This is a genomic window from Glycomyces endophyticus, from assembly GCF_039531525.1.
Lineage (GTDB): Bacteria > Actinomycetota > Actinomycetes > Mycobacteriales > Micromonosporaceae > Glycomyces > Glycomyces endophyticus.
The window spans coordinates 11,097-125,624 of sequence record NZ_BAAAQF010000005.1 but is presented as its reverse complement, the minus strand read 5'-3'; the positions used below and the strand labels follow the sequence as shown (position 1 = coordinate 125,624).

Below are 114,528 nucleotides of genomic sequence, written 5' to 3'. Positions count from 1 at the left end.
GCACGGCGAGGCCGCCGGGCGCGTACAGGCCGACGCGGCCGACCGGCAGGTACCGCTCGGTGATCGTGCCGCCCGGGGCGACCTCGGTGACGACGTCGGGGAGGCGCTGGGCCTCGTGCGCGGTGCGGACCCGGTCGATCGAGGTCGTGTACGCGCGCCGCAGTTCAGGGTCGAGCTCGGCGACGGCGGTCTTGATCGCGGCCTCGGGGACGCGCAGGTGCTCCAGATGCACGCCGTCGAAGCGCTCGACGATCTCGACCACGGCGGCGGTCCCGCGGTGGGCGATGTCGTCGATGAGCGGCTGGACCGACCGCAGGGCCTCGTTCACGTCGAACGCGGCGCGCGGCATCAGCTCGCGCAGGGCGCGGGCCGGGTAGTCGGATACGGCTCCGGAAAGGTCGATGCGTCTGAGCACGCTCCAAGCGTAGTCACCCGCATTTCCAGGTCAAAGGGCATACCGCTATTCGGGAGCGTCCGTTCGAAGGCTGGGCCGACGTGACCAACCGGCGCAGACGGTGTAAGTGAAGGTCGCGGCGAGGGCCATGACGGCGAGCGCGCCGAGCTGGAGCGAGTCGAGCGCGACTGTGAGTTCGCCGACCTTCAGCGCGTTCCAGGCCGCGGCGGGGTCGAGTTCGACGAACAGGACCGACGGCGGGCGCCACATGTGGACGCCGACGGGCGCGCGCTCGACGGCGTCCCAGAACTGCTGCCACTCGTGCGCGCCGATCTTCCAGGCGACGAACTGGCACGCGACCGAGCCGACGACCAGGCCGAGGAGGAGGACGGGGCCGCGCCGCTCGCGCATCGCCGACCAGGCGAGCGCCGCCGCGAGGATGCCCAGGGCCAGGCCGATCCCGGCGAACACGAGGTCGCCCTCGATGTAGCCCTCCGGGTACGTCTCGACCGAGGCCCAGCCGCCGTCCACGACGACGAACTCCACGCGCGGGGTGACGATCTGCCACAGCATCGCGAAGGGGAACCCGAGCGCCGCGAGGACCACGGCGAGGACGCCCGCGGCCAGCAGGTCGCGGCCGACGGTCCGCTGCGAGCGCGCCCGCTCGCCGCCGTACACGCGGGGGTCGGCGCGGGGGCCGGGTTCGGGGGTCGATTCGTCGGTCACGCCTGGAATCCTGCCACAGCGGACTCCGGCTCCGGCGGGATGATCCGGTACGGCGGGCGGCTACAGGCCGTCGACGATGGTGGCCGCGGCCTCGAACCAGGCGGCGCGGGTCTCGGGGCGCAGCGCGGAGAACTCGATCTTCGCGCCCGGCTCCAGCGACGGGTCGTACGGGACGACCGCGCAGGCGCGGGTGCGCTGCGAGAAGTGCCGCTGGAGGTCGTGCAGGAGCGGTCCCGGGTTCGGGGTGGGCATCGACAGGAGCGTCACCGCGTTCTTGACGAGGTGGCCGTAGCCGCCCTCCTCGAGGTGGTCGAGCATCCAGTCCGCCGAGAACGCGGCGTCCTCGCGCGGCACCGTGGTGACCACGAGCCGGTCCACGGAGGAGACGACGGTCCGCCAGTTCGGGGACTCGACGTTGTTGCCGGTGTCGATGCAGACGATGTTGTGCGTGCGGGTGAGGATGTCGAGCACGCGCAGGACCGTGGTCGGGTCGAGGCGGCGCTGGAGCTTGGGGTCCTCGTCGCCGGCGAGCACGTCGAACGAGCCGTCGGAGGAGTGGCGCAGGAACTCGTCGAGGTGCTCGGGCAGGTGGACGCCGGCGGCCTCGACCTGGTCGAGGTGCTCCACGAGGTGGCGGATGGTGCGGCCGTGCCGGGCGGAGCCGGCGCGCAGGCCGAGGGTGCCGCGCAGCTCGTTGTCGTCCCAGGCGATGACGCCGCCCTCGCGGGCGGTGCCCATCGCGGCGGCCGAGAGCACGGTGGCGGTGGTCTTGTGGACGCCGCCCTTGGGGTTGATGAACGCGATGACGCGGCTGCGGCCCAGGTCGCGGCGGAGGCGCTGGAGCGCGACCGGGCTGGGCTCGACGCTCGGGCGCTGCGGCTGCCGGGGCTGCGGCGGCAGGCCCTGCTGGGGGCGCATCGGCTGGGTCATCTGCGCGGCGCTGGGCGGGGTCTGCGTGGCGACCGGCGGGCGGCGGCCCGCGGTCGGCACCGAGTAGTGCGCCTGGCCGGGAGGGGGTCCCGCCGGGGGCGACGGCGGATAGGACTCGCGGGGCGGGGGCGTGGGGGTCTGCTGCGCGCCCGGGGCGCGACCGCGGCCGCGACCGAGCAGCTTCTGCCAGCGCGAACTGTCGTTGTTGCGGTCGTTGCTCCATGCTTCGGGCGTGTTCACGTGCGACCTCCTCTCGACCGATGCGGTGGTCGGGCCGCGAGCACCGCGGCTCGCGTTCCCTCGCCGTCCCGACCGGACACCGTTACCACCCGCGACTATTAGAACACAACGATTCCTCAAGGCCTGTTGCGAATCGCGGGCGGTCGGGGCCCGTGGGTGAGGCGTGCGTCATGCCCGCTGCGACGGTGCGGCGGGCACCTTCGTCCAGTCTAGTGGCTGCCTATTGGTCGGCTCGCAACCGCGCCAGCGCGGCCTCGAGGTCCTCGGGGTAATCACTCGTGAAGGTGACCGTCCGGCCGGTGGCCGGATGGGCGAACTCCAGGCGGTACGCGTGCAGCCATTGCCTGGTCAGGCCCAGTCTCTCGGCGAGCACGGGGTCCGCGCCGTACGTCAGGTCGCCCGCGAGCGGGTGGCCGAGCGCGGAGAAGTGGACGCGGATCTGGTGGGTCCGGCCGGTCTCCAGGCCGAGGTCCATCAGGGAGGCGCCGGGGAAGACCTCGATGGTGTCGTAGTGGGTGACGCTGGGCTTGCCGTCGGCCACCACGGCCCACTTGTAGTCGTGGCGCGGGTGGCGCCCGATCGGGGCGTCGACGGTGCCCGAGAGCGGGTCGGGGTGCCCCTGGGCGACGGCCCGGTACCGCTTCGACACTCTGCGTTCCTTGAAGGCGCGCTTGAGCTCGGAGTAGGCGGCCTCGCTCTTGGCGACGACCATGAGGCCGGAGGTGCCCACGTCGAGGCGGTGGACGATGCCCTGCCGCTCGTCGGGGCCGTGCGAGGAGAGCCGGTACCCGGCGGCGGCGAGGCCGCCGGTGACGGTGGGGCCGGTCCAGCCGGGGCTGGGGTGCGCGGCCACGCCGACGGGCTTGGAGACGACGACGATGTCGTCGTCGTCGAAGACCACGTCGAGGCCGACGACCGGCTCCTCGACGCGGAGACGCACGTCCTCGGGCGGCGGCGGGAGGACGACCTCGAGCCAGGCGCCGGCGGTGACGCGCTCGGACTTGGTGGCGCAGGGGACGCCGTCGATCGTCACGTCGCCGGCGGTGACGAGCTCGGCCGCGACGGTGCGCGAGAGTCCGAGGAGGCGCGAGACGACCTGGTCGATGCGCTGGCCCTCGAAGCCCTCGGGGACCGGCAGGGACCGGGTCTGGCGGGCGGCGACGTCGCTCATGCGGCCTCCGCCTCGACGTCCTGCTCGTCCTTGGCGGGCGTGCGGGACTCGGGCGAGAAGCCGTGCCCGGTGAGCTCCAGCAGCACGATGAGGACCACGCCGCAGCAGAGTGCCGAGTCGGCGATGTTGAAGATGGGGAACGCCTCGCCGAACGGCTTGAAGGCGCTGAGGAAGTCGACGACGTGGCCGTGGGCGAAGCCGGGCTCGCGGAAGTAGCGGTCGACGAGGTTCCCGGCCGCGCCGCCGAGGACGAGGCCGATCGCGACCGCCCACGCCGGGTAGGCGATCTTCCGGGAGAGGAAGACCAGGAAGACCACGACCGCCGAGGCGACGATCGTGAAGATCCAGGTGTAGCCGGTGCCGAGGCTGAACGCGGCGCCGGAGTTCCAGGTCAGGCTCAGGTAGATGAGGCCGCCGAGGATGCGCACCGGCTCCTGGGGGTCGAGGTTGGCCTCGGCCAGGAACTTCGTCCACTGGTCCAGTCCCACGGCGAACGCCGCTATGAGCAGGGCGGCCAGGGTCAGTCCCGGCCGCCGCCGCGGGGTGTCGGTGGGGGTCTCGTCGGGCCCGGGGCCGTCGGCGGCCTCGGGCCGGGTGTCCTCGCTCAGCGTCGCTCCTCCAGCTGTTTGCAACTGACGCAGAGGGTAGCCGACGGGAAGGCGGCGAGACGAGCCGCCGGGATGGGTGTACCGCACTTCTCACAGAAGCCGTATCCGCCCTCGTCGATGCGTTCGAGGGCGTGGCTGACCTGGCGGATGCGCTCGGAGATCGCGCCGGCCACGGCCACCTCGTGCTCGTGCTCGACGGTCTTGGAGCCGGAGTCGATCTGGTCGTCCCCGGCGGTGTCGCTCAGGCGCTCGCGCTGGGCGACGGTGATGGAGTCGGTGTAGCGCTGCTGCTCGGCGAGGAGCTCGTCGAGCCGCTCCTTGAGGGCGGCCCGCAGTTCGGCCTGCTCGCTCTCGGTGCGGAGCTGGTGGTCGGCGTCGGGGGCCGGCGCCGGGGCGGCGGCCTTCGCGGCGGAGTCGGCGTTCGCCGCGGTCTTCTTGACCGCGGCCTTCTTGACGGGCGCCTTCTTGGCCGCGGTCTTCTTCGCGGCGGTCGTGACGGCCGCCTGCTTCGCGGTCGGCTGCTGGGTCTTCTTGGCTGGACTCATGACGCGCCTCTGGAGGGGTGTGTCGGCTCGGGTTCCGGTCGGGCCTGGGCACGCCGGGGCCGCTGCTGTGCCCTGCGTCGGGCGTTCGGCATCGCGGCTCCCGAGTTGGCGTACTCCTGACGTCCCCGTCGAGACGAGGACAATTGCGCGCCAGGCCCCGCCGAGGCGGGACCTGCCGCGCAATTAAGCACACAGGATACGCAAGACCTGCAACTAGGTCAATTACTTCGGGAACTTGCCTCCGGACTGTGCGTCAGCGTTCACCGGCCGGCGGCAGGCGCCATCAGGAGCCGCGAGGCCGGTTCGCACATGCCGCAGGGCGTGAATCCCAGCTCCAGGGCCTCGGCGACCGGCAGCGGCTCGTGTTCGCGGCCGGTGAGGTGCGCGCACGCGGTGTGGTGGAACCGGGGCCGACCGTCGACGACGGCGACCTCGGTGTCCAGGCGCATGAGGCCGGCGGCCTCGACGCTGGACATGCGCTGCTCGGTGGGCTCGTCGGCCAGGGACTCGGGGGCCCGGTGGCCGGCGATCTGGCGGGGCGGCTCCTCGAACCGGAGCTCGGGGTCGCGGTCGACGGCGTAGTCCGTGGACTCGAAGACCTTGCCCTCGATGAGCGGCAGCTCGGTGGTCGGGGTGTCGTCGAGCCCGATCCGGCGGAACTGCTGGGTGTCGTCGTCGGCGGCCGGGCGGCCGGTCCGCTGGGACGCGATCCGCGGGCGTTTGGCGCCCCTCCCGCGGATGCCGACGTAGAGCGCGATCCCGGCGGCGAGACTCGCCGAGATCGACGAGACCAGCAACTGGTCGTTTCCGGTGATCATGCCGATGACCAGCAAGACCGCCGCAATGACGAGGATCAGCAGGCTGCTGACGATCACGTCGAGTCCTCCCCTGCGCGCGGGCAGCGGGTCCCGAACGCGGTCCTACGCGGCCCCCGGAGGGGGACCGCGGATCGTTAACGCATGGTGGTGGTGGCGGTGGTGAGGGCGGCCAGTGGTGCTCCGAAGAACACCGGCGCCCTCACCCGCTCACCCATGGATAACGAGGCGATCCCCGTTCAGGTTATGCCCGCAGGCGTGCCAATGTCGCGACCCGCGACACGGTTGCGTCTCCCAGGGGGCGGGAGGGTCAGCCGCGGCCGCCCTGCATGACGAAGGCCGACCGGGCGCCGGTGCGCTCGTTGGCGGCCTCGCGCTGGGGCTCTTCGAAGGCCTCGTCCTGCGTGCGGCTCTGCTGGCCGTTCAGGTCGCGGAGCTGGCTCTCGAGGTAGAGCTTGAGGCGGGTGCGGTACTCGCGCTCGAAGGTCTTGAGCTCCTCGATGTTGTGGAGCAGCGAGGTGCGGGACTCCTCCAGCTGGCCGATGACCTTCTGGCGCTCCTCCTCGGTCTCCATCTCCATGCGCTCGGCCTTGTCGCGGGCCTGGCCCACGAGGTCCTCGGCCTGCGTGCGGGCCTCGGTGACCATCGTGTCGGCGTCGCGCTGGGCCTCGGTGACCATGGTCTTGGACTCGCGCTGGGCCTGGGACAGCATCGCCTGCGACTCGCGCTGCGCCTCGGAGACCATCGACTGGGCCTCGTGCTGCGCCTCGCTCAGGAGCGTGTCGGCCTCCCGGCGGGAGTCCTCCAGGTGCTCGTCGGCGGTGCGCTGGGCGACCATGAGGAGGCGCAGGGCCTCCTGCTCGCCGCCGGCGCCGCCGCCGGGCGCGGACGCGTCCTGCTGGGGGCGCTGGGCCAGTTCCTGCTGGAGCTGCTGGGCCTGCTGCTGCGAGGCGACCATCTGCTGGTGCATCTCGTGCAGCTCGCCGTCGAGGTCCTGGAGCTGCTGCTCCATGGCGTGCTTCTCTCGCTGCACCCGGTCGAGTGCGGCGGCCATCTCGGCGTGGTCGGCGGCTCCGGGGGGAGCACCGGCGCGGAGGCTGTCGAGCTGGGCGCGAAGCTCGCCGTTCTCATCGCTGAGGCGAGCGAGTTCGCGCTCGACCTCGTCGAGGAAACCGTCGACCTCGTCCTCGTCGTATCCGCGCTTTCCGAGCATGGGTTTCTTGAACGTGACGTTGTGAACGTCGGCTGGGGTCAGCGGCATTCGAAACTCCTTCTCAGCTGTTCGCCTGGCGCACAAGGCCACCCGACACGATAACCGTGCCGTGCACCCCCGCCCGGAACTGCTTCAGGAGATGAATCCCGCGATCACGAAGTCCATCAGGATCCACACGATCAGGAGCAGCGCCAGGAACGCCAGATCAATCGATACAGTACCAAGCCTGAGAGGGGGTATCACCTTCCTCAACCCCTTCAGGGGAGGGTCGGTCACGCTGTAGACCGTCTCCAGCAGGGCGGCGGCCCGGGGGCCGGGCTCCCAGCGGCGGGAGAACTGGACCACCACGCTGCACACCAGGCGAGCCAGTAGGAACAGGTAGAACGCGAAGAGCGCCAAGTAGACGAGCTGGAGTGCCAGGTTCACGGTACGGAGTCTATCCGCCCGGTCACGGCTGGTTGAAGAACCCGCCCTCGGCGATCTTCGCCTTGTCCTCCGCCGTCACCTGGACGTGGGGCGGGGAGAGGAGGAACACACGGTTGGTCACCCGCTCGAACGAGCCGCGGGTGCCGAAGATCAGCCCCGCCGCGAAGTCGACCAGGCGCTTCGCGTCGGCCTCCTCCATCTCCGACAGGTTCATGATGACCGGCGTGCCGTCGCGGTAGCGCTCGCCGATCGTGCGCGCCTCGTTGTACGTGGTCGGGTGGAGCGTGGTGATCCGGTAGTTCGCGTGCGACTCCTCCTCAGCCGGGACCGGCCGGACGAGCGCGGGCTCGGCGAGCGCGAGGTTGTCGCGCGTCAGGGGGGTGACCGAACCGGAGCCGCGGTTGAGCTGGCGGACGGGACTGCGGTCCTCGACGGCGCGGCGGTCCTCGGCGGGACGGCCGACCCGGCCGGTGGTCCGCTGCGAGCCGCGCACGCGGGCCGGCGCGGGCGCGGGCTCCTCGGCGAACTCGTCGTTCTCCTCGAAACCGTTGTAGCCGCGGTCCTCCTCGTCCTCGATGAGGCCGAGCCAGATGCCTGCCTTCCGCATCGCGCCCATCGAACGTGCTCCCTCCTCGGGCCGCCCCTGCTGTTGAGTCAGGTACGCGGTCTCATCCTAGCGCCGACTCCTTACACGGAGGTGTGTTTCCGCGGTTCACCGATGACCGGCCGCGGCATAGATCCCTTTACTGCCGTATACCTTACGCCATCGGCTCACGTTCGCCGAGGACGTTTCTCCCGAGTCTGACCATTGTGGCCCCGCACGCGACCGCCTCGCGGAAGTCGCCGCTCATGCCGGCGGAGACCTCGGTGGCGCCGGCGTCGACCCGGCGCACCGCCTCTGAGCACTCGTTCAGCAGCGCAAAGGCTTTGGCGGGCTCCCAGCCGAGCGGCGCGACGGCCATGACCCCCCGGAGGTCGAGCGAGCCGAGTCCGGCGATGCGCTCGGCGAGTCGCGCGATCCCGGAGACCGGGACGCCGCCGCGCGAGGTGTCCCCGTCGAGGCTCACCTGAACGAGGGCGTTCAGCCGCCGCCCGTTGGACTCGGCGCCCCGGTCGAGCGCGTCGGCGAGCGGTTCGCGGTCCACCGAATGCACCCAGTCGGCGTACGCGGCGACCGAGCGTGCCTTGTTCCGCTGGAGCTGTCCGACGAAGTGCCACACCGGTTCCAGGCCGAGCGCGGCGAGTTCGGCGGCCTTCGGCGCGGCCTCCTGGTCGCGGTTCTCCCCGAGGTCGGCCTGGCCGAGTCCGGTGAGGGCGGCCGCGTCCGAGGCGGGGAAGGTCTTGGTGATCGCGACGAGTCGGACCGATTCGGGGGCGCGGCCCGCGGCGGCGCATGCGGCGGCGACGGCCTCGCGCGTCCGGTTCAGGTTGTCCTGCAACTGGATTCGGCGCGCATCTGTGGTCAAGGCGGTCCTCGGCGGTGGGGTGGCGGCGTACGGGTTCGAAGCGGCGGCCCGCCGGGTGCAGGTGCGGCCCCGGCGGAGCGCCGCCGCTAGAAGCCCTCTTTCAGGAACGAGGGGACGTCGACGTCGTCGAACAGGACCTTGCCGCCGCCGGACTCGCGCTCCGGCTCGGGCTTGGCCTCGCGGATCGGCTCCGGCTTCTGCTCGGGCAGTGCGGAGATGCGGGTCGGCTGCGCCAGTTCGAACGCGGCCTCGTCCTCGACGTCGAAGCCGGCGGCGATGACGGTCACCCGGGCCTCCTCGCCGAGCGCGTCGTCGATGACGGCGCCGAAGATGATGTTCGCGTCGGTGTGCGCGCAGTCGGAGACGAGCTCGGCGGCGTCGTTGATCTCGAACAGGCCGAGGTCCGAACCGCCCGCGATGGACAGGAGCACGCCGCGCGCCCCTTCCATGCTCTGCTCCAGCAGCGGCGACTCGATGGCCGCGCGCGCCGCCTCGACGGCGCGGTTCTCGCCGCGCGCCGAGCCGATGCCCATCAGGGCCGAGCCCGCGCCGCTCATGACGCTCTTGACGTCGGCGAAGTCGAGGTTGATGAGGCCCGGCGTGGTGATGAGGTCGGTGATGCCCTGGACACCGGAGAGCAGCACCTGGTCGGCGAGGCGGAAGGCGTCCATCATGGAGATGGAGCGATCGCCGAGGTGGAGGAGCCGGTCGTTGGGGATGACGATCAGCGTGTCGCACTCGTTGCGCAGATCCTCTATCCCCGACACGGCCTGGGTCTGGCGGCGCTTGCCCTCGAAGGCGAACGGCCGGGTGACCACGCCGATCGTGAGCGCGCCGAGCTTGCGGGCGATGTTCGCGATGACCGGAGCGCCGCCGGTGCCGGTGCCGCCGCCCTCGCCGCAGGTCACGAAGACCATGTCGGCTCCCTTGAGGACTTCCTCGATCTCGTCGCGGTGGTCCTCGCAGGCCTTCGCCCCCACTTCGGGATTCGCGCCGGCGCCGAGGCCGCGCGTCAGTTCCCGGCCGACGTCGAGCTTGACGTCGGCGTCGCTCATCAAGAGCGCCTGGGCGTCGGTGTTGATGGCGATGAACTCGACGCCCTTGAGGCCCGCCTCGATCATCCGGTTGACAGCATTGACGCCGCCGCCTCCGACTCCAACGACTTTGATGACGGCGAGGTAGTTGTGCGGTGGTGTCATCGCGGCTGCCTTCCTTCCCCTTCGCGCGGCCCTGGGTGCGACGAACGGGATGTGCGCGCACACCCGCTCCCCTTAACGCTAACTCACAGTGGGTGCATCTGGTGCGCTGACATCGACATGTTCGTACCCGACCGCGAGCAATCGGTCTGCGACCTCCGCCTTCTGCTCGCCCTCGGACCCGTCGCCCCACGTGACCGTCCGTCCACCTTCGAGGAACAGCGTGACCCCCGCGGGGGACGGCGATTCCACGTGTTCGACCTCGTCGGCGAGGCTCGGGGGGATCGATTCGAGCACCGCCAGGGTCTCCACGGTGGCGAGGTCGTCCGGTGACGGATCGTCGAGTTCGACAGTCCACTGAGTTCCGGAAGGCGAATCGGACTCGTCGAATGCCACACCTTCGGAGTCGACCATGAGAAAAGTCTCCTCTCCGGTGGGAACGGCCATATACGGCTTTCGCTCCGTGACGGCCACGCGGAGCGCGTCCGGCCACGAGCGGGTCACCTCGACCGAGGCGACCGGCGCGAGCGCCGCCACCGCCGACGCGAGCGCGTCCAGGTCGGCCCCGAGGAGCGGATCGCCAAGGGACGCTTGGCCGAGCGCCTCGACTTCGGCCGGTTCGAGCACGGCGGTGCCCTCGACCTCGATCCGCTTCACCTCGAACCACGGCGCGGCCCACAGGACCGCGAAGGCGACGAGGACCAGGGCGAGGACGCCGACGACGGCGAACCGCAGGCGCTTGTCGGGGAGGCCCCGGCGCACCACGTGGACGAGCCGCCAGGACCCGGGCCCGGTCGGATTGTCGGAGCCGCGCATGGGTCGATCATGGCACGCGCGGGCCACCCGACGGTGGCGGCACGACGCGCGGCGCTGATAAGGTACCGTCGGATAAGGTTAGGCAAACCTTATAATCTAGGAGGAGCAGCGCGTGGCGACGCAGACCGAGGCACCGACCCAGGCGACGACCGTCCGGGCGTTCGACCTGTTCACCGTGCAGGTGCGGGCGCTGCGGCGCCTCAGTCCCTCCTTCCTCCGGGTGACCTTCGCCGGAGACACCCTCCACCACTTCGCGGACAACGGATTCGACCAGCGGTTCAAACTCATCTTCCCGGCCCCCGCGTGCGGCTTCGACAAGATGCCCCGCTCCGAGCGCTGGTACTCCGAGCTGCGGGCCCTCCCCGAGCAGGAGCAGTGCGGCGTGCGCACCTACACCGTGCGGGCCGTCCGGCCCGAGCTCGGCGAGGTCGACGTCGACATGGTGATCCACGAGGCCGGCGCGAACGAGCACTGCGGGCCGGCGCTGCGCTGGCTCCAGACCGCCGCGGTCGGCGACGAGCTGCTCCTGCTGGGCCCGGACGCGCGCTACGACGGGAACGCCGGCGGGGTCGACTTCCACGCGCCCGAGGGAGCGGAGCTCCTCATCGCGGGCGACGAGACCGCCGCCCCGGCGATCGCCGCGATCCTGGAGGACCTGCCGGCCGCCGCGAGCGGCGCGGTCTACATCGAGGTGCCCACCGCCGCCGACGTCCTGGAGCTGGACGCCCCCGCCGGGGTCCGCGTCCACTGGCTGCCGCGCGAGGGCGCGGTCTGGGGGGACCGGCTCGTGCCGGCCGTCACCGACGCCGCCCGCGCCATGGACTTCGCGGCCGGCGGGGAGTTCGAGGACACCGCCGAGGAGATGATCTGGGACGCGCCGCAGGAGGCGGCCGCCGGGGGCGCGTACGTCTGGATCGCCGCCGAGACCGGCGTGGTCAAGACCCTCCGCTTCACCATCCGCAAGGAGCTGGGCCTCCCGAAGGAGTCGGGGGCCTTCATGGGCTACTGGCGCAACGGGATGCCCTGGGACTGAGCGGACCCGCGTTCGCGGGCGGCCGCCGGGGACTCCCCGGCGGGCGCCGCCGCGTTCAGGTCCGGTCGAAGGTCGGGACGCCGGGCTCGTACTCCCCCGCGAAGCGGCGGTGGACCCACAGGAACCGGCCCCGGTCCTGGACCCGCTCCAGCCCGCCGTAGCCGGGGTCGGCCTTGTTCAGGAACGCGTGCAGGCGGCGCAGCTCCGCGCCGGAGCGGGCGCCACCCGAGCCGGTGGCCCAGGGCTGCTCGGCGGCCGCCGCAAGCGCGTCCTCGCCGATCTCGGCGATCACCTTGAACGACTCCTCGGCGAGCTCGAGGTGGTTCTCGATCGCGGCGGGGTCGAACGACGGCACGAGCAGGTCCACCGCGACCGAGCCGCCGGGGAGGACCGTGGACCACAGCACCTTGAGGGTGCGGCGGATCAGCGGCGCGGACTTGAGCAGCCACTCGCGGGGCACGTCGATGTCGAAGACGCCGCTCGCCGGGTCGTCGTCCAGGACGTACAGGGGCATCTGCGAGTGCTCGCACCACAGGACCACCCGGATGCCGACGTGCGTCAGCCGCTTCGTCCAGGACCCCTTGTCGCGCAGCTCGACCGTGTAGAACCGGGGCCCGTGGACCGCCTCGTCGGAGAGCAGCCCAATGATCTTGCGGAGCTCCTCCTGGGTCTGCGTCCACTGCTCGATCGCGTCGGTCGCGACGGGCCGGAGCGCGGCGGGGACCGGGGCCTCCACCGGGCCGTCGTCGGCGGGGCGGCGGTGCAGGAGCCCGTCGATCGGCACGTCCTGCCAGCAGCGGCGGCACTCGGCGGTCTTCCTGCCGAGGCGGCGGCGCGACAGCAGCCGCTCCATGCCGAACAGGCCGGCCTCCGAGGCGTCCGGGTCGATGCACACGCCCGCGCACGGCACGAGCCGCTTGAGCCGCAGCCCGCTCCACAGCTCCTTCGCGTACGCCTCCAGGTCCTGCACGAACTCGTGGAGGAACTGCTCGGGGTACACGGCCTTGACCTCAATGCGCAGGCGCTGCCCCTCCAGGCGGACCAGGGCCCGCGAGAACGGGTCGGGGGCGATGACGAAGCCGCTGTGCCAGTGGACGGAGTCCTCGAAGCGCTCGCGGCCCAGGGAGTGGCGGTGCCAGCGCACGATCAGCTGGTGCATGAGGCCCTCGGGGACGGCCTTGGCGCCGTTGGCGTCGAGGAACTCGCACAGCTGCGCGTCGTGGGCGAGCCGCGGCCCGAAGGCGTCCCAGACCTCGTCGAGCGGGGGCGGGGCCTCGTCGAGGAGCTGGGCGATGAGGCTGCGCTCGGGGCGGCCGCGCTTCCCGGGGATGCGGTAGGAGATGTCGTACTTCTCCATGAGCTGCACCAGGGCGGGGTGCAACGCGGGGTCGTAGCGGTAGCGCGGGCCGCGGCCGGGGTCGTCCCACAGGTCGCCCAGGTGGGGGTGCTCGACGAGGCCGTTGGCGCCGGCGGTCGCGGGGTCGTCGAGGACGATGCCCACGGCGGTGGAGAGCCAGTCGCCCTTGAGGACGACGAGGTCGTCGAGGCCGGGGATCTCGGGGTAGTGGATCCAGTAGCCGAGCTGGGTGGCGATGCGGGCGAGGGCGCGGGCGGCCCCGGCGTCGAGGCCGAACGCGTCGGCGCGGCGCTCGTACGCGCTGTACTCGAGATAGGACTCGCCGCTCTCGATGAGGCTGCGGCGCAGGTTCCTCCAGCTGGCGGGGACGGCGCGGTTGATCTGGGGCATCGCGGCGGCGGACCGCCAGAGGGCGGCCTTGAGGCCGGCGACGCCGGTGCCGGTGGCGGAGTCGACGAAGTGGAAGCCGCCGATGAGGTCGCCGTGGCGCTCGCGCAGGCCGGCCTGGTCGATCTTGGGGTGCTGGCCGTCGGCGTCGGCGTGGGTGGCGACGATGTGGATCGTGACGTCGGCGTCGCTGGTGCGGCGGAGGATCAGGTCGATCCAGTAGTCGACGAAGCCCTGCATGGGGCCCTGGCGGGCCTTCCACACGACGACGTAGACGGCGGGGGCGGTGAAGAACAGCTGGTGGGTGGGGCGGTAGGCCTTCTGGCCGCCGAAGTCCCAGGCGTTCAGGGCGATCGCGGTGGCGGGGTCGCCGTCGGGGCCGGTGAGTTCGAGGGTCTTGACCTCGATGCCGTGGGTGGAGCCGCGCTCGGGGTCGAAGGGCTCGCCGCGCATGGCGGCGAGGAGGGAGCTCTTGCCGACCTCGCCTTCGCCGACGAGCACGAGTTTGGACTCGCGGAAGTCGGCGCCCTCGACGTCGGTGCCCTCGATGAGCTTGCGAAGCTCGGGCAGGCCGGTCTCGGCGGCGGCGCGGAGCTCGGGCGGGAGGAGGTTCCCGTCGAGGTAGAGACCGCCGAGGTGGTCGAGCTGGAGGAGGGACCGCGGGAGGGAGCGGAGCCCGTTCTTCTCGACGTCGAGGCGGCTGAGCGAGGTGAGGCCGCCGATGAACTCGGGCAGCTCCTTGAACGTGTTGCTGTTCAGGTTGAGCCGGTCGAGGGCGGTGAGCGCGGTGATCGCGCGCGGCAGGGTGCTGAGCCGGTTGGAGTCGAGGCCGAGGTGGACGAGGTTGACGAGGCGGTCGATCGTGTCGGGCAGCTCGGTGAGGCCGATGCGGTGCAGTTCGAGCCAGGTGAGACCGGTCAGCTCGGTGACCGGCTCGGGCAGGGCGCCGAACCGGTTGCCGCTCGCGTCGAGCCAGGTGAGCGCCTGGAGGCGGGCGAGGGACGCGGGGAGGTCGGTGAGGCGGTTGCGGTGGAGGTCGAGCCGGCGGAGGCGGGTGAGGCGGCCGATGGAGCCGGGCAGCGCGGTGATCCGGTTGGCGTCGAGGTCGAGCCGGAGGAGCGCGCCGAGGTTGCCGATCGAGGCGGGGAGGGCGGTGAGCTGGTTGTCGCCGAGGTTGAGCCAGGAGAGCGCGGTGAGCCGCCCGATCGACTCGGGGAGGGCGGCGATCCGGTTGCCGAACAGGTTGAGGCCGGTCAGGCCGGTGAGCTCGCCGATCCATTCGGGGAGGTGGGTGATCCCGTTGACGGAGAGGTCGAGGGAGGTGAGCCGCGTGAGGCCCCTGACGCCGTCGGGGACCTTGGTGAGGTTCGAGCGGGAGAGGTCGAGCGAGGTCTGCCCCGATCGTCTCGCGTCCGCGAGCAGCTTCTTGACGGTCGCCATGCGGCGGTCACCTGCCGGGTGGGTGGGGTGCGGTCACCGTCATGTTACTGCCCGGTCGCCGGGGGCCGGGTCCCCGCGAAGCGGATGCGCCCCAAAGGGGGACGGGCCCGCGGTCGCGGGCCCGTCCGGGCTTCAGCGCAGGAGGTCGTCCGGCATGAGGGAGACGGGCGGGGCGCCCATGGTGACCACGACGTCGCCTTCGGCGGCGAGGGCCTTGACGGCGGCGGGCACGTCGTCCCACTCGGCGACGAAGACCTTGTCCTCCTCGGGGAGGGCGATGGCGTCGCGGAGCGCCTGGCCGCCTTCGCCGTCGGGGATCGGCTCGCCGGGGCCGAAGATCTCCATGACGACGACCTTGTCGGCGAGGGAGAGCGCGGCGGCGATCTCCTCGCGCATGGCGATGGTGCGGTAGACGCGGTAGGGCTGGAAGACCACGACGAGCCTGCCGTCGCCGGCGACCTCCTTGAGGGTCTTGACGGCCTCGGTCATCGCGGTGGGGTGGTAGGCGTACTCGTCGAAGACCGCGTAGCCGTCGATCTCGCCGCGCTTCTCGAAGCGGCGCTTGACCCCTCCGAAGGCGGCGATGCCGGCGGCGATGTCCTCGGGCTCGAGGCCGAGGTACAGGCCGACGGCGACGGCGGCCGTGGAGTTGAGGGCGATGTGCCTGCCGGGCATGGGCAGGTGGAAGCGGCCGAGGACCTGGTGCTCGTAGAGGACCGTGTAGTCAACGCCGTCCACACTGGACTCAACGTCGCCGAGCTGGACGTCGGCGCCGTCGCTGAAGCCGTAGGTGGCGACGGTGCGGCCCTCGGCCCGGAGCCGCTTCGCGAGCGCGAGCGTGCCGGGGTTGTCGGCGCACAGGACGAGGAGGCCGTCCTTGTCGGTGTTGCGGCAGAACCGCTCGAACGCCTCGGTGAGAGCGTCCATGTCGCCGTAGGTGTTCAGGTGGTCCACGTCGATGTTGGTGACGATGCCGACCTCGGGCCGGTAGCGCAGGAAGGACCGGTCGGACTCGTCGGCCTCGGCGACGAAGAGGTCGCCGGAGCCGTGGGCGCCGGTGAAGGCGCCGATGTTCTCACCGCCGTTCACATAGGACGGCGCGAGGCCGGCGTGCTCCAGCATCTGCGTGATGATCGCGGTCGTGGTGGTCTTGCCGTGGGTGCCGGTGACGACGATCGAGCGGCGGCCGGTGGTGGCGGCGGCGAGGGCCTCGGAGCGGTGGAGGACCGGGATGCCGCGGCGGCGGGCCTCGACCACCTCGACGTGCTGGTCGTTGATGGCGGTGGAGCGAACGACGGTGTCGATCCCGTCGAGGTTCGAGGCGGCGTGCTCGCGGTGGAGCGTGACGCCGAGGCGCTCCAGCTCCGGCAGCGAGGGCCACTCCTTGGTCTCGGAGCCGGACACGGGGAGCCCGCGGGTGGCGTAGAGGCGGGTGAGGCCGTTCATGCCGACGCCGCCGACCCCGATGAACAGCACGTGCCCGAGGTCCTCGGCGGTGACGCCCTCGTCGATGGGGCTGGTCAGGTCGTTGGGATCGCTCATGCCTGCGAGACCACCTTCAGCGTGTAGTTGCGGAGCGCCTCGTCGCCGGTGCGGGACCCGAAGGCGGCCGCGGCCTGCGACATCTGGAGGACGCGGTTCCGGTCGGTGATGACCGGGATGAGGTGCTCGGCGATCCACCCGGGGCTGAGGTTCTCGTCGTCGCAGAACATCGCGCCGCCCGCGGCCACGACGGGCCCGGCGTTGCGGTACTGCTCCTTGTTGCCCCACGGCATGGGGACGAAGACGGTGGGGATGCCGAGCGCCGAGACCTCGGCGACGGTCATGGAGCCGCCGCGCGCCAGGACCATGTCCGCGGCGGCGTAGCCGAGGTCCATGCGGTCGAGGTACGGGAGCGTCCGGTACGCGACCGGGAGGCCCTCGGGGATGTGGACCGGCTCGTCGCGGCGGGCGCCGGTGATGTGGAGGACCTGGACGCCGCGGTGCGCGAGCATCTGGGCCGCACCGGAGACGGCGTTGTTGATCGAGGCCGCGCCCTGGGAGCCGCCGTAGACGAACAGCACGGGCCGGCGCGGGTCGAGGCCGAAGTACTGGCAGGCCTGGGCGCGCATGGCGTTGCGGTCGAGGTGGCTGATCGCGGGCCGCAGCGGGACGCCGGTGAACTCGCCGTCGGCGAGGATCGGCGAGGCCTGCGCGAGGTGCGGGAAGCCGAGCGCGAGGTTGTCGCTGAACTTCAGGGCCATCTTGTTGGCGACCCCCGGCGGGTCGTTGAACTCGAAGATCACCATGGGGGTCTTGCGGCGCCAGGCGGCGAGGTAGGCGGGGACGGCGACGTAGCCGCCGAAGCCGACCACGACGTCGGCCTGGACCTCGTCGAGGACGTCCCGGGTGGCCTTCATGGCCTTGAGCATCCGCGGCGCGGTCAGGAGGAGGTCGAGGTTGACCTTGCGCGGCAGCTGGTGCGCGGGGACGTTGCGGAGGTCGTACCCGGCCTTGGGGATGAGGTCGTTCTCCAGGCCCTTCTCCGTGCCGAGGCAGGTGACGCGCACGTGGGGGTCGTGGCGGCGCAGGCAGTCGGCGTAGGCCAGGAGCGGGTAGATGTGGCCGCCGGTGCCGCCGCCGGCGAGGACGACCGATCGAAGCTGTGGCAACGTCATGTCTTTCTGGTCGTAGGACTCTTCTTGGTGGTCTCCGAGTCGGATTCGGAGCGAGGGGCGGGCGGCAGGGGGGCCCAGAGCAAGCGTACGAGACGGGAGGGGTTGCGCGCCCGCAGCGCCTGGGCGGCGTCGGGTTCGGCACGCGCGAACCCGGCGAGCATCCCGACCGCGGCGAGGACCACGACGAGCGCGGTGCCGCCGTCCGAGATGAACGGGAGCGGGACGCCGGTCATGGGGATGAGGCCGAGCACGCCGCCGATGTTGATGAACGCCTGCCCGGCGATCCAGATCGTGACGCCCGCGGCGACGAGCGACCGGAACGGGTCGTCGGAGCGGCGCGCGATGCGGAAGCCGGTGTAGACGAGGACGGCGAACAGCGCGAGGATGACCAGGCAGCCGACGACGCCGAGCTCCTCGGCGATGAGCGCGAAGATGAAGTCGTTGTGGCCGTTGGGGAGCCAGTCCCACTTCTGGCGGCTCTCGCCGAGGCCGAGGCCGAACCAGCCGCCGTCGGCGATCGCGTAGTAGCCCTGGATGGCCTGGTAGCCCCAGGTGTCGGCGAAGTCCTCGGGCCGCGAGAACGAGATGATCCGCTCCATGCGGTAGCCCTCGAAGGCGATGAGCAGGGCCGATCCGACCAGGGCTATCGCGAACAGGACGCCGAGGATGCGCAGCGGCACCCCCGAGGCCCAGAGGAGGCCGATGAACATCGCGACGATGATGAGCATCGTCCCGAGGTCGGCGTAGCCGATGATGATCATCAGCAGGCCCGCGATCGGGAACATGGGGATCGCGAGGTCGCGCCAGGACGCGATGCGCGGGCCCAGGCGCACGAGCGAGTCGGCGGCCCACAGCAGCAGCGCGAACTTGGCGATCTCGGCGGGCTGGAACTGGACCGGTCCGATGTGGATCCACAGGTTGTCGGTGGCGAGCCCGGAGGCCTCGGCGCCGGACGCCTCCAGCTGCCGGTCGCGGATCGACATGACGACCAGGAACAGGCCGAGGAGGATCGCGATGACCAGGAGCGGGCGGGACACCGACCGGTAGGTGCGCGCGGGCAGGCGCTGCGCGATCCAGAAGCAGATCAGGCCGACGACGGCCCAGATGACCTGCTGGAGGATGACGGCGAACGCGTTGCCGGTGGCCTCGTACGACTCGACCATGGTGGCGGAGAAGACCATCACCAGGCCGATCGTGAGCAGGAGGCCCGCGGAGGAGAGCAGCAGGTAGTACGAGGCGAGCGGCCGGTCGAGAAGGCCGCGCAGCAGCTCGGTGAACCCGCTTCTCACCCGGCGTCCTCCCCGATCAGCCCCCGCACCGCGTCGGCGAACGCGTCGCCGCGGTGGGCGTAGGAGCGGAACATGTCGTAGGAGGCCGCGGCGGGCGACAGGAGCACGGTGTCCCCCGGCCGCGCGAACTCCGCGGCGCGGGCGGCGACGTCGGTCATGACCGCATCGTCGCCGCCGTCGAGGACGGCGACGGGGAGGCCGGGGGCGTGTCGCGCGAGCGCGTCGGCGATCTCGGCCCGGTCCTGTCCGATGAGGACGGCGGCGCGCAGCTTGTGGGCGAACTCGGCGACGAGGCCGTCGACGTCGACGCCCTTGAGCTGGCCTCCGGCGACCCACACGACGGCGTCGTAGGCGGCGAGGGCCGCGGCGGCGGCGTGCGGGTTGGTGGCCTTGGAGTCGTCGACCCAGGTGACGCCCGCGTGCTCGAGGAAGGCGACGTTGCGGTGCGGCTCGGGCGTGTAGGCGCGGATCGCCGCGGCGATGTCGGCGTGCGAGACCCCGGCCTGCCGGGCCAGCGCGGCCGCGGCGAGGGCGTTGGCGACGTTGTGCCACCCGGCGGGGCGGACGAGGTCGACCGAGCAGATCTGCACCGGCGTGTCGCCGGTGTGGTCGACGAGGAAGCCGAGGGCGACGCCGAACTGGCCCGGCTCGGGCTGGTTCAGCGTGAAGCCGGTGACGTGCGCGTCGGCGTGCTTGGCGAGCGCGACGACGGCCGGGTCGTCGAGGTTCGCGACGGCCTGCCCGCCGCGCCAGACCGCGGCCTTGGCCTCGGCGTAGGCGTCGAAGCCGCCGTGCCAGTCGAGGTGGTCCGGGGCGAGGTTGAGGACGGCCCCGGCCGCGGGCGCGAGCGTCGAGGACCAGTGGAGCTGGTAGCTGGAGAGCTCGACGGCGATGGCGTCGTAGGGGCCGTTGGCGGCCTGGACGAGCGGGACGCCGATGTTGCCGAGGGCGGCGGTGCGCAGCCCGCCGGCGCGGAGCATCGCGGCGAGCATCGTCGTGGTGGTGGTCTTGCCGTTGGTGCCGGTGACGGCGAACCACCGTGCGGCGCCGTCCTCGCGGAGCCGCCAGGCGAGCTCGGGCTCGGAGTACGTCTCGATCCCGGCGTCGCGGGCGGCCGCGGCGATCGGGTGGTGCGGCGGGAACCCGGGCGACAGGAGGACCTGCTCGACGCCGTCCAGGAGGGCCGGGTCGAACTCGCCGGTGGCGGTCCGGGCGCCGCGGGCGGCGAGCGCCCGGAGTCGCTCGGAGTCGTCGCGGTCGTAGACGGTGACGTCGGCGCCGCGGTCGAGGAGGACCTCGGCGCAGGCGGTGCCGGCGACGCGGGCGCCGGCGACGAGGACGCGGCTCGCTATGTCGGCCACGGGCTACCCCGCGATCCGCAGGAAGTCGGCGAAGAAGAAGCCGAGCGCGATGGCGACGCCGATGCCCGCGATGATCCAGAACCGGACCACGATGGTCACCTCGGACCAGCCGGCGAGCTCGAAGTGGTGCTGGATCGGGGACATCCGGAACACGCGTCTGCCGGTGAGCTTGAACGAGGTCACCTGGATCATGACGCTGGCGGTGGTGATGACGAAGAGCGCGCCGACGATGGGGAGCAGCAGGATCGTCTTGGAAGCGATCGCGAGGCCGGCGATGAGCGCGCCGAGGCTCAGGGACCCGGAGTCGCCCATGAAGATCTGCGCGGGCGAGGTGTTCCACCACAGGAAGCCGAACATGGCGCCGGCGGCCGCGCCCGCGATGAGCGCGATCTCGAGCGGGTCGCGGACGTCGTAGCAGAGGTTGTCGGCGGGCTGGGCGCCGCCGCACCAGTGCCGGTACTCCCAGAAGCCGATGATCATGAACGCCATGAACGCCATCATGGAGGCGCCGGTGGCGAGGCCGTCGAGGCCGTCGGTGAGGTTGACGCCGTTGGCGGTGGCGTTGACGAGGAGGACGATCAGCACGACCATGCCGATCTTGGTGATGTCGAGGGCCTCGATGTCGCGAGTGAAGGACACGAAGGGGGTGGCGACGGTCTCGGAGATCTCGTCGGTGTCGATCGAGCCGGTGTAGTAGACGGCGACGATGCCGAAGATCGTGGCGGCGATGGTGAGGCCGAGGACCTTGGCGCGGCCGGAGATGCCGCCGGAGTGCTTGCGGCGGATCTTGAGCCAGTCGTCGATGAAGCCGACGAAGCCGCAGGAGATGAACAGTCCGATGAGGACGATGCCGGTGGCGGTGAAGCCGGTGGGGCGGTTGAGGAGGAGGCCGTCGACCCGTTCGGGGAGGGCCATGAGGACGAGGTGGCCGCAGACGTAGGCGAGCACGGTGGTGAAGATGAAGACGACGCCGCCCATGGTGGGGGTGCCGGCCTTCGCGAGGTGGGTCTGGGGTCCGTCGGTGCGGATGGGCTGTCCGGCCTTGAGGCGGCGGAACAGCTTGGCCGCGAGGGGCGTCAGCGCCATGGTGAGCGCGAACGCCACGAACGCGGCGACGATGACTGCTCTCACTGGTCGGTTTCCTCCTTGGCGCGCAAGTGGTCGGCGACGTCCCAGGTCCGGTATCGGGAGCCCTTCACCAGGACGGCGTCGCCGGGGCGCAGCCGGTTATCGAGCAGCGCGATGGCCGCGGCTTGATCGGGGACGTGGGTGGCGGTGACGCCGTCGGCACCGTCGATGCTGTGCTCACGGTCGTCTCCGGCTGCGCCTTCGACGATCGGTTGGGTGCCGTCGCCGACGGCGATGACCTCGTCGACGCCGGCCTCGCGGGCCTGCTCGCCGAGGCGCCGGTGGCATGCCTCGCTCTGCTCTTCGAGGTCGGCCATGAGGCCCAGGACCGCGATGCGGCGGCCCTCGGTGGGCAGCTGCCCGAGGGTTCGGACGGCCGAGCCCATCGAGGCGGGGTTGGCGTTGTAGGAGTCGTCGATGACGACGGTGCCGTCGGGGCGGGTGAAGACGTCCATGCGGCGCTGCGACTTCCGGGTCGCCTTGCTCAGACCCTGGATGAGGTCGAAGCGGGTCTCCCCCTCCGCCCGGGCCACCACGCCGGCGGCGAGGGCGTTGAGGACCTGGTGGCGTCCCCACAGTCCGAGCCGGACGGGCAGGTCCCAGTGGCTGCCGTCGTCGATCCGGAAGGCGTAGCGGCCGTCCCCGTGGTCGAGGTCGACGGCCCTGAAGTCGGCTTCGTTGTCGATGCCGAAGGTCCTGACCTTGGCACGCGTGACCTCGGCCATGCGGGCGACGCGCGGGTCGTCGGCGTTGAGGACGACGAGGTCGTCCTCGCCGAGGAACCGCGGCAGTTCGCTCTTGGCGAGGGCGGTGGTCTCGATGTCCCCGAATCCGTCGAGGTGGGAGATGCCGACGTTGAGGACCACGCCGATGCGCGGGGGGGCGATCTCGCAGAGCTGCGTGATGTGCCCGATGCCGCGGGCGGCGAGTTCGAGCACCAGGAAGTCGGTGTCCGGCTTGACCTTGCAGACCGTGTACGGGTGGCCCAGCTCGTTGTTGAAGTTGCCCTCGGTCGCGACCGTGGGGCCGATGTTCTCCAGAAGCTGCGCGATCAGGTCCTTTGTGGAGGTCTTGCCGTTCGAGCCGGTGACCCCGACGACCGTGGCGCGGGAGCGGGCGGCGGCGTCCTTGGCGAGCGCGGTGAGGGCTGCCACGGCGTCCTCGACGTACACCGCGGGCGTGTCGATCGGCCGCGTGGCGATCGTGGCGACGGCGCCCTGCTCGTGGGCCTTGGCGGCGAACTCGTGCCCGTCGACCTTGGCACCGGGGATCGCGAGGAAGAGGCCCCCGGGCCCGGCCTTGCGCGAGTCGAACTCGACGTCGCCGGTGACGACGGCCTCCGGATCGGCCGTCTCGCTGAGCTTGCCGCCGGTGACGGCGGCGACCTGGGCCAGGCTCATGGGGATCACTCGGCGGACTCCTCCTGCTGTTGTGAGGTCATGCTTGTCGGACTATCACGCTTGAGCGCGCGGTACCGGTTTCACCCATCCCGCGTCGATGAGCGCGCGGGCCAGGAGGATGCGGTCGTCGCTCGGCACGGGGCCGTCGGCGGTCTCGGTGTAGGTCTCGTGGCCCTTGCCGAGCAGGGCGACGGCGTCGCCGGGCGAGGCCAGGGCGGCGGCCTGCCGGACGGCGTTCTCCCGTCCCGGAATATTACGGCAGGGCACGCCCTGGACGGCGGCGGCCACCTCGTCCCGGATGCGTGCGGGGTCCTCGGTGCGCGGGTTGTCGTCGGTGACGACGACCAGGTCGGCGGCGGCCGCGGCGGCGGCGCCCATGAGGGGGCGCTTGGACCGGTCGCGGTCGCCCCCGGCGCCGAGGATCGCGATGACCTTCCCGGGCGTGGACTCGCGGAGCGCTTCGAGGACGGCGGTGATCGCCTCGGGCTTGTGGGCGTAGTCGACGACGCCGCGCACGGGCCCGTCGCCGGAGACGAGCTCCATGCGGCCGGGCACGCCGGTGCAGGAGGCGACGCCCGCGAGCGCGGCGTCGGTGTCGAGGCTGACCGCTTCGAGGAGCGCGACGGCGAGGACGGCGTTGGCGACGTTGTGGCGGCCGGGCATGTCGACCCGGCCGTCGCCCTTGCCGAACGGGCCGCTCAGGTGGAAGGTCTGGGTGAAGCCGTCGCCGGAGATGTCGGTGGCGTAGTAGTCGGCGGCGGGGTCGGTGAAGGAGAAGGTGCGGTTGACGCCGTCGGCGAGGGTGGCGACGCGCGGGTCGTCGGCGTTGAGGACCTCGATCTCGGCGCGGCCGTCGAAGAGGCGGGCCTTGGCGGCGAAGTAGTCGTCGAGGTCGGTGTGGAAGTCGAGGTGGTCGGTGCCGAACATGGTGAATCCGGCGGCCTTGAAGCGGCAGCCTTCGACGCGGCCGAGGACGAGGGCGTGGCTGGAGACCTCCATGACCACGTCGGTGACGCCGCGTTCGAGGGCGGTCGCGAGGAGGGCCTGGAGCTCGGGGGCCTCGGGGGTGGTGCGCTCGGACTCGACGCGGTCCCCGGCGATGCGGGTCTCGACGGTGCCGATGATGCCGGTGGTGCGCCCGGCGTGGGCGAGGGCGGCCTCGACGAGGTACGCGGTCGAGGTCTTGCCGTTGGTGCCGGTGATGCCGATGAGGTTGAGGCGCTCGGAAGGCCGGCCCCACACGCGGGCGGCGATCTCGCCGGTGAGGGCGCGCGGGTCGGCGGCGACCAGGACCGGGAGGACCGCGCCGGCGGCCTGGAGCAGTTCGGCGCCGCGGGCGTCGGTGAGGACCGCGACCGCGCCGCGCTCGGCGGCCTGGGCGGCGAACTCGGCACCGTGGCGGTTGGCGCCGGGGAGGGCCGCGAAGAGGTCGCCCGGTTCGACGGCGCCGGCGGCGAGGCTCACGCCGGTGAGCGACAGGTCCAGTCCCCCGGCCCCGGGCAGGAGGTCGGCGAGGCCGTCCACCGGGTAGGGGACGGTCTGGTGGGGACGTGGAAAGGTCGGCACGGCCTGACCCTACACCGGCACCGACCGTCCGCAGGCCGTACACCGCCCGGGGAACCGAACGGGGTCTTCGGGGTCAGTGGTCGGGTCGGTGGGAGGGGTTGCGGTCGTGCTCGTCGAGGTTGTCGGACCAGGTGCCCAGGAGCTTGTCGAGCTCGGCGGACTGGTCGCAGTTGAGGTCGTCGAGGAACAGCTCGCGCACGAGGGAGAGGATGCACGGCGCGGCCTTCTCGAGGCGCTCGAGCCCGGCCGGGGTCAGCTTCACCCAGGTGCCGCGGTTGTCGCTGTCGCACTTGTGGCGCTCGACCAGGCCCATCTCGGAGAGCTTGTTGACCTGGTAGGTGACGGCGCTCTTGGCGGTGACGATGACGTCGGCCAGGTCGCTCATGCGCATGGCGCGCTCGTCGCCGTCGGCGAGTCGCACGAGGATCTCGTACTGGGTGTGCGTGATCCCGTGGTTGACCTGGAGGCGCCGGTCGATGTGGTGCTCCAGCCGGTGCGTGACCTGGAGGAACCGGGTCCAGACGGCGTTCACGTCGGGTCGGAGCCACCGGCTCTCGAAATCGCCCGCGCCCATCCCGCTCCTCCTCTCGTCGCGCCCGGCACCAGCCGCGAGGCTGGTTCAATTTCGAACAATCCTATCAGCCCGTGAGGCACCGCACGGGCCTCGAGTAGGCGACGCCACAAACCGGTGACTCGGCGACCACCAGCGGTTATGCCACCTGGCCCGGTTCAGGTCGAAGAATCCTCCCGTTCTAGGCTGAGGCCCGACCGCCGACCCCTCGGCCCCGAGCACCCGAAGGACCGCACGCCTTGAACGCCGGAACCATCGCCAGGAGCGCCGCCCGCCCCTTCCGCGGGGCCAAGCGACTCCTCACCTTCCCCGTCGCCGCCGTCGCCGCCGTGGTGTTCCTGGTGTCCCCCGCGTCGGAGTCCAACGCGCAGGAGGAGGGCGCCTCCGAGGCGCTCAGCCAGGCCATCGAGGACTACCTGAACGCGCAGGACGAACTCGACGCCTTGGAGCAGCAGCAGGTCGACCTCGAGGCGGAGCTCGCCGCCGCCGTCGAGGAGCAGGCCGCGCTCCAGGTGGAGCTGGCGGACTACGCGTACGTCGCGTCCACGACCTCGGACTACCAGTCGACCGCGGCGCTCCTCGCCTCCGGCGACCCGCAGGACGCCATCGCCGCCATGGAGATGCTCCAGTTCCTCGGCGAGTCGCGCGCCGACCGGCTCAACGACCTCATCCTCCGCCTCCAGGAGATCGAGGCCCTCCAGCAGACGCTCGACGACAACCTCGCCGAGCAGGAGGACGTCGCCGCGGAGCTCCAGGACGCCCGCGACGAGGCCGCCCGCGAGCTCGCCGCGTCCGGCGGCACCGCCACCGACGGCCCCACGGCCTCCGACGCGCCCGCCGCCGAGGAGTACGAGGGCGGCGGCGGAGGCTGCACCGAGGACGACCCGACCACCGGCGGCTGCCTCACCCCGCGCACCCTCCACGCCCTGGAGCAGGCCCAGATCGCCGGGTTCACCCGGTTCGTGTCCTGCTACCGGCCCTCCGGCTCCGGCGAGCACCCCAAGGGCCGGGCCTGCGACTTCTCCTCCGAGCCCGACGGCTTCGGCGGCGACGCCGGGGGCGAGGACTACGACTACGGCCAGAACCTCGCGGCCTGGCTCATCGAGAACTCCTCGGCGCTCGGCGTCCAGTACGTGATCTGGTACCGCCAGATCTGGTTCCCGGGCGACGGCTGGCGCTCCTACTCGGGCGCGTACGGTGACCCGTCCTCCGACCACACCAACCACGTCCACCTGAGCATGCGCAGCTGAGGCCCGCCCCGGGCGCAACTCACAGGTGCACAGGGGACCCGTGCTCGCCGAGCGGTTGTACCGTGGGGCGATGAGCTTCGGACGTTCCTCCCTGACCCGCCGCGGCGCCTTCGCCGCCGCCGGCTCGGCGGCCGCACTCGGCCTGGCCGCGGCCTGCACGAAGGAAGACGGGACCATCTCCGACGGCGGCTCCTCCGAGGAGCCGCAGAGCGCCGCGAAGGTGACTATCACGCCCGCCGACGGCTCCGCGGAGGCCACCGCCGCCACCGAGATCGCCTGGACCGTCGAGAGCGGCGAGTTCCAGGAGTTCGCCCTGGTCGACGCCTCGGGCGCGGCCGTCGAGGGCGCGATGCACCCCGACGGGACCACGTGGGTCCCCGCGAGCCCCCTCGAATGGGAGGGCGCGTACACGGCGACCGTGACGGCCGCCGACGAGGCGGGCCTCGTCGCCACCGCGACCTCGGCGTTCACCGTCATCGCCTCCCCCGGCGACCGGATCGGCATCGAGAACTACCTGCCGGGCCAGGACTCCACGGTCGGCGTCGGCGCGATCCTCGCGTTCCGGTTCACCGGCCACGAGGTCCCCGAGGACCTGCGCGCCTCGGTCGAGCGGCGCCTGTTCGTGACCTCCGAGCCGGAGCAGGAGGGCTCGTGGCACTGGATCACCCCGCGCGCGCTCGAGTACCGGCCCAAGGACTTCTGGGAACCGAACACGCAGGTCACCGTGCGTCTGGGGCTCGGCGGCCTCGACCTCGGCGACGGCATGTACGGCGAGTTCGACCAGGAGACGGCGTTCGTGATCGACTCCGAGGCGCGCCTGCTGGAGGCCGACAACGAGACTAAGGAGATGCGCGCGTACCTCGACGGCACGGTCGTGCAGACCATCCCGATCTCGCTCGGCGCCGACGAGCCGATCGACGGGAACGACGCGCGGTCCTTCTCCGGCACCATGACGATCATGAGCCGCGAGGAGTCCTCGACGTTCGTCTCCGACCTGTACGACTACGAGACCGACGTCAAGTGGGCGATGCGCCTGACGTTCTCGGGCCAGTTCATCCACGGCGCGCCGTGGGCGGCCGACCGGCTCGGCGTCGCCAACGGCTCCCACGGCTGCCTGAACGTCTCCGACGAGATGGGCGAGTGGATCTACAACTTCGTGCGCTGGGGCGACCCGGTCAGCGTCAAGAACACCGGCATCGAAGTGCCCCAGGGCGACGGCTTCACCGGGTGGACCCTCGACTGGGACACCTTCAAGTCCGGGTCGTACCTGGACTAGGACACGGCGAAGGGCCCGGCGGGAGACCGCCGGGCCCTGTTTCGCGTAGGCGTCAGACCCGCTCTTCGTGCCGGACCTTCGGGTCGGCGGCCTGCGGGTGCTCCTCCAGGATGCGGCGGTGCGCCCAGCGCTCCACGAAGAAGGAGGCGACCGGGACGGTCCCGCCGAGCATGAGGCCGACGGTCTGCGGCCAGAACTTCCAGCCCGCCTGCTGGGCGAGGTGGAAGGCGAGCACGAGGTAGACCATGTAGCAGAGGCCGTGGATCGGGCTGATGACCGTCACCAGCACGTCGTTGCCGCCGAAGTACTTGAGCGGCATGGCGACGAACATGAGGGCGATGAGGAACGTGCCGACGATCCAGGCGACGATCCGGAAGCGTTTCAGAGCGGCGTTCAAGCGTGGCTCCCCTGGGAGGATTCGGATGGTGACTGCCGCGCGTCCGGGCCGTGCCCGCCGTCGTCCAGGCGGGCCCGCATGATCGACGCCTCGAACGGCGAGGTCATCGGGGGCGGCTCGGGGCGGCCGCGGCGCGGCCCCTCCCCTTCGGGGCGGTCCTTGTGCAGCTCCAGGCGCATCTGCCGCACCCACAGCGCCACGGTGAAGACCGCGAACAGCGGCCATTCGAGGGCGTAGCCCCAGCTGATGGCGTTGCCGTGCTGGGCGCGGCCCAGCTGCCACCACCCGAGCAGCCCGAAGGCGATCGTCAGGACCACGGCGAAGCAGTGGAGGACGATCCATGGGGGCGTCAGCAACCGTCGCACCGCCCCAGCCTAGGGTGACCGACCCGATGTTGCCGCCGGGGGGCGGGGCATGGTGACATAGGTCGGTGACTCAGGACCTTCCCCAGGCGGGCGCCGTGCGGCCTTACCCGGCCCTCGACGCCGCCACCGTCCGCGAGCTGCTCCTCGACTGGTGCGGCGCCGACCCCGAGGACGCCGACGACGCGGTCCGCGCGCTCGGCGCCCTCGACGCGGGCACGCGCGAACTGACCGACCGGCTCTACCAGGGCATCGCCGCCGACATGGGCGGCAAGAAGTGGCTCTCCTGGCCCAAACCGCCCGCCGACCACCCCCTGGCGGGCCTGTTCCCGATCCTCGCGGCCGTCCCCGACATGCTCGCGTTCCACGCCGAGCGCGGCGTCGACGAGGACCTGTCGCGGAAGGTCCTCGGCGACCTCGGCGAGAAGCTTCGGTTCAACCGCCGCATCTACGGCCGGGCCGGCCTCGACGTCGCCCACTGGTTCACCGGGCACGTGCGCGGCTCGCTGTACCAGCTCGGACGGCTCCAGTTCTGCGTCGAGGGCCCCGACCCGAAGCCCTTCGCGGGCATGCACATCCGCGGCGAGGGCGGGCCGCTCACGCTCGACGCCGTGCGCGACTCGGTCGAGTGGGCCCTGGAGTTCCTGCCCGCGGTGTTCCCCGAGCGGTACGCCGGCCCCGAGGACCTCGTGTTCGTGTGCGAGTCGTGGCTGCTGGACCCGCAGCTACGCGAGTGGCTGCCGGAGAAGTCGAACATCCCCGGCTTCGCCGCGCTCTTCGCGCTCGAAGGCGACGGCGACCCGGCCGGGAACCGCTCCGACCTGTGGCGCTTCGTGTTCGGTCGGCCCGAGGACACTCCGGTCGCGGAGCTCCCGCAGGACAACACGCTCCAGCGCTCGGTCCTGGCCGGGATCAAGGCCGACGTGCCGTGGCGCAACCGCTTCGGCCGCTTGGACCTCGCCCGGCTGGGCCTGTAGGCCCGACCCCGCCGCGGCCGGCCCGCGAGGCCCTAGGCTGTGCACATGCGCATCGTCATCGCCGGATCGAGCGGCTACCTGGGCAGGCCCCTGATGAAGGCCCTGGAGGGCCACGACATCGTGCGGCTGGTCCGCCACCGGCCCGACGAGGAGAACGAGATCCGTTGGGATCCTTACAAGGAGGCCCTGGACCCGCAGATCCTCGACGGCGTCGACGCGGTCGTGAACCTCTGCGGCGCCTCCATCGGCGGCCGGCGCTGGAACGACGCCTACAAGCAGCGACTCAAGACCACCCGGGTCGTCCCCACGACCGTCCTCGCCACCGCCGTGGCGCAGGCGGGGGTGCCGACGCTGGTCAACGCCTCCGCGATGGGCTGGTACGGCGACCGCGCCGACCTCGAGGTGGACGAGTCCTTCCCGGCCGCCGCCGACTTCCTCGGCAGGCTCTGCCTCGCGTGGGAGCAGGCCGCCGCGCCCGCCGCCGAGGCGGGCGCCCGCGTCGCCTACCTGCGCACCGGCCACGTCCTCGGCCCCGGCAGCCTCCTCGTCGCCCGCCTCGCCCCCGCCTGGAAGCTCCTCCTCGGCGGCCGCTTCGGCAGCGGGCGCCAGTACCTGAACTGGATCTCCCTGCGCGACTGGACCGCCGCGGCCAAGACGATCATCGAGGGCGACGTCTCCGGCCCGGTCAACATGGTCGGTCCGCACGCCGTGCGCAACAAGGACTTCGCGAAGGCCCTCGGCGCGGCCCTGCACCGGCCCGCGCCCTGGATCATCCCGGGCTGGGCCGTCAAGGTCGTCGCCGGCGAGGCCGCGGTGGAGATGCTCCGCGGCTCCAACATCCGGCCCCGCAAGCTGGAGGAGATGGGCTTCGAGTACCAGGACCAGACGGTCTTCGAGGCGTTGAGGACCGCCATTCCGCGCTGAGGCGCCAGCGCCCGAATCGAGATCGAGACCGGCCCCGAATCAGTGGGGCCGGTCTCGTGTGCTGTCACGGGGAAGACTCGTACGATAAAGTTGAACATGTTCAACTTGCCCCTTGCGAGAGCGGAGGCCCGGCATGCCCGTCCCCCCCGAAGTCCCCCGAACGGCCCGGCGACATCAGCAGCGCGCAGATCCTCGTGATCTCCCAGGCCGTGGCGATGTGCAGCTGCGGGTACCTGCCGATTTTCATGTGGTACCCGGCGTTCCTTGTAACGATCGCGTCCTCCCTGCCGCCGTTCCCCGGCATCGAGGTCCTGCTCATCGTCGTCCCGGTGGGCGTGATCGTCTATGCCACGGTCACGAACACGTGGCTGGGACGGGGTGACCGGCGCGGACGGTCGGCCGTCGCCGCCGGGCTCCTCGTCCTCGTCGCGCTCGCCGCCGCCGCTTCGATGAATGCGACCGCGGAAGGATTCGAGATCTTGGCGGTCGCCGCGTCAGCCGGCCCTTCGATCCTGCTGCAGGGACTCGCCTTCATCCGCCTGCGCTCCGCAGCAGCTGAGCAGTGGTTCCGCGACTGCGAGTCGTTCGCCTCCGGGACCGGGCCGGATCCTGAGCCGTGACGGCGCTGGCCGGACGATCCGGGTTCGACTGAGCGACACTTGGGCCATGACCCCACCTAGGGAACGCCGGGACAAGCCGCGGTCGATCAGCCTCGCGCAGACCGGGCTGTGGCTCCAGTTCGGCTACTTCGTCGGCGGCGGGCTGCTGCTGTCGGCGCTGGTGCCGCACCCGTTCGGGGCGCTCATGATCGGCGCGGGCGGCACCGGCCTGGCGCCGCTGCTCCTGATCGTCGGGGTGCCAGCGCTCGGGATGGGGGCGGGGCTGCTGACGCTGATGATCGCCGACGGGTTCCCCGGGGCGCGGACGGCGGCGACGGTCGCGTCGCTGGCGCTCGCCGCCGCGGCGGTCGTGGTGTCGTTCGGCTCGCCGGTCCCGTGGATCACCTTCGCGACCGCGCTGCCCTGGTTCGCGCTCCAGGCCATGACCGTGCTGAACCTGCGCACCGCCGAGGCCGACCGGTGGTTCTCCGGCCCGGTGGCCCCCGAGTCCTAGAATTCGTTGACCGCCCACCCGGAGGACCCGCCCATGCTCACCCCGCCGTCCACGCCCCTGCCGCCGGAGCTGCTGCACCGCAAGCCCGGGACCGTCACCGCCGCGCAGGTGATGCTGTGGCTCCAGTTCTCGTTCCTGATCTGCTGCGGGGCGGGGACGGGGATCGTCGGGGCGTTCTGGACCTCCGTGGACGTCAGCGACTTCACCTTCGACACCGATCTGACCGACGTCGTCGAGGACCTGGCCGCGCTCGTCGTCCTGGTCGTGATCGCGACGGTCCTGGTCGTGGTCCTCTACGGGGTCCTGGCCGTGAAGATCGGCGCGGGCCGGCGCTGGGCGCAGGTGGTGGCGATCCTGCTCATGCTGGGGACCATCGTGGTCGGCTTCCTCGGCATGTACACGGGTTTCAAGACCGACGACGAGGCCGGCGCGGCCGTCGACGGGTCGCGGCTCGTCTGGACGCTGCTCGGCCTGTCGCTGCCGCTGGTGACCCTGCTGTGCCTGTTCACGGGCTCGGCGAACCAGTGGTTCCGGCAGAAGGGCCGCGAACCGCTCAGGGGCCTGCCGCCGCAGGCGCCGCAGTTCCGGCCGTACTGAGGACCTCGCCGAGCGCGGCGATGTTGTCGCGCACGGCGTCCTCGTCGCCGAGGCCTTCGACGAGGAGGAGCTGGCGGGCGACGCCGGTGGCCGCCGCGGAGGCGGCGAGGCGCTCGGCCACCCGGCCCGCGGTGCCGACGGCGTGGCGCCCGATCATCCAGTCGACGTAGGCGGCGTGGTCGCGCTGTGTGCGACCGGGCCTGAGGGACACGTACTGGCCGACGCCGCGGGTGATGAGCTCGGTGAGCGACGCGCGGAGGCGGTCGGTCTGCGCAGGCGTGTCGGCGATCTGCGCGAGGTGGGTCGAGACGTGCTCGGCCGCTTCGGGGTCGTGCCCGGCGGACTCGGCATCCTCGCGCCAGGCCCGGATGAGGGCGAGGTGGTCCTCGTCGGGGGCGTGCATGCCGAGGAGGAGCGGCAGGCCGAGGCGCCCGGCGAGGCGCGCGGTGGACTCCCCGGTGGCGGCGACCCAGATCGGCGCGCCGGAGCCGGGGGGCATGGGGCGCACGGGGAGCACGTCGAAGAATTCACCCGTGTGGGCGACCTCGGGGTCGCCGGAGAGCCAGCGCGCGAGGAGGCGGAGGCCTTCGTCGAAGCCGCGCTCGTAGCGTTCGAGGCCGGTGGCAAAGACGTCGAGGTCGATCCAGGGCCCGCCGCGGCCGACGCCGAGGCGGAAGCGGCCGGGGGCGAGGGCGTCCAGCATCGCGGCCTCCTCCCCCAGGGCCACGGGGTGGCGGTTGGAGAGGACGGCGACGGCGGTGCCGACCTGGATCGTCGCGGTGGCGGCGAGGAGGTGGGCGGCCATGAGGGTCGCGGAGGGGCTGGCGCCGTACTCGATGAAGTGGTGCTCGGCGGTCCAGACGCCGTCGAGTCCCGATGATTCCGCTTGGCGCGCATAGGATACGACTCGGCGGAGCGTCGCCGCCGGTGCGGTACCGGGGAACACTCCGCCGAGCAGGAACACGTCGTGTGCACTCATGCACACCACTCTATGGCTTGTGGACGACCGCGCCAGGGCCGCGGAGGGCTAGTGGCGCAGCATCTCGGCGACGAGGAAGGCCAATTCGAGCGACTGCTGCGTGTTCAGGCGCGGGTCGCAGGCGGTCTCGTAGCGGTCGGAGAGCTGGTCGTCGCGGATCTCCTGGGCGCCGCCGACGCACTCGGTGACGTCCTCGCCGGTGAGTTCGATGTGGATGCCGCCGGGGTGGGACCCGATGCGGCGGTGGACCTCGAAGAAGCCGAGGACCTCGTCGACGACCTGGTCGAACGCGCGGGTCTTGTACCCGGAGGCGGCCTCGTACGTGTTGCCGTGCATGGGGTCGCACTGCCACACGACCTTGCACCCGGCGGCCTCGACCTTCTCGACGATCGGGGGGAGCAGGGTGCGGACGTTCTTGTGGCCCATGCGGGTGATGATGACGAGCTTGCCGGGGACGTTGTCCGGGTTGAGCTTCTGGCACATCTCGACGACCCACTCGGGGGTGGCGGTGGGGCCGATCTTGCAGCCGACCGGGTTCGCGACGCGCGAGAGGAAGTCGATGTGGGCGCCGCCGAGCTGGCGGGTGCGCTCGCCGTTCCAGACCATGTGGCCGGAGAGGGCGTACGCCTTGCCGTCGTAGATGCGGGTGAGCGCCCGGTCGTACTCGATGGCGAGCATCTCGTGCGAGGCGAAGACCTCGGCGGTGTGGAGGTTGTCGTCCTCGACGCCGCAGGCGGCCATGAAGCGGACGGCGCGGTCGATCTCGCGGCCGATGGCCTCGTACCGCTCCCCGGCCGGGGAGGTGCGCACGAAGTCCTTGTTCCAGTCGTGGACGGCCATGAGGTCGGCGAGGCCGCCGCGCAGGTAGGCGCGGAGCATGTTCATGGTGGCGGCGGAGTTCGCGTAGGCGCGGATCATCCGCTGCGGGTCGACGACGCGGGCCTCTTCGGTCGCTTCGAGCGAGTTGAACATGTCGCCGCGGTAGACGGGCAGGCCGAGCGAGTCGGTCGCGGCCGAGCGCGGCTTGGAGTACTGGCCGGCGATGCGGCCGACCTTGACGACCGGGAGCGACGCGCCGTAGGTGAGCACGACCGCCATCTGGAGGAGCGTGCGCATGTTGGCGAGGACGTGGTGCTCGGTGTTGTCGATGAACGTCTCGGCGCAGTCGCCGCCCTGCATGAGGAAGGCGCGGCCCTCGCAGACCTCGGCGAGTCGCTCGCGCAGGTGGTCGACCTCGTAGGGCGCGACGATGGGCGGGACGGCGGCGAGCACGCCGGTCACGTCTTCGACCTCGGCGTAGTCGGGCCACGGGGGGACCTGCTCGCGGGGCAGGTCCCGCCAGGCGTCGAGCTGATAGCGCTCGGCTTCCTCCTCGTCGGCGACGACGGGGACGAGGCCGGGGTTTCGCAGGTCATGCCATTGGCGGTTCACGCCGATATCGTACGCGGGCGGTCGGGAAGGCGGCGACGCCGATTTGGCATTCCCAGGTTGTGAGCCGTGTCGGGCCGCGCGACACACTGAGGCGCGCGGAGACATCCCACCTTTCGCGGCGCGTCTAGGCTGGTCGGGTGCGCAAGACGACGATTGAAGAGTGGCTGACCGACCTCGCGTCGGAGCAGCCGGCGCCCGGTGGGGGCGCCGCGGCGGGGGTGAACGCGGCCATGGGCGCCGCCCTGGTCTCCATGGTGTGCAACCTGACGATCGGGAAGCCGAAGTTCGCCGAGCACGAGGCGGTGATGCGGGAGGCGCTGGCCGAGGCCGAGCGGCTGCGACTGGAGGCGCTCCAGCTGGCGGAGGACGACGCCGAGGCGTTCTCGGGCGTGGTCGCGGCCTACAAGCTGCCGAAGTCCTCCGACGAGGAGAAGGCGGCGCGGACGGCGGCGATCCAGTCGGGCCTGGTCGAGGCCGCGGCGGTGCCGCTGGCGGTGGCGCAGGTCGCGGCTCAGGTCATCAAGCTGTCGGGCCGGGTCCTTGAGGGCTCGAACCCGAACGTGCTGTCCGATGTCGCGGTGGCGGCGTCGGCGGCGAAGTCGGCGCTGGAGTCGGCGGCGCTGAACGTGGACATCAACCTGGTGTCGATCAAGGACGCGGGCGAGCGCGAGCGGCTCGCGGGGGCGCTGAACGAGGCGCTCCAGGCGAAGGTGCAGGCCGAGGCGATCATGCACGCGGTGGCGAAGCGGATCAGGGCATGACCGACATCGACGGGCGCGCGGTCGCCAAGGAGATCCGGGCCGACGTGGCCGCGGCGGCGGCGAAGCTGCGCGCGGACGGGACGGTGCCGACGTTCGCGGTGGTCGTGCCGACGGACGACGAGGGCACGGCCTGGTACGTGCGGTCGATCAAGAAGTCCGCCGAGAAGGAGGGCCTCGACTGCCGTGTGGTGCAGCTCGACTCGCCCGGCCGCGACGAGATCATCGCGAAGCTCCAGGAGTTGTCGGCGGACCCGGACGTGCACGGGATCATCTGCCAGACGCCGCTCCCGGAGGGCGTGACGCTCGCGGAGGTCGGCGGGCACATCAGCCCGCTGAAGGACATCGACGGCGCGAACGCGACGAACCTGGGCCGCCTCGGCGCGGGCCTGCGGACGTGGCCGCCGGCGACGGCCGAGGCCGTGCTGGAGCTGCTCAAGCGCGAGGACCTGACGCTGTCGGGCGCGCGGGCCGTGGTGGTGGGCCGGTCGACGGTCGTCGGCAAGCCCGCGGCGTTGCTGCTGCTCAACGAGTCGGCGACGGTGACGGTGTGCCACTCCCGGACGAAGGACCTCGCGGCGGTGTGCCGTGAGGCGGACGTCCTGGTGGCGGCCGTGGGCCGCGCGGGCATGATCGGCGCGGACTTCGTGAAGCCGGGCGCGACGGTGATCGACGTGGGCACCAACCCGACCGACGACGGCGGCCTGGTCGGCGACGTCGACTACGCGGCGGTCGCCGAGGTCGCGGGCCGGCTGACGCCGGTCCCCGGCGGTGTCGGCCCGGTGACGACGGCGCTCCTGCTGCGCCACGTGATCGAGGCGGCGGAGCTGTCCGAGACCCACCCGTAGTACGGATTCGCGACGGACGACCGCCCATCAGGGCGGGCGGCCGTTCGCGTACACGCGAAAGCCCGCCGGGCGCCCCGGGGAAGGCCCCCCGGTTCTCCAAGCTACCGGGCGGGACCTGAAGGGAAGCTGAAGCCGGTGCTCGCCGGGCACGCCGCGAATCCGGTGCGGCGCTGGGAAAGGGCCCCCGGTCTCGAACCTAGCGCGGCAGTCCTGAAGCGGAGCTGAAGTCGCTGTCCGCCGGGCGCGCCGCAGACCCGGTCCGGCACTGGGTCAGGGCCCCCGGTTTCCAAGATACGCAGTCGGACCTGAAGCGGAGCTGAAGTCGATGGTGGCGGGAGGCGGTTGCCGGGGTGCTGCGCGATCGGGCGCGGGCCGGGGCGCCGCGGCGGTTATGCGGACTCGGTGCGTTCGATGCAGTCGGCGAGGGCGGGGAGGAAGTCCATGAAGCGGGCGCGGGCGCGGTGGTCGTCGCCTGCGGCGGTGTCGGAGCGCCAGGCGGTGAGCCAGCCGCCCTTGGCGGCCCAGGACCAGCGGAACAGGTCGAGGCCGGTGCGCTCGGCCTCGGCGGCGAGGGCTTCGGCGAAGCGCGGGTCGGTGGTGTGGAGGCGCTGGGGGGCGGGCCGGAAGAGGCGTTCGACCGCCTGGCCGAGGCGGCCGCGGTGGCGGGGCTGCGGCCGCGGGGGTTCGGGGAGGGCGTACGCGGTGTAGCGGTGCCGTTCGGGATGCCAGGCCGAGGCCATCGCGGAGTCGCCGTCGAGGAGGCGGTGCTGGACCGCGTCGGGGCGGTCGCGCCGCAGCCGGGCCGCGTTGAACCGCAGGTGGTAGAGGGAGCCGGCGGCGGTGGCGTCGACGGCGCAGAACCCGAAGCAGGGCCGCCCGTCCCACGCGCCGCGGGTCCAGCCGCGCACGCGCGCCACCGGGAAGCCGAGGCCTCCGAGGGCGCTCAGCACGTCGGCGGTCTCGCCGCCGCAGTCCGCCGCTTCGAGCTCGGCGCGGAACTCGAGCCGGTACCGGCGCGCGAACTGCTGCCATCCGACGACCGCCGTGCGCGCGTCGCGCTCGGCCGCCGCGCCCAGTCCCCGGTCGAGCACCACGCCCGCCCAGTCCATGCCGCCATGGCCGCCCTGACCCACCACAGGTTCCTCCCACCGTCGATTCACGTGCACTGTATGGCGGTCCGGCCGTGCGCGCCTCCCCCGTTTCGTGCCAGATGCCCGGTCGATCCGGTGCAGGCAAGTGGCGGATACCCGACAGACATGCGCGACTACCGGACGTAGCGTTAAGACTCCGCACGCAAAGGAGGTCACGAATGACACGTCGTATCGCCTTCGTGGCGACCGTCGCCGCCATGATCCTGGCGGTGTCGAGCCCTGCAATGGCGTTCCAGCACGACCGGGTCCACAACCCCGTGGTGCACTGGGCGCTCGACATCGCGACCCTCGCCGTCGTGGTCGCGCCCATCTGGACGGCGCTGCTGTGGGGGCGCGGCCAGAACAAGTGGCTGCTGGCGGGGCTGATCGGCATCGTGCAGGTGCCGGTGGCGATCCTCGGCTTCTCACCGGGGGCCTCGGCCCTGTTCGCAGGTGGCGGCCTGTTCCTCGGGCTCGCGATCACGGTCGCGGCGATCGTCTACACGCGACGGGCCACCCGTCTGGAGAGCGCCCGGACCCGGGCCCGGGTCGCCGAAGGCGACTGAGCCGGACCCGGCTCGAGCCGGACCGGCCGGGCGCGCGGTGACCGCGCCCGACACCACTCGGTCCGGATCGACCAGGTACCGGCGGGGCGGGCTCCCCGAACCCAGCTCGAACCCTTCGACGCGGTCGCCGTCGCGGAGCACCCGCAGCAGCGGGCAGCCCGGCACGGGGCCGTCGAAACCGCCCGTGCCGGGGTCGCGGTAGGCGTGCCAGGAGCAGTGCTCCTCGCCGACCCAGCCCCAGGCCCGATGGGTCTCGGCCCCGCCGAACCGGTACACGCCGACGCTCAGCAGCCGGTCCCCTATCGGACGGCGGTAGAAGTCGGCGTCGAGGCCCGCCACCGGGACGCCGTCGAAATCGACGTCGGCGAGCGTCTTGTGATACGTGAAATCGGCGAGATGCGGGATCTCGCCGATTTCCATCTCCTCCGGAGGATCGGCCTCTCGCGGGCCGGCCTCTGCATAAGCCACGGGCACACCCGGTCTAACGACCGGGCGTGCCCGTGGTTGCGCATTCGCAGTGCTTTGCGGCCGTTCCCGCTTCAGGTCCCCTTCAGGATCGCCCCGGTAGCGTTGCAGACCGGGGGCCCACCCCAGGGGCCGGGACCGGCCCTCGGCGTGCACTACACGCCGAAGAAGACCTCGGCGTCGGCGTAGCGCTCGACCGGAACGGTCTTGAGCACGTCGGTGCCCTCGTTGATCGGGATGCGCACGATGTTGGTGCCCTGGAGCGCCATCATCTTGCCGAAGTCGCCCTCGTTGACCGCGTCGGCGGCCTCGAGGCCGAGGCGCGTCGCCAGGACCCGGTCGAACGCGGTCGGCGTGCCGCCGCGCTGGAGGTGGCCGAGGATGATCGCGCGGGTCTCGATCTCCGCGCGCTCCTTGATCTGGGCCGCGACCCAGTCGCCGACGCCGCCGAGCTTGACGTGGCCGAACGCGTCGACCTCGCCGTCCTTGAGGACCATGCCCTCCTTGGCGTGCGCGCCCTCGGAGACCGCGACGATGGTGGCCTTGCCGGCCTCCTTGCGCTCCTTGACGAAGTTCGCGACCTTCTCGATGTCGAAGTCGACCTCGGGGATGAGGACGACGTTCGCGCCGCCGGCGATGCCCGCGTGCAGCGTCATCCAGCCCGCGTGGCGGCCCATGATCTCGACGACGATGCAGCGGTCGTGCGAGTCGGCCGTCGTCCACAGGCGGTCGATGGCCTCGGTCGCGATGTTCACGGCCGTGTCGAAGCCGAAGGTGTAGTCCGTGCCCGACAGGTCGTTGTCGATCGTCTTCGGCACGCCCACGCAGTTGACGCCGTCGGCGGTCAGCTTCGTGGCCACGCCCAGGGTGTCCTCGCCGCCGATCGCGATGAGCGCGTCGACGCCCAGCGCGGCCATGTTCTTCTTGATGGCCTCGACGCCGCCCTCGATCTTGTAGGGGTTGGTCCGCGAGGAGTGGAGGATGGTGCCGCCCTGGTCGAGGATGTTCTCGACGTTGTCCCAGTTCAGCTCCTGGGTGATGCCCTCGATCGGGCCCTTCCAGCCGTAGCGGAAGCCCACGAACTCGTGGCCGTATTCCTTGGTGCCCTTACGGACCGCGGCTCGGATGACCGCGTTGAGACCGGGGCAGTCGCCGCCGCCGGTGAGCACGCCAATGCGCATGCGTTTAACTCCCTAGAAGATGAGGACTGTTAACTGGGCGGCCTCATTGCCGAAACACCGCCCACCATATATCGGGGGCCCGCGAGCGGCGACCAGGGGTTCAGGGGCGCGATCAGGGGTGGGACGCGCGAACGGGCTCAGCGGTGGGAGTCGAGCGCCCCGGCGCGGTCGCCGCGGGACGCCTCCAGCGCCTTCCAGCGGGCGAGGTTGAGCTTCGCGTCGGTGAGGGCATCGTGCATGTCCGCGTCGGGCGTGACCGGCAGCTCCGGGCGTCCCCGGTCCTCCCAGCGCTGGCGCAGGTCCTTCGTCATCCGCGGCAGGGCCCGCGGCAGCTCCGGCATCGTGCCCCACAGCTGCGCGAGCACGACGTGGTCGTACGCGCCGATCCACGCCCACAGCTCCACGCGCTCCCCCGGGTGGCTGCCGGTCTTGCGGCGCACCGGGCCCACGAGGAACTCGTACAGCTCGTCGCGGATGGTGGCCCGGTCCTTCCAGAGGTGGCTGGAGGGGGCCGGGAGCTTGTCGAGGACGTTGCGCCGCACCCATTCGATGGCCCGCGAGGGGTCGAACTCGGTCGACACGGCGTAGTACTCGCGGCCGTGCTCGTCGACGACGGCGATCGAGACCAGTTCGATCGTGCGACCGTCCTCGATGAACTCGGTGTCGTAGAAGTAGCGGTACGCCACGCATCGGCCTTTCGTATGATCACGGGCGGTCTGTTCGGCCCGAATCGGTACCCGCCCGTATGTCGCCGGGCTGGAGTCGACGCTACGCCATACGATCAGGCAGCCGGAATCTGACCTCGCGATCCGCCTGCGAGAAGCGCGATACCGGACAATAGACGCGAAAGCACGTAGACTCGATCGTACGCTCGGCCGAGCGACAAGTGCACCGTCTGGACACACGACCCAACGGAGCGTGAAGTTTCCGACACCGGGCCCTGTACAACGACGGAAAAGACAGCGATCATCGGAGGGAACCCGCGGACCCGGGACCCACCGAAGGGGGAGAACTATGGGTGTCAGCCCATCTGAAGACCCGCTTGCAGGCGTCGCCATGTTCGCCGGCCTCGACCCGCAGGCTCGGCGACAGATCGCAGGGGTGGCGGTACAGCGCCACTACCGGCGTGGGCACCTGCTGTTCTTCGAAGGCGAGCCGGGCGAGTCGCTCATCATGATCCGCTCGGGCGCCGTCAGCGTCTTCAGGACCGCCGCCACCGGCGAGCGGGCGATGCTCCACGTGGCGCGCGCGCCCGAGGTGCTCGGCGAGGTCTCGCTCCTGGACGGCTCGCCGCGGTCGGCCAGCGCGGAGGCGCTGGAGGACACGTCGGCGCTGGCGCTGGCGCGGTCGTCCTTCCTGGAGCTGGTGCACGGGAACCCGAAGATGCTGGACGCGGTGCTGCGGTCGATGGGCATGATCGTGCGGCGGTTGACGGAGCAGTCCTCGGACCACGTGTTCCTGGACCTGCCGGGCCGGGTGGCGAAGACGCTGGTGCGCCTGGCGGAGCAGCACTCGTCGCCGATGACGACGATCGAGCTGAACCAGACGCAGCTGGCGGAGATGGCCGGCGGTTCGCGCCAGAGCGTGAACCAGGCGATAGGGATCTTCGCGAACCGGGGCTGGCTGCGGACCGAGGGCCGCAAGATCGTGGTGGTGGACCTGCCGGCGCTGCGGCGCAGGGCGGGTTTCGGGGGACCCGAATAAGAAGTGCAGCGGGGGACCCGAATGAGCGGTGCAGTGGGGGTCCGAGCGGGGGCGCGGTCACCGTTCGGGTGAATCGCGAATCGTCGTCATAAGAAGTAAGGTGCGGCGCGGGCCGGGGGGCTAGTCCTGCTGCCCGCGGTCTTTCTGTCCGCGTTCCTTGACCTTCGCGGCGTACTCGTCGACGTAGTCCTGGCCGGAGAGCTCGCGGAGGGCGTCCATGACCTCGTCGGTGACGGCGCGTTCGATGAAGCGGTCGCCCACGAGCTCGCGGTAGCGGTTGAAGTCGTGCGGGGGCCCGAACTTGATGCGGACGCGGCCGATGCGGGGGATGCGGCGGCCGATGGGCTGGAGCTCGCCGGTGTTGAGCATCGCGACGGGGACGACCGGGGAGCCGGTCTGAAGGGCGAGGCGGGCGACGCCGGTCTTGCCGCGGTAGAGGCGCCCGTCGGGCGAGCGGGTGCCCTCGGGGTAGATGCCGAAGAGGCGCCCTTCGGAGAGGACGCGCTCGCCGGTGTCGAGGGCGACGTTCGCGGCGTCGCCGCCGGCGCGGTCGACGGGGATGGCGCCGACGGCGTTCATGAAGGCCCGCACGAACCAGCCCTTGAAACCGGTGCCGGTGAAGTACTCCTCCTTGGCGATGAAGGTGACCCGGCGCGAGACGACCAGGGGCATGAAGAAGGAGTCGGTCACGGCGAGGTGGTTCGAGGCGAGGATCGCGGGCCCCTCCTCGGGCACGTGTTCGAGCCCTTCCACCTTCGGGCGGTAGACCACCCACAGCAGCGACCCCAGTGTCGCCTTCAATATCCACCACATGATCACGCGTCCAAGCGTATCGGCAGCGGTCAATCCGGTCGATGGCGTCCGGCCCCGGGCGGGACCGGCGGGCCCTCAGCGGTGGCAGTGCGGGGGCGGCGCGTGCGAGAATGGGCACGCAGCGCGAAAAGGGACCTCCCGGCCGCGGCCCGTGTGCCGCGGTGCAGCCGGGCGGGTCGCGCGCCGGTGATGCAGCGTTCCGGGAGGCGACGTGTCGATCCAATCCGAGGAGTTCACGTTCGACCTCGGTCCTGACGCCAAGGCGACGATGCTGCTGTGCCACGGGTTCACGTCGGATCCGGCCTCGATGCGGCCGTGGGGCGAGTACCTGCGGGACGCGGGCTTCAACGTCGTCGCGCCGCTCCTGCCGGGGCACGGGCAGACGTGGCAGGTGCTGGCGAAGACGACGTGGCAGCAGTGGTACGGCCGGCTGGAGGAGGCGCTCGACGAGGCGCTGGCGCTGGGGCGGCCGGTGTTCGCGGGCGGCCTGTCGATGGGCGGGTCGCTGTCGCTGCGCCTGGCCGAGCAGCGCGGGGGCGACCTCTCGGGGCTGGTGCTGGTGAACCCGGCGATCTTCGACGACAAGGTGCAGGGGTTCCTGGCGCCGGTGCTGCGGTACGTGATGCCGTCGGTGTCGTCGATCGGCTCCGACATCAACATGCCGGACACGCGCGAGAAGACGACCGACCGGACGCCGGTCGCGGCGTACGCGTCGCTGCGGCGGCTGTGGAAGGTGACGCGGCCGGAGCTGGCGCGCGTGACGGTGCCGCTGCGGATCTTCACGAGCGCGCAGGACCACGTGGTGAGTCCGCGCAACAGCGCCGTGGTGCGGGCGGGGGTGCGGTCGAAGGACGTGGAGTCGACGGTGCTGCCGCGCAGCTACCACGTGGCGACCCTCGACTACGACGCGGAGACGATCTTCGCGGGGAGCGCCGAGTTCATGGAGCGGCAGCTGGCGAAGGCGCGGAGCGTCCATGAGTGAGCGTGGCGAGGAGCCTGAGCGCAGCGAGCAGGAGGACGGCCGCGAGGGCGAGCTCCTGCCCGAGGACGTCGACCGCCGGTTCAACGAGCTGATCAAGGGTCTTGGGGACCCGGGTGTGGGGCTGTCGAAGGCGTACGAGGCCGAGGAGCATCCGGCGGAGGTCGTGCCGATGACGCCGCCGGCGCCGGCGGAGCCGGACGAGGAGCCGGGCCTGCTGGAGCTGTGGGACGCGGACCTTCCCGACGACGACGAGGAGGACGACTACGATCCTCCGGACCCGCCGCCGGTGCCGTGGCCGAGCCTGCCCGCGGTGGGTGGGGTGCTGCTCATCATCGCGGGGCTGGCGCTCCTGGTGAACCCGGGCATCGCGCCGCTGGGCACGAACCCGGGCCGCCTGGTCGGCTTCTGCGGCTTCCTCATCGGCGTGTGGCTGCTCATCAGCCGCCTGCGCCCGGACAAGGACGCGGACGACACCGACGACGGCGCCGTCGTCTGACTGGGCGCTGCCGTCATCCGACGAGGCGCTTCAGCTCCCCTTCAGCACTCCCCCGGTAGCTTCGAGACCGGGGGCCCTTTCCCAGCGCGCCACCGCCCCTGCGGCGTGCGCCGGGGCCGTCGCGGCCCTTCAGCGCCGCTTCAGGTCCCCCGCGGTAGCTTCGAGACCGGGGGGCCTTCCCCGGCGGGTCGGCGGGGCTTCGGCGTGCCCGGGGGTCAGTCCTTCTTGCTGGCGAGCCAGGAGAGGATCGCGTCGAGGAGCCCTTCGGCGCCCGCGCCCTTGAAGACGTCGTCCGGGGAGCCGGCGAACGTCAGCGGCGTGGTGCCGTAGGCGTCGGCGACGGCCTGGGCCTCTTTCGACTGGGTCTCCGACTCGGCGACCACGATGAGGACCGGGGGTCCGCCGACGGGGGCCGGGGGCTGCTTGGGGACCTTCTGCGGGGAGACCAGGACCAGCGCGGCGGCGGGGTAGCGGCCCGCGGCGAGCGCGGCCCAGGCCGCGCCCTCCTTGTGCCCGATGAAGACCGCCTGGCGGGGCACGGTGACCGCGGCCTGCACGACGTCGTGGGCGCGGGCCTCGAGGCCGCCCTCGGCGGCGGGGGTGCCGCCCTGGCCGCGCACGCTCACCGCGGCCGCGTACCGGCCGGAGGAGGCGATGCGCTTGAGCCACAGGGCGTTGAAGGCGGCGGCGCCGGCCGGGTCGCCGGTGCAGCACAGGACCGGGTTGGCCTCGGGGTCGTCCTTGATCTCCAGGTCGAAGAGGTCGGCGGGCTCGAAGAACGTGTACTCGCGCTTGACGGGCGCGGGAGCGGGGGTGCGGGCGCGCCGGACCCAGGCGGCGAGGCTCATTTGGCGGGCTCCTGTTCGAGGGTGTCGATGATGCGGCCGAGGCTCGCGAGGTACGCCTCGGCGTCCACGGCCAGCTGGTGGCGCGGCGACGTCCCGGCGGCCTGCGGGGTGTCCTGCTCGGACTCGCTGCGGACCTGGAGGCGGAAGTTCGCGGCGCGCTCGGGGTCGCTCTTGCGCACCAGGAGCCAGTGGGCGATGGCGTGGGTCTGCCAGTGGACGATCGGGAGGACGCCGACGCCGGGTTCGACCAGGCCGGCGACCGCGAGGGTCTCCATCCGCGGGGAGAACATGCGCGCGTACAGCTTCGGGTAGGGCGAGTCGCCCTCGATGCCGAGCAGGCGCGGCTCCACCGACGTGAACTTCGGCCGGTAGCCGGTGGCGAGGACGACCAGGTCGGGCCGCATCTCGGTGCCGTCGGCGAAGGACACGTCGAACCCGTCGAAGCGGGCGACCTCGCCGCGGCGCTGGATGGAGCCGTCGCCGACGTGCTCCATGTAGCGGCCGTTGCGGACCGGCTCCTCCTCGGTCGGGCGGCCCTCCGCGGTGACGCCCATGCGGGCGGCGAGGCTCGCGGGGCCCTTGAGGAGCCGGTCGGTGAGGAAGCGCCGCAGGAACTTCGGGCGCGAGTTCAGGCGCGCGAGCGCGTAGTCCGCGGGCTCGCCGCCGAGGTACTTCGGCAGGTGCCAGGAGCCGCGGCGCACGGAGTGGACGCAGCTGGAGGCGTTCACGGCCGCCTCGCAGGCGATGTCGGCGCCGGAGTTGCCGCCGCCGACGACGAGGACGTGCTTGCCGCGCAGGCGCGACGGGTCCTTCAGCTGCGAGGAGTGGAGGACGGTGCCGCGGAACTGGTCGAGGCCGGGGTAGGACGGCAGGTTCGGGGACCAGTGGTGGCCGGTGGCGACGATGACCGCCGCGTAGCGCAGGCGGCGGGCGGCGTTCCCGGCGGCGGGCTTGACGACGATCTCGAAGCGGGAGCCCTCGACGGGTTCGATCGCGGAGATCTCGGAGCCGTACCAGATGTGCTCGGAGAGCCCGAAGTGCTTGGCGTACACGGTCAGGTAGGTGAGCATCTGCGCCGCGGACGGGTAGTCGGGCCAGTCGTCGGGCATCGGGAAGTCGGGGATCTCGGTCTGGGACCGGGAGGTGACCAGGTGCGTGTTCGGGTACAGGGGGCTGTGCTGGTTCTGCGGGTTCCACAGGCCGCCGAGGACGGTGTCCCGCTCGTAGCAGTCCACTTCGAAGCCGTTCTCGCGGAGGTTCTTGACCGCTATGAGGCCCGACGCCCCGGCGCCGATCACGCAGACGGCCTCGCCGCGGTCGTACGCGGCCTGGGAGGAGTACTCCTGCAAGGGACGGTCTCCTTCTGTGGGCATTGCTGTTGTGCCGGACGGCGTCCGCGGCGCGGCTCGACTGGCAAGGCCGGCCGGGGGTGAATTGCGCCGAAAGACTGAGAGCAGATTACCGTGAGCGGGCCTCGTACTTTCGGGGGAGGTAGGCTGCGCCCGTGCTCTTCGAGCTGTGGAAACATCCGCGCCCCGTCGCCCCGGTGTTCCGGCGCGACGGGCAGGTCGTGGTCGCCTCGCACCGTCTCGCCCGGGAGGTCCTCGCCGACCGCGAGCGGTTCTCGGCGGCGAACGCCCTGGACGCGGTCGTCCCCATCCCCACCGGTCCCCTGCGCGAACTCGCCTCCCACCGGTTCCGCCTCCCGGCGACGCTGGCCAACAACGACACCGCGTCGCACGGGCCGATCCGCGAGCGCTTCGGCGAGGTCTTCGCGCCCGCGCGCGTGGCGGCGCTGCGGCCCTGGCTCACCGGGCTGGTCCGCCGCACCGTCGCGGGGGCCGCGCACCGGCTGCGCGCGGGCGAGGCGGTCGACCTCGACGCGGCGGTGTCCTCGGAGGTCCCGCTCGCCGCGCTGGCGCGGCTGATGGGCCTCGACGTGCTCCTGGACGACGGCGCCGCGACCGCCGAGGTCAAGCGGTTCAGCCGCGCCGCCCTGGAGCTGTTCTGGGGCGACCCGGACCCGGCGCGCCAGCGCGAGCTGGCGGCCGAGGTGGGGCCGTTCCACGCGATGCTGCGCGGCTGGGCGGCCGAGTCCACCGGGGCGACGAGGGACCTCTTCGACGCGTACGGGGAGGACGCGGCGACGGCGGCGCTGTTCTTCCTCCTGGTCGCGGGCCAGGAGACGACGTCGCAGTTCCTGACGCTGCTGCTGCACCGCCTGGTCGTGGAGCCGGGGCTGCTGGCGTCGGCGCCCGGCGCGATCGTGGAGGAGGGCCTGCGGCTGCTCCCGCCGATCACGTCGTGGCGGCGGGTCGCTTTGCGGGACGGGGAGATCGGCGGGGTGGAGGTCCGTGCGGGGGACTCGGTCCTGGTGTGGCTCGCGGCCGCGGGCGCGGAGGAGGGCGTGGCGCGGTGCCCGGCGGCGATGGTCCCGGGCCAGCGCGGGTCGCGGCGGCATCTGGCGTTCGGCGCGGGGGCGCACCGGTGCCTGGGGAGCCAGCTCTCGCGGCTGGAGGCGGAGGTGGTGGTCGCCGAGTTCGCGCCGCTGCTCCCCCGCTGCGAGGTGGTCGCGGCCCCGGTGAGCGACCGGAACCTGTCGTTCCGGATGCCGAGCCCGCTGGTGGTGCGGCTGCGGAGGTGAGCGTGCTCGGCGGGACTGGCGGGCGGCGGCCCGGTCGGGTCCGCGCGTAATCGCGTTGCGCTGCGGGGCGCCGGCTTGCCAGGCTGGGCGGATGCCTGAGCCACTGGAGTTCCGCCAGCGCGGTGCCGCCTACGTCCTGCGCCGCGGTCCCGAGCAGACCGGGATCGAGGTCCTCGTGATGCTGCACCGGGACCACCCGGAGGCCGGGGTGCAGATCCCGGGGGGCGGGGCGCGGCCCGGCGAGACGCCCGGTGAGACGGCGATGCGCGAGGCGTTCGAGGAGACCGGCGTCCAGGGCCTCGCGTTCGGGGAGGTCGTGGGCAGCAAGCTGTTGGCGGTTCCGGAGTGGATCGCGTACGACCACCAGGTGACGACGTACTCGTGGCTGTCGAGCACGGACCCGCGGTCGGCTTGGGACCACACGGTCGCGGTCACCGGCGACGGCGACGACGGGCTGCGGATGCGCTGCGAGTTCCGGCCGGTCGCGGCGGCGGGGATCGAGTGGGGTCTGGACTGGCTGCTGGCGTTCGCCGTGCGGCGGTTCGCGGCCGGGGTGCGGGTCGGCTGAGGCCCGGGAGGGTTCGCGACCGGGCCGGGGCGGCCGCGTCCGGCCGGTCGGGTTCGTCTCGCCCGCATGGGTTCGCGCGGTCTCGAGGAGAGACGCGCGGGTGTCGCGCGATGCGGGCGCCGGGGGTAGGGGCGCCCGCATCGCGGTGATATGGACTGAATCAGACCAGATCGCTGCCAAATGTAGCGGAGCCCGGCAACCCCGCGGGCGGGTCAGCGGCGGGGGTCGGGTTCGGGGAGGAAGAACCACTCGCTCGCGGTGAGGCGGAACGCCTCCGGGTCGAGGGCGGCGGCGCCGTCGGGGATCCAGCCGAGGCGGTCGCCGGGGAGGTCGGTGAGGTTCTCGCGCTCGGCGATGCCGGGGTCGGGCGGCCAGGCGCCGATGACGACGGCGGCGGGGATGCCGCGGTGGGCGAGGGCTTCGAGGGTGAGCGCGGTGTGGTTGAGGGTGCCGAGGCCGGCGCGGGCGACGACGACGGCGGGGCAGCCGAGTTCGACGGCGAGGTCGCGCGCGGTCCAGCCGCCGGCGCCGAGTTGGACGAGGAGGCCGCCGGCGCCTTCGAGGAGGACGGTCTCGGCCTTCGACGCCAGGACGGTGTCGGCGACGGCGGCGAGGTCGAGGAGCGGGAGGCCGCTGCGGCGGGCGGCGGCGAAGGGCGCCAGCGGGTCGGGGTAGGAGGCGAGGGCGCGGGCGGGGGCGCCGGAGAGGCGGGTGATCTCGGCGGCGTCGTCGTCGTCGCCGGTCTGGGCGATCTTGACGACGTCGACGCTGCGGCCCTGGCGTATGAGGGCGGCGGCGAGTCCGGCGGTGGTGACGGTCTTGCCGACGCCGGTGTCGGTGCCGGTCACCAGGACCGGGCCTTCGAAGGGGATCACGGGCGTGCCTCCAGGACGGTGTCGAGGGCGTGTGCGAACTCGGCCGCGGGGACGCCGGTGTTGACGGTGATGCGCAGGCGGGAGCGGTGGTCGGGGGTGGACGGCGGCCGGAAGCAGCCGACGGCGACGCCGCGGTCGGCGCAGCGCGCGGCCCATGCGGTGGCGGCGCGGGCGTCGCCCGCAGGTGGGGAGCAGACGCCGGCGGCGGGCGCGGGGGCGTCGAGGGCCGCGGCGGCGAGGGCGGCGCGGCGGGCGAGTTCGGTTCGGGCGCCGTCGGATTCGCGGGCGACGACGAGGACGGCGGCGGCGCCGACGACGACGGCGGGCGGCGGGGCGGTGTCGTAGATGAAGGTGCGGCCGGTGTCGTGGAGGTGGCGGCGGAGGACGGCCGGTCCGGCGACGATGCCGCCGGCGGCGCCGAGGGCCTTGGAGAGGGTGGCGGTGATGACGACGCCGGGGTCCCCGGCGAGTCCGGCGGCGGCGGCGCCTCCGGCGCCGTGCGGGCCGATCGTGCCGACGGCGTGGGCCTCGTCGACGAGGAGGAGCGCGCCGTGCGCGGCGGTGAGCGCGTGGAGGTCGCGGAGCGGGGCGGCGTCGCCCAGGACGGAGTACACGGACTCGACGGCGACGAGGGCGGGCCGGAGGGTGCGGAGCCGGTGTTCGAGGTCGTCGAGGTCGTTGTGCGCGAACGTCTCCGGTCGGGCGCCCGCGAGGCGGGCGGCGTCGTGGAGGGAGGCGTGGGCGTGGGCGTCGAGGAGGACCGGGCCGGTGGCGAGCGCGGCGACCGCGCCGAGGTTGGCGAGGTACCCGGAGGAGTAGAGGACGGCGGCGCCGGTCCCGGTGTGGCGGGCGAAGTCCGCTTCGAAGGCCTCGTGGAGTGCGGTGGTGCCGCGCACCAGCCGCGATCCGCTCGCGCCGAGGCCGTGCTCGGCGAGCGCGTCGGCGGCGGCCGCGAGGACCGCCGGGTGGCGCGAGAGGCCGAGGTAGTCGTTCCCGGCGAGGTCCACGGCGTCGGCGCGGGGCCGCGCGGTGCGGGTGAGTCCGGCCTTCGCGCGCAGGTCCGCTCTGCGGGACAGGCGGTCCCAGACGGCGTGGGGCGTCGCGACGGCGGCGGGTCCGGCGCTCACGCGAGGACCTCGTCGATCGCGGCGTCGAGGGCGTCGACGAGGAGGTCGGCCTCGTCGTCGCCGAGGGTGAGGGGCGGCATGACGACGACGGTGTCGCCGAGGGGGCGGAGCCAGACGCCGCGGTCGCGGGCGGCCCGGCAGACGCGGAAGCCGGTGCGGTCGCCGTTCGGGGCGACCTCGACGCCGATCATGGTGCCGAGGCGGCGGACCTCGACGACGCCGTCCTTCGCGGCGACCGGTTCGAGGAGCTTGCCGAGGCGGTCGCCGAGGCGGGCGGCGCGGGCGACGACGTCCTGCTCCCCCATGACGCGGAGGTTCGCGAGCGCGGCGGCGCAGCACAGCGGGTTCGCGGTGTAGGTGTGGCCGTGGAAGAACGTGCGCGGCGACCGGTCGCCGGGGCGGGAGAGGAACGCCTCGTAGACGTGCTCGGCGGCGAGGACGGCCGACAGCGGCAGGTACCCGCCGGTGATGCCCTTCCCGCAGGTGAGGAGGTCGGGGACGACGCCGGCGTGCTCGGCGGCCCACATGCGGCCGGTGCGGCCGATGCCGGTGGCGACCTCGTCGAAGATGAGCAGCGCGCCGTACGTGTACGCGAGTCGCCGTGCGGTGCGCAGGAACTCGGCGTCGTGGTCGAGCATCCCGGCGGCGCCCTGCATCATCGGTTCGACGATGATCGCGCAGACCTGGTCGCCGTGCTCGTGCATCACCGATTCGAGGTGGGAGACGGCCGTGGTGAGCCGGTCGGGGTCGTGGACGCGGTCGCCGGGCGAGGCGATGCCGATGGTCTCCAGCAGCAGCGGCCGGTACGCCTCGTGGAACAGCTCGTGGCCGCCGACGGCGACGGCGCCGAGGGTGTCGCCGTGGTAGGCGTGGTCGAGGCGCACGAACTTGGGCCGGGGGTGCCCGGTCTGGGTCGAGTACTGGTAGGCGATCTTGAGGGCGGCCTCGACGGCGGAGGAGCCGTCCCCGGCGTAGAAGACCCTGGTCAGCTCGGGGTCGTCGCCTTTGGGGGCCAGCGCGATGAGGGTCTCGGCGAGCTCGATGCCGGGGGTGTGGGTGGCGCCGAGGAACGTGGCGTGGTCGAGCCGGGCGAGCTGGGCGGCGACGGCGGCGTTGACCTCCGGGTGGCCGTGCCCGAGCGTGGTGGTCCACAGTGAGGAGACGCCGTCGAGGTAGCGGCGGCCGTCGACGTCCCAGAGCCACGGCCCCTCGGCGCGGTCGACGACCGTGGGGTCGTCGCCGGTCCAGGTGGCGTGCTGGGTGAACGGGTGCCAGACGGCGGCGGCGTCCCTGGCGGTCCAGGAGGCACTGGCGGTCATCACGGCTCCTTAGTGGTTTCCTACAACGACCATTGGAGGGTACCGTCAGGGCGGCGGCGGGTTCGGGACCGTCCACCGTTATCGGACCGAGGCCCCGCGGCCGCCTGCCGCGGCAGTGGGCTTAGGCTGGGCGCGGTTTCGCGCGATCGGACCGGACCCACGGCGTCCGTCCAGGTTTTTTGCACTTTGAACACACTGGGATGCTTGACAACCTCCTGCGTCAGCGGCAGACTGGTGACACTTGCGGCAATCGCGGAGGATTGTCACTTACCGCCCCTTCAGGCATCGCACCCCCGGCGACGCCCCAGGAGCGCAGCACCGCCCGTTCCGTGCGCCGAGTCGAGCACCGTCGCCGCTGCGGGCGGACGGATCGTGGAATGGCAAGGAAGGCCCCGTGTCTGACCAGAACCCCAAGGCCGCCGACCCTGTCGGCGACCAGTCGGAGGCCGACCGCCGCCCCCGGTTCTCGGACGTCTTCGGCGACCGCGAGGCGGCCGCCTACCTCGGCGCGTTCTGCCTCTCCAACGCCGGCTCCATGCTCAACCGCGTCGCCGTCACCGCCCTCGTGTGGGCGAACACCGGCTCCTCCGCGCTCGCCGTCGCCTCCTTCGCCATCAGCTACGCCCCCTACCTCGGCCTCGCGCAGATCCTCGGCGCGATCGTCGACCGCTACGCCTACCGCAACGTCATGGTCGCCTGTGACGTCCTCCGCGCCGCCCTGATCGCCCTGCTGCTCATCCCCGACATGCCCGTGCCCGCGATGATGGCCGTGGTGTTCGCCGTCGCCGCCGTCCAGCCGGCCTACAACGCCGCGCGCACCGCGACGCTCGCGCAGATCCTCACCGGCGACCGGCTCTCCACCGCCATCGCGCTCACCTTCTCCACCGCGGCGGTCGCCCAGATCGTCGGGTTCCTCGCCGGCGGCCTGCTCTCCTCCATCGACCCGTACACGGCCCTGGCGGTGAACGCGGCCCTGTTCCTGGTCAGCGCGGTCGCGGTGCTCGGGCTGGTCCGGTACCGGCCCACCGTCAACAAGCGCGAGGAGCGGCGGCACGTCCTGGCCGAGACCGCCGACGGCATGAGAATGGTGTGGGACAACAAGGTCCTGCGCACCGTCTCGTTCGGGATCTGGGGCCTGTTCGCGCTGACCGCGGTCCCCGAGGGGGTCGCGGTGCTGTGGGCGGTGCACCTCGACCGCGGCGCGGCCACGCAGGGCCTCATCATGGCGATCGACGCGGCCGGCACCGTCGCCGGGACGCTCCTGTTCGCGCGGCTCGTGCGCCCCTCCCTGCGGCTCAAGCTCATCCGGCCGCTCGCGTTCCTCGCCCCGCTCGCGCTGACGGCCGCGCTGCTCGACCCGCCGCTGCCGGGCGTCCTCGTGCTCGCGTTCGGCGCGGGCCTGGCGACGATGACGATGGCGCCGATGAACGCGACGCTCGCGCAGTGCATCCCCGAAGGCTGGCGCGGCCGCGTCATCGCCGCGATCAACGCGGGCCTCCAGCTCAGCCAGGGCCTCGCCATCGCCGGCGTCGGCCTCGTCGCCGAACTCGGCGTGCCCATCCCGTACGTCGTGGGCGCCTGGGGCGTCCTCGGCTTCGGCATCCACGCGCTCCTCACCCGCGCCTGGCCGACCCCCGAGGAGATCGAGGCCGCGAAGGCCGCCGCCGCGCCGCCGCAGCCCGCGGCCCCCTGACGGCCCGCCCGGCGGTTCCCCCGGTCGGCGGAGTGCCCACGCCGTCCGGCGCCGCAGGAGGCTAGGCTCGATCCGGCGCCGCCCTGCCGGACCGCGGCGCCGGGACGCGACAGGAGCACCAACGTGGAACACGCAATGACCGTCGAGCTGCGCGGGCACCTCATCGACCAGGGCGTCTTCGCCCGGGTCATGGACGACGTGCTGGAGTACTCGGGGGCCTATTCGATCGACCGCTTCGACGTCGGGCGGCACCACACCGACGAGTCCTACGCGCAGCTCACCGTCTCCGCCGAGACCTCGGAGCTGCTCGAGCGGATCATCATGCGCCTCCAGACCCACGGCGCGAACCCGCTCGAACCCGGCATCGCCACGGTCAGGCCGGCCCCGCGCGACGGCGTCTTCCCCGAGGACTTCTACTCCACCACCAACTTCGACACCCAGGTCCGCCTCAACGGCGCCTGGATGGACGTCGAGAACTCCGAGATGGACTGCGGCATCATCGTCTCCGAGGACCACTCGCGCGCCTGGACGCTCCCGGTCTCCGACGTCCGCGCCGGCGAGCTCGTGGTCTGCGGCGGCGAGGGCGTCAAGGTCCTCCCGCTCCCCGAGCCCGAGCGCAAGAGCCCGGAGTCCTCGAACTTCGAGTTCATGAGCGGCGGCGTCTCCTCCGAGCGCCCCCAGGCGCTCCAGGTCCGGCAGATCGCCCAGCACATGCGCGAGGTCAAGGCCCGCGGCGAGAAGATCCTGTGGGTCGGCGGCCCCGCGATCGTCCACACCGGGGCCGGGAAGGCCCTGGAGGCGCTCATCAACGAGGGGTACGCCGACGTCGTCTTCGCCGGGAACGCCCTCGCCGCGCACGACATCGAGTCGAACCTGTTCGGCACCTCGCTCGGCGTCGACCTCGACAAGGGCCACGGCGTCCCGCACGGCCACGAGCACCACATCCGCGCGATCAACAAGATCCGCACCTGCGGCTCCATCGCCGCGGCCGTCGAGCAGGGCGTCCTCAAGGGCGGCATCATGCACGCGCTGGTGAAGAACCGCAAGGAGTTCGTGCTCGTCGGCTCCGTCCGCGACGACGGCCCGCTCCCCGACGTGCACACCGACGTCATCGACGGCCAGCGCGCCATGCGCGCGGCCCTGCCCGGCGTCGGGTTCGCGATCATGGTCGCGACCATGCTGCACTCCATCGCGACCGGGAACCTGCTGCCCGCGAAGGTGCCGCTGGTCAGCGTCGACATCAACCCGGCGACGGTCACCAAGCTCGCCGACCGCGGCTCGGCGCAGGCGATCGGCGTCATCACCGACATCGGCCTGTTCTGCGAGCAGCTCGCGGGCGAGCTGGTCGTGGGCTACAAGCGCGACTAGCGCATCCAAGGCTCCAGGGCGGTCGGCGTTCGCCGGCCGCCCTGTCCGCGTCCGTCGACAGCTCACATCGGACGGTCCGCGCCCGCGCAACTCAAGACATCGATTGACATCACTTTGATGGATGACTATATTTGGACGTCAAACTAACTTCCGGCATCCTAGGACCAGGCCCCGGCACGCCTGCGATGCCGCCCCTCAAGGAGAGCTGTCCGATGAGCAGAACCAGAGGCATCGGTCTCGTGACGGTGGGAGCGGTCACACTCGCGACCGCGGCGGTCGCCACGGTGACCGCCCATTCCCAGGACGTCGAGGCCCAGGCGGAGACCTACGAATGGAGCAACGCCGCCGTCGCGGGCGGCGGCTTCGTCCCCGGCATCGTCTTCAACGAGACCGAGGAGGACCTGATCTACGCCCGCACCGACATCGGCGGGCTCTACCGCTGGCAGGAGGGCTCCCAGACCTGGAAGCCCCTGCTCGACTGGGTCGGCTGGGACGACTGGGGCTACACCGGCGTCGTCTCCGTCGCGAGCGACCCGGTCGACCCCGAGCGCGTCTACGCCGCCGTCGGGACCTACACCAACGACTGGGACCCGAACAACGGCGCGGTCCTCTACTCCGACGACCGCGGCGACACCTGGGGCGTCGCCGAGCTCCCGTTCAAGCAGGGCGGCAACATGCCCGGCCGCGGCATGGGCGAGCGACTCGCGATCGATCCCACCGACAACTCGACCCTGTACCTCGGCGCGCCGAGCGGCAACGGGCTGTGGAAGTCCACCGACTACGGGCGCACCTGGGCCGAGGTCCAGAGCTTCCCGAACGCGGGCGACTTCGTCGTGACCCCCGGCGACCCCTACCTCGGGGACAACCAGGGCGTGCTGTGGACCGAGTTCCACGGGAGCAGCGTCTACGTCGGCGTCGCCGACCCCGACAACCCGGTGTACGTGTCCTCGAACGACGGCGCGACGTGGGCGCCGCTCGCCGGCGCCGCCCAGATCGGCACCGTCGACGGGTACGACAACCTCCCGAAGCAGGCCGCGGTCGACGAGGTCAACGGCTACCTGTACATCATCACCGCGTGGGACCCCGGGCCGTACAACGGCCCGCCGGCCGACGGCGCGCGCGGCGGCTCGGTGTGGCGGTACCAGATCGCGACCGGCACGTGGACCGAGATCCACCCCGGCCCGAACGCGGCGTCCTACCAGGGCTTCGGGTTCGGCGGTCTGACGCTGGACGCGCAGGACCCGGGCACCCTCATGGTCACCAGCGTCAACGCGTGGTGGCCCGACGAGACCACCTACCGGTCCACCGACTCCGGCGCGACCTGGACGCAGTCGTGGTCGTTCAACGGCTACCCGAACCGGGTCAACCGGTACACGATCGACGCGTCATCGGTGGGCTGGCTCGACTGGGGGACCTCCCCGAGCGCGCCCGAGCAGAACCCCAAGTGGGGCTGGATGATCGACTCGATGGCGATCGACCCCCACGACTCCGACCGGGTCATGTGGGGCACCGGTGCCACGATCTACGGGTCGACGAACCTGACGAACTGGGACGCGAACACGACGTTCACCGTGACGCCGATGGTCCACGGTCTGGAGGAGACCGCGGTGCAGGACCTCGCGGCCCCGCCGTCGGGACCCGAGCTGTACTCCGCGCTCGGCGACATCGGCGGCTTCGCGCACACCAGCCTGACGACCGTGCCCGGCGACTTCTTCCTGGCGCCGGCGCAGACGACCGCGACCTCGATCGACTTCGCCGAGCTCAGCCCGAGCACGGTGGTGCGGGTCGGGCACCTCGACGGGACCGTGAACATCGGGGTCTCCACCAGCAGCGGCTCCTCGTGGTGGGCCGGGCAGGTGCCGAGCGGCGCCACCGGCGGCGGCACCGTCGCGGTCACCGCGAACGCGGGCGCGATCGTGTGGGCGCCCGACGGCCTCGCGCCGCAGCGGTCGACGACGTACGGGTCCTCGTGGACGGCCGTCACCGGCCTGCCGACCGGCGCCCGCGTCGAGTCCGACCGGGCCGACGCCAACCGCGTGTACGGGTTCGGCGGCGGCCGGTTCTACTACTCCGCGAACGGCGGCGCGAGCTTCACGCAGGCCGCGTTCACCGGCTTCCCGGCCACCGGGAACGTCAGGTTCGGGGCCGTCCCTGGCAAGGCCGGGCACGTGTGGCTGGCCGGCGGCGCCCCGGACGGGACCTACGGGATGTGGCGGTCGACCGACGGCGGCGTCTCGTGGACCCAGGTCGGCGGGTTCGACCAGGCCGACACGGTCGGCTTCGGCGCGGCCGCGCCGGGCCAGTCGTACCCGGCCGTCTACGCCAGCGCCTCCCGGGGCGGCGAGCGCGGCATCTGGCGCTCGGTGGACCAGGGCGCGACGTGGACGCGGATCAACGACGACGCGCACCAGTGGGGCTGGACCGGTTCGGCGATCACCGGCGACCCGAACGTGTTCGGGCGCGTCTACATCGGCACGAACGGCCGGGGCGTGATCGTGGGCGAGTCCTCCGACTACGACCCGGGGACACCGACCGGCACGGTGTCGCCCACGGTCTCGCCGACGACCTCGGTGTCGCCGACCGTGTCGCCGTCGCCCACGCAGACGCCGACGGGCGGGCCGACGGGCTCGTGCACGGCCGCGTGGTCGTCGTCGAACGCGTGGCCGGGCGGGTACCAGGGCTCGGTGACGGTCACGAACTCGTCGGGCTCGGCGAAGACCGGGTGGACGCTGACGTGGACGTTCGCGAACGGCGAGCAGATCGGCAGCCTGTGGGGCGGCCGGTGGACGCAGAGCGGCTCGACGGTGACGGTGACCAGCGAGTCGTGGAACGGCTCGCTGGCGAACGGCGCCTCGGCGACGGTCGGGTACACCGCGTCGATGCCCGGCAGCGCCCCGGTGCGGCCGACCCCGACCTGCACGGTGAGCTGATCGCTTGAGCGCGTGGGGGCTAGAGGTGGCAAGCCCATCCCTAGCCCCCACCCACCCTGAGGGGACCGTAGCGCCCAGCATTGCCGAGGGGTGCGACGGAAACGCCGGGTCGAGGCCGGAATGTCACCCGATCGCGGGACGGGTGAGGTTCCCGACAGGAGCGCCGCGCCTACCGGTGGGTAGCGCTTTCCAAACCGCGGTTCGCCCGCTATGATCCCATTAAATCGATTCATTTCAATATCTCAATTGAAACGTTCGAATCGACGGGAACTCAAGGAGCACAACGATGTCCCCCACCGGCAATCCCACACGCAGACTCGCGCTCGCCCTCGCCTCGGCGGCGGCGATGCTCGTCGGCCTCCTCGGCGCCGTGGCACTCCCCGAAGCCGCAGTCGCGCAGGGGTGCGGCGCCGGCTCGCCGCACGCCACCGTCACCGGGTCCTCCGGCTCGTACACCACCAGGGAGGGCTCCACCACCGTCTACTCCGGCTCGGACTACCGCGCGGCGGTCCAGGCCGGCGTCGACACCATCTCCAGCGGCCAGCGCGTCGCCGTCATGGCCTCGGGCTCGATCGGCGCCAACACCATCACCATCCAGAGCGGCAAGACCTTCGAGGGCTGCGGCACCATCAACGTGGGCAACCGCTCCGGCCGCGGCGCGATCGAGTCGACCGGCACCACCAACGTGTACATCCCCTACCTCAAGATGACCGGCAGCCCGTACTTCGGCCTGCGGTTCAGCGGCACCACCGGCCTGCGCCTGGGCGACATCGACCTCACCCTCAGCGGCGGGCTCGGCATCCGGTTCGACCGCGACGCCGCCTGGAACTACGAGGTGCGGATGGACGACATCTACGTCTCGGGCGCCGGCAGCCACGCGGTCGAGACGTGGAACATCGACGGGCTCGACGTCTACAAGCTCGTCGCGGTGAACGTCGGCGAGTCGGGCCTGCTGATCCAGCGCTCGCGCAACGTGTGGGTCGGCCTGGTCGACGGGAACAACGTCGGGGCCGGGACCGGGTACGCGACCCTGCGGTTCGCGAACAACAACGGGCAGCTGGCGAACGGGTCGTACACCACGAACGTCTGGGTCGACAAGGTCGTCTCGCGCGGCGGCGGCCGCGGCGTCTTCTGCGTCTCGCAGTCGGGCGGCGCGATCATCAGGAACGTCGACCTGGCGAGCAACGGCAACAACTCGATCCTGATCGAGAACTGCTACAACCTGACGATCCAGGCCGGCACGGTCAACGGCGGGGGCGAGGTCCGCGTGGCCGCGCGCACGGAGTTCCCGAACAACAAGGACGTGTGGATCACCCTGACGGTGAACAACACCTCGGTCCGGGAGTCGCCGTGCGGCGACAACGTCAACTGGTACCTCAGCGGGAACGGGTCGCGGAACATCTGCTGACGCACCCGCCAGGCGCGGCCCCTCGGGCCCGCAGGAACGGCGACAGGGCCGGAGCGCGAGCTCCGGCCCTGTCGTACGAGTTCGGATCTAGGGGACGATGTCGCGGTGGCGGGCGAGGTCGGCCGCGCCGATGACGCCGGCCTTCGAGCCGAGCTCGGCCGCGCGGACCTCGGCGAACGGCACCTGGTTGCGGTTCGCCAGGGCCTCCTCGTAGTGCTTGCGGATGGGGTCGAGGAGGAGGTCGCCCGCGTCGACGACGCCGCCGGCGATGAGGATGACGCCGGGGTCGATGAGGTTGACCATGTCGGCGGCGGAGTTGCCGAGGTAGTAGCCGATCGAGTCGAACGCGGCGAGGGCGACCTCGTCGCCCTCGCGGGCGGCGTCGGTGACCTGGCGGCCGGTGATCGCCTCGGGGTCGCCGCCGGCGAGCTTGAGGAGGACCGCGGCCTTGGCGGGGGCCGCGGCGGCGCCCTCGCGGGCGGCGCGGGTCAGGGCCCGGCCGGAGGCGTACTGCTCGAGGCAGCCGGTGCGGCCGCAGCCGCAGGGGCGGCCGTCGGGCATGACCGAGCGGATGTGGCCGATCTCGGCGGCGACGCCGTGGGTGCCGCGGAGCAGGTTGTCCTTGACGACGATGCCGCCGCCGACGCCGGTGCCGATCGTGTAGAGCACGGAGGAGCGGTGGGCCTTGGCGGCGCCGAACCGGTGCTCGCCCCAGATGGCGACGTTCGCGTCGTTCTCGACGACCACCGGGAGGTCGATGACGGCGGTGACCTTGTCGCGGAGGGGCTCGTTCTTCCAGGAGACGTTCGGGGCCAGCATGACCGTGGACCGGTCCGAGGAGATCCACCCGGCCGCGCCGATGCCGACCGCTTCGATCTCGTGGCCGCCGCGCAGCTCGTCGACGACTTCCTTGACCGCCTGGATGACGCCGGCCTGGTCGTCCGCGGGGGTGGGGCGCCGGGCCGTGGCGAGGACTTCGCCGTTCTCGTCGACGAGTCCGCCGCCGACTTTCGTGCCCCCGATGTCGACTCCGATAGTCAGACTCACAGCTGTCCCTCCAGCGGTTCCCGGAATTGAGGCGTTGGCTGCCACGCGACGCTGCGGGCCACCGACAGACTTTACGGCACGATTAACTCCCGAGGAAATCGGCTGTTCCATCCCCCTTGGCGAAGGTATCACCGCAGTCACTTTCGATCTCGTTCTCAGTGCTCTAGCATCGGAATTCAACCTGACTTGCCAACGGAGTTAACTCACCGGTAAGTTGTGCCCATCACACGTGTCGACCGCCTTTATTACAACGCCGTAACCACGGCGCGTTGAACGGAGCCATAATGCGCGAGTTCGCCGTCCCCCCAGTGGTGACAGTGCCCGACGAAGACAACACCCTCACCGCGCTGTGGGACGCGGCCGAGAACCACCCCTCCTCGATTCTGTACATGCGCTCGTTCGACGACGGCGCGACGTGGCACGACGTCACCGCGGTCCAGTTCCGCGACCAGGTGGTCGCGGCCGCGAAGGGCCTGGCGGCGGCGGGCGTGCAGCCCGGCGACCGCGTGGCCCTGATGTCCGCGACCCGGTACGAGTGGACCCTGCTGGACTATGCCATCTGGGCGGCCGGGGCGGTGACGGTGACGATCTACGAGACGTCCTCCGCCGACCAGGCGAAGTGGATCCTGGAGGACTCGGGCGCGATCGCGGTCATCGCCGAGACCCCCGAGATGGCCGAGATGGTCGAGGGCCTCTCGGCCGAGGTCAAGCACGTGTGGACCATCGACGGCGGCGCGCTCGACGCCCTGGAGACGCTCGGCGCCGAGGCCGACGTGGACATCGAGGCGCGGCGGACCTCCCGCGGCACCGGCGACCTCGCCACGATCGTCTACACCTCGGGCACCACCGGGCGGCCCAAGGGCTGCATGCTCACCCACGGGAACCTGCTGAACGATATCCGCAACATCGTCCCCGAGGTCCCCGGCGTCCTCTACGACGGCGCCCGGATGCTGCTGTTCCTCTCCCTCGCGCACGTGCTGGCCCGCATCCTCCAGATCGCCGGCATGGAGTCGCGCACGACCATCGCCCACGCCGACCGCACCCGGCTCACCGCCGTCATGCCCGTCGTCAAGCCGACGACGCTGCTGGCGATCCCCCGCGTGTTCGAGAAGGTGTACGCCGGCGCGTACCAGAAGTCCGTCGACGGCGGCAAGGGCCACCTGTTCGAGAAGGCCGCGGCCTGCGCCAAGGAGTACAGCCGCGCGCTCGACAAGCCCGGCGGGCCCGGCCTGGGCCTGAAGCTCCGCCACAAGCTGTGGGACGTGCTGGTCTACAAGAAGATCCGCGCGGCCGTCGGCGGCGAGTGCACCTCGGCCGTGTCCGGCGGCGCCGCGCTCGGCCCCGAGCTCGGCCACTTCTTCCGCGGCGTCGGCATCGTCATCTTCGAGGGCTACGGGCTCACCGAGACCTCCCCGGTGCTGTCGCTGAACATGGAGACCGCCATCAAGGTCGGCTCGATCGGCCGGCCCATCCCCGGCACCGCGCTGCGCGTCGCCGACGACGGCGAGCTCGAGGCCAAGGGCCCGCAGGTGTTCCCCGGCTACTGGAACAACGACGCCGCCACCGCCGAGGTCCTCGACGCCGACGGCTGGTTCAAGACCGGCGACATCGCCGAGATCGACGACGACGGGTACGTCACGATCACCGGCCGCAAGAAGGACATCATCGTCACCGCCGGCGGCAAGAACGTCGCCCCCGGGCCGCTGGAGAAGATCCTCGACTCCCACCCGCTCATCGCGTACGCGCTGGTCGTGGGCGAGGCCCGCCCCTACATCGGGTGCCTGATCTCCATCGACGGCGACATCCTCCCCGACTGGCTCTCGCGCCGGGACCGCGACCCCGCGACCCCGATCGCCGACCTCGTCGACGACCCCGACCTGCTCGCCGAGCTCCAGGCGAAGGTCGACGAGGCGAACGCGACGGTGTCCAAGGCCGAGCAGATCAAGCGGTTCCGGGTGATTCCGGTCGAGTTGAGCGAAGACGCCGGAGAAATCACTCCGTCAGTCAAGGTCAAACGTCACGTGGTCATGGAAAAATACTCAAGTGAGGTAAACGCGCTGTACGACGCAGCGCGCGTCGACAAGCAGAGTTAGCGAGGCCCCATGGGCGAGGAGGCGGTGCTGGAGCGCCAATGGCGACTGCCGGCCGTCGCACTGAGGGGCGCCCTGTTCGCACTGGTCGCGGTCTTCGGCTGGGCCTCTGTCGGCCTCGCCGAGGCCGCGACCTGGTGCGGCATCCTCGCCCTGGCCGCGCTCCCGGGCGTGGTCCTCCCCCGGCACCGGCTCCTCGCGCCCGCCGGGCGGCTCGCCGAGGTCGCCGTGGTCGTCCTGGGGACGCTCGCCACCGGCGGGCTCCCCGCCTGGATGCTCCCCTACCTGATCGCCCCGTTCGCGACCGCCGCGTTCGACGCCGCCGCGCCCGCGGAGGACGGCGACCGCTGGTCGCGCCTGCGCACCTGGGGCCCGCCCGCGCTCGTCGCGCTCGCCGCGATCGGGCTCCTCGCCCAGGCGCCCCGCGTCGCCGACTTCAACCGCGGCACCTACGTCTCCACCGCGGCCGTCGCGCTCGCGTTCGGCCTCGCCTCCGCCGTCGGCGCCTGGTGGCTGCGCCGGTCCCGCACCTCCGACATGCACCACTCGCAGCTGCCGTACGCCGAGGCCGCGGCCCTGCTCACGCAGCTGCGCGTCGTCGCCAGGCAGCTCCCCGGGTCGACCCTGGACCCGGGCGGCATCGCCACCGAGATCGTCGACACCGCCTCGCGCATCCCCGGCGTCGAGCGCGCCGCCGTCCTGTCGGCGGCCTCCGGGCGGCGCCTGGTCGTCCTCGCCGAGCACGCCGACGAGCGCGTCGACTGGGAGACCTCCCCGCAGCTGAACTCGCTGCTCGCCGACGCCTGGGCCGGGCAGAAGCCCCAGGCCGGGCAGGTCCCGCTCTCCAGGTCCACGCAGGGTCCCGTCGCGTCCCTGGTCATCCCGCTCGTCGCCGAGGGCCGCACCGTCGGCCTCGTCGCGATCGAGTCCGACGACCCCGCCGCGTTCGGCCCCGAGGCCATCACCGCCGCCGAGGACCGGACCAAGGGCGCGGCCCTGCGCCTGGAGACCGCGCTGCTGTTCGAGGACGTCAGGTCCATGGCGACCACCGAGGAGCGCCAGCGCCTCGCCCGCGAGATCCACGACGGCATCGCCCAGGAGCTGGCGATGCTCGGCTACGGCATCGACAACGCCATGGCGATCCTCCCGCCCGAGGCCGGGGAGGCCAAGGGCGAGCTGGAGGACCTGCGTTCGGAGGTGACGCGCCTCGTCACCGAGCTGCGGTTCTCGCTGTTCGAGCTGCGCTCGAACGTCGACCGTCAGGGGGGCCTCGCCTCCGCGATCGCGGACTATGCTCGTACTGTGGGCGCCTCCGCCGGACTGCGGGTTCACCTGTCCCTGGACGAAGGCGGGGCGCGGCTGCCCGCGAGCACCGAGGCCGAGCTGCTGCGGATCGCACAGGAGGCGATCACGAACGCGCGCAAGCACGCCAGGGCCGAGAACCTGTGGGTGACGTGTGAGGTGGACCCGCCTTACACCCGCATCGAGGTGACCGACGACGGACAGGGGCTCTCCGGTGAGGCCTCCGAGGGGCGCTACGGCCTGGCGATCATGAGCGAGCGGGCCGAGCGCATCCGCGGCTCGCTGGAGATCCGACCGCACCAGCCGCACGGGACGACCGTCGCGGTGGTGCTCAACGCGGGAGCACGGCCCACCCCGAGGGCCGAGGCGCCCCGCCCCGGGTCCGCGGCCTGGGCGGCCGCCGACCGAGCGAGAACTGAACAGCCGGCCCGACGGCCTGACCACGGTGGTGGCCGTGGCAGCCAATGAGGAGAGACACGCATGAACGCTGACGCGCTGGAGACGACCGGTCAGACGACGGTGCTGATCGTCGACGACCACGATCTGATCCGCAAGGGCCTCCGGCATGCCTTCGACCGCGACCCCGAGTTCGAGGTGGTCGGCGAGGCCGACACCGCCGCCGACGCCCTGCGGCAGGCCGCCTCGCTGATGCCGTCGGTGGTCATCATGGACCTGCGCCTGCCCGACGGGTCGGGCCTCGACGCGACCCGCAAGCTCCGCAAGGCGCACCCGAACATGGGGATCGTGGTGCTGACGATGTACGCCGGCGACGACCAGCTGTTCGGCGCGCTCGACGCGGGCGCCTCGGCGTTCGTGCCGAAGTCGGCGCCGGCGAACGACGTCGTGTCGGCCGCGCGCCACGCCGCCGCGAACCCGACCGCGTTCAGCGCCGCCGACCTGGCGGAGGCGATGCAGCGGCGCCTGACCCCGACCGGCCCCCAGCTGTCCCCCCGCGAGTCGCAGGTGCTGAAGCTCCTCGCCGACGGCCTGTCGGTCGCCGGGATCGCCAAGCAGCTGTACGTCTCCGAGTCGACCGCGAAGACCCACATCTCGAAGCTGTACGAGAAGCTCGGCGCGGGCAACCGCGCGCAGGCGCTCATGACGGCCCTGAAGCTGGGTCTGCTCGAAGCCCCCGACCAGCCGAAGTTCTAGCCTTCGGCACACGACCGCACGAGCGGCGCCCGGGGAGTCCCGGGCGCCGTTTCGCTGCTGTCGGCTCCGGGGTTCAGACGGTCTCGCCGTAGAGCATGCCTTCGAGGCGCTCGGCCTGGCGCTCCCAGGTCCACTCGCCGACCGCCCAGTCGCGGCTGGCCTCGCCGAGCTTGCGGGCCAGCGCGGGGTCGGTGAGGACCTGCACGAGGCGGGCGGTGATGTCGCCGAGGTCGCGGCCGTCGACGACCCAGCCGGACTGGCCGTGGAGGACGGTGTCGGGGGCGCCGCCGGAGTTCCCGGCGATGACCGGGAGTCCGCAGGCGGCGGCCTCCAGGAACACCGCGCCGAGGCCTTCGACGTCGAGGCCGCGGCGGCGGGTGCGGCAGGGCATGGCGAAGACGTCGCCGGCGGCGAAGTGCGCGGCGAGCTCGTCCTCGGCGACGCCGCCGGTGAACACGACCTCGCCGGCGACGCCGTGGCGCCGGGCGGCGGCGCGCAGGCGGGCGCCGTAGGGGCCCTCGCCGACGATGAGGAGCCGCACGTCCTGCCCGGTCGCGGCGCGGACCTGCGGGAGGGCGGCGATGAGCATGTCCTGGCCTTTGCGGGGCACGAGGCGGGAGACGCAGACGATGACGGGGAGGTCGCCGAGGCCGTGGCGTTCGCGCACGGGGGTGCCGTCGACGCCGGGGTGGAAGGTCTCGGCGTCGATGCCGAAGGTGAGCTTCTCCAGGCGGGTGTGGGGGCCGGCGACGGGGGCGAGGCGGCGGTACGTGTAGTCGCCGAGGTAGGTCATGACGTCGTGGGAGGCGGCGATGCGGCGGAGGAGGCCGCGGGTGCCGGGCATGGCGGCCCAGCCGACCTCGTGGCCGTGGGTGAGGGCGATGGCGCGTTCGATCCCGGTGTCGCGCTTGAGGGCGGCGGCGAGGAGGCCGAGCGGGGCGGCGGCGCCGAACCAGACGCGGTCGCAGCGGTGCTCGTTCGCGAGGGCGGTGACAGCGCGGGCGACGCGGGGCGTCGGCAGGAGCATGGCGGTGCGGTCGCGGACGACCTGGAACGGCTGGGCGGCGTCGAACTCGCGCCATCCGGGCGAGGTGGAGGTGTACACGACGAGGTCGTCGGAGGGCAGCCGCAGGGCCATGCCGTGCACGAACGTCTGGATGCCGCCCCGGCGGGGCGGGAAGTCGTTGGTCACCAGCAGGGTGCGGCTCATTCTTGACCCCCTTCAGAATCGCACCAGTCTGTCATGCCCGGGCCACCTCGCGGGCGATCCGTGATGACGTCGGGGTGAAGAACAGCGGTCGCCACCGGCGCGTTGTGACGTCGATGGCACACTGGTGCACATGAGCAGCGGCGACGAGACCGGCGGCGAGGGGCCCGAGGCCGGACCGCCGGAGGCGCGGGCCTCCGCGGCGGCCGACGAGGGTTCGTCCGAAGGGGAGCCCTCCGAACAACCGGAGCCCGGACCGGTCGTGTTCCTCACCGATCCGGTGCGGCGCAGGGCCGTCGAGATCGCCGCGGTCGCGATGCCGGGCCTCGCGCCGGGGCGGGTGCCGGCCCGGCTGCGCCGGTTCCTCAAGTTCAATCCGGCGAAGCGGGCGAAGCTCGCCAAGGGCGAGCTCGCGGCGGCGCTGGACCGGGACGACGCGTTCCGGGCGGGGCTCGCGGAGGTCCTCGTCTCGACCGACTCCGCGCTGATCGGGGCGATCGCCGCGGGCGAGGCGGTGTCGCCGATGGCCGACCCGGTCGAGGTCGCGGCGCTGACGTACCTGCTCCGGCCGGAGTCGTGGCGGGAGCTCATCGCCTCCGCGGTCGAGGCGATCCCCGAGGCGCCGGAGGCGCAGGCGGCCCCGGTCGCGCCGGACGAGGCGGGGCAGCGGCGGCTGGCGTCCCTGGAGAAGGAGAACGCGAAGCTGCGCGGGGCGCTCGCCGACCAGCGCGCGGCGGCGGCGACGCTCCAGGACGAGCTGCGGCGGGCCCGCCGCGAGCTGCGGGACGCCGAGGAGCGGGCCGGGAAGGCCGCCGGGGACCTGGCCGCGGAGAAGGGCCGCCTCAAGCACGCCGAGGCGGAGCGGCGCTCGGAGCGCCGGCGCCTCGAAACCGAGGCGGCGTCGCTGCGGGGGCAGCTGGACCGGGCGCGCAAGGCCGACCGCGAGCACGAGCGGCTGGCGTCGGCGCGGCTGTGGCTGCTCATGGAGACGCTCTCGGGCGCGGCCACGGGCCTGCGGCGGGAGCTGGGCCTGGAGCCGGTGGACGACCGGCCCGCGGACTACATCGCCGAGGAGTACTGCGACGACCCTGAGGAGCGGCCGTTCGAGGGCTCGCGGGGCCTGGAGCAGACCGACCCGCAGCGCCTGGACCACCTGCTGTCGCTGCCGAACCCGCATCTGATCGTGGACGGCTACAACGTGACGATCTCGGCGTGGGGCGAGACGCTCACGCTGGAGCAGCAGCGCAACCGGCTGGTGCACGGCCTGGGGACGGTGGCGGCGCAGACGAACGCGGAGATCACGGTGGTGTTCGACGGCGCCGACGCGATCTTCGGCGCGAAGCCGTCGGCGCGGGGCGTGCGGGTCCTGTTCAGCGCGAAGGGGCAGATCGCCGACGACGTCGTGGTGGAGCTGGCGCGGGTCGAGCCCGAGGGCCGGCCCGTGGTCGTGGTGTCGTCCGACCAGGAGGTCGCGGACCGGGTGCGGCGCGAGGGCGCCTACGCGGTGCCGTCGCCGCTCCTGGTCAGGTGGCTCCAGCGCGTCTGACGCTACCGCTCGGCGGCGGCGGCCTTGAGGACGACGGAGCCGGCGGCGAGGTCGTGGAGGCCGCGGCTGTACGGGTGGACGATCGCCGTGAGGGCCGGGAGCACCAGCGAGAGCAGGATCGCGCGGACGACGGAGCGCCACAGCGGCAGCCGCCCGCCGGTGCCCGCGTCCACGCACGCGACCTTCATCACGGCCATGCCGAGGGTCTGGCTGCCGACGGTGAGCGCGACGGCCGTGTACAGCAGGAACAGGCCGGAGGGCAGCACGTCGGCACCGGCGACCCGCGGCGCCTCGACTCCGATCCACTGGAGGAGGTAGGAGAGGAGGAGGCACGCGACCCAGTCGATCACCAGCGCCACGAAGCGCGCGCTGATCGAGGCGAGGTCCTGGCCGGAGCCGGTGGACAGGGGGGCCTTGGCACCGCGTTCGCTCGTCATGGCGCGAGTGTACGGCTCGCCGCTCCGCGGGCGTGCTGTGCGCCGATCAGGTGTGGAACCGACCGGATTGCACCGTCCTGAGCTGTGGTTTCTATAAGTTGTGAACAAGCCCGCATTTTGCAAGTAACACGCGCGAAACAATTGATTTACGGTGAGGCAATTGATCGCGGTTAGCGTTTCGCCTAATAAGCTTAGGCGTCGACAGCGAGGTCGGCCCGCCGGTTCGGGCGTTCGACGATCCGGGACCCGCTGGGCGGGGCCGCGCCAAGGTCCTCCCGGCAACTCACCTACCGAGAGGAATACCTTCGTGTTCTCCAGCCCTGAAGAGCTCCTCGGCTACGTCCGCGACAACGACGTGAAGTTCATCGACGTCCGCTTCTGCGACCTGCCCGGCGTCATGCAGCACTTCAACATCCCCGCCGAGTCCTTCGACGACGACCTCCTCGAGGAGGGCCTCGCCTTCGACGGCTCCTCGATCCGCGGCTTCCAGGAGATCCACGAGTCGGACATGCTGCTCCTGCCGGACGTGGCGACCGCGTTCGTCGACCCCTTCCGGGAGCAGAAGACGCTCGCGCTGAACTTCTTCGTCCACGACCCCTTCACCCGCGAGGCCTACAGCCGCGACCCGCGCAACGTCGCGAAGAAGGCCGAGCAGTACCTGGCCGGCTCCGGCATCGCCGACACCGCCTACTTCGGGGCCGAGGCCGAGTTCTACATCTTCGACTCGATCCGCTTCGACCAGACCGCCAACCAGGCGTTCTACGAGATCGACTCGATCGAGGGCGCCTGGAACACCGGCGCCGACGAGCCCGGCGGGAACCTCGGCTACAAGCCGCGCCACAAGGGCGGGTACTTCCCGGTCGGCCCGGTCGACCACTTCGCGGACCTGCGCGACCGCATGGTCACCAACCTCATCGAGGGCGGCCTCACCATCGAGCGCGCCCACCACGAGGTCGGCACCGCGGGCCAGTCGGAGATCAACTACCGCTTCGACACGCTGCTGCACTCGGGCGACGACGTCCAGAAGTTCAAGTACATCATCAAGAACACCGCCACCCAGGCCGGCAAGACGGTGACGTTCATGCCGAAGCCGCTGTTCGGCGACAACGGCTCGGGCATGCACACCCACCAGTCGCTGTGGGCGAACGGCGAGCCGCTGTTCTACGACGAGACCGGGTACGCCGGCCTCTCGGACACCGCCCGCCACTACATCGGCGGCCTGCTCAAGCACGCCCCGAGCCTGCTGGCCTTCACCAACCCGTCGGTGAACTCCTACCGCCGCCTGGTGCCGGGCTTCGAGGCCCCCGTGAACCTGGTGTACTCGCAGCGCAACCGCTCCGCGTGCACCCGCATCCCGGTGACCGGCTCCAACGCCAAGGCCAAGCGCGTCGAGTTCCGCGTGCCGGACCCGTCGAGCAACCCGTACCTGGCGTTCTCGGCCATGCTCATGGCGGGCCTGGACGGCATCAAGAACAAGATCGAGCCGCCGGCGCCGGTCGACAAGGACCTGTACGAGCTCGGCCCGGAGGAGTACGGCGACATCGAGCAGGTCCCCGGCTCGCTCGACGCGGTGCTCGACAACCTCGAGGCCGACCACGACTTCCTCACCGAGGGCGGCGTGTTCACGCCCGACCTCATCGAGACGTGGATCAGCTACAAGCGCGAGAACGAGATCGACCCGATCCGCCTCCGCCCGACCCCGCACGAGTTCGACCTGTACTACGAGGTGTAGTCCCTTGTAGGACAAGCATCTTCGAGGGCGCGGCCGGAAGCTCCGGCCGCGCCCTCGCACGTTTGTCCAACGGGTCCGCGCGGGGGCATACTTCGGCGATGCCCATCACGTTCACCAAGCATCTCGACCGGCCGCTGCTGCGCGACATCGCCGCGCTCGCCGCCGGGATCCTCATCGTCGGCCTCTCGTTCGGCGCCATCGCCACCTCGCAGGGCGTCCCCTGGTGGCAGTCGACGGCGATGTCCCTCTTCGTCTTCGCGGGCGCCTCCCAGTTCGCGACCATGGGGATCATGACCGCCGGGGGCGGCCTCGTCGCCGGGGTCGCGGCCGGACTCGTCCTCAACCTGCGGCACGTGCCGTACGGCATGGCCGTCGGCGGCGTGTACTGGACGAGCCTGCGCGCCAAGATCCTCGGCACGCATCTGCTGACCGACCAGTCGACCGCGTTCGCGCTCGCCGCGGGCGACGACGCGCGCAAGGCCAAGCACACGTACTGGACGGTGGCGGTCAGCCTGTTCCTGGTCTGGAACGCCGGCACCGTGATCGGCGCGCTCGCGGGGCGGCTCATCGCCGATCCGGCCGTTTTGGGCCTCGACGCCGCGCTCCCGGCGATCCTCCTCGCGCTGGTCATGCCGAGCCTCAAGGACCGGCGGACCCTCGCGGCGGGCCTCCTGGGCACCGCCGTCGCCCTCGTGACGAGTTTCTTCCTGCCCGCGGGCGTGCCGGTGCTGCTGGCGCTGGTGGGCCTGGTCGTGATGTGGCGGGGCGCGAAGCGGACGGAGGAGCGGGCATGACGATGTTCATCGGGATCATGGTGCTGGCGGCCGGGACGTTCCTGATCCGGCTGTCGGGTCCGCTGCTGCGCGAGCGCATCACCCTGTCGCCGCACGCCGAGACGCTGCTCAAGGCCGGGGCGACGGTGGTGCTCCTGGCCCTCGTCGCCACCTCGGCCCTCGTGGTCGACGGCGCCTGGGCCGGCTGGGCGCTGCCCGCGGGCGTGCTCGTCGGCGGCGTCCTGGCGTGGCGCCGGGCGCCGCTCGCGCTCGTCGTGGTCGCGGCCGCGGCGACCACCGCGCTCCTGCGGCTCGCCGGGGTCGCTTGAGCAGGGTCGCCTGCGCCGGAGACGGCCGAGGGGCCCCGCAGCTCTCGCTGCGGGGCCCCTGACCTGTTCAGCTTCTACCGGAGTCCGTACCCCTGGGGGGTGTGACTACCAGTCCTGAGCGGCGCGGCGGCGACGCATCAGGAAGAAGATCACGCCGGCGGCCACGATGAGGGCGGCGGCCGAGGAGATCATGATGGTCAGCGAGCTACCGGTCTTGGGGAGCTCGGGCTTGGGGGTCGGGGACTCGCTGGGGGTCTCCGGCGGGCAGGGGTACCACGGGGTCTCACCGGAGACAAAGTCCTTGTCGGTGTAGATCTCGTAGTAGACCCAGAACTCCTCCGACTGCGCCGGGAAGTTCACGGTGTCGGTGCCGCCGGCGGCGACGGTGACCTCGAACTCTTCCTCAGTGGTGTAGTTGTAGAAGTAGAACGTCGTCTCTTCGCCGTCCTCGGGGACGGTGAGGGTGAACGTCAGACCGTCGACGCAGCTGGACTCGACAGCGGCGTAGTGGCACAGCGGGTTGTCGGTCCATTCGAAGGTGTCGTACAGCTCGCCGTCGACGGAGACCGTGACGGTGAGGCCCGCCTCGGGGTCGGTGACCTCGAAGTAGTTGTAGTAGTCCTCGCCGACCGCGGGGGTCACGGTCTCGGAGAAGCCGTCGCTGGTCTCGATCGTGAACTCGGAGAGCACTTCTTCGCTCTCGTTCCACGCCCAGACGTTGATGCCGAAGCAGTCGGTGTAGACGTCGACGTAGCCCTCAGGCTGGGGCTCCTCGGGCACGCAGTCGCCGGGCGCGGGGACCAGGCTGTCGCGGGACTCGGTGATGGTCTTGCCGTCGTAGATCCACTGCGCGGTGATCTTCAGGGACGCGCTGGGCACGTCGGCACCGAAGGTCTGGCTGCCCTCGACATAGTCGCCGGAGCCCGGCTGCGGGAGCTCAGCACCGACGACGATCGCGGAACCTTCATTGAACTCGCCGTCGGTCTCGATCTCGGAGATCACGCCAGCGGGGATGTCGTCGCCGTGCGCCCAGTCGGTGACCTGCCAGGTGACGGTCCAGCCGCCATCCTCGGTGCACTCGGTGAGACCCGTGATCTCAGGGTGGTGGGCCTGGGCTGCGGAGGCGAAGGTGACCGCTCCGGCGAGGCCCAGGACGGCGCTGCCGGCCAGTCCGAGCACCCGCTTGAGGGTACGGTTCATGTCTCTCCTAAGTAGATGACTGTTGGGTTGGGGGGAATCGGGGCGCCGGCGGTCAGGGGGTTAGCTCCGACCGGTCCGGGCACCGTACCAAATGAGACACGCCGGAACGTGCGGAAGGGTCGCATAACAATCGCGTAACGGCGCGGTCTTCACCTGCTGCGACGCAGCGGATCCGGATCGTCGACGTTCGGCCCGGCGGATCGGCCGAACGCAGCGCGGCCGGGCCCGTTCCGGGCCCGGCCGCGTTCAGAGCGCGATGTCGCGGTCACACCACTGGAGTGCGACCGCTGGGACTACGCCTCGCCGGCGTCGATCTGCTCCTCGGTGAGGTACTCGCTCTCGACGATGACCTCGACGTAGTTCTCGGCGGTCACGTCGACCGGGTCGAGCAGCAGCGACGGCACGAACTTGAAGCCGTTGTCGTAGGTCCCGAGGTCGTTGACCTCGGGCTGGTCGCCCTCGACGAGGGCCTTGACCATCCCGGTGACCGTGGAGGCGAGCAGGCGGGTGTCCTTGAAGACGGTCTCGGTCTGGCCGGTGCCGTCCTTGATGGCCTTGACCGAGGCGGCCTCGGCGTCCTGGCCGGTGACGACCGGGAAGTCCGAGGAGCCGGGCTCGTAGTCGTTGGCGGCCAGGGCGGAGACGATGCCGCGGCTGATGCCGTCGTAGGGCGACAGGACCGCGTGGAGCTTGACGTCGTCGGAGTAGAAGTCCTTGATGAGCCCGTCCATGCGCTCCATGGCGACGTCGCCGCTCCAGCCCGCCGTCGAGGTCGGGTCCTGCTCGGTCTGGCCCGAGGGGATCTGGACGGTGCCGTCGTAGATGAAGCTCTCGAGGGTGTCGAGGCCGCCCATGAAGAAGTACTGGGAGTTGTTGTCGCCGAGGTCGCCGGAGAACAGCTCGACGTTGAACGGGCCCGCGTTGTCGCGCAGGCCGAGCCGCTCGACGATGTGGGTCGCCTGGAGGACGCCCACCTGGTAGTTGTTGAACGAGGCGTAGTAGTCGACGTCCGGGGTCTCCAGGATGAGGCGGTCGTAGGCGATGACCGTGACGCCCTTGTCCTTCGCGCCGGCGAGGACCTGGCCGAGGGACTTGTTGTCGATGGCGGCGATGACGAGGAACTCGACGCCCTCGTCGACCATGGACTGGATCTGGGCGATCTGGTCCTCGACGACGTCCTTCGCGTTGCTGTGGATGACGTCGTAGCCGAGTTCCTTGAGGTTGTCCTCCAGGGCCTTGCCCTCGATCACCCAGCGTTCCGACGTGTCGGTGGGCATCGAGATGCCGGTGAAGCCGGTGAGCTTCACATCGTCATCACCTCCGACACCGCACCCGGCCAGGGTCACCGTTGCGGCGCCCGCCGATCCGAAGAGCAGGCCACGACGACTGAGGTGCATAAGGGTGGTACTCCTTCGTACACGAGAGGGGTTTACATCACCCTCGAAACTAACACGGCCGAAAATACGACAAGCGGGTCTTTCCGTGATGGAACCGTGTCCTGAACTGGGGTGAAATCAGGACCAGAGCCATATTACGACTCGTACTTGAACGGATTTTCACACCCGGTCGTCGTAATTCGGAAATGTTCCTCGCCGAAGGTAGAACGCGCCCGGAGAGCGATCTCCCCCGCCCCTCCCCCAAGCGAGCCGGGTCGCTCCGCGGTCGGCGCGAGAGCGTCGGCCGCATACCATTGCGGACATGAACGACCGTTGGATCGAAGTGGCCGACCGCGTGTGGGTGCGGCGAGTGGAGCGGCTCGACCAGTCCCTGGGGCTGGTCGTGGGCGACGACTGCTGCCTGGTGATCGACACCGGGATCACCGCCGAGGCCGGCTTCGCGTACGCCACCGCGATCCGGGAGCTGACCGACCTGCCGTGGCAGGTCGCCTACACGCACGACCACTTCGACCACTGGTTCGGGACCGCGGCGTTCGGCGAGTCCGCGGTCTGGGCGGTCGGCGACGGCGCGCACTACGTGGCCTTCGGCGACGAGCAGCGCAAGGCGTGGGCCTCGAAGTTCCGCCTCGACGGCCGCGAGGAGGACGCCCGCCGGATCGGCGGCACCCGGCTGGTGCCGCCGAACTGCCGCGTCCAGGGCGCGATCGGGCTGAACCTTGGCGGGCGCACGGTGGTCCTGCGGCAGGTCGGCCTGGCGCACAGCGACAACGACATGGTCGTGGAGGTGCCGGACGCGGGAGTGCTGTTCGCCGGCGACATCCTGGAGCACGGGGCGCCGCCGTCGTACTCCTCGGCTTACCCGATCGAGTGGCCGCAGGCCGTCGAGTTCCTGCTGAGCTGGAAGCCGAAGGTCGTCGTGCCCGGCCACGGCGAGCCGGGCGACTACTGGTGGGCCCGGGCGCAGGCGCGGGACCTCGCGGAGGTCGCACGGCTGTGCACCGAGGTCGCACAGGGGTTCCTGACCGAGGACGAGGCGGCCGCGCACGGGCCCTTCGGGCCCGACTCGATGCGCGAGGCGATCGCGCGCTGGAAGGCGCTGACGCCGCCGGCCCCCGAGCCCGCGCCGCGGCCCGACCCGGCGCTGACGCCCCCGCCGCCGGTCGTGGTCTACGAGGTGTTCGACTACCAGGTGGACCTGACGCGCTAGGGCGGGCCCGGTGCGTCCCGGCGGTGCGGACACCGCCCGGATGCACAGGACGGGCCCTAGTCGAAGGGCTGGTCCTCGAAGCCCGCGTGGAGCTTCTTGAGGAGCGCGCCGAGCTGGCGCCGCTCGTCCATGCTGAGGACCGAAAGGGCCTCGTTCTGGGCCGCGACGCCGATGCGGACCGAGTCCTCGATGACCTCGCGGCCGAGGCCGGTCATGCGGACCTTGAGGCCGCGGCGGTCGCCGGGGTCGGGCAGCCGCTCGACGAACCCGGCGGCCTCCAGCTTGTCGAGGCGGCCGGTGAGCCCGCCGGAGCTGAGCATCATCGCGGCGCTGATCTCCTTGGGCGAGAGCGTGTACGGCTCCCCTGAGCGGCGGATCGTGGCGAGCACGTCGAACTCGTTGCGCCCCAGGCCCTTGCGGGCGCGCAACTCGTGGAGGCGGGCGCCGAGCTTCTGGGAGATCCGGTGGATGCGCCCGAAGAGCGCCATCGGCTCCAGCTCGCGCTCGAAGTCCAGCTCGGGCATCTCGCGGTGCCACTGGCCGATGATGCGGTCCACGGCGTCGTCTGTCATGGCGGTCATTCTCCCCTACCTGCGCCGCGACCGCGGAAGTACCTGGCGGTGATGCAAGTCCGGCTCAAGTATCTTGACTTCAAGCTACTTTGATGTAAGCTAATCATAGCCAAGCAATTTCCGAGCCGCCTCCCAAGGAGCCGTCGTGAACCGCAGCACCAAGGACCTCCTCCTCACCGCCCTCGCGCCCGTCATGTGGGGCACCACCTACTTCGTGACCACCGAGTTCCTCCCCGCCGACCGGCCCCTCCTCACGGCCCTGCTCCGGGCGCTCCCGGCCGGGCTGCTGCTCATAGTCCTGGCACGACGCCTGCCGCGGGGATCATGGTGGTGGAAGTCCGGCGTCATCGGCCTGCTGAACATCGCGGTGTTCTTCGCGCTCCTGTTCACCGCGACCTACCGGCTCCCCGGCGGCGTCGCGGCCGTCCTCGGCGCGGTCGGCCCGCTCGTCACCGCCGGGATGACGATCCTGGTGCTGCACACCAGGGTCCCGCTGCGGACGTGGCTGCTCGGCATCGCGGGCGTCTCCGGCGTCGCCATGGTGGTCCTCACCGCGCAGGCCCGGCTCGACCTCGTCGGCGCGCTCGCGGGCGTCGGCGGCGCGGTCTCGATGGCGACCGCGGTGGTCCTCACCAAGAAGTGGGGCCTCCCCGAGGGCGCCGGCCCCGCGGCCCTCGCGGGCTGGCAGCTCACCGCCGGCGGCCTGCTCCTGGCCCCGCTCGCATTCCTCGTCGAAGGCGGCGTGCCGGACCTGACCGGCGCCAACGTCCTCGGCTACCTCTACCTCGGCCTGGTCAACACGGCCCTGGGCTACTGGCTGTGGTTCCGCGGCATCCCGCGGCTCTCGGTGGTCCCGCTGAGCTTCCTCGGCCTGCTGTCGCCGCTGACGGCGGCCACCGTGGGCTGGCTGCTCGCGGGCGAGACGTTCACCGTCTGGCAGACGCTCGGCTTCGCGGTGGCGCTCGGCGCGACCCTCCTGGCCCAGCTCCAGCACCGCCCGAAGCGCGTCGCGCCGGTCGTCGAGCCGCCGAAGGTCCTCGCCCGGGTCTGAGCGGACGCGGCAGGGCCGGTCGGGATCGACCGGCCCTGCCGCTCGCGCTAGACCATCTTGCGCTTGTAGGCGCGCATCGCGAGCGGGGCCGTCACGGCGAAGATGACCACGGCCCACACGAAGGTCCACATCAGCGGTTCGGCGATGGGGCCGTAGGACAGCAGGCCGCGCATCGCGTCGGCGAGGTGCGTGACCGGGTTGACCTTGGCCCACGCCTGCATGAACCCGGGCATGGTGTTGATGTCGACGAAGGCGCTGGAGGTGAACGTCAGCGGCATGATGATGACGAAGGCGTAGATCTGGACCTTCTCCTCGGAGTCCGCGACCACCCCCATGAGGACCGAGACCCACGAGATCGCCAGCGCGAACACAACCAGCACGAGCGTGGCGAGCACGGCGTAGCCGATGCTGCGCAGCTCAAAGCCCATGAGCAGGCCGAGGCCGACCATGATGAGGATCGACCAGACCTGCTTGAACATGTCGGCGAAGATCTTCCCGGCGAGCGGCGCGGAGCGGGCGATCGGGAGCGACCGGAAGCGGTCGTAGACGCCCTTGCGCAGGTCGGCGTTGATGCCGGTGCCGGTGTACATGGTGAGGAAGATGGCGTTCTGGGCGATGAGGCCGCCGAGGACGTACTGGAGGTAGTCCGAGGTGGAGCCGGCCATCTGGCCGCCGAAGACGTAGACGAACAGCAGCAGGAACATGATCGGGCTGAGGCTGAGGTCGACGAGTTCGAACGGGTTGTGCTTGATGCGGACCATCTGGCGCCAGGCCATGGAGAGGGTCTGGCTGACGGTGGCGCCGAGGCCGGGTCGTCCGAGGACGGGTGCGGGGGTCTCGACGGTGGCGGCGGTCATCGGTCGCCCTCCTCGGTGTCGTCGGCGGCGTCGGCGTCCTCGGTGCGGCGCCCGGTGAGGGTCAGGAAGACCTCGTCGAGGCTGGAGAGGCCGAGGTGGAAGTCGGTGAGCGTGATGCCGCGGTCGCGGAGGTCGGCCGCGAGGGTCGGCATGACGCCGTCGTCGTTGACGCCGATGGTGACGGCGCCGGCGGAGACGACGGGTTCGAGGTCGGGGAAGCGTTCGGCGACGAGGGCCCGGAGGTCGTCGAGCTGGCCGTGGTCCTCGGGCTGGATGCGCAGGGACTGGCCCCCGATCTTGGCCTTGAGCTGGGTGGGCGTGCCGGTGGCGATGACCTTGCCGTGGTCGATGACGGCGATCTCGTGGGCGAGCTGGTCGGCCTCTTCGAGGTACTGGGTGGTGAGGAGGACGGTGGTGCCGTCGGCGACGAGTTCGCGCACGAGTTCCCAGAGTTCGCCGCGGGCCCGGGGGTCGAGTCCGGTGGTGGGCTCGTCGAGGAAGAGGATGCGGGGCCGGCCGACGAGGCTGGCGGCGAGGTCGAGGCGGCGGCGCATGCCGCCGGAGTAGGCCTTGGCGGCCTTGTCGGCGGCGTCGGAGAGGTTGAACTGGGCGAGGAGTTCGCGGGCGCGGGCCTTGGCGTCGGGGGTGGGCATGCCGAGGAGGCGGCCGATGAACCGGAGGTTCTCCTCGCCGGTGAGGAGTTCGTCGATGCCGGCGAACTGGCCGGTGAGTCCGATGAGGGAGCGGACCTCGTGCGGGTTGCGGATGATGTCGTAGCCGCCGACGCGGCCGGTCCCGGCGGTGGGCCGGGAGAGGGTGGCGAGCATGCGCACCATGGTGGTCTTGCCGGCGCCGTTGGGGCCGAGAACGCCGAGCACGGTGCCGGTGCGGGCGTTCAGGTCGATGTGGTCGACGGCGACGAGGTCGCCGAAGTGCTTGGTGAGCCCTTCGACCTCGATGGCGTAGTCGGTGGTTCCGGGTTGCGACACGTCGTCCTCCTTCGGGAGCGTTCGCAAAGGGTTCTGGTTTCCGCGGCGCGTGTGCGCCATCTCTCATGGTGTCAGGTTGACACCCGGTTGGCATCATCCAGGCGTTGTATTTCGCGGTGCCTGAAGCTGATCATGCACCCTAGGTCCGACACGCGGCGGCGAATATGCGAACGCACGTCGCAAGGCGGGGCTAGAGGGTCTGGAGGAGCTTCCTGATGCGCTTCTCGGAGACCTGGTAGCGGGTGCCGAGCTGCTGGGCGAAGAAGCTGATGCGCAGTTCCTCGATCATCCAGCGGACCTCGCGGCCCTCACCGGTGCGGAGCGCGGCCGGGCGGGTGCGCGCGAGGGAGTCGCGCTCGGCCTCGAGGGCGTGCACGACGTCCATCTTCCCCTTGTCGCCGGCGACGTCGGCGACCACGCGCCTGGCGCGGTAGGCGATGCCCTTGACGTACCGGTGCAGGTCGTCCAGGCGCCACCAGCCGGTCGAGCCGACGAACCCGTCGTCGCCGGTGAGCGATTCGAGCTGGCGGCGCATGTCGCTCATGGCCGCGAGCATCGAGAAGTCGAACTTGCCTTCGAGGAGGCGCGTGGCCTCGCGGGTCTCGGTGAGCACGGCCGCGGCCTTGCGGGCGACGGCCGGGGACTCCCCGGCGACCTCGGGGCGGGCCCGCTTGAGGAGAGCGTCGAAGCCGGCGCGGTCCCAGGCGGGACCGCCGCCTTCGATGAGGACCTTGTCGAGGACGGTGCGCACGCAGTCGGCCAGGAGCGCGTCGACGTTCGCGTACGGGCCGGTGGCGAGCGCTAGCTGCTCGTTGCGGGTGAGCGCGTCCTTGAGCCGCGGGTCGGGGCAGTTCAGGCGCAGCAGGCGCCGGGTCCCGGCCCACATGTTCGCGGCCTGCGAGGCGGGGTCGGGGAACGCTTTGACGCCGACGGTGGCGCCCTCGTCGACGAGCGCGGGGTACGCCTTCGCGGTGTAGCCCTTGCGCGGGGTCTCGTGGAGCTTCGGCAGGTCCTCGAAGTCCCACGCGGTGAGGCCGGTCCGCTCGAGGTCGAACGCCTCGGCCGCGGCCTCCTGGGTCTTGGGGGCGAGCTGCCGCTGGAGCGCGCCGAGCTCCTTGCCCTCGGCGAGGACCGCGCCGTCCTCGTCCTTGACCTGGAAGGTGACGAGCAGGTGCCCGGGGACCTTGGTGAGGTCGAAGGCGTCGAACGGCACGTGCACGTTCGTCATGGACTTGAGGGTGTCGGCGAGCGCGGCCATCATGGGGCGGCCGGGGGCCGGGGCCATGCGGGCGACGGCGGCCCGGGCGAAGTCGGGGGCCGGGACGAAGTTGCGGCGCAGGGACTTCGGGAGGCTCTTGATGAGCGCCTCGGCGAACTCGGCGCGCAGGCCCGGGACCTGCCAGGTGAAGGCGTCCTGGTCGAGCAGCTGGAGCGCGGGGAGCGGGACCGCGACGGTGACGCCGTCGCGGGCGGAGCCGGGCTCGAACTCGTAGTCGAGTTCGAGGTCGGCGCCCTCGGAGGTCCAGACCTCGGGGTAGTCGCCCTCGTCGACGGACTCGGCGCGGTCGCCCAGGAGCAGGGCCTCGTCGAAGTCGAGGAGGGTCTTGTCGCGCTCCTTCTTCCACCACGAGTCGAAGTGGCGGCCGGAGACGACGTCGGCGGGGAGGCGCTCGTCGTAGAAGTCGAAGAGGGTCTGCTCGTCGGCGAGGAGGCCGCGCCGGCGGACCCGGCTCTCCAGCTCCTCGACCTCGGTGATCTTCGCGAGGTTCCCGGCGAGGAACTTGTGGTGGGTCTCCCACTCGCCCTGGACGAGCGCGTGGCGGATGAACAGCTCGCGGCTGAGGGGCACGTCGATGCGGCCGTAGTTGACCTGGCGGCGGGCGACGATCGGGACGCCGTAGAGCGTGACGCGCTCGAACGCCATGACGGCGCCGGAGCGCTTGGACCAGTGCGGCTCGGAGTAGGTGCGCTTGACGAGGTGCTGCGCGATCGGCTCGACCCATTCGGGCTCGATCTTGGCGCACACGCGGCCCCACAGGCGGCTGGTCTCCACGAGCTCGCCCGCGACGACCCAGCGCGGCTGCTTCTTCGCCAGGCCGGAGCCGGGGAAGATCGCGAACTTGGCGTTGCGCCCGCCGAGGTACTCGCGGGTGTCGGCCTCCTTGACGCCGATGTGCGAGAGGAGCCCGGAGAGCAGCGCGGTGTGGACGCGCTTGGGGTCGGCGGTGGCCTCGGGCGGCTCGACCGGGATCTTCAGGCTCTTGAGGACGCCGAGGATCTGCCGGACCAGGTCCTGCCATTCGCGGATGCGCAGGTAGTGCAGGTACTCCTGCTTGCACATGCGCCGGAACGCGCTGGAGGAGCGGGAGCGGCGCTCGTCCTCCAGGTACCGCCACAGGTTGAGGAAGGCCGAGAAGTCGGAGTCGGGGTCGTTGAACCGGGCGTGGGACTGGTCGGCCTGGGCGCGCTTGTCGGCGGGGCGCTCCTTCGGGTCCTGGATCGACATCGCGGCGGTGATGACCGCGACCGCGCGCACGCAGCCCTCGTCGCGGGCCTGGAGGATCATGCGGGCCAGGCGCGGGTCGATCGGCAGGCGCGCGATGTCGCGGCCGGCCTTCGTCAGGCGCCGCTCCCCCGCCCGGACGTCCTCGAGCGCGCCGAGCTCGACGAGGAGGTCCATGCCGTCCTTGATGTTGCGCGAGTCGGGGGCGTCGACGAACGGGAACGTCTCGACGCGGCCGAGCTTCGCGGCGGTCATCTGGAGGATGACGGAGGCGAGGTTGGTGCGGAGGATCTCGGCGTCGGTGAACTCGGGGCGGGCGTTGAAGTCGTCCTCGGAGTACAGGCGGATGCAGACGCCCTCGGCGACGCGGCCGCAGCGCCCGGCGCGCTGGTTGGCGCTGGCCTGGCTGATCGCCTCGATGGGGAGGCGCTGGACCTTCGTGCGGGCGGAGTAGCGGGAGATGCGCGCGTACCCGGCGTCGACGACGTAGCGGATGCCCGGGACGGTCAGGGAGGTCTCGGCGACGTTGGTGGACAGGATGATCCGGCGCCCGGTGTGGGGCCGGAAGACCCGGTGCTGCTCCTCGGCGGAGAGTCGCGCGTAGAGCGGGACGACCTCGGTGTGGCGGAGCTTGGCCTTCTCGAGGGCGTCGGCGGTGTCGCGGATCTCCTGCTCGCCGGAGAGGAAGACGAGGATGTCGCCGTCGCCGACCCGGGAGAGCTCGTTGACGGCGTCGAGGATGCCGTCGGTCTGGTCGCGGTCCTCCTCGCCCTCCTCGCTGCGGAGGGGCCGGTAGCGGATCTCGACGGGGAAGGTGCGGCCGGAGACCTCGAGGATCGGGGCGGGCTTCGCCTCCGTCCCGAAGTGTTTGGCGAACCGCTCGGGGTCGATGGTCGCGGAGGTGACGATCACCTTGAGGTCGGGGCGCTTGGGGAGGATCTGCTTGAGGCAGCCGAGGATGAAGTCGATGTTGAGGCTGCGTTCGTGGGCCTCGTCGATGATGATCGTGTCGTAGGCGCTCAGCAGCCGGTCGTGCTGGATCTCGGTGAGCAGGATGCCGTCGGTCATGAGCTTGACGTAGCTGGAGTCCGACACCTGGTCGGTGAAGCGGACCTTCCAGCCGACGGCCTCGCCGAGCGGGGAGCCGAGCTCCTCGGCGATGCGCTCGGCGACCGCGCGGGCCGCGATGCGGCGGGGCTGCGTGTGGCCGATCATGCCGCGCACGCCGCGGCCGAGTTCGAGGCAGATCTTCGGGATCTGCGTGGTCTTGCCCGAGCCGGTCTCGCCCGCGATGATGACGACCTGGTGGTCGCGGATCGCCGCGAGGATGTCGTCCTTGCGCTGCGAGACGGGCAGCGCTTCGGGGTAGACGATCTTCGGGACGCCGGCCGCGCGGGCGGCGAGCGCCGCCTCCTTGGCCTCGACGTCGGCCTCGATCGTCGCGAAGGCCCCGCTCCGGGCGGGTCCTTCGAGGTCGCGGGCCTCGCGGAGGCGGCGGCGGAGGGCGCGCTGATCGGCCGTGCGCAGCGCGGAGACGCGCTCGTGCAGGCTGGGACGGGATTTCGGGACGCTGCTGGGCATGACGATAGGCAAGGATACGCGGGCGGCGGCGCTGCGCGCCATGCAATAACCGCCGCTGTGGCCCGGAGTGCGGGACCGGGGTCAGTCGTCGTCGAGGTCGCCGCACAGCACGCGGTTACCGGTGAGCCCCGCGGCGGTCACGGCCGCGTCGGGCGCGTGGACGACGACCGACTCGGCCCGGTCGTCGAGCATGAGCGGACTCGACTCGGTGACCTCGCCCGTGCCGGTCTCGGAGGTGGTGAACGAGAGCTCCACGATGTTGCCCGCGGCGTCCTCGCCGTTCGGGTCGGCGAGCCAGTGGCCGCCGCCGGGCGGGTTCTCGTCGCACTCGCCGTCGTGGACGTGGGCGGTGTACTCGGTGGAGCCGGCCAGGCCGCCGACCGTGAGCTGCACCGAGGTGCCGTCGGAGGACTCGGCCTTCGCGGTGCCGTGGCCGTTCGGGTAGACGGCGGCCCACTCCGCGGTCGTGGACAAGGCCGCGGTCCAGGTGCCGCCGAGGTCGGGCGAGTCCTCGGCGTCGCTCCCGCACGCGGCGGCGGCCGCGGCGAGGACGGCGGCGGCCGCGGCTGCGGCGGCCTTCACGGTGGCTCGGCGGTTCGGCATGGGCGCTCCTTCGTCGGTCGGCCCGATCAGTATCGGGCCGCGGAGGCGCCCGGGCCGGGATTCGCGCGCCGTGTCCGGCCGCCGCGCCCGGTCGCGGGACCGGGCGCGGCGCGGAGTGTCAGGCGGCCACGGGCACGTCGGAGGCGATCCCCTCGCCGCGCACCAGCTCGACCCGGCGGGTCAGGCCCAGCCCCTCCAGGAACGCCTCGTCGTGGCTGACGACCACCAGCGCGCCCTGGAACGCCGCCAGCGCCTGCTGGAGCTGGCGGATCGAGGACATGTCGAGGTTGTTCGTCGGCTCGTCGAGCAAGAGGAGCTGCGGCGCGGGCTGGGAGGACAGGACGGTCGCGAGCGCCGCCCGCAGCCGCTGGCCGCCCGAGAGGGTCCCGACCCGCTGGAACACCGCGTCGCGGCGCATCCCGAAGCGCGCCAGGCGGGTCCGGAGCACCGACTGCTCGGCCTCCGGTGCGGCGGCGCGCACGTTGTCGAGCACCGACGCGTCCTCGTCGAGCAGTTCCAGGCGCTGCGTGAGGAACCCGTGCGGGACGCGGGACGCCTCGGCGACGGCCCGCAGCAGCGTGGTCTTGCCGGAACCGTTGTCGCCGGTGACCGCGACCCGCTCGGGCCCGCGCAGGTGCAGGCCCACGCCCTCGCCGTAGATCTCGCCGACCTTGAGCCCCTTGACGATCGCGATCTCGCGGTGCGTCGAGACGTTCGTCTCGGGCAGGTCCACCGAGATCGCGCCGTCGTCGCGCACGGCGTCCTCGGCCGCGTCGAGGCGCTCGCGCGCCTCGGACACGTCCTCCTGCTTCGCGAGCAGGATCTTCGCCGAGGAGACCTCGCCGGCGTTCTTCTTGCCGTTGAGGAGGATCTTCGGCGTGCCGCCCCGGTCGCGCTCGCGCTTCCACGCGGCCGCGCCCTTGTCGTTCTGGATGCGGGTCGCCACCAGCTCCTTCCGCTGCCGCGTCAGGTCCTGCTTGGCGTCGCGCACGGCGCGCTCGGCGGCCTCCTGCTCGGCGGCGAGGACCTGCTCGTAGGCGCTGTAGTTGCCGTCGAAGACCCGGATGCGGCCCTTGTAGAGCTCGGCGACCGCGTCGACGTGCTCGAGCAGCGCCCGGTCGTGGCTGACGACCACGAGCGTGCCGTTGAAGCGGCGGATCGCCTGGTAGAGGCGTTTGCGGGCGGAGGCGTCGAGGTTGTTCGACGGCTCGTCGAGCAGGAGCACGTCCGGGCGGCGCACGAGCCGCCCGGCCAGGCCCACGAGCATCGACTCGCCGCCGGACAGGGTCGCGACGGTCCGGTCGAAGCCCACGTGGTCGAGGCCGAGCTCGTCGAGGGCCACGCGCGAGCGGTCGAGGAAGTCCCAGTCGTCGCCGATGGCGGCGAAGTGCTCCTCCCCCGGGTCGCCCGACTCGATCGCGATGAGCGCCTTGCGCTGCTCGGCGATGCCGAGCAGGTCGGCGACGGTGTCGCCGAGGCGCAGCGGGAGCTCCTGCGGCAGGTACTCGATGAGCCCCGACGCGGTGATCGACCCGGCCTCGGGCTTGAGGAGCCCGGCGACCAGGCGCATGAGCGTGGACTTGCCGGTGCCGTTGTCGCCGACGAGGGCGGTGCGGCCGTCGGAGAACACGACGTCGACGCCGTCGAAGACGCGCTCCCCTTCGGGCCAGGCGAAACGCAGCTGCTGGACGTTGATGTAGGTGGTCATGAGACCTCTCTCAGGTGAGTGGTGGAACGGGATCACATGAGAGACATCGCGCCTGGACGGCGAACAAGGATTCATCCCCGGAAATGGGCACCCTCTCGATCGAAGACACACCGTGCACGTGCGCAGAGACGTGCTGGCGCGATGTCTACGACCTAGAGCTTCAAGTGAGTGCCTAACGTCGGGGACAAGGACGGGGACAACGGTAACCGCGTCGCGGAGCGGCTGTCAAGCGGACTTCGGGGGGTGGAGACGAGCACCACGGGCCCCGGCGCCGGCTTCCGCCGGTGCCGGGGCCCGTGGCTCGAACGGGCCTAACAGGTGGCGGTCTGCTTCCAGACGCCCCACTGGCCGGTGGTGCCGGGCTCCTCGCCCTGCGTCCACCAGGACGCGGTGTACGCGACGCCTTCGTGCGTGACCTTGCTGCCGCCGGTGTAGACCGCGGTCGCGGCCCAGGCGGCGGCCGTGCAGCCCTCGCCGGTGCCGGGGTCGCTCGAGGTCGGCGGGTCGTCGGTCGGCTCGCCGGAGCCGCCGCCGCTGAAGTCGACGTCGATGCACGAGTAGAACGCGTTCACCGTGTCGGCGATGTTCCACACCGCGAGGACCAGGTGCTGGCCGGTGCGGGACGGGAGCGTCACGGTGTGGTTCATGGTGTGGTCGGGCTGGGCGCCGCCCATGCTGAACGAGGCGATCGGCGTGAGCCCGAGGTCGGAGCGCGTGAGCGGCTGCGACGGGTCGTAGCTGGAGTTGGTGATGTAGTAGTCGAACGTGGCGGTGGAGTGCCGCGCGGTCATGGTCCACGTGAACGTCCGCGGGCCGGCGCTCACCGAGGTGGTGGGCCAGTTGCCGCCGCGCGGGTCGTCGAGCGGGGCGAACGGGTCGTTCCCGGCGGAGCAGATCTCGCCGTCCGCGGGTCCGGCCGCCGGGAAGCCCTTGGGCCCCTCGACGCTCTGGGGCTCATACGAGATGGCCCCGCAGTTGGTGACCTCCCCGTCGGCGCAGAGCGCCGAGCGGGAGGGCGGGTCGGAGGTGTAGCCGTGGCCCCAGGCCAGGGCGGCCATCGAGGCCGACACCGCGAGTGTCGCGGCTCCGGCGATGGACAGGATGATTTTGCGCGACTTGCGCATCGTCGTCTCCCATCGAGGGTTGGGTTCAGCGATTCTCATCAATGTCGTAACACTTCCTACCTGCGACGACATCAATTAAAAAGTAACCTAACAGTTTGTGCCCTGCGACACAAGGGGATCGGGCGGGGATTTTCGGGCTTTTCTGAGGGATGTCGCGGTTTCGCACGGAAACGCAAGCGGCCGCACACGAATCGTGTGCGGCCGCGAGGTGCGGAAGATCAGTCCTCTTCGGACTCGGGATGGCGGATCAGGGTGACCACGGAGGCGACGAGGCCCCCGCCGACCACCAGGACGGAGATGACGAGCATGGCGATCGCGCTGGCGCTCATCGGGCGGCCTCCTCGACGTCGCGGGCTTCCTCTTCGGTCATGAACGGCGGCGTCTCCTTGCGGCGCAGGAGCAGCGACATGATGACGGCGAACGCGAGCGCGCCGCCCGCGACGGCCCAGCCGAAGGCCTGGTACTGGTGGTACCCCTCCTCCGCCGCGTCGGCGGTCACCAGGTCGCGCACGTTGAGGAACAGGATCACGGTGAGCGCCAGCGGGGTGAGCACCCCGAGGCAGGCGACCCAGATCGGGCCGACCTTGAACACCGAGGTCGCGTTCGCGTTGTCGCGCAGCTCCTTCCACTTCCACAGGATCCAGACCACGGCGATGATGCTCGCCGGGGCGGCCACGGCGATGCCGTAGTTGTTGATGAAGTGGTCGGTGACGTCCAGGAGCATGAGGCCGTTGACGGTGGGGAACAGCGCGACCGACACCAGTGCCATGCCGCCGCCGACGATCGCCACGGCCTTCTTGCGGCTCCAGCCGAAGCGGTCCTCGACCGCGGCCACCGGGACCTCGACGACGCTGATGAGCGAGGCGAAGCCGGCGACGACCAGGGAGAGGAAGAACAGCACGCCGAACAGGCCCGCGAGGTAGGGCAGCGTGTTGATGATCGCCGGGAACGCGATGAACGCCAGGCCCACCCCCTGGTAGGTCTGCTCCTCGATCGGCACGCCGGTCTCGAAGGCGAGGAACCCGAGCACCGCGAACACCGCGATGCCGGCGAGGATCTCGCCGAACGAGTTCGACATGCCCACCGTCCACGCGGAGGTGGTGATGTCGGACTTGCGCTTGAGGTAGGAGCCGTAGGTGATCATGATGCCGAAGCCGACCGACAGCGTGAAGAAGATCTGCGCGTAGGCCGCGAGCCACACCTGCGGGCCGCGGATCGCCTCCCAGTCGGGGGTGAAGAACGCGTTCAGGCCGTCCACCGCGCCGTCGAGGGTGAGCGACTGGACCACGAGCGCGCCGAACAGGAGGATCAGCAGCGGGATGAAGACCTTGCTGGTCGCCTCGATCCCCTTCTTGACGCCCGCGCCGATCACGGCGAGGGTCGCGACCCACACCAGCGCCAGCGCGATGCCCAGGCCCGGCAGCCAGGTCCCGAAGTCGTACAGGTCGCCGGCCTGGAGGAACTCGGCCATGAGGAACGTCTCGGGGTCCTCGCCCCACTGCTGCCCGACCGAGAAGAACGTGAACCACGCGGCCCAGGAGATGATCACCGCGTAGTAGACGCCGATGACGATCGCGATGGCGACCTGCCACCAGCCGAGGAACTCGGCGTTGCGGTGGATGCGGCGGAAGGCGGTCGGGGCGGAGCCGCGGTAGCGGCGGCCGATCGTGAACTCCAGGATGAGGAGCGGGATGCCCGCGGTGCACAGGGCGACGAGGTAGGGGAGGAGGAAGGCGCCGCCGCCGTTCTCGTAGGCGACGCCGGGGAAGCGCCAGATGTTCCCGAGCCCGAGGGCCGAGCCGACGGCGGCCAGGATGAACCCGACCCGACTCCCCCATTGCTCTCTTGCCATTGGTATCTCCAGTCACGCCAAGGGGCACTCAAAACGGCCTATACCGTAACCAACGGTCGCTCACGGGCCGGGGGCGGTGTCCGTGAGGTGATCAGGGGCCTTGACGCGGAACGAGACGGAGCGGCCCCGTCGGCGGTAAGGTTGATCAGTTCCTCCGCGATCGGCACGGCGCACCTGCGAGCCGTCCATCGGCGGCGGCCCTCGACGCGCACCGTCCGCGCCCCCAATCCAGTCCGCTCCGTATCAGAGGAGAGCCGTGTCCGCTGCCATCACTCCTGCCGCCCAGGCCGAGCAGACCCGCCTCGACGGGCTCTACGCCCGGGTCGACCGGCTCCGCGACGAGGCCGCCGAGCGGCTCGGCGAGGCCGGGCGCCGGCACGTGGAGAACGACCAGGAGCGCTCGCAGCGCGACGCCGAGACGCTCCTGTACCGGCGCCGGATCGCGCTCCTCGACGCGGTCGAGGAGGGCCTGTGCTTCGGGCGGCTCGACTACATCGACCCGGCCGAGGCCCCGATGTACCTGGGGCGCATCGGCGTCCACGCGGAGGGCGGCGAGCAGCTGCTGGTGGACTGGCGCTCGGAGGCCGGGCGCCGGTTCTACCTGGCGACCGCCGCGTCCCCGGCGGGCGTGCGCCGCCGCCGCCACCTGCACACCAAGGGCCGGCGCCTCCGGTCGCTGAACGACGAGGTCCTGGACCTGGACGCGGCCGCGGACTCGGGGTCGTCGATCGGGTCCGAGGGCGCGCTCATGGCAGCGCTGGACGCGGCGCGGACCGGGACGATGCAGGACATCGTGGCGACGATCCAGGCCGAGCAGGACCGGATCATCCGCGCGCCCTTGGAGGGCGTCATGATCGTCGACGGCGCGCCGGGCACCGGCAAGACCGCCGTGGCGCTGCACCGAGCCGCGTACCTGCTGTACGAGCACCGCGAGCGGCTCAAGCGCCAGGGCGTGCTCATCATCGGGCCGGGGAAGCAGTTCCTGCGGTACATCTCCGAGGTGCTGCCGGGCCTGGCCGAGACCGACGTGCTGCTGCGCACGCCGTCGCAGCTGGTGCCGGGGATCGTCGCGGACCGGCCGGAGACCGAGGCGGTGGCGGCGGTCAAGGGCCGGTCGGTCATGGCCGGGGTCGTCGCCAGCGCGGTCGCGGACCGGCAGGTCGTGCCGCGAGAGCCGCTGCCGGTGGACTTCGAGGGCCACGAGCTGTGGCTGCGGCCGGAGAAGATCACCGCGGCGCGCGACGCGGCGCGGGAGACGGGACTGACGCACAACGAGGCCCGGGAGACGTTCCACAAGCGGGTCATCGCCGACCTGGCGACCCAGTACGCGGACGTCATCGGGGAGGACCCGCTCGGCGGGGAGAACCTGCTGGGACTGGCGGACCGGGCGCAGTTCGCGGTGGAGATCGCCTCCGACCCGGTGATCCGGGGGCAGATCGAGGAGCTGTGGCCGGAGCTGACGGCCGAGGAGCTGCTGGAGGACCTGTTCGCCTCGCGCGACCGGATCGCCTCGGCGGCCGCGGTGCTGCGCAAGGAGGACCGGGCGCTGCTGCTGCGGGCCCCGGGCGGGTGGAGCGAGGCCGACGTGGCGCTGCTCGACGAGGCCGCGGAGCACCTCGGGGAGGTCGAGCGGGCGGTGCGCGCGGGCGGTCCGAGCGCGGAGCAGATCGCGTACGCGCAGGACGTGCTGACGATCGCGGCGGGTTCGGCGTCGTTCGACTTCGAGGACGAGGAGTCCGAGCTGCTTCAGGCCACGGACGTGATCGACGAGTTCTGGCTCGGCGAGCGGCAGGTCGACGAGCGGTTCGTGTCGGTGGCCGAGCGGGCCGCGGCCGACCGGCGGTGGATCTTCGGGCACGTCATCGTCGACGAGGCGCAGGAGCTGTCGCCGATGGAGTGGCGGGCGCTGCTGCGGCGGTGCGTGACGCGCTCGTTCACGGTGGCCGGGGACCTCGCGCAGGCCGCGGGGCCGGCGGCGCTGGTCGGGCAGGCGCCGGCGAGCTGGGCCGAGGTGTTCAAGGGCCTGGACCTGGACTGGCGGGTGGAGCGGCTGACGGTGTCGTACCGGACGCCGAAGGAGATCATGAACGTCGCGGTGCGGGTGCTCGACGCGATCGGCGTGGACGCGCCGCGCCCGCGCTCGGTGCGCGAGTCGGGCCACGAGCCGTGGCTGTGGGTCGCCGGAGACGACGTCGACCGGGTCGTGGAGGAGCAGGTCGCGGCCGAGCGGCGGATCGTCGGCGAGGGCTCGGTGGCCGTGGTGGCGACCGCCGAGCGGGCCGCGGGGCTGGCGGGGATCGCCGGCGCGGCGGTGCTGACGGTGAAGCAGGCCAAGGGCCTGGAGTTCGACTCCGTGATCGTGGTGGACCCGGACGCGCTGGCGGCGACGGGGCTGCGGAACCTGTACGTGGCGCTGACGCGGGCCACGAAGCGGCTCGGGGTTGTGGCGCCGGACAAACCGGTGTTCCCCGGTGCCGAGGTCCTGTAGGAGTCGCCCCAAGCTCATACACTGTCACCAGGTGTAGGAGGTGCGGGTTGACAACGACGACCGGGGACCTGACCGGTGCGCTCGTCGACGGGCGCTACCGGTTGCGGCGGCTGATCGCCCAGGGCGGCATGGCGGACGTCTACGAGGCGCACGACGAGCGGCTCGACCGCACCGTCGCGGTGAAGATGATCACCGCGGGGCGCCGGGGCGGGTTCGACCTCAAGGCGTTCACGCACGAGGCCCGCACCATCGCCCGGCTCTCGCACCCGAACGTCGTGGCGGTCTTCGACCAGGGCGTGCACGACGGGCTGCCGTACGTGGTCATGGAGTACGTGCCGGGGACGACCCTGCGCGACCTGCTCAACCGGCGGCGGCGCCTGCGGATCGAGGAGGCGGTGGAGCTGTGCGCGCAGCTCCTCGACGGGCTCCAGGCCGCGCACGACGCCGGGCTCGTGCACCGCGACATCAAGCCCGAGAACATCCTGCTGAAGAACGGCGGCCGCGGCGACCGCGTCAAGGTGGTGGACTTCGGCCTGGCCGAGGCCGTCCACGGCGACCGCGACACCGGCGGGCCGCTGGTGGCGACCGCCGCGTACGTCGCGCCCGAGCTGGTCGGCGGCATGCCCGCGACGACCGCGAGCGACGTCTACTCGACCGCGATCCTGCTGTACGAGCTGCTGACCGGGGAGGTCCCGTTCGACGGGCCCGACTCGGGCGCGGTGGCGCGCCGGCACGTCGAGGAGGACGTGCCGTCCCCGCAGCTGAAGGCCCCCGACGTGCCGGAGGGCCTGGCCGGGCTGGTCACGGCCGCGGCCGCGCGCCGGCCGGGGCAGCGGCCGGTCGACGCCGGGGCGTTCCTGCGCCGACTCCAGGCCGTGGACCTCGGGCACGTCCCGGGCTCCACCGGGAAGGTGCCCCGCCCGACCCGCGCGGTCCAGACCACGATGGTCGTGGACCAGGCGAAGCCGAGGCGGAACTGGAAGGCCCTGGTCACGCTGGGCCTCATCGCGGTCGCGCTCGTCTCGGTGGCGACCGCCGGGTGGTGGATCGGGATCGGCCGGTACACGTCGACGCCGTCGCTGCTGGACCAGGACCGCGACACCGTCGCGGCGTACGCCGAGGAGCGCGGGTTCGAGGTGGACCTGGTCGACGGGTACAGCTCGTCGGTGCCGATCGGCGGGGTCGTCTCGCAGGACCCCGAGGTGGGCGACCGCATCCGGCAGGGCGCGACGATCACCGTGGTGGTCTCGCTGGGCCCCGAGCGGTACGCCGTGCCGGACCTGGCGGGGCGGACCGAGGAGGAGGCGCGGGAGGCCCTCGCGGCCTTCGACGCCGAGGTCGCGGTGGAGCGCGAGTACAGCACCGAGTTCACCGAGGTGGGCGAGGTGACGCGCACCGACCCGCCCGCGGGCGAGGAGGTCAAGGCCGGTGCGCCGGTGACGCTGTACGTCTCGGACGGGTTCCCGCCGCTCCAGGTCCCCGACGTGGTCGGTCTCGCCGAGGACGACGCGGCGGCGGCGCTCGAAGCGCTGGAGCTGGTGGTCGGCGACGTCGCGACCCGGCACAGCGACTCGATCCCCGCGGGCTCGGTGATCGAGCAGACGCCCGCGGCCGACGCGCCCGCCGGGCCGGGCGACGAGATCGCGCTCGTCGTCAGCGACGGCCCCGAGCCGGTCGAGGTCCCCGACGTGCTCGGCATGGACATCGAGGAGGCCACCGACGAGTTGGAGGGCCTCGGGTTCACGGTGAAGACCGCGCAGATCTGGTTCACGGGCACGGTCTTCGACCAGTCCCTGGACGCGGGCACCGAGCACCCGAAGGGCTCCGAGATCTGGCTCTGGGCCAGGTAGCGGCATGAGGAAGGGGGGCCGGACGCGATCGCGTCCGGCCCCCCTTCCTCATATATCGCTACTGCGCCCCGGCGGCCTTGAGCTCCGTCATGGTGAACAGGGCCTTCAGGTCGATCCCGGTGTCGGCGAGGTTCTTCAGCCCGCCGGACTCCCGGTCGATGACGCACACGCCCCGGTCGACGACCGCGCCGCGGTTCCGCAGCTCGTCCACCGCGTCCAGGACCGCGCCGCCCGAGGTGACCACGTCCTCCACGATGAACAACCGTCGCCCTTCGACCTCGCCGCCCTCGGCCAGGCGGCAGGTGCCGTAGGTCTTGGCCTCCTTGCGCACGAACAGGGCCGGCAGCCCCGTCACCTGCGACAGCATCACGGCGATCGGGATGCCGCCGGTCTCCAGGCCCGCCAGCGCGTCCACGCCGTGCGCGGGCACCAGGGGCGCGAGCGCCTCGGCGATGCGCCGCAGCAGGACCGGGTCGGACTCGAACAGGTACTTGTCGAAGTACTCGTGCGCGACCACCCCGGACCGGAGCGTGAACTCGCCGGTCAGGTGCGAGCGGTTGAAGAGGTCTCGGGCGAGGTCGTGGTGGCTCATGGGATCAGACTGCCACGTCAGGCCCGTTAGGGCCGCAGCGGCGGGTAGGACGGGTCGAGGAGGTCACGCTCGGCCAGCCAGTTGTACAGCGGCGTCTCCTTGGGCCAGTGGCCCCAGCCGTGGTCGCCGGTGGGCGCGTGCCCGCCGAGGAGCTGCTGCTGCACCGGGTCCAGGTCGTTCCACCAGGACTGCTGCGGCAGGTCGTCGACGAGGTCGCGGGCGCGGATCCAGCGCGGCGTGAACCCGAAGAACGCGACCTTGCGGGTCAGGTCCGAGTAGTTGTCGCTGCGGGCGTGCCAGATGCGGCGGTCGAAGAACATGACGTCGCCGGCGTTGCCGGTGACCTCGATGGCGCCTTCGGGGTCGGGCCACTCCATGTCGCGGCGCGGCGGGCCGTCGATCGAGTTCCACTTGTGGGAGCCCGGGATGATCTTGGTGTTGCCGCGGCCCTCGGCGGAGAGGTCGGTGAAGAAGTACGCGAGCTTGACCGAGAGGCGCGGGCGCGGCTCGGTCTCGGTCTCGCGGTTCTGGCGGCCGCCGTCCTGGTGCCATTCGAAGCGGAAGGGGCGCTTCCCGGCGATCGGCGGGTGCTTGTCCACATGGGAGTGGTACACGTGGAAGTTCCAGCCGAGGATCGACCACACGTAGTGGAAGGTCCGCGGGTGGTTGAGCAGGAACGCGAGCTCAGGGCAGGAGGTCACGGCGTCGAGTCGGTGCATGGCCCCTTCGGGGCTCAGCCTTCCGGCGGCCTTCTCGAGCTCGTAGACCCTGTCGAGGGCGTCGGAGCACCGCTTGATCTCGTCGGCGTCGAGCGCGCCTCGGATCATGAGGTAGCCGTCCCGGTCGAACGCCTCTCGCTGCTCGGGACTCAGTGCTGCGGCACCGACCGATGTCACTGCGGTCATCTCAATGCCTTTCCGGTTTCCAGGGGGAACTGTCGTCTGTCAGACGCGCCGCCCGCCTAAGTTGGTTGCACCGCCGAATCTGGAAAGCTCAGGCAAGCATCCGGCGGTGCTCATTACCGGAAATCGTAGGGCTCATCGCTTCAGGACCGCTGGAGAAATTCTCGAAGTTCCGTGAGAAGTAGGAGAAATCCGCGGAATCATCGCCATTCGGACGAGGTATCACAGTCCGAAAAGGTCGGAGAACCAGGTGAAGTCGAAGCTCAGCCAGTCCCAGTTGAGCTCGCCCAGGTAGTCGATCCCGACCATGAACAGGAAGAAGCCCGTGGCGAGATGCGCCAGGCGCGCCGACTTGCGCTTGGCGTGCAGCCAGCGCCCCCACAGGATGCCCCCGGCGATGCGCACCAGGAAGAACAGCCCGATCGCCACCGCGATCACGAACAGGTAGCTCAGGACCTGGTTCTGGAGGGTCTCCAGCCCGGTCGTGACGACCCGCAGCAGCCACATGATGAGCGAGAACAGGCCGCCGATGACCGACAGCTCGAAGCCCTTCGCGAGCGAGCCGGGCGGGCCCAGGAGCGGGTGGCGCTCCTGCTTGGCGAGCTCGCGCTCGCTGGGCTCCTCCGGGTCGGTGGCGAGGCGCAGCCGCGGCAGCGGGCCGCGCTTCTCGGCCGGGCCCGCGGAGCGGCCGGAGGCGAAGGACCCCTGGTCGGGGACGCGGACGCGGCCGGCGACGGCCTTGTCCTGCACCGGCGGCGACCCGGCGTCCATGATGCGGGTGCTGTGCGCGGGCGGCTGCTGGACGACCTGCGTGGCCGGGACGCCGGAGATCGGCGCGGGCACGTCCATGCGGCGGGTCCGGCCGTCGGACTGGTCGAGGCGGCGCGTCGCGTCGGCGGGCGCGCCGACGCCGGCGCGGCCCCAGTCGACGCCGAGGTCGGGCAGGTTCGAGCGGGACACGACCGCGGCGAGCTCGTTGATCCAGCGCGGGAGCTCCGAGGTGCGCGGCCGGTTGTCGGGGTTGTCGTCGAGCGGCGCGGTGAGCAGCTCGCGCAGGCGCGTGTTCGACTCCAGCACGGGGTGGCGGCGCAGCCGCGCCCACGGCACGCTCTGCTCCTGCCCGGGCGAGTCGGTGCGCGCGGTCGCGCCGGTGACGAGGTAGAACGCGATCGAGCCGAAGCCGTGCACGTCGTAGGCCGGGCCGACGGTGCCCTGGTGGGCCTCGGGGCCGGCGGTCTCGCGCGTGTACGCGATCGTCGTCAGGTGCGCGGGCGTGTGGTAGCGGGCGCCGGTGAAGTCGATGACCTTCGCGGAGCCGTCCGGGCCGATGATGACGTTGGCGGGCTTCAGGTCCATGTGCAGGACCGGGTGCGCGCCGACCGGCGGGTGGTGCATCGCGTTCATGACGTCCACGACCGACCGGAGGGTGCGGACGGCGTCGACCCGGCCGAGGCGCTGCGACAGGAGCTGGCGCAGGTCGTGCCCGGGCAGGTACTCCAGGACCTGGAACGGCATCGGGTCGCCCTGCGGGGGCCGGCCCGACGGGTGCGGGGCGCGCCCGTAGAACGCGTCGATGCGGCGGCAGATCGAGCCGACGTTCCGGGAGTGGAGGTCCATGAGGACGGCGTCGCCCTTGTCCCACGAGCGGAACTGGTGCTCGCGGGTGTCCTGCGGGTTGGGCCGGAAGACCTTGACCGTCAGGGGCGCGGAGGAGATGCCCGCCGACACGCGCACGGCCTGGTACACGTCGGCCTGGCCCCCCGAGCCGAGCAGGCCGGTCAGCCGGTAGCTCTGCTCGGACCCCGGAAGGGGGTCGGCCGGGCCGCAGACGAGGTCAACGGTGGCGTTCGACATTGCGTGTTCCTTCGCGATTTCAGGATGAGTCCATAGCGTAACGCCCGGAATCCACCCTTCGCGGTCCCCGGAGGGCCCGTTGTACGCATCATCTCAGCAACGCTTCGGAGGCAACCGGGCGTCAGCGCCCCGAACCCCACGGGCTCTCGCCCTGCGGCTGCGATCCGAAGCCCGCGGCGGGCTGGCCGTACGAGGAGGCGGGCGGCGCGGGGGCGCTCGCGGGGTTCACGGGCTCGAACACGCCGCCGGGCTTGCCGGGCTGCGCGGGGGCGGCCGGCGAGGCGGGGGCGGCGCGGTCGTAGCTGCCCGAGGACGCGGGTGCGGGGGCGGCGCCGCCGGACCGGGCGAGGGACCACAGCGCGGGCGAGAGGGCGATCGTGAGGACGCCGAAGCCGACGGCCCACTGCTCGAACGGGGCGTGGTCGGCGAAGCCGGTGAAGTCGAGATCGGCGAGGTGCCAGGCGACGGAAGCGGCCAGGAACAGGAGCGTCCCCAGCAGGCCGACGACCTGGAGGAGCTGGAGGAGAACGCGGAGACCCTTAGACATGGATTGACGATACCGACACCCGTCCAATAACTCCAGGTGCGATCTTCCGAATCCTCCTGGTTTCGAGGCAGCGGAGAGGCCCGGGCCGGAGCCCGGGCCTCGCTGTCGGATCGCTTGGCCGCTAAGGCAGCTCGGGGAGCTCGTGGGTGGACTCCCAGGCGGTGAGCATGTCGATGCGCCGCTGGTGGCGCTCGGCGCCCGAGAAGGGCTCGTCGACGAACGCGTCGGCGAACGCGGTCGCCTCCTCCAGCGAGTGCATGCGCCCGCCGATGGCCACGACGTTCGCGTCGTTGTGCTGGCGGCCGAGCTTGGCGGTCTCCACGCTCCAGGCGAGCGCCGAGCGGCAGCCCGGGACCTTGTTCGCGGCGATCTGCTCGCCGTTGCCGGAGCCGCCGATCACGATGCCGAGGCTGCCGGGGTCGGCCACGACCCGGGAGGCCGCGTGGAGGCAGAACGGCGGGTAGTCGTCCTCGGGGTCGTAGGCGTGCGGGCCGACGTCGACGACCTCGAAGCCGCGGCCGGACAGGTGCTTGACCAGGTGGTCCTTGAGTTCGAGGCCCGCGTGGTCGGAGCCGAGATAGATGCGCACGATGTCAGACCCTAGCCCTTCGGCAGCTCGGCGATGGCGAGACCGGCGCGCGCCTTGGGCACGAACCAGGTCGACTTGCGCGGCATCTTGAGCCGCTGCAGGTTCACGTCGATGAAGTCGGGCACGGTGACCGGCGCGATGAGGATCGCCAGGTCGGCCTTGCCCGCGTCGACCTGCTCGGCGAGCCAGGAGGCCGGGTAGTCGCCGCCGACGTAGGTGATGCGCTTGTCCCCCGCGTCCCAGCCGAGGAGCGCGGTGAACACCTCGTGCTCGACGCGCGTGTGGTCGAGCTTGTCGACGACGGAGCCGTCGAGGTCGCCGAAGGAGACCTCCCAGGTGCGGCCGCGGCCGTACATGACGACCGTGCCGCCCTCGGCGGGCGTCTCGGGCGGGCCGTCGGTCTCCACGACCGTGGCGCCGATCTGCGCGATCTGCTCGACCAGCTGCGACGCGGAGCCCGGCAGACCCTTCACGAGGCGGTGGTAGGGGCGGATGACGACGGACTGGGGCGTGGTGACGACGGCGAGGAAGCGCTCCAGGCCGCCGACCTGCGCGGCGAGCGAGCGGTGGTTGCCGTCGGCGACGATGAGGTCGCCGTCCCCGGCCAGCGCGGTCAGGGCCTCGCCGGCCTCGCCGCCGATCGCCCAGATCTCGTGGGCGCGGCCGGACTCGTCGGTGTCGGCGGCCACGGGCGCGCCGGCGCCGGCGATCGCCTCGGCGATCGCGGCGTGCAGCTCCTCGCCCCTGGAGGACTGGAGCAGCAGCACGGGGCTGAGCAGGTGGCGCAGGAGCTGGTTGAGCTCGTTGCGCTGCTTGACCTTCTCGATGAAGACGTCCTCGTTGCGGATGACCTTGCCGGGCTCCTCCGCGGAGGAGGAGATCTCGGCGGTGTCGACGAGGCAGAACACGCCGTAGGCGGTCGGCTCCTCGCCGCCGGAGATGCGGTAGGCCACGGCCACGTCGCCGAACGCGGCGAACCTGCCGGCGTCCTTGAGTGCGGTGAGGCGCTCGGCCGCGGCCGGGAGGGACGCCTCGAAGCCGAGCCCGGCGGCCACCGCCTCGGGCGTGTGGGCGGGCATCTCGACGCCCAGCATGGACGCCGGGTTCGCCTCGATGATCCGAGTGATCTCGGTTTCGTCGGGGAACTCGTCGTAGTTCTTCGCGCCCGTGCCTCCGGTGGAGAGCCAGGCCAGATCGATCGGGTGTGCAGCAGTCACGCCACGAGCGTAATCGACCGTGTTCGCGGCGCCCGTGGCCGCCGAGTGAACTCTCGGGATGTGACACACTTCTTTCATATCCGAACCCAAGACGCTGGAGGCAACGTGCCGTCGACGCACATTCTCACCAGAGCCGAGGCCGAGCGGCGCGCCGAGCTGCTCACCGTCGACTCCTACACCGTGGAGCTCGACCTGACCGGGCACGAGCGGGGAGACACCTTCGGCTCGCGCACCGCGGTCGTGTTCGACTGCGCCGAGCCCGGCGCCGAGACGTTCATCGAGATCGCCGCCGAGCGGATCGAGGAGGCGTTCCTGAACGGGGAGCCGGTGGACCTCACCGCGTACGACCCGAAGGCGGGCCTGCGCATCACCGGGCTGGCCGCGCGGAACGAGCTGGTCGTGAACGCGGTCTGCACGTACTCCACCGACGGCCAGGGCCTGCACCGCATGACCGACCCGGTCGACAAGGAGACGTACCTCTACTCGCAGTTCGAGGTGGCCGACGCCCAGCGCGTGTACGCGTGCTTCGACCAGCCCGACCTGAAGGCGACGTTCACGTTCCAGGTCCGCACGCCCGAGCACTGGACCGTGATCTCGAACATGCCCGCGGCCTCCGAGACCGTGGTCGAGGCGATCCAGACGAAGGTCACCCTGTTCGAGACCTCGGTGCGCATGAGCCCGTACATCACCGCGATCTGCGCGGGGCCGTACTTCGGGGTGCACGAGGTCCACGACGGCATCGACATGGGCCTGTACTGCCGCCAGTCGATGAAGGACTACCTGGACCCCGAGGGGGTCTTCGAGGTGACCCGCCAGGGCTTCGACCACTTCCACGAGCACTTCGGCGTGCGGTACCCGCTGCCCAAGTACGACCAGGTCTTCGCCCCCGAGTACAACTTCGGCGCGATGGAGAACTTCGGCTGCATCACGATCGCCGAGGCCTCGTTCCTGTTCCGCTCGCAGGTGACCGACTTCGAGCTGGAGCAGCGCGCGAACGTCATCCTGCACGAGATGGCGCACATGTGGTTCGGCGACCTGGTCACCATGCGCTGGTGGGACGACCTGTGGCTGAACGAGTCGTTCGCGGAGTGGGCGAGCCACTGGGCGAACGTGGAGGCGACGCGGTTCGCGGGCGCGTGGACCACGTTCCTGTCGGCGCGCAAGAACTGGGGCTACGGCGCCGACCAGCAGCCGACGACGCACCCGGTGTACACCGACGCGGGCGACACCGAGGAGATCCAGGCGAACTTCGACGGGATCACCTACTCCAAGGGCGCCTCGATCCTCAAGCAGCTGGTCGCGTACGTCGGCATCGACCCGTTCCTGGCGGGCCTGCGAGCGTACTTCCAGAAGCACCAGTTCTCCAACGCGGTCTTCTCGGACCTGCTCGGCGAGCTGGAGGCCGCTTCGGGCAAGGCGCTCAAGGACTTCGCGGACACGTGGCTGCGCACGGCCGGGGTCTCGACCCTGCGCCCGGAGGTCGGCGTCGACGCCGACGGGAACTACACGAGCGTGACCGTGCTCCAGGAGGTCCCGGCCGAGCACCCGACCCACCGCACGCACCGGATCGCGATCGGCCTGTACGACCTGGAGGGCGACCTCCTGGTGCGCCGCGACCGGATCGAAGTGGACGTCACGGGCGAGGCCACGCCGGTCCCCGAGCTGGCGGGCGTGCAGCAGCCGGACCTGCTGCTGCTCAACGACGACGACCTGACGTACGCGAAGCTCCGCCTGGACGAGCGGAGCCTGGCGACCGCGGTCGAGCACACCTCGGCGCTGGGCGACTCGCTGGCGCGGGCGCTGATCTGGGCCGCGGCCTGGGACATGCTCCGCGACGCCGAGCTGGGCGCGTCGCAGTTCGTGGAGCTGGGCGTCAAGAGCCTCACGGCGGAGGACGACATCAACATCGTCACCGTCGCGCAGCGCCAGGTGGCGGGGGCGCTCGCCTACGCCGCCCCGGAGCGCCGGGCCGCGCTGCGCGAGCAGTGGGCGCAGGCCGCGAAGGCCGCCATGGAGGCGGCCGGGCCGGGCTCCGACCCGCAGCGGTCGTGGGCGAAGGCGTACGCGTCGGCGTCCCGCTCCGAGGCCGACCTGGCCCGCGTGGCCGGCTGGCTGGAGGGCGCCGACGTGCCCGAGGGCCTCGCGGTGGACGCGGACCTGCGCTGGTCGCTGCTGACCGTGCTGGTCGCGACGGGCACCGTGGGCGAGGAGGCGATCGACGCCGAGCTCGACCGCGACTCGACCGCCGACGGCAAGCGCCTCTCGTTCATCGCCCGCGCCGTGGTCCCCACGGTCGAGGCGAAGCAGCGCACCTGGGAGCGGATCGTGGACCCGTCCACGGAGAACTACGTGCGCCGCTCCTCGATGCTCGGGTTCGCGCCGCTGGACCAGGCCGAGCTCGTGCGCCCGTACCTGCGCCCGTACCTCGACGCGGTGCCGGAGCTGTGGGAGAAGCTGGGCGCCCAGCAGGCCGTGGAGTACTCGAAGTATGCGTTCCCGTCGAACCTGATCGACGAGGAGTCGCTCGCGGTGCTCGACGCGTGGCTGGCCGAGGACCGCCCCGCGCCGATCAGGCGCGGCGTGGCCGAGGGCCGCTCGGACCTCGCCCGGGCCCTGAAGGGCCAGGAGCTGGACGCGAGCGCGTAGCAGCCGACACCCCGGGGCTCCGGGACCTGCCCGTGGACAGGCGGTCCCGGAGCCCCGAGTGGTTTTCACAGCGTTGGTAAGCTCGCCGTGTCGCGGCGCGGTCGCGGCGCGCCCGCTCGGGGATGAATGGAGAGAGCAGTCTTGTCCGCGCTTTTGCCGGTGGTCGTCCTCAGCGCCACCCTGGTCGCGCTGTTCGGCGTCGTCCTGCCGCTCCTGCTCCTCGGACCGGTCCTCGCCTCGCGGACCCGGCCGCAGCCCCAGCAGCTCCTCTTCGCCGTCGTGCTCCTCATCCCCACGGTCGTCATCGGCTCGGTGTTCCTGTCGTGGTGGGCCGTGGAGTGGCTCCGCCGCTACGACGTCGCCGCGCCCGAGCTCACCGGCATCGCCCTGGTCGCGGCCGCGGTCGTCGGCCTCATGGCGCCGCTGCGCCTGCCCGGCGGGTCCGGGCCGTTCTGGCTCAAGCCGCTCCTGGGCTTCGCGTCGGGGATCCTCGTGCCGATGTCGATCATCTGGAGCGTGGAGGCGGGCCTGCACGAGCTCGCGGCGGGCGGCATCGGCCTGCTGGTCCTCGTCGCGCTCGTCGTGCTCTTCCGGATCGTGGCCAAGCCGATCGCCCGGCGGCGCGACGCCAAGCTGGTGCGGACCTCGGTGCGGCGCTTCCAGGGGCAGCTCGTGGACGTCGCGGACTCGGCCTGGAGCCTCAAGAGCGCCCGCGGGACCGCGGACCGGATCGTCCTCACCTACGGCGGCGAGTCCGAGGGCGAGCCGGTCGGCGCGGCCCTGATCCTCAAGCGCGACATGGACTGGGTGCCGAAGGCGCGGGAGAACGAGTCCGCGGTGTTCGAGCTGGCGAAGGGCCTGAACGGCCAGCCGACCGAGGCGGTCCTGGCGCAAAAGCAGATCGGGACGCCCGCGACCCTGACGGTGCGCATCCCAGGGACGACGATCCTGTCGATCCGCGAGACCGTCGCCGACTCCCTCTCGTGGGTGGAGTTCGTCGGGAAGCTGGAGCTCACCGACGCGGACGGCCTCCTGAAGCGGCAGCAGCCCGAGGACGGCTGACAAGAGCAGAGCGCGCGAAACGGCGGCCGGGAATCATCCCGGCCGCCGTCTTCCGTTGTGCGTCAGCGCCCCTGGGCGGTCTCGGCGAGCATCCGCAGGCCGGTGATGATCCCCCCGGCGAGCTGGCCGGCGCCGAACGCGGCCTCCATGGAGAACACCACGAGGGCCGCCGAGCGGTCCGGGATCTTCTCCTGGGCGATGCGGCCGGTGACGATCTCCAGCTGCCGCTGCTCGGGCGAGACGGCGACGAGCACGGAGCGGTCGGGGTCGGCGAGCTTGTCGTGCAGCGCCTCGGCCGCGCCCCGCACCGGGTCGTACAGCGGGCCGACGTAGACGCTGTAGTGCAGGCCCCCGCCGTCGCGCTCGGCCACGGACAGGGCCTCGTCCAGGTGCAGCAGCTCCTTCACGTCGAAGGGGCCCTCCAGCATCGGCTGGCGCATGTGCTCGGGACTGCGGTCCACGCCTTCGACGATGCCGCCGGCGACGGCGACCTGGTTACCACTTGCCATGCGAGCCTCCCTTGGGTCCACTGGCGACGGTCTCGCCGTGGGCGGCCTCGAGCTCGGCCGCGTGCGAACCGGAGTCGCCGGGAACCGCGCCGTTGCGGGCGACGAACCAGACCGGTTTGAAGTCGTACGGACGACCCGCGCGGTAGCGGGACTGGGGACGCGGGTGCCGCAGGAAGATCAGGGCGAAGACCGCGACCACGACCAGGATCGGGGCGCCGAACAGAATCAGCCAGTCCTGGAAATTCATTGTTGCTCCCCTAGTTGCAGAGTCAGGGTGACCTCGTAAATGTACGGCTGGCAAGCGGGCGCCGTTACCGATGCCCAGCCTAATCCAATTGCGCCCCTCACATCACCGCAGGTGGGAACTCGGTGCCGCGGGTCGCATGCACGGCCGGTTCCCAAGGGGGAGCGGGCATCGGACACGGAAGGGCCCGCCGGCGGTCCGAGGACCGGTCCGGCGGGCCCGCCCGTCCGATGGCTATGAGAGGCGGGCGCGCTCCTTCCCGTGGCGCGGCAGCCACGCCTCCCAGGCGGGGTCGGGACGACGCTGTCCGCGGAACCCGCGCAGCTGCCAGCCCGAAGGGGGCCGGGGGGCGCGCGGGAGGCGCCAGCCGAGTTCGGCCAGGGTCTTGTCGCTCTTGCGGTGGTTGCAGGGGGCGCACGCCGCCACGACGTTGTCCCACGTGTGCGTCCCGCCGCGCGAGCGGGGCACCACGTGGTCGATCGTCTCAGCCGAGGAGCCGCAGTACACGCAGCGCCAGTCGTCGCGCGTGAAGACGCCGCGGCGCGAGGGGCTCGCGCCGACCTGCCGGGGGATGGCGACGTAGCGGTTCAGCCGGACCACCGAGGGGACGGGGATGTGCATGGTTTCGGAGCGCAGAAAACCGTCACCAGGAGTGACGGTTTCGGCCTTGCGGGTGAGCAGCAGCACCGCCGCTCGCTTCACTGGTATCACGCACAGCGGTTCGTAACTCTGGTTCAGGACCAGCGCGGATCCGAGGCCGACGCCGTGCGTGAAGAGATGTGCGTGCACCCCTGGGGCAGGGTCATCGCTGTCGAGCGTGCTCCTATGTCGAGGACCTATCACGGTGTCGTACCTCCAAGCCATCGGTCTCGTCAAGTTTGACCTATATCTCAGAAAATTGCACCCTGGTTCCGTGGGATCTTGAATGACGAGCGAATATCGTCTGTTCGAACCCCCGGTGGCGACGGACGGTGCGGACCGGTGGCCTGTACGGCCGGGGGTGGAAGCGGAGAATGGTGAACGTGGAAGTGCTTGCGGCGGCCGAGACGGCCTCTCCCTGCGATGCGGGGTTCAACGCCTGCACGATGCTCTTCAAGATGACCGGGAGCGAGGAGTTCTCGGTCGACGCGGGCGTCGTGCTCGACAAGATCGGCCAGGTGCTGCTGATCCTCGTCGCGGCGGCGCTGCTCCGCTGGCTCGTCAACCGCGCCATCGGGCGGATCATCAAGCAGGTCACCACCATCAAGGGCCCGCAGTCGATCGCCGACCTCGCCGACAAGCTGGGGTCCTCGAACTCGCGGCGCGACGAGCTCCTGGGCGACCGGTCCAAGGCCCGGGCGGAGACGCTCACGGGCGTGCTCCAGCACGTCAGCGGCATCGTCATCTACACGGTGGCGTTCATGCTCGTGCTCAGCTCCTTCAACGTCAACCTCGCGCCGATCCTCGCCAGCGCGGGCATCGCCGGCATCGCGATCGGCTTCGGCGCGCAGAACCTGGTGCAGGACTACCTGGCGGGGATCTTCATCCTGCTGGAGGACCAGTACGGGGTGGGCGACAACGTCGACGTCGGCGACGCCACCGGCACGGTGGTCGACATGGGCCTGCGGGTCACCACGCTGCGGTCCCTGGACGGGACGCTGTGGTACGTGCGCAACGGCCAGATCCTGCGGGTCGGCAACTCCAGCCAGAGCTGGGCGTACGTGGTGGTGGACACGCCGCTGCCGCCGACGGCGGACATCGACCGGGCCGGGGAGATCATCACCGGGGTCGCCGAGGAGTTCAAGGACGACGAGGAGTGGAGCGACCACGTCCTCAAGGAGCCGGAGTACCTGGGCCCGATCGAGATGACGATCGACGAGATCAAGGTGCGCCTGGGCGTGCGGATGACCTCCGACCAGCAGTGGGCGGCCGGGCGCGAGCTGCGGCGGCGCGTGACCGAGGCGCTGCGGGAGGCCGGGGTCATCGACCTGGCGTCGAGCGGGCGCATCTACGTGCCGCGCACGATGACGAACGGCGGGGCCGCGGGCACGGCCCCGTAGGCGCGGTCCGGGCCCGCTTCCGGGTGATGTGCGGCCCATTCGGTGTGACGCGCACCGGAACGGCTTTCCACTCGGGCCCGCTGTTGGCACGATTGGGAGATGCCTACTGACAGCCCGCGGGCCGTTGTGCCCCTCACGCCGACTGGACAGCCCGCGCCCACGCAGTCCTTCTACGAGGCGGTGGGCGGCGAGGAGACCTTCGAGCGCCTGGTGAACGCGTTCTACGCGGAGGTCGCCGAGGATCCGGTCATGCGGCCGATGTACCCGGAGGAGGACCTCCGTCCGGCGGCGCGCCGCCTGAAGATGTTCCTGGAGCAGTACTGGGGCGGCCCCCACGCCTACTCCGAGGAGCGGGGCCACCCGCGCCTGCGGATGCGCCACGCCCCGTTCGTCATCGGCGAGCGCGAGCGCGACGCCTGGCTCCGCTGCATGCGCGTCGCGATGGACGAGGTGGCGCTGCCGCCGGAGTACGACAAGGCGATGTGGGAGTACATGGAGCGGGCGGCGGACTTCATGCGGAACGCATGAAGCGAGGGCGCACCTGAACTTCCCGAGCACGAAGAACGGGGCCGGAACGCATCAGCGTTCCGGCCCCGTTCGCGTACTGCCGGGCGTTACAGGAGCTCTCCTTCGAGCCACTCCACGAACGTGCCCGAGATGGCGGTGCCGCAGTCGATGAGCTCTTCAAGGAGCGCGGTGGTGATGCCGGGGCGGACGGGGACCTGGATCTCGCCGAACACGGGGAGTGCGCCGGACTCGGTGGGTTCGCCGAGGTAGGCCTTGAGGAAGCGGCGGGTGCGGTTCCACTCGTTCATGGCCGCGTAGCCGCGCTCGGACCACTCGCGGGGGACGGTCTGGTACGCGCGGGCGCGCAGGACCAGGATGTCGGCGTCGGGGCCCTCGGCGCGGACCTGGACGATGTGGCGCTCCCAGAGGGCCACGATGCCGCCGTTCTCGTCGACGAGGTAGCGGATGTCGAGGTTCTTCAGGGACGCGATGATGCGGTCGGCGTCGAGCGGGGCGGCCTCGTCGCGGGCGTCGGCGGCGATCTGCTCGAGGTCGGTGATGAACTCGGGGTCGATCTCGGCCAGGTCCTGCTTGATGAGGTGCCAGCGGTCGACCTCGGAGATCTGCTCCTGCTCGGGCCCGAGGAGCAGCTGCTCCGCGGACAGCTCGTGGCGGAGCTCGCGGGAGGCGAGCTCGAACTCGTCGGTCGCCTCGTCGCGCCGCTCGGCGCGCGGGTTCGGGACCGCGCTGGGCTGGCTGCCGCGGGCCTGCGCGCGTTCGGCCGAGCCGCCGATCTCGCTGTCGGCCTCGGCGACCGCTTCGGTCACGGGGTTGTCTTCTGCGTCGCGTTTTCTGCTTCGCCACCATGCCATGGTGTTGTCCGCCTTCCCACCCAAAATGCGAATCACTGGCAGTGCTTGGGTACTTCGTTGGCATTCCTGTCGGACTGTGCCATTGGTTGCGATTGGTTGTGCTTCGCGGGGGCACAGCCAAGTTACGTCGCGTTGCAGTGAGCAGACTAGGGACTCGGTGCGACTTGGCACAACCGTCAGCCAATCCTGACTGAAAGTATGAACCGTCGAGCGTTTGTTCGCAGGCCCGCACTGGGTACTGTCACGGGTTTCATATGTATCAGAGTCGGGCGTCCCGTCCCATCGTCCGGACGTCGGATTTTTGTCAGCGGCACGGTGGTCACTGGATCGTGGCGGGCCGACGGCCCGCGTCACAGGAGGGGCAGGCCGCGGTCCCGTTCCCAGACGGTGCCGAAGGTGCCGGAGAGGCCCAGGCGGCGTCCCGCCCGGATGACCTTGACCGGGTCGTCGCCGAGGAACCCCATGCGGCACAGGGCGGCCACGAGCCGGACCTGGACCGGGAAGAGGCGGCCGTCGTGCTCGACGGTGAGGGCCACGTGGTCGAGCATGGCGTCGCGCAGGCGGCGGTCGCCCACGCCGTGGCCGCGGCGCTCGCGGAGGGCGGCGGCGGCCTTGCGGTCGATGTCGGCGACGTCGCCGGCGGGCACGGTCTCGACGGTCGTCCACGGCCGCGCCGGGAGGCGGATGCGCCAGGCGGCCTCTGGCCGGGCGGCGGCGGTCGCGGCGGCGAGGTCGGCGGCGCGGTAGACGCCGTCGGGGAGCGCGCCGTCGCGCACGGCGAGGACGCCGATGGGCAGCGCGGCCCAGAGGCGGCCCTCGCGGGCGAGGACGGGCGCGTCGGGGTCGAGGCGGGCGACGCGGGCGGCGAAGGCGAGGCCGTCGCCGGCGGTCAGTCGGTCCATCGCTCGAGGAAGTCCCGCTCGGGCCCGGTGACGCGGCGGGGCCGCTGGGTCTCGGTGTTGAACGGGACCATGACCGACCGGGCCTTGAGCGCCAGCTTGTCGTTCGCGAAGAGCTCGTAGGCGAACGTGAACGATGAGTTCCCGATCCGCTCGATCCAGACCTCGACGCGCACCTCGGCGGGCACCGTCACGGGCAGCAGGAAGTCGACCTCGTGGCGGGCGACGACGACGCCTTCCCGGAAGCCGGTGATCCCGGCGTCCTCGGCGGTGTCGAACATCATCGCCACCCGCGCCTCCTCGAGCAGCACCATGAACTTGTTGTTGTTCACGTGCCCGAAGACGTCCATGTCGGACCAGCGCACGGCGACGTCGACCTTGAAGCGCGCCACGGCTAGTCCCGGGTGAGCTTCCGGTGGGTGACGCGGTGCGGCTTGGCGGCCTCGGCGCCGAGGCGCTCGACCTTGTTCTTCTCGTAGGACTCGAAGTTGCCCTCGAACCAGAACCAGGCGGGCTCGCCGGTGGCCGGGTCGCCCTCCCACGCGAGGATGTGGGTGGCGACCTTGTCGAGGAAGGCCCGGTCGTGGGAGATGACCACGGCGCAGCCGGGGAAGTCCAGCAGGGCGTTCTCGAGGCTGGAGAGGGTCTCGACGTCGAGGTCGTTGGTGGGCTCGTCGAGGAGGAGCACGTTGCCGCCCTCTTTCAGGGTGAGCGCCAGGTTGAGCCGGTTGCGCTCGCCGCCGGAGAGGACCTTGACGGGCTTCTGCTGGTCCGGGCCCTTGAAGCCGAACGCGGCGATGTAGGCGCGGCTGGGCATCTCGACCTTGCCGACCATCAGGTAGTCGAGGCCGTCGGAGACGACCTCCCACACGGACTTGTCGCCGTCGAGGCCGGCCCGGTTCTGGTCTACGTAGGACAGCTGCACGGTGCCGCCGACGACGACCTCGCCCGCGTCGGGCTTCTCGAGGCCGACGATGGTCTTGAACAGCGTGGTCTTGCCGACGCCGTTGGGGCCGATGATGCCCACGATGCCGTTGCGCGGCAGGTTGAAGCTCAGGCCGTTGATGAGGGTGTTGCCGTCGAAGCCCTTGTACAGGTCCTTCGCCTCGATCACGGTCGAGCCCAGGCGCGGCCCCGGCGGGATCTGGATCTCCTCGAAGTCGAGCTTGCGGGTCTTGTCGGCCTCGGCGGCCATCTCCTCGTACCGGCCCAGGCGGGCCTTGGACTTGGTCTGGCGGGCCTTGGCGTTCGAGCGGACCCACTCCAGCTCGTCCTTGAGGCGCTTCTGGAGCTTGGAGTCCTTGCGGCCCTCCACCTTCATGCGCTCGGCCTTCTTCTCCAGGTAGGTGGAGTAGTTGCCCTCGTACGGGTAGGTGCGGCCGCGGTCGAGCTCGAGGATCCACTCCGCGACGTTGTCGAGGAAGTACCGGTCGTGCGTGATGGCGATGACGGCGCCCGGGTAGGAGGCCAGGTGGCGCTCCAGCCAGAGGACCGACTCGGCGTCGAGGTGGTTGGTGGGCTCGTCGAGCAGCAGCAGGTCGGGCTCCTCGAGGAGGAGCTTGCAGAGCGCGACGCGGCGGCGCTCACCACCGGAGAGGTGGTCGACCTGCTCGTCGCCGGGCGGGCAGCGGAGGGCGTCCATGGCCTGCTCGAGCCGGGAGTCCAGCTCCCACGCGTTCGCGGCGTCGAGCTCCTCCTGGAGGCGGCCCATCTCGTTCATGAGCTCGTCGGTGTAGTCGGTCGCCATCTCCATGGCGACCTCGTTGAACCGGTCGAGCTTCGCCTGGATCGGCGCGACGGCCTCCTGGACGTTCTCCATGACGGTCTTGCCCTCGGTCAGCGGCGGCTCCTGCGCGAGCAGGCCCACGGTGGCGCCGTTCGCGAGCTTCGCCTCGCCGTTCGAGACCTGGTCGATGCCCGCCATGATCTTGAGCAGGCTCGACTTGCCGGCGCCGTTGGGGCCGACCACGCCGATCTTCGCACCCGGGTTGAAGTACAGGGTGACGTCGTCGAGGACGACCTTGTCACCGTGCGCCTTGCGCGCCTTTTCCAGGGTGTAGATGAACTGCGCCACGCTGATCCTTCGCTGTGCGACGAGCTGTACGGAACTGACCGGTACCAATGATGTCAAGCCCGCGGGGGCGGCCGCCAATCGGGCCTCGGACGGAAGCTGCTGCGTCACCACGGCCCCCTCCGGCCCCTCCCCCGCTAGGCTTGTGGAAAGGAGGAACACGAATTGAGCAACGCATCGTTCATCGTCGTCGCCAACCGCCTCCCCGTCGACGCTGTCGTCGATGAAGAGGGAAACAAAACCTGGCGCCGATCCCCTGGCGGCCTCGTCACCGCCCTCGAACCCGTTCTCCAGGCCAACCGGGGCACCTGGATCGGCTGGGCCGGCATCGCCGGCGCGGCCCCCGAGCCCTTCACCGCCGACGGCATCACCCTGCTGCCCGTCGAACTCAGCGAGAACGAGGTCCTCCGCTACTACGAGGGGTTCTCGAACGCCTCGCTGTGGCCGCTCTACCACGACGCGGTCGAGCCCCGCGTCTTCCGCCGCTCCTGGTGGAAGTCCTACTACGAGGTGAACGAGCGGTTCGCCGAGGTGTGCGCCAGCGAGGCCGCCCCCGGAGCGACCGTGTGGATCCAGGACTACCAGCTCCAACTCGTCCCCGGCATGCTCCGCGAGCGCCGCCCGGACCTGCGGATCGGGTTCTTCCTGCACATCCCGTTCCCGCCCGTCGAGCTGTTCATGCAGCTCCCCCACCGCATGGAGATCCTCAAGGGCCTCCTCGGCGCCGACCTCGTCGGCTTCCAGCGGCCCCTCGCGGCGCAGAACTTCCTCGCGCTCACCCGGCACCTGCTCGGCTACCGGCCGAGGGGGCACTACGTCACCGTCGACGACCGCCTCGTGAGGGCCGACGCCTTCCCCATCTCCATCGACACCGCCGCCAACGAGGAAGTGGCGAACACCGAGCGGGTCCGCCAGCGCGCCAAGGAGATCCGCGCCGAACTCGGCGAACCCGAGACGATCATCCTCGGCGTCGACCGGCTCGACTACACCAAGGGCATCGAGCGGCGCCTCAAGGCGTTCCGCGAACTCCTGGAGGACGGCCGCCTGGAGGTCCCCAAGGCCGTCATGATCCAGGTCGCGACCCCCAGCCGCGAGCGCGTCGACCAGTACATCGCCCTGCGCGAGCGGGTCGAGCGCGAGGTCGGGCGCATCAACGGCGAGTACGGCCAGGTCGGCCTGCCCGCGGTGCACTACCTGCACCAGTCGTTCGACCGGTACGAGCTGGCGGCCCTCTACCAGGCCGCCGACGTGATGGCCGTGACCCCGCTGCGCGACGGGATGAACCTCGTCGCCAAGGAGTACGTCGCCAGCCGCATCGACAACCGCGGCGCGCTGGTCCTCAGCGAGTTCGCCGGGGCCGCAGGAGATCTGCGCCAGGCGTTCCTCGTGAATCCGCACGATCTGACAGACCTGAAAGACGGATTCGTGACAGCTGCGACCGCGTCGCCCGACGATAAGATGAAGCGAATGCGCGCCATGAGGAGGTACCTGCGCAAGCACGACGTCTCCCGTTGGGCCCGCAGCTTCCTCACGGCGCTGGGTGTTCCGGAGCGCAGCGCGGCGTACAATCCGGGCAGCCTGCCCTCCGCCGACTGAAAACGGCAGGCAGGGGCCGGTAGGCACACATATTCCGCAACGACGGTGTTGGAGAGATACGCCAAGATGACCGCACCAAGCCCAGAGGGCCGTGATCCGGAGGCCTCTGCGTCCTCCGAAGAGCTCCGCTCGGCCCTCACCCTGCTCGCACGCGTTCCGCAGCTGCTGATCGCGTGCGACTACGACGGCACGCTCGCCCCCATTGTGACCGACCCCTCGCAGGCCAAACCGATCCCCGAGTCGGTCTCGGCCCTGCGGACACTCGCGAACCTGCCGCAGACCAAGGTCGCGGTCATCTCCGGTCGCGCCCTGCGCGACCTGGCGGCCCTGTCCCGCCTGCCTTCCGAAGTGCACCTGGTCGGATCCCACGGATCCGAGTTCGACATCGGCTTCACGCGGGCGCTCTCGAGCGAGGACCAGCGGTTGCGCGACAAGCTCGTCGCCGAGCTGTCGGCGATCGCCGAACGCTACGAGGGCGCCCGCGTGGAGCCCAAGCCCGCCGGCGCGGCCCTGCACGTGCGCGAGAGCACCGACGAGCACGCGCTCGCGGCCGTCGAGGACGTCCGCGAGGGCCCCTCCTCCTGGGACGGCGTGCAGACCACCGAGGGCAAGGCGGTCATCGACCTCTCCGTGGTCGCCACCCACAAGGGTGATGCGCTCGACAAACTGCGGCACCAGCTGGGGGCGTCCGCGGTCCTGTTCCTGGGCGACGACGTCACCGACGAGAACGCGTTCGCGCACCTCCACGGCCCCGACGTCGGCGTCCGCATCGGCCCCGGCCCCACCAGGGCCGCCTACCGGATCTCCGACCCCGAAGAGGTCGCGGTCCTCCTCGCGCGGCTGGTCGACACCCGCCGCGCCTGGCTCCAGGGCGAGTCCGCGCAGCTCATCGAGCGGCACTCGATGCTCGCCGACGGCGCCAACCACGCGCTGCTCACCCCCGAGGGCCGCGTCACCTGGATGTGCCACCCGAAGCCCGACTCGGGCTCGGTCTTCGCCGACCTGCTCGGCGGCGACCACGCCGGGCACTTCACCGTGCAGCCGGTCAGCGCGGGCATCCCGCTCGGCCAGCGGTACGTCGCCGGGACCATGACCGTCGAGACCCGCTGGTCGGGCCTGTCGGTCACCGACTGGCTCGACTCGACCCCGCGCCGCCGCGGCGACCTCAACGCCACCGTCCTGGTCCGCGAGATCACCGGGGAGATCCCCGTCAAGATCACGTTCGCGCCCCGGCCGGAGTTCGGGCAGCTGCCCGTGCAGCTCCAGCCCGTCGGCGACGACGGCCTCAAGGTCCTCGGCGGCCGCGAGCCCATCAGCCTGCGGTCCCAGGGCGTCGAATGGCACATCGAGTACGACGGGCAGCACTCGCTCGCCGTCGCCACCGTCGACCTCGCCCAGGTGGGCGGGTCCCTGGTGCTCGAGATGCGCGCCGGCATCGACGACCTCAGCGAGTGGCGCCCGCCGGTACACGTCCGCCGCCGCACCACCGAGGCCGGCTGGCGCAACTGGTCCGACTCGCTCAGGCTCCCCCGCATCGAGTCCGAGACCGTCGGGCGCTCCGCCCTGACGCTCAAGGCCCTCTGCTACCAGCCGACCGGCGCGATCCTCGCCGCGGGCACCACCTCGCTCCCCGAGGAGCTCGGCGGCGTCCGCAACTGGGACTACCGGTTCTGCTGGATCCGCGACGCCGCGATGACCGCGAACGCGCTCGTCGACCTCGGCTCCCTCCAGGAGGCCGAGTCCTACTTCACGTGGGTCGCCGGCATCCTCGAGCGGACCGCCGGGCACCCCGAGCGGCTCGCCCCGCTCTACGACATCGAAGGCCAGGCGCCCAGCCCCGAGGCCATCATCGACACGCTCCCCGGGTACGCGGGAGCGCGGCCGGTGCGCATCAACAACGCCGCGTCGAACCAGGTTCAGCTGGACGTGTTCGGCCCCGTCGCGATGCTCATCGAGGCCGTCGCCCAGCGCCGCGGGCACCTCTCGGAGTTCGAGGAGCGCGTCATGGCGAGCATGGTCGAGGCCGTCGCCAAGCGCTGGCACGAGCCCGACCACGGCATCTGGGAGGCCCGCCAGGCCCCGCGGCACCACGTCTACTCCAAGGTCATGTGCTGGGTGACCGTGGACCGCGCCATGAAGGTCGCCGAGCAGTTCGGCATGGAGTACAAGCCCGAGTGGCCCGAGCTCCGCGACCAGATCGCCAAGAACGTGCTCGAACTGGGCTGGAACGACGAGATCGGCGCCTACACGGCCGCGTACGGCCACGACGACCTCGACGCCGCGTCCCTGTGGATCGGGCTCTCGGGCCTGCTCCCGCCGGACGACCCGCGCTACCTGAAGACCGTCCTCAAGATCGAGGCCGGCCTGCGCTCGGGCCCGACCGTGTACCGCTACCACCGCGACGACGGCCTCCCGGGCACCGAGGGCGGGTTCATCATCTGCGCCGCCTGGCTCGCCGAGGCGTACCTCCAGGTGGACCGCCGGACCGACGCCGAGGAGCTGTTCGAGCAGATCCTCGCGTGCGCGGGCCCGACCGGCCTGCTGCCGGAGCAGTGGGACCCGATCGCCGAGCGCGGCCTCGGGAACCACCCGCAGGCGTACTCGCACCTGGGCCTGATCCGGGTCGCGAACCTGCTGAACGGCACCGCCGGACGCATCTGAGGAAGTTTCAGGGCGGGGGCTAATCTGAACGGGACACCGTCCCCGGAAGAGAGCCCCCGCCTTGAGCCTCCCCACTCCGGCCGTCCCCGGTTTCCGCGACTTCGAGATGGTCGCGCACGGGTCGACCGCGTTCGTCTACCGCGCCGTGCAGGAGCGGCTCGACCGGACCGTGGCCGTGAAGGTCCTCCTCGTCGACGACGACATGACCACCGCCGACTCGGTCGAGAAGGAGCTGGAGGCGACCGTCGCGGTCTCCAACCACCCCCACATCGTCTCGATCATCGACACCGGCCACACCGACGCCGGGCAGCCGTTCATCGTCATGGAGTACTGCGAAGGCGGCTCGTACTCGGCGATCCTCAAGGCGGACGGCCCGCTCCAGGTGGCCGACGTCCTCGACGTCGGCGTCAAGATCGGGCAGGCCCTCCAGGCCGCCCACAACGCGGACATCCTCCACCGGGACGTGAAGCCGCAGAACATCCTCCGCGGCCAGTACGGGCCGGCGCTGGCGGACTTCGGGATCGCCCGGACCGCCGCGGCGCTGGCGGCGACGGCCGCGATCGACAAGCTCACCCCGCTCCACGCCTCCCCCGAGGCGCTGCTGCGGCAGGCCCAGACCCCCGCGAGCGACCTGTTCAGCCTCGCCTCCAGCATGTGGCACCTCCTGGCCGGGTTCGCGCCGTTCGCGAACCCCGAGGGCGGCACCGACCCGGACACGCACCGGCAGCGCGTCACCTCCGACGAACCGCCGCCGAAGCTCCCGCGCGACGACGTCCCCGAGTGGCTCGAGAGCCTGCTCGTGCGGAGCCTGTCGCGGGACGCGGCCCGGCGCCCGGCGTCGTGCGAGGCGTTCGCCGAGGAGCTCCAGCGGAACATGTACGGCGGCGGGGTCGGCAAGGCCGCCGCGCCGTCGGTGATCGGCGACGTCTCGAACGAGGAGACGGTCTACCGGCCCGAGGTGGCCACGCGGGGCACGCGGGTGCCGCTCGACCCGTTCGCGCCGGTGCAGCAGCCGCCGATGCCGCACTCGGAGTACGGCAACACGCTCGGTTCGACCGCGGGCGGGATGACCGGCGGCGGGACGGGCGGGTTCGGCTCGCAGCTGGGCCACTCGGTGGACCCGCGGTACGCGCAGCTGAACGGGGCGCCGCCCGCGGCGCCGCCGGTGTCGGCCGCGCCGTTCTCGGGGGCGCCGATGTCGGCGCAGCCCTTCTCGGGCGCGCCGATGTCCGCGCAGCCGTTCTCCGGTGCGCCGGCGTCCGCGGCGCCGCACCTCGCGCCGTACTCGGCGCCCCCGCAGGCGCCGGTGAGCATGCAGCCGCCGCCCTCGCCGTGGACGGCGCAGCAGGCCGCGCCGCCGATGTCGGCGCCGCCGGAGTCGCAGGTGTTCGCGCCGCCGGTGATCGGCCGCGACGGTTCGAAGCAGCGCAAGACCAAGGCGTACAAGCCCGCCAAGCCGGTCCAGGCGAAGCAGAAGGACTCGCGGAGCCTCAAGGGGTACGTGTACCTGGGTCTGGCGATCACGGTCGTCCTGGCGCTCGTCATGACCGCGTGGCTGTGGCTGATCCTGCCGAACCGGGACGCCGGCGACCTCGACCAGGCGACCACGGACGGGCAGGGCGCGCCGACGGGCGTGGCGATCGAGTCGTGGAACGAGGGCGAGGTGACGCTCGCGTGGACGGCGCCCGAGGGGGCCACGGACACGCTGCGCTACATCGTGTTCGCCCAGCGCGTGGGCGACGACCGGGCCGAGGCGCTGAACACCGAGGGGACCCTGGAGACCGAGTTCACCACGGCCGGCTTCAGTCCGGACCAGGACTACTGCTTCCAGGTGAGCGCACTGTGGTCGGTCGACGAGGTGCCGATGTCGGACCCGGTGTGCACCGCCGATCTCGCCGATTGACCGAATGCCCGATAGGGGTCGCCCGATCGGTCGATGCCGCCCACTCTGTGAGGCCGATCCGAGAGTGCATTCCGCAGTTGCAGGAATTGGCCGCGAATAGCGCGCTCGAACATTTGATCGACCAATTCCGGGGTGAAAAAATGCGCCCCACGCCCGATGGGCATGGAGCGCGGCTGTCGCGGGTGCGAAACCTAGGCGGCGACGGCCTCGGCGGAGAACACGCCGGCCTCTTCGAGGTTCTTCAGGGTGGTGTCCCAGCCCTGCTCGGGAAGCTTGGCCGCGAGGCCCTCGATCTCGACCTTGAGCTTCTCACCGTGGCCGGCGGCGGCCAGGGCCTTGAGGGCCTCGGTGAACGCCTCGGAGCCGACGGCGAGGTGGAGGGTCTTGCCGGTGGTCAGGTTGCGCAGGTAGACGTGCTTGCCGCCGTTGAGCGGGATCAGGTACTTGAACTCGCCCAGGACGCTGAGGCCCGCGGCGCCCTTGCCCTGGCCGGCCTTGACGGAAGCGCGTGCTGTCTTGGAAGTGTTGGCTGCCACGCCGGTCTCCTCACCATGTCGTGTAGACGGATCTCGGTCTCACGCAGGAAGAGCAGCCCCGAAGACTGGCACTGAACCTGGGTTGGACCACAAAAGAAAACCGACAGTATGCCGGTCATGCGCAAGTGTAGCTCAGGTGCGGGCTGCGACGACTAGCACATGTACCAGGTGTGACACATCGAATGATCGAAAAAGTGAGCGCCCGGAGCCGTTTAAGCCTAGCGCGATGCTTTCGAAGCTGTCAGTATGGAACAGAGCGGAATAGCGCGCCGGGTCCGAGTTCATCCCCACATCGACCCGGCCGATACCCGTTGCACGACTTCAAGTCGTAGCCGAATGACCACAAGGAGTGAGCCAGTACTCAGATACGCCGATTCCCAAGGAGGTGCGCGATGCAGACACGCGGCGTGATCTACATCCACTCCAGCCCGTCGGCCGTGTGCCCGCACGTCGAGTGGGCGATCGGCCGCGTGCTGGAGAGCTCCGGCGGCGCCTCGCGCCAGGGATCGGTCAAGCTGGGCTGGTCCCCGCAGGCCGCCGAGCGGGGCACCATGCGCGCCGAGCGCCCCTGGACCGGGTACGCCGGCATGGGTGCCGAGTTCGCGAAGGCCCTGGTGCAGTGGCCGATGCTCCGCTTCGAGGTCACCGAGGACCCGAGCTCGGGCGTCGACGGCGAGCGGATCATGCACGTCCCCGGCCGCGGCGCGTACCGCGCCGCGATGAGCGCCAGCGGCGACATCATGATCGCCGAGGACCGCATCCGCGCGCTCCTGGCGACGACCACCAGCGCCGAGGCGCTGCGCTCCGGGCTGGACCAGCTCCTGGGCCTGGAGTGGGAGCGGGAGCTCGCGCCCTACCGGCAGTCCGCCGGCGGCGTCGAGCAGTCCTGGCTCTCCCAGGTGAGCTAGACGAGACGGAAGG

102 protein-coding genes and 2 pseudogenes (1 of these 104 cut by a window edge) are annotated in these 114,528 nt (G+C 71.5%); 40 read left to right on the top strand and 64 right to left on the bottom strand.

The features are described 5' to 3' along the window. From hisD to ABD419_RS07145, 13 genes and pseudogenes are all read right to left on the bottom strand, one after another. On the bottom strand, positions 1-415 hold the 5' end (the start) of the coding sequence (gene hisD / locus ABD419_RS07205; RefSeq protein WP_344483803.1) for a histidinol dehydrogenase. It extends 899 nt beyond the left edge of the window; only the first 415 of its 1,314 coding nucleotides appear in the window; it begins with the start codon at positions 413-415; its stop codon lies off the left edge, out of view. Positions 416-460: 45 nt separating this feature from the next. Next, positions 461-1,120, bottom strand: coding sequence for a DUF2567 domain-containing protein (locus ABD419_RS07200; protein WP_344483800.1), 660 nt, complete (start codon positions 1,118-1,120; stop codon positions 461-463). Between the two features lie 60 nt (positions 1,121-1,180). Beyond that, positions 1,181-2,290: a MinD/ParA family ATP-binding protein gene (locus tag ABD419_RS07195; RefSeq protein ID WP_344483797.1), complete on the bottom strand. Its 1,110-nt coding sequence runs from the start codon at positions 2,288-2,290 to the stop codon at positions 1,181-1,183. 220 nt (positions 2,291-2,510) lie between these two features. Beyond that, positions 2,511-3,461: an RluA family pseudouridine synthase gene (locus ABD419_RS07190; protein WP_344483795.1), complete on the bottom strand. Its 951-nt coding sequence runs from the start codon at positions 3,459-3,461 to the stop codon at positions 2,511-2,513. Further along, the gene (gene lspA / locus ABD419_RS07185) at positions 3,458-4,093 is read right to left on the bottom strand and encodes a signal peptidase II (RefSeq protein WP_344483792.1); all 636 of its coding nucleotides are present in this window, start codon (positions 4,091-4,093) and stop codon (positions 3,458-3,460) included. Before lspA ends, ABD419_RS07190 begins: the two co-directional genes overlap by 4 nt. Continuing rightward, entirely contained in the window at positions 4,066-4,614 is a 549-nt protein-coding gene (locus tag ABD419_RS07180) for a TraR/DksA family transcriptional regulator (RefSeq protein ID WP_425555962.1), read from the bottom strand. The genes lspA and ABD419_RS07180 overlap by 28 nt, the downstream gene beginning before the upstream one ends. Positions 4,615-4,874: 260 nt before the next feature. Then, on the bottom strand, positions 4,875-5,489 hold the full coding sequence (locus ABD419_RS07175) for a hypothetical protein (RefSeq protein ID WP_344483789.1): 615 nt from the start codon (positions 5,487-5,489) through the stop codon (positions 4,875-4,877). A 250-nt stretch (positions 5,490-5,739) separates the two neighbouring features. After that, positions 5,740-6,690 (bottom strand): DivIVA domain-containing protein, encoded by a 951-nt coding sequence (locus tag ABD419_RS07170; RefSeq protein ID WP_344483786.1) that lies wholly within the window; start codon positions 6,688-6,690, stop codon positions 5,740-5,742. An 84-nt stretch (positions 6,691-6,774) separates the two neighbouring features. Beyond that, positions 6,775-7,068: a YggT family protein gene (locus ABD419_RS07165; RefSeq protein ID WP_091043670.1), complete on the bottom strand. Its 294-nt coding sequence runs from the start codon at positions 7,066-7,068 to the stop codon at positions 6,775-6,777. Positions 7,069-7,090: 22 nt separating this feature from the next. Next, positions 7,091-7,684 carry a cell division protein SepF gene (locus tag ABD419_RS07160; protein WP_344483777.1) on the bottom strand — a complete coding sequence of 198 codons (594 nt, stop codon included), beginning with the start codon at positions 7,682-7,684 and terminating at the stop codon, positions 7,091-7,093. A gap of 142 nt (positions 7,685-7,826) precedes the next feature. Further along, positions 7,827-8,534: a YggS family pyridoxal phosphate-dependent enzyme gene (locus ABD419_RS07155; RefSeq protein ID WP_344483774.1), complete on the bottom strand. Its 708-nt coding sequence runs from the start codon at positions 8,532-8,534 to the stop codon at positions 7,827-7,829. A gap of 256 nt (positions 8,535-8,790) precedes the next feature. Continuing rightward, positions 8,791-9,733 (bottom strand): annotated as a pseudogene (gene ftsZ / locus ABD419_RS07150) (cell division protein FtsZ); the annotation flags it as partial. A 78-nt stretch (positions 9,734-9,811) separates the two neighbouring features. Next, complete coding sequence (locus ABD419_RS07145; protein ID WP_344483768.1) at positions 9,812-10,546, bottom strand: cell division protein FtsQ/DivIB; 735 nt, start codon at positions 10,544-10,546, stop codon at positions 9,812-9,814. Between the two features lie 112 nt (positions 10,547-10,658). On the opposite strand from ABD419_RS07145, the gene ABD419_RS07140 reads away from it, so the two are divergent. Then, positions 10,659-11,579, top strand: coding sequence for a siderophore-interacting protein (locus tag ABD419_RS07140; RefSeq protein WP_344483765.1), 921 nt, complete (start codon positions 10,659-10,661; stop codon positions 11,577-11,579). Between the two features lie 55 nt (positions 11,580-11,634). Here ABD419_RS07140 and ABD419_RS07135 read toward each other — a convergent pair whose 3' ends face one another. The 9 genes from ABD419_RS07135 to ABD419_RS07095 form a co-directional block, all read right to left on the bottom strand. Next, positions 11,635-14,763 carry a leucine-rich repeat domain-containing protein gene (locus ABD419_RS07135; protein ID WP_344483762.1) on the bottom strand — a complete coding sequence of 1,043 codons (3,129 nt, stop codon included), beginning with the start codon at positions 14,761-14,763 and terminating at the stop codon, positions 11,635-11,637. Between the two features lie 132 nt (positions 14,764-14,895). Further along, the gene (gene murC / locus ABD419_RS07130; RefSeq protein ID WP_344483759.1) at positions 14,896-16,305 is read right to left on the bottom strand and encodes a UDP-N-acetylmuramate--L-alanine ligase; all 1,410 of its coding nucleotides are present in this window, start codon (positions 16,303-16,305) and stop codon (positions 14,896-14,898) included. Next, on the bottom strand, positions 16,302-17,414 hold the full coding sequence (locus tag ABD419_RS07125; RefSeq protein WP_344485308.1) for a UDP-N-acetylglucosamine--N-acetylmuramyl-(pentapeptide) pyrophosphoryl-undecaprenol N-acetylglucosamine transferase: 1,113 nt from the start codon (positions 17,412-17,414) through the stop codon (positions 16,302-16,304). The genes murC and ABD419_RS07125 overlap by 4 nt, the downstream gene beginning before the upstream one ends. A 2-nt stretch (positions 17,415-17,416) precedes the next feature. Next, positions 17,417-18,709, bottom strand: coding sequence for a putative lipid II flippase FtsW (gene ftsW, locus ABD419_RS07120; protein WP_344483757.1), 1,293 nt, complete (start codon positions 18,707-18,709; stop codon positions 17,417-17,419). After that, complete coding sequence (gene murD / locus ABD419_RS07115; RefSeq protein WP_344483755.1) at positions 18,706-20,070, bottom strand: UDP-N-acetylmuramoyl-L-alanine--D-glutamate ligase; 1,365 nt, start codon at positions 20,068-20,070, stop codon at positions 18,706-18,708. The genes ftsW and murD overlap by 4 nt, the downstream gene beginning before the upstream one ends. Positions 20,071-20,073: 3 nt before the next feature. After that, positions 20,074-21,201: a phospho-N-acetylmuramoyl-pentapeptide-transferase gene (gene mraY / locus ABD419_RS07110; protein ID WP_344483752.1), complete on the bottom strand. Its 1,128-nt coding sequence runs from the start codon at positions 21,199-21,201 to the stop codon at positions 20,074-20,076. Then, positions 21,198-22,607, bottom strand: a complete 1,410-nt coding sequence (locus ABD419_RS07105) for a UDP-N-acetylmuramoyl-tripeptide--D-alanyl-D-alanine ligase (protein WP_344483749.1) — start codon at positions 22,605-22,607, stop codon at positions 21,198-21,200. The genes mraY and ABD419_RS07105 overlap by 4 nt, the downstream gene beginning before the upstream one ends. 45 nt (positions 22,608-22,652) lie before the next feature. Further along, complete coding sequence (locus tag ABD419_RS07100) at positions 22,653-24,164, bottom strand: UDP-N-acetylmuramoyl-L-alanyl-D-glutamate--2,6-diaminopimelate ligase (protein WP_486327369.1); 1,512 nt, start codon at positions 24,162-24,164, stop codon at positions 22,653-22,655. Between the two features lie 73 nt (positions 24,165-24,237). Then, positions 24,238-24,738: a MarR family winged helix-turn-helix transcriptional regulator gene (locus ABD419_RS07095; protein ID WP_344483746.1), complete on the bottom strand. Its 501-nt coding sequence runs from the start codon at positions 24,736-24,738 to the stop codon at positions 24,238-24,240. Positions 24,739-24,974: 236 nt separating this feature from the next. Here ABD419_RS07095 and ABD419_RS07090 point away from each other — a divergent pair, with 236 nt between their 5' ends. Then, complete coding sequence (locus ABD419_RS07090) at positions 24,975-25,985, top strand: VldE C-terminal domain-containing protein (protein WP_344483743.1); 1,011 nt, start codon at positions 24,975-24,977, stop codon at positions 25,983-25,985. Between the two features lie 70 nt (positions 25,986-26,055). Further along, positions 26,056-27,261, top strand: coding sequence for a L,D-transpeptidase (locus ABD419_RS07085; RefSeq protein ID WP_344483740.1), 1,206 nt, complete (start codon positions 26,056-26,058; stop codon positions 27,259-27,261). Between the two features lie 52 nt (positions 27,262-27,313). Here ABD419_RS07085 and ABD419_RS07080 read toward each other — a convergent pair whose 3' ends face one another. Continuing rightward, on the bottom strand, positions 27,314-27,658 hold the full coding sequence (locus ABD419_RS07080; RefSeq protein WP_344483737.1) for a DUF3817 domain-containing protein: 345 nt from the start codon (positions 27,656-27,658) through the stop codon (positions 27,314-27,316). Beyond that, positions 27,655-28,023 carry a hypothetical protein gene (locus ABD419_RS07075; RefSeq protein WP_344483734.1) on the bottom strand — a complete coding sequence of 123 codons (369 nt, stop codon included), beginning with the start codon at positions 28,021-28,023 and terminating at the stop codon, positions 27,655-27,657. The genes ABD419_RS07080 and ABD419_RS07075 overlap by 4 nt, the downstream gene beginning before the upstream one ends. A gap of 65 nt (positions 28,024-28,088) precedes the next feature. Here ABD419_RS07075 and ABD419_RS07070 point away from each other — a divergent pair, with 65 nt between their 5' ends. The 5 genes from ABD419_RS07070 (at position 28,089) to ABD419_RS07050 (ending at position 31,631) form a co-directional block, all read left to right on the top strand. Further along, the gene (locus ABD419_RS07070; RefSeq protein WP_344483732.1) at positions 28,089-28,997 is read left to right on the top strand and encodes an acyltransferase domain-containing protein; all 909 of its coding nucleotides are present in this window, start codon (positions 28,089-28,091) and stop codon (positions 28,995-28,997) included. 45 nt (positions 28,998-29,042) lie between these two features. Continuing rightward, positions 29,043-29,921 (top strand): TIGR01777 family oxidoreductase, encoded by an 879-nt coding sequence (locus ABD419_RS07065; protein WP_344483729.1) that lies wholly within the window; start codon positions 29,043-29,045, stop codon positions 29,919-29,921. Positions 29,922-30,115: 194 nt separating this feature from the next. Continuing rightward, the gene (locus ABD419_RS07060) at positions 30,116-30,541 is read left to right on the top strand and encodes a hypothetical protein (RefSeq protein ID WP_344483726.1); all 426 of its coding nucleotides are present in this window, start codon (positions 30,116-30,118) and stop codon (positions 30,539-30,541) included. Positions 30,542-30,587: 46 nt separating this feature from the next. Beyond that, positions 30,588-31,034, top strand: coding sequence for a hypothetical protein (locus ABD419_RS07055; RefSeq protein WP_344483723.1), 447 nt, complete (start codon positions 30,588-30,590; stop codon positions 31,032-31,034). Between the two features lie 6 nt (positions 31,035-31,040). After that, positions 31,041-31,631, top strand: coding sequence for a hypothetical protein (locus ABD419_RS07050; protein ID WP_344483720.1), 591 nt, complete (start codon positions 31,041-31,043; stop codon positions 31,629-31,631). Here the strand turns inward: ABD419_RS07050 and ABD419_RS07045 are convergent. Next, positions 31,588-32,610, bottom strand: coding sequence for an LLM class flavin-dependent oxidoreductase (locus ABD419_RS07045; protein ID WP_344483717.1), 1,023 nt, complete (start codon positions 32,608-32,610; stop codon positions 31,588-31,590). The genes ABD419_RS07050 and ABD419_RS07045 overlap by 44 nt on opposite strands. Before the next feature lie 48 nt (positions 32,611-32,658). Continuing rightward, positions 32,659-34,041 carry a class II 3-deoxy-7-phosphoheptulonate synthase gene (locus ABD419_RS07040; protein WP_425555959.1) on the bottom strand — a complete coding sequence of 461 codons (1,383 nt, stop codon included), beginning with the start codon at positions 34,039-34,041 and terminating at the stop codon, positions 32,659-32,661. A gap of 137 nt (positions 34,042-34,178) precedes the next feature. Between ABD419_RS07040 and ABD419_RS07035 the strand changes: the two genes are divergently transcribed. Both ABD419_RS07035 and ABD419_RS07030 read left to right on the top strand, forming a co-directional pair. Next, on the top strand, positions 34,179-34,802 hold the full coding sequence (locus tag ABD419_RS07035) for a cyclodeaminase/cyclohydrolase family protein (protein ID WP_344483714.1): 624 nt from the start codon (positions 34,179-34,181) through the stop codon (positions 34,800-34,802). Continuing rightward, positions 34,799-35,647, top strand: a complete 849-nt coding sequence (locus ABD419_RS07030) for a bifunctional 5,10-methylenetetrahydrofolate dehydrogenase/5,10-methenyltetrahydrofolate cyclohydrolase (protein WP_344483711.1) — start codon at positions 34,799-34,801, stop codon at positions 35,645-35,647. Before ABD419_RS07035 ends, ABD419_RS07030 begins: the two co-directional genes overlap by 4 nt. 389 nt (positions 35,648-36,036) lie before the next feature. Here the strand turns inward: ABD419_RS07030 and ABD419_RS07025 are convergent, their stop codons facing one another. Beyond that, positions 36,037-36,780 carry a hypothetical protein gene (locus tag ABD419_RS07025; RefSeq protein WP_344483708.1) on the bottom strand — a complete coding sequence of 248 codons (744 nt, stop codon included), beginning with the start codon at positions 36,778-36,780 and terminating at the stop codon, positions 36,037-36,039. A gap of 176 nt (positions 36,781-36,956) precedes the next feature. Between ABD419_RS07025 and ABD419_RS07020 the strand changes: the two genes are divergently transcribed. Both ABD419_RS07020 and ABD419_RS07015 read left to right on the top strand, forming a co-directional pair. Then, on the top strand, positions 36,957-37,343 hold the full coding sequence (locus ABD419_RS07020) for a hypothetical protein (RefSeq protein WP_344483705.1): 387 nt from the start codon (positions 36,957-36,959) through the stop codon (positions 37,341-37,343). Between the two features lie 216 nt (positions 37,344-37,559). Further along, a complete protein-coding gene (locus tag ABD419_RS07015; RefSeq protein WP_344483702.1) occupies positions 37,560-37,997 on the top strand; it encodes a hypothetical protein in 438 nt (145 codons plus the stop codon). On the opposite strand, the gene ABD419_RS07010 is transcribed toward ABD419_RS07015, so the two are convergent. Together ABD419_RS07010 and ABD419_RS07005 are read right to left on the bottom strand one after the other, a co-directional pair. Further along, entirely contained in the window at positions 37,964-38,989 is a 1,026-nt protein-coding gene (locus ABD419_RS07010) for a 6-phosphofructokinase (RefSeq protein WP_344483699.1), read from the bottom strand. The genes ABD419_RS07015 and ABD419_RS07010 overlap by 34 nt on opposite strands. 137 nt (positions 38,990-39,126) lie before the next feature. Continuing rightward, positions 39,127-39,675 (bottom strand): polyadenylate-specific 3'-exoribonuclease AS, encoded by a 549-nt coding sequence (locus ABD419_RS07005; protein ID WP_344483696.1) that lies wholly within the window; start codon positions 39,673-39,675, stop codon positions 39,127-39,129. A gap of 328 nt (positions 39,676-40,003) precedes the next feature. Here ABD419_RS07005 and ABD419_RS07000 point away from each other — a divergent pair, with 328 nt between their 5' ends. Further along, positions 40,004-40,693 (top strand): Crp/Fnr family transcriptional regulator, encoded by a 690-nt coding sequence (locus ABD419_RS07000; RefSeq protein WP_198667126.1) that lies wholly within the window; start codon positions 40,004-40,006, stop codon positions 40,691-40,693. 120 nt (positions 40,694-40,813) lie between these two features. Here ABD419_RS07000 and ABD419_RS06995 read toward each other — a convergent pair whose 3' ends face one another. Further along, complete coding sequence (locus ABD419_RS06995) at positions 40,814-41,506, bottom strand: lysophospholipid acyltransferase family protein (RefSeq protein WP_344485300.1); 693 nt, start codon at positions 41,504-41,506, stop codon at positions 40,814-40,816. 211 nt (positions 41,507-41,717) lie between these two features. Here ABD419_RS06995 and ABD419_RS06990 point away from each other — a divergent pair, with 211 nt between their 5' ends. Together ABD419_RS06990 and ABD419_RS06985 are read left to right on the top strand one after the other, a co-directional pair. After that, a complete protein-coding gene (locus ABD419_RS06990) occupies positions 41,718-42,488 on the top strand; it encodes an alpha/beta hydrolase (protein ID WP_344483693.1) in 771 nt (256 codons plus the stop codon). Beyond that, on the top strand, positions 42,481-42,984 hold the full coding sequence (locus ABD419_RS06985) for a hypothetical protein (protein WP_344483690.1): 504 nt from the start codon (positions 42,481-42,483) through the stop codon (positions 42,982-42,984). Before ABD419_RS06990 ends, ABD419_RS06985 begins: the two co-directional genes overlap by 8 nt. Before the next feature lie 215 nt (positions 42,985-43,199). On the opposite strand, the gene ABD419_RS06980 is transcribed toward ABD419_RS06985, so the two are convergent. Next, complete coding sequence (locus ABD419_RS06980) at positions 43,200-43,832, bottom strand: hypothetical protein (protein WP_344483687.1); 633 nt, start codon at positions 43,830-43,832, stop codon at positions 43,200-43,202. Further along, positions 43,829-45,181: a flavin-containing monooxygenase gene (locus ABD419_RS06975; protein ID WP_344483685.1), complete on the bottom strand. Its 1,353-nt coding sequence runs from the start codon at positions 45,179-45,181 to the stop codon at positions 43,829-43,831. Before ABD419_RS06975 ends, ABD419_RS06980 begins: the two co-directional genes overlap by 4 nt. Before the next feature lie 155 nt (positions 45,182-45,336). Between ABD419_RS06975 and ABD419_RS06970 the strand changes: the two genes are divergently transcribed. Both ABD419_RS06970 and ABD419_RS06965 read left to right on the top strand, forming a co-directional pair. After that, positions 45,337-46,476 carry a cytochrome P450 gene (locus ABD419_RS06970; RefSeq protein ID WP_344483682.1) on the top strand — a complete coding sequence of 380 codons (1,140 nt, stop codon included), beginning with the start codon at positions 45,337-45,339 and terminating at the stop codon, positions 46,474-46,476. A 91-nt stretch (positions 46,477-46,567) separates the two neighbouring features. Further along, complete coding sequence (locus ABD419_RS06965) at positions 46,568-47,044, top strand: NUDIX domain-containing protein (protein ID WP_344483679.1); 477 nt, start codon at positions 46,568-46,570, stop codon at positions 47,042-47,044. Positions 47,045-47,256: 212 nt separating this feature from the next. On the opposite strand, the gene bioD is transcribed toward ABD419_RS06965, so the two are convergent. The 3 genes from bioD to bioA are packed head-to-tail and all read right to left on the bottom strand — an operon-like array spanning position 47,257 to position 50,365. Further along, positions 47,257-47,919 carry a dethiobiotin synthase gene (gene bioD / locus ABD419_RS06960; protein ID WP_344483676.1) on the bottom strand — a complete coding sequence of 221 codons (663 nt, stop codon included), beginning with the start codon at positions 47,917-47,919 and terminating at the stop codon, positions 47,257-47,259. After that, positions 47,916-49,046, bottom strand: coding sequence for an aminotransferase class I/II-fold pyridoxal phosphate-dependent enzyme (locus ABD419_RS06955; RefSeq protein WP_344483673.1), 1,131 nt, complete (start codon positions 49,044-49,046; stop codon positions 47,916-47,918). Before ABD419_RS06955 ends, bioD begins: the two co-directional genes overlap by 4 nt. Beyond that, the gene (gene bioA / locus ABD419_RS06950) at positions 49,043-50,365 is read right to left on the bottom strand and encodes an adenosylmethionine--8-amino-7-oxononanoate transaminase (RefSeq protein ID WP_344483670.1); all 1,323 of its coding nucleotides are present in this window, start codon (positions 50,363-50,365) and stop codon (positions 49,043-49,045) included. Before bioA ends, ABD419_RS06955 begins: the two co-directional genes overlap by 4 nt. A gap of 394 nt (positions 50,366-50,759) precedes the next feature. Between bioA and ABD419_RS06945 the strand changes: the two genes are divergently transcribed. From ABD419_RS06945 to ABD419_RS06930, 4 genes are all read left to right on the top strand, one after another. Further along, positions 50,760-52,058, top strand: a complete 1,299-nt coding sequence (locus ABD419_RS06945) for an MFS transporter (protein WP_344483667.1) — start codon at positions 50,760-50,762, stop codon at positions 52,056-52,058. Between the two features lie 123 nt (positions 52,059-52,181). Continuing rightward, on the top strand, positions 52,182-53,426 hold the full coding sequence (locus ABD419_RS06940; protein ID WP_344483664.1) for an ornithine cyclodeaminase, nickel-pincer nucleotide-dependent: 1,245 nt from the start codon (positions 52,182-52,184) through the stop codon (positions 53,424-53,426). Between the two features lie 212 nt (positions 53,427-53,638). Next, positions 53,639-56,356, top strand: coding sequence for a cellulose binding domain-containing protein (locus tag ABD419_RS06935; protein ID WP_344483661.1), 2,718 nt, complete (start codon positions 53,639-53,641; stop codon positions 56,354-56,356). Between the two features lie 286 nt (positions 56,357-56,642). Further along, entirely contained in the window at positions 56,643-57,764 is a 1,122-nt protein-coding gene (locus ABD419_RS06930) for a hypothetical protein (protein ID WP_344483659.1), read from the top strand. 87 nt (positions 57,765-57,851) lie between these two features. On the opposite strand, the gene ABD419_RS06925 is transcribed toward ABD419_RS06930, so the two are convergent. Beyond that, complete coding sequence (locus ABD419_RS06925; RefSeq protein WP_344483656.1) at positions 57,852-58,811, bottom strand: ROK family glucokinase; 960 nt, start codon at positions 58,809-58,811, stop codon at positions 57,852-57,854. Positions 58,812-59,095: 284 nt separating this feature from the next. On the opposite strand from ABD419_RS06925, the gene ABD419_RS06920 reads away from it, so the two are divergent. The 3 genes from ABD419_RS06920 to ABD419_RS06910 are packed head-to-tail and all read left to right on the top strand — an operon-like array spanning position 59,096 to position 63,355. Then, entirely contained in the window at positions 59,096-60,904 is a 1,809-nt protein-coding gene (locus ABD419_RS06920) for an AMP-dependent synthetase/ligase (RefSeq protein WP_344483653.1), read from the top strand. 9 nt (positions 60,905-60,913) lie between these two features. Beyond that, positions 60,914-62,671: a sensor histidine kinase gene (locus ABD419_RS06915; protein ID WP_344483650.1), complete on the top strand. Its 1,758-nt coding sequence runs from the start codon at positions 60,914-60,916 to the stop codon at positions 62,669-62,671. A gap of 12 nt (positions 62,672-62,683) precedes the next feature. After that, the gene (locus ABD419_RS06910; protein WP_091043822.1) at positions 62,684-63,355 is read left to right on the top strand and encodes a response regulator transcription factor; all 672 of its coding nucleotides are present in this window, start codon (positions 62,684-62,686) and stop codon (positions 63,353-63,355) included. A 73-nt stretch (positions 63,356-63,428) separates the two neighbouring features. On the opposite strand, the gene ABD419_RS06905 is transcribed toward ABD419_RS06910, so the two are convergent. Further along, positions 63,429-64,565 (bottom strand): glycosyltransferase family 4 protein, encoded by a 1,137-nt coding sequence (locus ABD419_RS06905; RefSeq protein WP_344483638.1) that lies wholly within the window; start codon positions 64,563-64,565, stop codon positions 63,429-63,431. Between the two features lie 130 nt (positions 64,566-64,695). Here ABD419_RS06905 and ABD419_RS06900 point away from each other — a divergent pair, with 130 nt between their 5' ends. Beyond that, positions 64,696-66,108 (top strand): NYN domain-containing protein, encoded by a 1,413-nt coding sequence (locus tag ABD419_RS06900; protein WP_344483636.1) that lies wholly within the window; start codon positions 64,696-64,698, stop codon positions 66,106-66,108. Between the two features lie 2 nt (positions 66,109-66,110). Here ABD419_RS06900 and ABD419_RS06895 read toward each other — a convergent pair whose 3' ends face one another. Then, positions 66,111-66,545, bottom strand: a complete 435-nt coding sequence (locus tag ABD419_RS06895) for an RDD family protein (RefSeq protein ID WP_344483633.1) — start codon at positions 66,543-66,545, stop codon at positions 66,111-66,113. A gap of 307 nt (positions 66,546-66,852) precedes the next feature. On the opposite strand from ABD419_RS06895, the gene glnA reads away from it, so the two are divergent. From glnA to ABD419_RS06880, 3 genes are all read left to right on the top strand, one after another. Continuing rightward, positions 66,853-68,277 carry a type I glutamate--ammonia ligase gene (glnA, locus tag ABD419_RS06890; protein ID WP_344483631.1) on the top strand — a complete coding sequence of 475 codons (1,425 nt, stop codon included), beginning with the start codon at positions 66,853-66,855 and terminating at the stop codon, positions 68,275-68,277. A 98-nt stretch (positions 68,278-68,375) separates the two neighbouring features. Then, positions 68,376-69,071, top strand: coding sequence for an AzlC family ABC transporter permease (locus ABD419_RS06885; RefSeq protein ID WP_344483628.1), 696 nt, complete (start codon positions 68,376-68,378; stop codon positions 69,069-69,071). After that, positions 69,068-69,379, top strand: coding sequence for an AzlD domain-containing protein (locus ABD419_RS06880; protein WP_344483625.1), 312 nt, complete (start codon positions 69,068-69,070; stop codon positions 69,377-69,379). The genes ABD419_RS06885 and ABD419_RS06880 overlap by 4 nt, the downstream gene beginning before the upstream one ends. A gap of 105 nt (positions 69,380-69,484) precedes the next feature. Here the strand turns inward: ABD419_RS06880 and ABD419_RS06875 are convergent, their stop codons facing one another. Both ABD419_RS06875 and ABD419_RS06870 read right to left on the bottom strand, forming a co-directional pair. Then, positions 69,485-70,579, bottom strand: coding sequence for an LPXTG cell wall anchor domain-containing protein (locus ABD419_RS06875; protein ID WP_344483622.1), 1,095 nt, complete (start codon positions 70,577-70,579; stop codon positions 69,485-69,487). 293 nt (positions 70,580-70,872) lie between these two features. Beyond that, positions 70,873-71,886: a substrate-binding domain-containing protein gene (locus tag ABD419_RS06870; RefSeq protein ID WP_344483619.1), complete on the bottom strand. Its 1,014-nt coding sequence runs from the start codon at positions 71,884-71,886 to the stop codon at positions 70,873-70,875. 391 nt (positions 71,887-72,277) lie between these two features. On the opposite strand from ABD419_RS06870, the gene ABD419_RS06865 reads away from it, so the two are divergent. After that, positions 72,278-73,183, top strand: coding sequence for an MBL fold metallo-hydrolase (locus ABD419_RS06865; RefSeq protein ID WP_344483616.1), 906 nt, complete (start codon positions 72,278-72,280; stop codon positions 73,181-73,183). Positions 73,184-73,239: 56 nt separating this feature from the next. Here ABD419_RS06865 and ABD419_RS06860 read toward each other — a convergent pair whose 3' ends face one another. After that, on the bottom strand, positions 73,240-73,755 hold the full coding sequence (locus ABD419_RS06860) for a MarR family winged helix-turn-helix transcriptional regulator (protein WP_344483613.1): 516 nt from the start codon (positions 73,753-73,755) through the stop codon (positions 73,240-73,242). Positions 73,756-73,900: 145 nt separating this feature from the next. Here ABD419_RS06860 and ABD419_RS06855 point away from each other — a divergent pair, with 145 nt between their 5' ends. After that, positions 73,901-74,806, top strand: coding sequence for an EamA family transporter (locus ABD419_RS06855; RefSeq protein ID WP_344483610.1), 906 nt, complete (start codon positions 73,901-73,903; stop codon positions 74,804-74,806). A 47-nt stretch (positions 74,807-74,853) separates the two neighbouring features. On the opposite strand, the gene ABD419_RS06850 is transcribed toward ABD419_RS06855, so the two are convergent. The 9 genes and pseudogenes from ABD419_RS06850 to ABD419_RS06810 form a co-directional block, all read right to left on the bottom strand. Next, positions 74,854-75,663 (bottom strand): ABC transporter permease, encoded by an 810-nt coding sequence (locus ABD419_RS06850; protein ID WP_344483607.1) that lies wholly within the window; start codon positions 75,661-75,663, stop codon positions 74,854-74,856. Then, complete coding sequence (locus ABD419_RS06845) at positions 75,660-76,652, bottom strand: ATP-binding cassette domain-containing protein (protein ID WP_344483604.1); 993 nt, start codon at positions 76,650-76,652, stop codon at positions 75,660-75,662. The genes ABD419_RS06850 and ABD419_RS06845 overlap by 4 nt, the downstream gene beginning before the upstream one ends. A 190-nt stretch (positions 76,653-76,842) precedes the next feature. Then, a complete protein-coding gene (gene hrpA, locus ABD419_RS06840) occupies positions 76,843-80,736 on the bottom strand; it encodes an ATP-dependent RNA helicase HrpA (RefSeq protein WP_344483601.1) in 3,894 nt (1,297 codons plus the stop codon). 81 nt (positions 80,737-80,817) lie between these two features. Next, entirely contained in the window at positions 80,818-81,339 is a 522-nt protein-coding gene (locus ABD419_RS06835; RefSeq protein WP_344483595.1) for a hypothetical protein, read from the bottom strand. Positions 81,340-81,457: 118 nt separating this feature from the next. Beyond that, positions 81,458-83,047 carry an ABC-F family ATP-binding cassette domain-containing protein gene (locus tag ABD419_RS06830; protein WP_344483592.1) on the bottom strand — a complete coding sequence of 530 codons (1,590 nt, stop codon included), beginning with the start codon at positions 83,045-83,047 and terminating at the stop codon, positions 81,458-81,460. 311 nt (positions 83,048-83,358) lie between these two features. Continuing rightward, complete coding sequence (locus ABD419_RS06825) at positions 83,359-83,598, bottom strand: carbohydrate-binding protein (RefSeq protein ID WP_344485296.1); 240 nt, start codon at positions 83,596-83,598, stop codon at positions 83,359-83,361. After that, positions 83,584-84,171: pseudogene (locus tag ABD419_RS06820) on the bottom strand (lytic polysaccharide monooxygenase auxiliary activity family 9 protein); the annotation flags it as partial. The gene ABD419_RS06825 and the pseudogene ABD419_RS06820, both read right to left, overlap by 15 nt. Before the next feature lie 218 nt (positions 84,172-84,389). Beyond that, a complete protein-coding gene (locus ABD419_RS06815; protein ID WP_344483589.1) occupies positions 84,390-84,500 on the bottom strand; it encodes a methionine/alanine import family NSS transporter small subunit in 111 nt (36 codons plus the stop codon). Continuing rightward, positions 84,497-86,023 (bottom strand): sodium-dependent transporter, encoded by a 1,527-nt coding sequence (locus ABD419_RS06810; protein ID WP_344483586.1) that lies wholly within the window; start codon positions 86,021-86,023, stop codon positions 84,497-84,499. The genes ABD419_RS06815 and ABD419_RS06810 overlap by 4 nt, the downstream gene beginning before the upstream one ends. Before the next feature lie 256 nt (positions 86,024-86,279). On the opposite strand from ABD419_RS06810, the gene ABD419_RS06805 reads away from it, so the two are divergent. Next, positions 86,280-88,511 (top strand): HelD family protein, encoded by a 2,232-nt coding sequence (locus tag ABD419_RS06805; RefSeq protein WP_344483583.1) that lies wholly within the window; start codon positions 86,280-86,282, stop codon positions 88,509-88,511. A 47-nt stretch (positions 88,512-88,558) separates the two neighbouring features. Next, positions 88,559-90,361: a PASTA domain-containing protein gene (locus ABD419_RS06800; protein ID WP_344483580.1), complete on the top strand. Its 1,803-nt coding sequence runs from the start codon at positions 88,559-88,561 to the stop codon at positions 90,359-90,361. A gap of 58 nt (positions 90,362-90,419) precedes the next feature. Here ABD419_RS06800 and pyrE read toward each other — a convergent pair whose 3' ends face one another. From pyrE to ABD419_RS06770, 6 genes are all read right to left on the bottom strand, one after another. Next, on the bottom strand, positions 90,420-90,953 hold the full coding sequence (gene pyrE / locus ABD419_RS06795) for an orotate phosphoribosyltransferase (protein ID WP_344483577.1): 534 nt from the start codon (positions 90,951-90,953) through the stop codon (positions 90,420-90,422). 26 nt (positions 90,954-90,979) lie between these two features. Continuing rightward, positions 90,980-91,858 carry a phytanoyl-CoA dioxygenase family protein gene (locus ABD419_RS06790; protein ID WP_344483574.1) on the bottom strand — a complete coding sequence of 293 codons (879 nt, stop codon included), beginning with the start codon at positions 91,856-91,858 and terminating at the stop codon, positions 90,980-90,982. Positions 91,859-92,077: 219 nt separating this feature from the next. Beyond that, positions 92,078-93,709 (bottom strand): serine/threonine protein kinase, encoded by a 1,632-nt coding sequence (locus ABD419_RS06785; protein ID WP_344483571.1) that lies wholly within the window; start codon positions 93,707-93,709, stop codon positions 92,078-92,080. 121 nt (positions 93,710-93,830) lie between these two features. Further along, positions 93,831-94,256, bottom strand: coding sequence for a hypothetical protein (locus tag ABD419_RS06780; RefSeq protein WP_344483568.1), 426 nt, complete (start codon positions 94,254-94,256; stop codon positions 93,831-93,833). 121 nt (positions 94,257-94,377) lie between these two features. Continuing rightward, on the bottom strand, positions 94,378-94,845 hold the full coding sequence (locus ABD419_RS06775) for a ribose-5-phosphate isomerase (protein WP_344483565.1): 468 nt from the start codon (positions 94,843-94,845) through the stop codon (positions 94,378-94,380). A gap of 11 nt (positions 94,846-94,856) precedes the next feature. Next, positions 94,857-96,062, bottom strand: coding sequence for a DUF1015 family protein (locus ABD419_RS06770; protein ID WP_344483562.1), 1,206 nt, complete (start codon positions 96,060-96,062; stop codon positions 94,857-94,859). Between the two features lie 105 nt (positions 96,063-96,167). Here ABD419_RS06770 and pepN point away from each other — a divergent pair, with 105 nt between their 5' ends. Continuing rightward, complete coding sequence (pepN, locus tag ABD419_RS06765) at positions 96,168-98,708, top strand: aminopeptidase N (RefSeq protein ID WP_344483559.1); 2,541 nt, start codon at positions 96,168-96,170, stop codon at positions 98,706-98,708. 141 nt (positions 98,709-98,849) lie between these two features. Further along, on the top strand, positions 98,850-99,770 hold the full coding sequence (locus tag ABD419_RS06760) for a hypothetical protein (RefSeq protein ID WP_344483556.1): 921 nt from the start codon (positions 98,850-98,852) through the stop codon (positions 99,768-99,770). A 62-nt stretch (positions 99,771-99,832) separates the two neighbouring features. Here ABD419_RS06760 and ABD419_RS06755 read toward each other — a convergent pair whose 3' ends face one another. The 3 genes from ABD419_RS06755 to ABD419_RS06745 form a co-directional block, all read right to left on the bottom strand. Beyond that, positions 99,833-100,210 carry a DUF5130 family protein gene (locus ABD419_RS06755; protein ID WP_344485294.1) on the bottom strand — a complete coding sequence of 126 codons (378 nt, stop codon included), beginning with the start codon at positions 100,208-100,210 and terminating at the stop codon, positions 99,833-99,835. Between the two features lie 55 nt (positions 100,211-100,265). Next, positions 100,266-100,526, bottom strand: coding sequence for an aa3-type cytochrome oxidase subunit CtaJ (gene ctaJ, locus ABD419_RS06750; RefSeq protein WP_344483554.1), 261 nt, complete (start codon positions 100,524-100,526; stop codon positions 100,266-100,268). A gap of 231 nt (positions 100,527-100,757) precedes the next feature. Beyond that, positions 100,758-101,312: an HNH endonuclease gene (locus tag ABD419_RS06745; RefSeq protein WP_344483552.1), complete on the bottom strand. Its 555-nt coding sequence runs from the start codon at positions 101,310-101,312 to the stop codon at positions 100,758-100,760. A 233-nt stretch (positions 101,313-101,545) separates the two neighbouring features. Here ABD419_RS06745 and ABD419_RS06740 point away from each other — a divergent pair, with 233 nt between their 5' ends. Together ABD419_RS06740 and ABD419_RS06735 are read left to right on the top strand one after the other, a co-directional pair. Beyond that, the gene (locus ABD419_RS06740; protein WP_344483550.1) at positions 101,546-102,562 is read left to right on the top strand and encodes a mechanosensitive ion channel family protein; all 1,017 of its coding nucleotides are present in this window, start codon (positions 101,546-101,548) and stop codon (positions 102,560-102,562) included. Between the two features lie 99 nt (positions 102,563-102,661). Beyond that, complete coding sequence (locus tag ABD419_RS06735; protein ID WP_344483547.1) at positions 102,662-103,090, top strand: globin; 429 nt, start codon at positions 102,662-102,664, stop codon at positions 103,088-103,090. An 86-nt stretch (positions 103,091-103,176) separates the two neighbouring features. Here ABD419_RS06735 and ABD419_RS06730 read toward each other — a convergent pair whose 3' ends face one another. The 4 genes from ABD419_RS06730 to ettA all read right to left on the bottom strand — a co-directional run bounded on the left by ABD419_RS06730 (position 103,177) and on the right by ettA (position 106,914). Beyond that, complete coding sequence (locus tag ABD419_RS06730; protein WP_344483544.1) at positions 103,177-103,896, bottom strand: type III secretion system chaperone family protein; 720 nt, start codon at positions 103,894-103,896, stop codon at positions 103,177-103,179. 395 nt (positions 103,897-104,291) lie between these two features. Next, positions 104,292-104,843, bottom strand: coding sequence for a DUF8185 domain-containing protein (locus tag ABD419_RS06725; protein ID WP_344483541.1), 552 nt, complete (start codon positions 104,841-104,843; stop codon positions 104,292-104,294). After that, positions 104,831-105,232 (bottom strand): acyl-CoA thioesterase, encoded by a 402-nt coding sequence (locus ABD419_RS06720; RefSeq protein WP_344483538.1) that lies wholly within the window; start codon positions 105,230-105,232, stop codon positions 104,831-104,833. Before ABD419_RS06720 ends, ABD419_RS06725 begins: the two co-directional genes overlap by 13 nt. Before the next feature lie 2 nt (positions 105,233-105,234). After that, complete coding sequence (ettA, locus tag ABD419_RS06715; RefSeq protein ID WP_344483535.1) at positions 105,235-106,914, bottom strand: energy-dependent translational throttle protein EttA; 1,680 nt, start codon at positions 106,912-106,914, stop codon at positions 105,235-105,237. Positions 106,915-107,076: 162 nt separating this feature from the next. Between ettA and ABD419_RS06710 the strand changes: the two genes are divergently transcribed. From ABD419_RS06710 to ABD419_RS06700, 3 genes are all read left to right on the top strand, one after another. Beyond that, positions 107,077-108,507, top strand: coding sequence for an alpha,alpha-trehalose-phosphate synthase (UDP-forming) (locus ABD419_RS06710; RefSeq protein ID WP_344483532.1), 1,431 nt, complete (start codon positions 107,077-107,079; stop codon positions 108,505-108,507). Between the two features lie 66 nt (positions 108,508-108,573). After that, positions 108,574-111,168 carry a trehalose-phosphatase gene (gene otsB, locus ABD419_RS06705; protein ID WP_344483529.1) on the top strand — a complete coding sequence of 865 codons (2,595 nt, stop codon included), beginning with the start codon at positions 108,574-108,576 and terminating at the stop codon, positions 111,166-111,168. A gap of 61 nt (positions 111,169-111,229) precedes the next feature. After that, the gene (locus ABD419_RS06700) at positions 111,230-113,071 is read left to right on the top strand and encodes a protein kinase domain-containing protein (protein ID WP_344483527.1); all 1,842 of its coding nucleotides are present in this window, start codon (positions 111,230-111,232) and stop codon (positions 113,069-113,071) included. A gap of 191 nt (positions 113,072-113,262) precedes the next feature. On the opposite strand, the gene ABD419_RS06695 is transcribed toward ABD419_RS06700, so the two are convergent. Next, positions 113,263-113,607, bottom strand: a complete 345-nt coding sequence (locus ABD419_RS06695) for a hypothetical protein (protein ID WP_344483524.1) — start codon at positions 113,605-113,607, stop codon at positions 113,263-113,265. Positions 113,608-113,999: 392 nt separating this feature from the next. On the opposite strand from ABD419_RS06695, the gene ABD419_RS06690 reads away from it, so the two are divergent. Beyond that, positions 114,000-114,515, top strand: a complete 516-nt coding sequence (locus ABD419_RS06690; protein WP_344483521.1) for a DUF3145 family protein — start codon at positions 114,000-114,002, stop codon at positions 114,513-114,515. The last annotated feature ends 13 nt before the right edge of the window (positions 114,516-114,528 follow it).

What these genes read in the sequence shown, in the direction of transcription:
- ABD419_RS07190 (WP_344483795.1), bottom strand. Translation starts at nt 3,461, where the DNA reads ATGAGCGACGTCGCCGCCCGCCAGACCCGGTCCCTGCCGGTCCCCGAG.
- ABD419_RS07180 (WP_425555962.1), bottom strand. Translation starts at nt 4,614, where the DNA reads ATGAGTCCAGCCAAGAAGACCCAGCAGCCGACCGCGAAGCAGGCGGCC.
- ABD419_RS07170 (WP_344483786.1), bottom strand. Translation starts at nt 6,690, where the DNA reads ATGCCGCTGACCCCAGCCGACGTTCACAACGTCACGTTCAAGAAACCC.
- ABD419_RS07160 (WP_344483777.1), bottom strand. Translation starts at nt 7,684, where the DNA reads ATGGGCGCGATGCGGAAGGCAGGCATCTGGCTCGGCCTCATCGAGGAC.
- ABD419_RS07145 (WP_344483768.1), bottom strand. Translation starts at nt 10,546, where the DNA reads ATGCGCGGCTCCGACAATCCGACCGGGCCCGGGTCCTGGCGGCTCGTC.
- ABD419_RS07135 (WP_344483762.1), bottom strand. Translation starts at nt 14,763, where the DNA reads ATGGCGACCGTCAAGAAGCTGCTCGCGGACGCGAGACGATCGGGGCAG.
- murC (WP_344483759.1), bottom strand. Translation starts at nt 16,305, where the DNA reads ATGAGCGATCCCAACGACCTGACCAGCCCCATCGACGAGGGCGTCACC.
- ABD419_RS07095 (WP_344483746.1), bottom strand. Translation starts at nt 24,738, where the DNA reads ATGGGCGCGGGCGATTTCGAGAGCCGGTGGCTCCGACCCGACGTGAAC.
- ABD419_RS07085 (WP_344483740.1), top strand. Translation starts at nt 26,056, where the DNA reads ATGAGCTTCGGACGTTCCTCCCTGACCCGCCGCGGCGCCTTCGCCGCC.
- ABD419_RS07065 (WP_344483729.1), top strand. Translation starts at nt 29,043, where the DNA reads ATGCGCATCGTCATCGCCGGATCGAGCGGCTACCTGGGCAGGCCCCTG.
- ABD419_RS07055 (WP_344483723.1), top strand. Translation starts at nt 30,588, where the DNA reads ATGACCCCACCTAGGGAACGCCGGGACAAGCCGCGGTCGATCAGCCTC.
- ABD419_RS07045 (WP_344483717.1), bottom strand. Translation starts at nt 32,610, where the DNA reads ATGAGTGCACACGACGTGTTCCTGCTCGGCGGAGTGTTCCCCGGTACC.
- ABD419_RS07030 (WP_344483711.1), top strand. Translation starts at nt 34,799, where the DNA reads ATGACCGACATCGACGGGCGCGCGGTCGCCAAGGAGATCCGGGCCGAC.
- ABD419_RS07020 (WP_344483705.1), top strand. Translation starts at nt 36,957, where the DNA reads ATGACACGTCGTATCGCCTTCGTGGCGACCGTCGCCGCCATGATCCTG.
- ABD419_RS07010 (WP_344483699.1), bottom strand. Translation starts at nt 38,989, where the DNA reads ATGCGCATTGGCGTGCTCACCGGCGGCGGCGACTGCCCCGGTCTCAAC.
- ABD419_RS07000 (WP_198667126.1), top strand. Translation starts at nt 40,004, where the DNA reads ATGGGTGTCAGCCCATCTGAAGACCCGCTTGCAGGCGTCGCCATGTTC.
- ABD419_RS06995 (WP_344485300.1), bottom strand. Translation starts at nt 41,506, where the DNA reads ATGTGGTGGATATTGAAGGCGACACTGGGGTCGCTGCTGTGGGTGGTC.
- ABD419_RS06985 (WP_344483690.1), top strand. Translation starts at nt 42,481, where the DNA reads ATGAGTGAGCGTGGCGAGGAGCCTGAGCGCAGCGAGCAGGAGGACGGC.
- ABD419_RS06980 (WP_344483687.1), bottom strand. Translation starts at nt 43,832, where the DNA reads ATGAGCCTCGCCGCCTGGGTCCGGCGCGCCCGCACCCCCGCTCCCGCG.
- ABD419_RS06965 (WP_344483679.1), top strand. Translation starts at nt 46,568, where the DNA reads ATGCCTGAGCCACTGGAGTTCCGCCAGCGCGGTGCCGCCTACGTCCTG.
- bioA (WP_344483670.1), bottom strand. Translation starts at nt 50,365, where the DNA reads ATGACCGCCAGTGCCTCCTGGACCGCCAGGGACGCCGCCGCCGTCTGG.
- ABD419_RS06935 (WP_344483661.1), top strand. Translation starts at nt 53,639, where the DNA reads ATGAGCAGAACCAGAGGCATCGGTCTCGTGACGGTGGGAGCGGTCACA.
- ABD419_RS06930 (WP_344483659.1), top strand. Translation starts at nt 56,643, where the DNA reads ATGTCCCCCACCGGCAATCCCACACGCAGACTCGCGCTCGCCCTCGCC.
- ABD419_RS06920 (WP_344483653.1), top strand. Translation starts at nt 59,096, where the DNA reads ATGCGCGAGTTCGCCGTCCCCCCAGTGGTGACAGTGCCCGACGAAGAC.
- ABD419_RS06915 (WP_344483650.1), top strand. Translation starts at nt 60,914, where the DNA reads ATGGGCGAGGAGGCGGTGCTGGAGCGCCAATGGCGACTGCCGGCCGTC.
- ABD419_RS06910 (WP_091043822.1), top strand. Translation starts at nt 62,684, where the DNA reads ATGAACGCTGACGCGCTGGAGACGACCGGTCAGACGACGGTGCTGATC.
- ABD419_RS06905 (WP_344483638.1), bottom strand. Translation starts at nt 64,565, where the DNA reads ATGAGCCGCACCCTGCTGGTGACCAACGACTTCCCGCCCCGCCGGGGC.
- ABD419_RS06900 (WP_344483636.1), top strand. Translation starts at nt 64,696, where the DNA reads ATGAGCAGCGGCGACGAGACCGGCGGCGAGGGGCCCGAGGCCGGACCG.
- ABD419_RS06895 (WP_344483633.1), bottom strand. Translation starts at nt 66,545, where the DNA reads ATGACGAGCGAACGCGGTGCCAAGGCCCCCCTGTCCACCGGCTCCGGC.
- ABD419_RS06885 (WP_344483628.1), top strand. Translation starts at nt 68,376, where the DNA reads ATGCCCATCACGTTCACCAAGCATCTCGACCGGCCGCTGCTGCGCGAC.
- ABD419_RS06880 (WP_344483625.1), top strand. Translation starts at nt 69,068, where the DNA reads ATGACGATGTTCATCGGGATCATGGTGCTGGCGGCCGGGACGTTCCTG.
- ABD419_RS06875 (WP_344483622.1), bottom strand. Translation starts at nt 70,579, where the DNA reads ATGAACCGTACCCTCAAGCGGGTGCTCGGACTGGCCGGCAGCGCCGTC.
- ABD419_RS06865 (WP_344483616.1), top strand. Translation starts at nt 72,278, where the DNA reads ATGAACGACCGTTGGATCGAAGTGGCCGACCGCGTGTGGGTGCGGCGA.
- ABD419_RS06860 (WP_344483613.1), bottom strand. Translation starts at nt 73,755, where the DNA reads ATGACAGACGACGCCGTGGACCGCATCATCGGCCAGTGGCACCGCGAG.
- ABD419_RS06850 (WP_344483607.1), bottom strand. Translation starts at nt 75,663, where the DNA reads ATGACCGCCGCCACCGTCGAGACCCCCGCACCCGTCCTCGGACGACCC.
- hrpA (WP_344483601.1), bottom strand. Translation starts at nt 80,736, where the DNA reads ATGCCCAGCAGCGTCCCGAAATCCCGTCCCAGCCTGCACGAGCGCGTC.
- ABD419_RS06835 (WP_344483595.1), bottom strand. Translation starts at nt 81,339, where the DNA reads ATGCCGAACCGCCGAGCCACCGTGAAGGCCGCCGCAGCCGCGGCCGCC.
- ABD419_RS06830 (WP_344483592.1), bottom strand. Translation starts at nt 83,047, where the DNA reads ATGACCACCTACATCAACGTCCAGCAGCTGCGTTTCGCCTGGCCCGAA.
- ABD419_RS06815 (WP_344483589.1), bottom strand. Translation starts at nt 84,500, where the DNA reads ATGAGCGCCAGCGCGATCGCCATGCTCGTCATCTCCGTCCTGGTGGTC.
- ABD419_RS06810 (WP_344483586.1), bottom strand. Translation starts at nt 86,023, where the DNA reads ATGGCAAGAGAGCAATGGGGGAGTCGGGTCGGGTTCATCCTGGCCGCC.
- pyrE (WP_344483577.1), bottom strand. Translation starts at nt 90,953, where the DNA reads ATGAGCCACCACGACCTCGCCCGAGACCTCTTCAACCGCTCGCACCTG.
- ABD419_RS06790 (WP_344483574.1), bottom strand. Translation starts at nt 91,858, where the DNA reads ATGACCGCAGTGACATCGGTCGGTGCCGCAGCACTGAGTCCCGAGCAG.
- ABD419_RS06785 (WP_344483571.1), bottom strand. Translation starts at nt 93,709, where the DNA reads ATGTCGAACGCCACCGTTGACCTCGTCTGCGGCCCGGCCGACCCCCTT.
- ABD419_RS06780 (WP_344483568.1), bottom strand. Translation starts at nt 94,256, where the DNA reads ATGTCTAAGGGTCTCCGCGTTCTCCTCCAGCTCCTCCAGGTCGTCGGC.
- ABD419_RS06755 (WP_344485294.1), bottom strand. Translation starts at nt 100,210, where the DNA reads ATGCGCCAGCCGATGCTGGAGGGCCCCTTCGACGTGAAGGAGCTGCTG.
- ctaJ (WP_344483554.1), bottom strand. Translation starts at nt 100,526, where the DNA reads ATGAATTTCCAGGACTGGCTGATTCTGTTCGGCGCCCCGATCCTGGTC.
- ABD419_RS06735 (WP_344483547.1), top strand. Translation starts at nt 102,662, where the DNA reads ATGCCTACTGACAGCCCGCGGGCCGTTGTGCCCCTCACGCCGACTGGA.
- ABD419_RS06725 (WP_344483541.1), bottom strand. Translation starts at nt 104,843, where the DNA reads ATGGACCGACTGACCGCCGGCGACGGCCTCGCCTTCGCCGCCCGCGTC.
- otsB (WP_344483529.1), top strand. Translation starts at nt 108,574, where the DNA reads ATGACCGCACCAAGCCCAGAGGGCCGTGATCCGGAGGCCTCTGCGTCC.
- ABD419_RS06690 (WP_344483521.1), top strand. Translation starts at nt 114,000, where the DNA reads ATGCAGACACGCGGCGTGATCTACATCCACTCCAGCCCGTCGGCCGTG.